Source organism: Pseudomonas sp. LBUM1673 (assembly GCF_059695645.1).
In genome coordinates, this window is sequence record NZ_CP166780.1 from 3,892,379 (window position 1) to 4,002,810 (window position 110,432).

The following is a 110,432-nucleotide window of genomic DNA, read 5'->3' on the forward strand; positions in this document are numbered from 1 at the left end:
TTGGGTGAACTGTCCGGCCGGGATTGGCTTCACGCCGCTCAGGTAGGCGAAGTTCGGGTCGTTCGAATTCCAGCAACTGAACTGGTAAGGCTTCAGGCACACGCTGGCGTAAAGCGGCCCACGAAGGGCCACTTGATGCAGGCGCGAATTAAGGTGCGGACAGATCGATCAGGACGCCAGCGGTAACCTTGTCGCTGGTCGCGTACTTGGTCCAGTTTGCACCGGCACCGATTGCAGCCAGGTTCGGGTTCACACCGCCGGTGGAATCCTTCCAGCTGTAACCCAGCAGGTCCAGGTTGAAGGTGCCTTCGGCGCGGAAGCCCATCGCCAAGTTTTCCTGGGTGTCGATGTTGTAGGAGCGGAACCCCGGAGCCTGGGACTCCGTGATTTTGATCGCGCCCGCTTGCAGGCCGAAGATGGTTTCCGCTGGGATGGTGTCCGATACCAGGACAGGCTTGCCCATGGTGCCGGGCTGACCACCGTAGATGACCACGCCAGCCTCTTCGTACACCTTCTCGGTGATGGCTTGATCGACCATGTCGAAGTAGGTGGCCGAGTCCATGGTCCAGAGCGCGATGCGACCGAAGCGGTCACCGAACTTGCGCATGCCCTTGGTCAGAGCCTTCTTGCCATCGGTGGCGAAGCTGGCGGTAGCGACCATGTTGGCATTCGCGCCGATTGCAGCCTTCAAAGCAGCCATTGCGTACTGGATATAGCCTTCCAGCACCGCGTCGGCGTAATCCTGACCGACCAGCTCGGAAAACTCTTCAGGAGAACGCGCACGACGCTTGAACGCCTCTTCGGTGGTTTCGTAAGGGCCGTATTTGAACGGGACCTTCACGCCGACCATTTCGCCGGAGCCAATCTTTTGACCAGCAACAGCAGCAGTCGAGTTGACGTCACGGTGAGCAATGGCGCCGCCGAGCTTGTAGAAAGCACGTTTGCGCAGATCGCCCTCGATCAGTTCGTTGTCCAGAATCAGCGCGCCGTTCGAAGAGGCGTTGAAGACATCAATCACATCCTGGATACGCTCCAGGTAGGCGGTTTGGGCAAGGTCGTTGTAAACGATCATGTCCGAGTTGACGGTAGTCGCCATGGGTTACTCCATTATTTGGGCAATTTCAGGTAAGCGTCCTGGCCGTTCTTCGTGATGAATTCACGCTTGGCCACAGACGTCATTTCGGAGCGTTTCAAAGCGGCCCCACCGCCATTTCCAGCACCTCCGGCCCCGCCGCCAGATGCCTTACTACCCGCGATCAACGGCGCGAAGGCCGTGTTGTTTGCAAATTCCGCTTTCAGCTCGTCCAGCGATGTCGCTGAGAGCTTGCCCTGCTTGTCGAGTACGACAACCACAGGCTTCCCATCACGCTGCTCGACACTCAGACGGCGCTCAATGTGGGGCAACAGGGCTTCTGCGCTACCCGAGATTGCCAAGGCAGACGCGATATCAGTAGCGGTACGGCCAACAGTCAAATCCCGGATCTGGTTGCTCAGCGTTCCACGCTCTTGTTCCAGCATGCCGTTCAGCTCAGCTTCGCGGCGGGTGTACTTTTCAGACCAGGATTTTTCTAGCTCTTCGACGTTGCCAGACTTGCGGGCAGCCTCCTCGCGCTCCAGACGAGCCCGATTCTCTGCATCCTTGCGAGCCTTCTCGGCGGCCTTCTTCTCACCGAGCAGTTCTTCAACCTTCGACTTCAGGCCCGAAACGTCTTCGGGTTGAGGCAAACCCTCAATGCCGAGTACGAACTTGCCGTCCTTCTCGGTGTAAAGAGCGCGCACGGATTCATCTACCCCTTCCAGGGTATCCAGTTGGAATTTCAGCATTGGTTGTCTCCCAGAGACGTTGGTGCAGGCCCTGCCTGCGGATATTGGACAAATTCCAAAAAATATTGAGAATGCTCTTCTAATCCATTCGTGCTAGAGCGGTGTATGCCTAACAGTGAAGTTATAGAAGCAAAGAAACTTGAGGTTAGCAGCGCAATACTTATCGCGGCCCTCACTGGTCTTCTCACCCTCGCAGGCGTTATGAGTACAAGTCTCGTAGGCTGGATTTCATCAACGCAGTCAGCGGAGCTCACAGCGCAAGCATCAAAGCTCTCAGCCCAGCAAGCATGCGTAGCTCGGTTGGACACCCAAGAGCAAAACTTGCGCGCAAAGGCGGATACGTTTTTAAGTGCTTTAGGAGGCTTTGTAGCTCTCACAGGACACGATCAGTACAGCGCAGATGTTCAAGCAACGAGACTCGATGAACTGTTGCGTTCGGGATATGCATTTAGCGCTTACGCCCCCGAAACAGTGTCAAACCTAACTAAAACCATGGTTATTCGGTTAAAGAACATGGTCAGCGAAAAGGACGTGAAAAAATCAACGGAAAACTTAAGTGCCTTTAATGACTCTTACAAGCAATGGAACAACCAATACCAAGTTTCTTTAAAGGAAATTGGCTCTTCTCGAAATCGTTGTTCTCTATAACCCTGCTCGTTCGAATGCCAACGGCTCAAGTGCCTTCATCTGCACCAGAGTCAATGGCGCAAAATTGCGGTCAAGCTGGAGGTCGGCGAACCGCTCGACGCTCAGCCCTCCTTCACGGAACAGCTTCGCCCGAACCGGGCCGATCGCCTTGTCCTGAAACGCTACCGGCTGCTGCTTGAGCCAGTCGTAGTAACTGAGGTCTGCCCTCACCTGCTGGGCGCCGCTGTCGCCGACGGAAGCCCGCGTGGCGTCCTTGGCAAATAGTTCAGTGAAGCGAGTAACCACTCCCACACCTCAGGGGCTGGAGTAAGGCGGATACCGAAGTTGGAGAGGTCGGACAGCTCGAGCAGCGACGCTGGCGGCCTTGGTCTGTCCATGATTCATTTAATGCCTGAAATGGAAGTTGCATGTCGGTATTGATGAAAATCAACCACACAAAAAGTGCAACAATAAGGCCGAGGAGAGCCCCAGCCTTATTGTCTGCCTGCCGTTCACGAAAACTCGTTTACTTCGTTGTTAAGGCTTCAGGAATATCTATAAGCTGCGGTGTTGTAGTTTTAAAAATAGCGTCGCAAGAAGCTTTTAAAGACGAAGGGATATGCGCCTCCCCATACTTTTGATAAGCATCCAGGCACAAGTAGTACCCATCGTTCACGCCAGTAACCTTGTCCGAGATGTATTTTACGGCCTCTGCAACTTTGTGTAGGCTGGCTGAATCGAGCTGTGTTGAAGGTGCTGCCACAGTGGTTGCACTGCCAGCAGTACTTACCAGTGCAGCGCGAGCTGCCTCCAAGCTCTCCTTGAGAGAATCAATTGACTCTTTCGTTCGAACCCCTTCGGCACTGGCTGCGGTTGCAGCATCCATTTTCTTGTATTCGGTTTCTGCTGCGTTAATCTGCGCAGTTAGATCCATTATCGCTTTAGCCTGGTTGGCGGTACTCGATCCACTTAGAGCAACGTTTGGCCCCCGTACCACACCGGTAAGTTGTTCAATGGCCATGATCGCAACAGTATTCCGCTGATTTCGGGTCAATAGCATTTGGTATGCGGTCGAATCGATTGCACCGTTGGCATACGCTTGACAGATGCTATAGAGCTGGTCACGCAGCAGCTGTATCGATTGGGTCCGTAAGCCTATGTTTGCGGCAGACTCTTGAAAGGCCATAGACAGCGCTGCAACATCCGCTTTCTCCGCCGTAGCGGAGCCCGCTAGAGTTTTTAGTGCGTCGGGGCTCGGTTCTGGGCAGATCACGCGCTGGCTTTGAATCTTTCCCCCTACCACCAAAGGCGCATCTACAACAGTCACAACTCGATCCTCCGCTTGAAGGGTTCGAGTGGCCAGATAAGGCGTACACCCGACAGTCATAAGCACAGTACTTAGCATGGCAATCTGGATTGCTTTCATAGCGATTCCCTTCGGCAATATGACCGGTGTAGTTACCGGCAACCAAGAGAATAGCTAACAATGATGGCTTCGCAATATCACCAGCGCGCAGCTGGTCAGCTTGAGTTGGGCGATCTTTATGCATCACTCAACCGTGCACTGCAGCCAGATGCACCGGACAGACATCAAAGCACTTGATTGATCGCTCATGGCTTGGCCTCGCTGTCTAGGGTGATTCCTCGCCGCATGTCGCGACACAATTTGCTAATTCGCGAAACGTGTCGCGGACTAGATCTCGTCTGCCTTTCTTTCAGCCCAGCGCTTGCCGAGCTGACGGGCCTGCTCAACACCGAGCACGCCAATGAAGCCGGCCGTTGCGAATGACCAGGCGATGCTGAAGCCGAACTCTTTCACTGTCAGGCCTACCACCATGACGATCAGCGCACCGAGCGCCGCCTCGATCAATTGACGCAAAGGCTTCGTCTCTTTGCCGTCGTACTGAATGCGGAGCCATGTCAGGGCGAAGGTCAGCCCCATGGCTAAGCCGTTCTCTCTCAGGGCGGTCAGGACCAACACCCAGAACGACGGGTCTTTTTCTGGCATGTGTGGCATCTCAGGTTCCTCCCCTTCAGGGAGTTAGGAATAAAAAAGCCCGCTCAATGGCGGGCACAAGAAGAGATGATAAAAATTTTTATGTATAAGCGTTGTCAATGACTGCCTGTTTTTTTCAAAAAATGACGATCAAACTTTAACAGTCTGTCAACAGCACTAATTACATCGTTTAATGTGTCTACATTAGATAGCTCTACCATGCCATGCACGCCATGCATTTCTGAGGGTTCCTTCGGAGAAAGATCAGGACTCTCGCCATGGGCGCGCTGCCAAGCGGCATAGCACTCATCAATCCAACCGTGCAATTGATAGAACACAATATTTCGATGGGCGGTACTTGGGGAACCCATACTGAACTTTTTTGGTAATTTCTTCTTCTTTTCTAGCGCACTGACTGCACCGTGAGAAAGGTCATGTAAACCACCACCCCCTGAATAATTACCAGCTGGACTTGGCTCAATAAATCCACCTATATCAGAAAGCAACCCAGATAAAGTCAGGTCTGAAATTGTATTCAGCCCCTCCTCGACGGGGAGGTTGTAATTGGTTTCTAGGAAGTCTCGAACGTCATGAGGAATTGTGGACCACGGATCATAAGCCACCTTTGTAGGATACTTATTAAGCAGCCACTTATACTCTCGCATCATTTCTCGATGGAAAGTCAGGAACTCTGCACCTGCTCCAGGTTCATCTCGAAATTTCAAATCAGGAAACATTTTTCGCGCTGCGTCCCAGGCAACTTTGTCATCCGCAGTTTCCATCTCAGCCTCTCTCATTCTAGCGAGATGCCAGTGCGGGTGATGAGAGTCAAAATACCTTTGCACAGCAGAGAGTAGCGGTTCTGGAAGTTTCATCTCGTGCTCCTGTTTAGCAAAATTTATCTAACTCAGGATTGCGCTGGTCAATTCACCACAACAAAAATCGAAAAATTGCTTAGAGTGCAATCAAATTGATCGTAGCTTCAAAACTCAATTTTGCACGCAATAAAAAAACCGACTCAATTGCCGGGTTCTGGATAAAGCAAAGGAAACTCAGGAGTTTAACTGGTGCAGGAGCCTTCGGATTTCGCCAGCATCAACTTCCGCGAGCATGCCCTCGAAGAAGCTGACGATGCCACGCCCACCAAGGGCTTCATAAAGCTCTTCGCCAAACTCAGTGCGCTCCATCGCGCCCAGTATCGCCACGCATCCACCTCTTACACCGGCTGGCCGCATGAGGCCTTCTTCCTGCATTTGCTCAGAAAGACAATCAGCCAAGTCCAAGACTTCTTGATAGGTGAGACCAATTTCCTGTTTCGCCGCAACCAAATCACGATGGTAAAGGTCGCAGATCAAACCAGGCGTGAACGATTGACCCCCACCATTTGCCCCAGCAATAAGGCGTCTGACCAACTCCCACATTTCCATGTGCTCGATCCTCAAGGGCTATGTACAAAAAAGCCCGACATCTGCCGGGCTTTTTTGGTCAATCCTTAACGCGCAGGAATGACAGGATGGGATTAATTTCGCTCATCCGCTCAGTGATGTCAATAGGATTTGTGAATCTCATCTTCCCAATCGAACCCCATCGGGTGACTGGTTGAGCAAGTTGTACTTTTGCACTTTGTCCTTATCATCGAAATAGACGGCAAGGACTTGTTGCTCCATTCCTGAGCCAAACGGCCCAGCATATATGTACATCCAATTGGCAGTCAGATGCCCTTCACTTCCATAGCCCTGCCCAACAGGCGCGCCAAAGATCTCAATCATTTGATTGAATGTGGTCTCGCCAATTTTTATCTGATCAATTTGGCTTTGACTGATCTTGTTTCCACTGCTTGCACATGACGATACAGCAACCGCTAAACTTACCACCCCGACCAACTCCATATAGCGCATAGCATGCACTCCTGTTTGCTGATCAGTAGACTGTAGCAAAGGACGTTTCTTTGTCCCGCGCTAAAGCTCACGCAGCACTATCCATCAGGAGCCCTTCCGCCTCCAGAATATCGCCGGCATGGGCTAGCGCCTCGTTCACCAGATCATCCGCCGACTTCTGAATGGACTGTCTCCAGCGGCGCCGAGTCGACTCCGGCGTGCCATCGTTGTCCCAGGTGTTCATGTCGTAAAAGCTGTCCTTCAGGACGATCATGTCGGCAGAGCGGGAGTCGTCCCGCTTCGCCTTGGCTTGGCCGGCAGCCACGGCGGCCTTCACCATCGATTCCCGGCGCCAGTCAGGGGCATCAAGCGGGAGCTCGACCGACACCGAACTGACAACCTTCGGTCGGGCGCCCTTCAGCTGCGGGATAGCCCAGGCGGTGGTCGCCTTGTACAGGAACAGCTTCGGCGCCGGGGTGCTAATCAGGGCCTGCAATGCCGAGATGGCTTGCACCTTGCGCGCCTTGTGGGCGCTGTACTTCGCCACCAACGCATTCCAGTGCTTCGGATCGAGGTTACTGTGAAGCCGCGCGGATACCCAGCAGTCCACCTGAGTGCGATCGATGGTGTCGGCACCGCGTGAACGAACCAGCGTCGCCAAGTCGCCGCCCTCCTCCTCGTCAGCAGAGTTGTACAGCTTCTGCCATGCCTGTTTGCTGGTGTTGTCGATGGCTTCGGCAGCGAGAGCCGAAACAACCGCGTTCAGTACGCTTGGATAGATCATGCTGCCCCCTTAAATTCCCTGGTCTTTGCCCGATACTCGGCCTTGATGGTTTTCAGTTCTTCGATGGTGTAGCGCTTGGGCTCATGCGGCCCTTCGAGCCAATCCACCTTGTCGGCGCCGATGCGCTTCACCAGCTCAATTCGGTAGTTCACGATGTCGCCGGATTTGTGGTTGTTGCACGGCGCGCACTGCTTCCAAACATTGAGCGGTTCGAAGCGCAACTCGGGGTTCGCTCCCACAGTCCGGTAATGCCCGGCGTGGTACTGGCCTTCGTGGTGACGGCCGCAGCTCACGCACGGCAGCGCGGCATCACGCAGGCGAATCCACTCGTTGAATACAACCTGCGTTTCCCGCATGTGATCGGCCCGGCTCTTGAGCCTCTCTTTGCGGGCCTTGATCTCTTTGCGCTCGATCTGGGCCAGTGACTTGCCCGCCTTCTCCTGATTCACATGCTTCATTGCCAGGCCGCACAACGGACTGCAAACCACCTGCATCGGACGCGGCGTTTCGAACCGAATCGCGCAGGCAACGTTCTTACACGTCTTTTTGTAGATCTTGCCGACGGCTATGCGCATGGCTCCGCCTCCTTGGCTTTCTGCTGCTCATGGGAGAAGTCGCCACGCAAGGGCATCAGGCTTGTTTCTGCGAATGGCAGCCGATCGCCAATTTCGCTGTGAGCACACCACCCCCCTGACCATGGCCGGGACCGGCGTACGCGATGACCTGCTCGCCTCGCTCGACGGCTGCACCATGCTCGGCGAAACACTGTTCGAGCACAAAATGTGGAACGAGCAGCTCGCCGCCGACGTACTGACCGGCAACCTGGACCCGCACTACTACTGGCAGCTCGAACAGCAACTGCTGGTGAGCGGCGCCGAGAAAGTGATCTTCGTTTGCTCCGATGGGACCGAAGACAATTTCGTGTCGATGGAATACACACCGGTGCCTGGCCGCGCCGCGACACTCATTGCCGGATGGAAACAGTTCCAAGCCGACTTGCTCGACTTCACGCCGGTCGAGGTCGTGCCGGAAGCTGTCGGTAAGACGCCGGACAGCCTGCCGGCGCTGCGTATCGAAGTCACCGGCATGGTTACCGCCAGCAACCTGGAGCAGTTTAAGGCTCACTCGCTCGCGGTCTTTGACTCGATCAACACTGAACTGGAAACCGACCAGCACTTCGCGGACGCTGAGAAGACCGTCAAATGGTGTGGCGATGTTGAAGAGCGCCTGGCCGCGGCCAAGCAGCATGCACTGAGCCAAACCGAAAGCATCGACGCGCTTTTCCGCACTATCGATGAGATCAGCGCCGAAGCCCGCAGAAAGCGCCTCGAACTGGAAAGGCTGGTCAAGGCTCGCAAGCTCAGCATCCGCGAAGACATCGTCATGGATGCAGCCAAGGCGTTGCAGGCGCACATCGATCAGATCAACACCTCGCTGGGTGGCAAGGCCCGAATGCCGGTCGTGCCCGCTGACTTCGCCGGCGCCATCAAGGGCAAAAAGTCCATCAGCAGTCTGCGCGATGCCGCTGACTCGGAACTTGCCCGAGCGAAGATCGCTGCCAGCCAGGTCGGCGACAGTATTCGCGCCAACCTCGCCAGCTTGGTCGAACTGGCCGCCGATTATGTCTTCCTGTTCAACGACATTCAGGTGCTTGTACTGAAGGCGAACGATGACCTGGTCGCGCTGATCAAGGTGCGGATATCGGAACACAAGAAAGCCGAGGAAGAGAAAGCCGAAGCCACTCGGAAGAAAATCCGCGAGGAAGAACTTCAGCGGATCGCCGACGAAGAAAAGGCGAGGCTAGCCGCCGCGCCTGTTGTTGAACCTGCGCCCGTTGTGACACCCGCACCAGTGAAGCCGGCGCCAGTAGTTCAGGTGGCATCTAAACCGGTGGCGGCACCAGTCGGCCAGGCGGTGAATTTGCAGGCTGAGGTCTTCGATCTTGAGGCTTTGGTAAAGGCCGTGGCTTACGGCCAAGCCCCTCTATCGGTTCTATCCGTCAACTGGGAAGCGCTCGATGCGCTTGTCGCTGACCAAGGCTCCAAGTTCAGCATGGCCGGCGTGAGGCTGGCGCAGGTAGCAGCATGAACGCGGCCGAACTGCAGCAAGCCATCGCCCAGTTCGAATCGGCCGGCGGCCAGGTGCAGGTCGTGGCCGATGCAATCAGGGCCTATCCAGACCCTCTGCTCGCCGTCGTGCCGCCGGTGGACGCCGAACTGGTTGAAGCGATTCGCGGGTTTACTGAAGCAGGGGTCTGCGCTGCGGCAAAGGCCCTGGGCAAATCTACCCGGACCATCAACTACATCGCCGGCCTGCACGACATCAAGTTCGCCACGACCACCGACGCCACCCTTGGGGATCGGCGCAAGGAAGAAGCGAAGCTGGTCCCGCGTATCCGTCGGCTGGCCAAGGCCAACATCAGCCAGGTCGCCATCGCCGAACAAATGGGCATCAGCCGCATGACCCTACGCCGAATCGCCCGCTTCCACGGCATCACCCTCAACTCCCGAGCATCCTGAAATGGACACACTCATTCAGCTTGGCTACGACCGCCAAGCCCAACTGGAGGCCGCAAAAGCGGCCTTCCTCGCATCTGGCGGACAGATTCGCCAGTGCGGCCTGAGCGAAACCAGGTACCGGCCAATCAGTGTCTGGAATTCGGCCATCACTCAGCGCAACGGCGCCCGCCGCGAATTCACCCGAAAGGAGAGCGAACGCGCTGAGCTGGTCCGCCAGAACGCAACAGTGTCCACCGAGTTCGGCACCGTGCGCCGCACGCCCATCGATGTGCGCAACAAGCTGCGCGCCCTGGGCGAAAAACTGACGACGCCTCAGGTCGAGCAGATCGCCGCGAAGTACCGAATCGAACTGGCTCAAGGCGGAAAGCTTCGGTGAGACGAACCAGCGCCCGCGCACAGCAACGTAAACGACAAACCTGGCTGGCGATGCCGGCCAGCGGGATAGAAGAGGTAGGCCATGGCCAAGAGTGGACAGGAACGATCGAAGGATGCGGCGCTGAAGCGCGCGGAGGTTGGCGAAGAGGAGCTACGCCTTCGTGTGCGGGCTGGCACGAAGAAGATGCTAAAGGAGCTGATGGAGTGGAACAGCATCGAGCATCAGTTCGAGGCCATGCAGACGCTAATCCTGAACGCGCATGCCCTGGGCCCGAACGGGTCGGCCAAGGTGATGGCAATCCCGCGACACGAAATCGTATTTAGCGAAAACGTGTCGCGGGCATTTGAACGGGAAAGCCTGCGCGAGCTAAGTAAAGACCCAGACGACCTACCGAAGCACATGATGAATGCGCTTCAGAGTTAAGTGGCGGAAAGCTGCTCCTTGTATTCCTTGGTGTACCCAACAGCCAGCGACTCTTTCTGCTTATCGTCCAGAATCTTACCAGCCAGCTGGAAGAACTTTTGCTCCTCCTCTTTCAAGTGGTGATGCACTTTTTCAGAGAGCTTTTTGGCGGTAACCAGCCAGCTGGGGGTGGACATCTCTATCTCGTCCAGCTGCTCCATCAACTCATCCATTTCGTGGTGTTCTGAAATGGCGTGACGACTCAAGTCCACACCGTCGTCGTACTCCATTAGCGGCATGTAGAAAAAGCGCTCTTCCGCAGTTTCGTGAGCTTGGAGCTCAGATTTGAGCTGTTTGTACGCCTCGACGCGCTCCGGGCTTTCTCCACTGGTCTGGATAAGTGCATCAGCGTAGCTGCGCTGCCGTTCATGGCTCTCACGCAAAGCTTCAAAGATATTCAATGGCGTTTCTCCAGGATCACTTCCAAATACGGAAGCACTTCTGACTAGACCTCTTCACGAGATCGCCGGTTCCACAACCACCCCACTGTCGCATCCGGTCACGGAGGGCGGCGCCTACCCGAGGAATTCGCAATGCCCGTTCTCCACACCGTGATTCATAAAATCGACAAGAAGCCCGACGGCAACCCTGCAATTCTTCACCGTAGCGCAGGCGAACTGGTCGAAAGCCAGGCCCGCGACGAGTTGATTCAACAGTTCAACGAAAGCTACAACGCGAAGCCCGGGAAAGGCTGGGGTTTCTTCCATGCTGAATCCGGCGCCCATCCATTTAGCGGCTGGCTCGGCAGGTACCTGGCTGGCACTGATGACTTTATGGGGTTCAGCAGCACCGCCGTCGAGCATCTACAAAAACTAATGGAAGAATCCAGCCTGACGGTAGGCGGCAACGTGCTCTTCTGCCATTACCTGCAAGGAATGACCGACTATTTGGTCATCGCCCTGGTACAGGAAACCGAAGCGGTGATCATGACCGACGGGCTGACGCTGATGCCTATCCGGCGGCTCGATCTGGACCACATTCAGCTGGCCGCGCGCATCAACCTCAGCGAATGGAAGAGCAACCCTCAGTCGCGCCAGTACATTTCGTTCATAAAGGGCAAGAACGGCCGCAGGGCTAATGAGTACTTCCGCGACTTCATCGGCTGTCAGGAAGGGATCGACGGCCCGGGCGAGACCCAAACCCTGCTCAAGGCGTTCAGTGATTTCGTTGAAAGCGAAGACCTCGGCGAGGCTGTCGCCCGCGAGAAGACCAACACCTTGGTCAGCTATGCAATGGCGCAGGCCAAATTAGGCGAGCCGCTCACTATTGATGAGCTGTCCGAAGTGCTCGACGACGATCAGCCCAAAGCGTTTGCCGACTTCATCCAGGGCAAAGACTACGGCCTTTCGGCTTCGCTCCCGCCGGACAAGAAGACCCTGAACAAATTCCGGCGCTTCACTGGCCGCGCAGACGGTCTTTCGATCAGCTTCGAGCAGCACCTGCTTGGCTCCAAAGTCGAGTTTGACGAAGCTGGCGGCACGCTGACGCTGCGGGGTCTGCCAAGTCAGCTCACCGATCAGCTCAAGCGCGCAGTCGCCTGAGGACAATTCACTCATTCCGGCTCGATGGTAAACAGCAAGTCACCACTCGGGGATCGAGCAAAGCCATCATCGATAAAGCCAAGGTATTTGCCCTGCATCGAATAGATTTCATCGCCATCGATTCGATAGATGAGCTCGTCTTCTTGGCGGACAAACTCGTCTTCATCGATACAACCGATCTGACGTCCTGCTGGTCCGAAAACGTTATAGCGCCCCTTGCTGTAGTCAGTAACCATTTGCTCCTCCTTGAACCGGCCTCATGCCGGGCCATCAACCAATAGCCCACAAACTTGAATCACGCCAACCGCATACGGTCACGGAAGATGGCGGGCTATCTGAGCGGGACCAAAAATAGGACATTGCTGCTCATGTCTTTAACTCGAACCTCGCCAGTTCCGTATTCCACAACCTTGTTTGCGTTGAGGATCACAAAATAGTCGGCACGGTCCCAAGCCCAGCCGCTAGCCAGACGATGCGAGTACTTCAAGGCTTCAAATTCGCCGCGTGACTGATATCCATCCGGTCTACCAAGAACACTAGTTACTTCGTCCTTCGTCATGCCTGGCCGAATATCCGACATCAACTCACCTGTGGTGCATCCGGCGAGCAGCGTCATAAACACCAGCAGTATGATTTTTCGCATTGTTTGCTCCCAGAAAAGGCGCTGCCCCACCCTCACCTATTGCGCAGGGCTGCGCACAGATTTTTCAGAGCTGTCGCTTGAGATGATTCAAGTATTCGACAGCGGCAGTCTTTTGCGTAGTGCCAGGACCATCGCTCCCCATCAGTGAAGCCTGAGCGCTTTCGAAAGCCTTATGGGCCGACAAGCTCATTTGGTTCGATTTCAGGACGGCGAGAAGCAGATGCTCGATCGCATCGATTTGCGCTTGGTTGCTCATTCGAAGCTCCTTGATCCGGCTCCATACCGGGCTGAACACAAATACCCCACTTCAACGAATCACGCCAGCCGGCGAGGATCCTCTATGTCTCCCTACAAATTGTCCGGGGCGACTGTCGTCAGTTTTTCCGGCGTTCGTACCAGCGCCCGCTGGTCCACCCTCACCATTGTGTCCAAGGGGGCATTAAGTGGTTTTTTCAATCCTTGAAAAGATTCGGCTCGATGTCCTTCAATTCTTTGTTCATCTTTAGACTTAGCTGCTCGATGCTCTCAAACTCGCCTAGAGATATTTCGACAGAGAGCTGTATGAGCTTACCTACCTGTTCCTCTGTCGATTGAATGTTCCTGTCAACCTCTATGAGCTTCTCAGTTCTTGGAACTCCCGACTTTCTGCCCAGTTCGAATTGTCTCGCGCCTTCAGCGTTATATCTATCCAGCATTCGCTCAAACATTGTTATTTGCTGATCCAGCAACTGCAGTTGATGAGACTTGTAGTCCGATAATTTTGAAAAATTAGCCTGATCGACTTGAGCCTGATGAGAGCGCACTTGCTGAGAGCTTAGCTCTTCAAATTCATGCCTTTGGATGAGGAGGAGGTGCTTCTGTATCTCTATCGTTCTCAATATTGCGAACAGGGTGACCAAAGAAATAACGGGGCCGAACACGCCCCCAAAAAAAGATCCAAAAGCTGACCAACTATCAGCTTTCTTTGATATGCCTCCATCAAAAACATCGAAGTAAAACCAAAGAAGCACCGCAAGCAAAGCAAAAATACTTATCAGTCCAAAACTCAAAACTGTATCGAACTGACTTCTAGCTATTTTTTTATCGTTCATTCGGCAGTCCCTAACCCGTTTTCTCAAACTATCTGATTCGTGACCCGGAAGGATATCTCATGTCCGCACAACAGAAGAAACACCCCTTCGATTTCAAAACTCAATACGGACTCGGCTTCAGCACTCAGGACGATGAGATCGTTGTCGACTTCTTCTGCGGTGGCGGCGGTGCCGGCACTGGGCTGGAGATGGGGCTGGGGCGCGCGGTGAATGTCGCGAAGAACCACAGCCCTCAGGCGATCAGCATGCACACCGTGAATCACCCTGGCGCCGTGCACTACACCACCGACGTGTTCGACGGTGATCCGGACACCGAGTGCGGCGGCAAGGCAGTCGGCTGGTTTCATATGTCGCCGGACTGCACGCATCACAGCCAGGCCGCCGGGGGCCAGCCGCGCAAGCGTGAGATTCGCAATCTGTCGTGGATCGGCTTGAAGTGGGCCGGCAAGAAGAAGCCTCGCGTGATCAGCCTCGAGAACGTGAAACAGATCCTCCAATGGGGGCCGCTGATCGCCAAGCGCTGCAAGACGACCGGCCGAGTAATGAAGTTGGGCGGCAGCATCGCCGAGCCTGGTGAAGTAGTCCCTGTCCACCAGCAGTTCCTGGTGCCTGACCCGAAGCGCCGCGGCCAGACTTGGGCTACGTCCGTCGCCGAGCTGCAGCACCTGGGCTATGTCGTTGAGTGGCGCGTTATTAAAGCCTGCGACTTCGGCGCGCCGACCAGCCGGGAACGCCTATTCATGATTGCCCGCTGTGACGGTGAGCCGATTGTCTGGCCAGCGCCAACACACGCCAAGCACCCTGTGAAGGGCCAGCAGAAGTGGCGCACCGCTGCCGAGTGCATCGACTGGACGATCCCGAGCAAAAGCATCTTCGACCGGCCGAAACCGCTGGCGCCTGCCACCCTACAGCGAATAGCCAAGGGCATGAAGAAATTCGTTATAGATACGGCCGACCCGTTCATCGTGCCAATTGCGAACTGGTCCGGTGAAAGCGTTCAGTCAGCGCACGACCCGCTGCGCACCGTGACCTCTTGGCCACGAGGTGGATCATTCGCCGTAGCCAGCCCGATCATCGCGCCAGCCACGCATCATGGCAGTGTCCGAATCAACGACCCGCACGCCCCGCTACCGACAGTCACCTGTGCAAACCGTGGGGAACTGACACTGATCAGTTCGGTAATGGTCGGTGTAGGTGGCCGCGCTGGACAAACCGAACCACGTCCAGGCAATGAGCCGTTCTATACGATCACGGCGAAGGCCGACACCGCGATAGCGTCAGCGCACCTGGTGAAGTTCCGGTTTGCTGACGAAGGCAAGGCACTCGACGAACCACTGCCGACGATCACCAGCGGCGGAAATTATCAACGCCCGGCTGGTGCTGCCCACGCAATGGGCATCTCGACGGTGTTCATGGCCCAGATGAACGGAGGCTTCAACACCACCGACGCCAAGAGCATCGTCGATCCGATGAGCACGGTGACCAACACCGGCAGCCAGCAGCAGCTGGTGACAGCAAATCTCGCAACGCTGCGCAAGAACTGCATCGGCCGCGGGATCGATGAACCCGTACCGACGATGACAGCCGGCGCCGAGCACCACGCGCTGATCCAGTACACGCTTTCTCCGGAACATGAAGAGGGCGCGCTGCGGGTCGCTGCATTCCTGATCAGCTACTACGGCACCGAGAACGTGAGCGGCGTCGGTGAGCCAGCACCGACCATCACCACCAAGGATCGCTTGGCGCTGGTCACCGTGACCATCAAGGGAACGCCGTATGTGATCGTCGACATCTGCCTGCGGATGCTGCAACCGGCCGAGCTGTACAAGGCTCAAGGCTTTCCCGCCGACTACATCATCAGTCACGGCGCCGACGGCAAGCCGTTCACCAAGACCCAGCAGGTGCACATGTGCGGCAACAGTGTAAGCCCGCCGCCGATGGCTGCGCTGGCCCGGGCCAACGATCCGTGGCGTACCGTCGAGCGGCAAGCGAAAGCTGCGTAACTCAGTGCTTTCGGCTCTTCCCCAGACCGAAGGCACCGCCCCCGACTGTGAACACGCTGCGACCTTTCTTCTTTTTCTTCTTTGGACTGAACAACAGTCGCAAGCGCCGGGCTCTGGCAGCACCCGACAGGTCACAAACCCTCACTCCTTCGGGCCCCTTGCATGTGTCGAGATGCTTTCGCAGACGCTTTGCAGTGAACAGTCGACCACAGTGTTTGCACTGCTGGTCAATTGGTCGCCCTTTCGAATCAACTTCAACTGCCATGGCTTCCCTCCCATCGAAGCCGCGAGCATATCAATGAGGTATTCCCATGCCCACAGAAAACAAAATCGCTGCCGTCGGCATAACGGTTGTGAATACCCATGATCTAACTGAAACCAAGGAGGTTGTATGAACGAGTGGACCAACGAAATGAGCGACAAGGCCATCTACGCATTGATGGAGCGCTGCGGGATGCTCCAGAACATGACGCTCCTCGGCGAACTGAAGAAGCTGGAAAACGCTATGCATCAGACCTTCAAGCCGACTTGGGGTGGACCGAACGATCCGGACGTACTGAAAAGGCAGCTCGCCAAGCAGGAGGAATTTCGAGCCGAAGTACAGCGTATCTGCGAAGACGGCAAGCACCGCACCATGCACACCCAGCGTCAGATGTGCAGCTTCCTCGATGAGCTACGGAACAAGGCACTGGCTGCCAGGATCGACAAGCCCGCCTCCCATGATCTGGTATCGATGGAGATTGCAGGATGATCAGTCCTGCTTCTTGTTCCAGTACTCCATTCGCTTCACCGGATCAGAGACAACTTCACCGCATCTATCAGCGTATTTATTTAGAAGAATCGAATAGTTCGTGGCGTCATTATCGATATCTTTCATCATCGATTTGATTGCCATTTCGGTTCTGGCGCGAGTCAGCTTCTCGCTCGTGAGAGCTTTCGAGTACTCCAAGGCACTATCCGCGGCATTGTCACTCCGCTCAGCTAGCTCCGGGGCTTGAGCCTGAAGAACTTTCACTGAGATCACATAGAAGCCGGCGCACTCAGCCAGTTCATGCGCAAGATTGTTTACTGCTCGCTCGGGCTCATACGCAAACGCTGCGCCCAACGGCAGTGCCAGCAGAATCGGAATATATCGAACCAAAGCGAAACATCCTTTCACGGCTTGCGATGCGCAGGCGTGACACCAGTAAAGCACAGCAGATAACTCCCTCCCCCTTCAAAGTCAGCCGCTATAGCGGCAAAGGAACAGTTATGCCTGAAGAAAGTGCTGTGATCCAACAACTGCCAGTCGAACGCGACGAGATAGGCTTCTGGACTCACCCAGCCTGGCCGCGCGACGGCGACGAAGACTCGATCCCGAAGACCTGGTTCGCGGTTCAAGGGTTTGAAGTCATCTGCATCGAGATGGAAAGCGACGGCCCAGAAGGACTCTTCGAAACGTGGGCTGATGAGGGGCTTTGCGACTGCACGCCGTGGAACCCAAGCAATCCTCCTGGAGAAGGCTGGTTCATCTTCTCGATCCACGACACCGAAGACGGGCCGATCTGCGTATGGGTCCGGAAGGTGACGCCATGATCGCCCTTGCCTGGTTCGCCTATGTGTACTGCTACAAGGGGCCCCGACGATGACACACCAACCCAAAGGCGGCATGTGCGCGACCTGCGTCCACGCCCACCACAATTGCAGCCACCTTCCTTTCAACACCATGCCGGCGCTAGCCCGGGACGCTCAGACTGTGATCGTCCGTTGCACTGAATTCCAGCGCCGCAAATAACCCCTCCCCACCTTCTGCCGCCAAGCGCGGCAGGGAGCATCGCTATGGAAACCGAAATTCTCTCAGACGAAGAGCTGGCGGATCTCACCGGCTACAAGGCCCGGGCCTACCAGCGGCGCTGGCTAACAGATCGCCATTGGGTGTTCGTCGAAAGCCGCGGCAAGCGGCCCCTGGTTGGACGGATGTATGCCCGCATGAAGCTGGGCATGATCTCCCCCGCCATCGCTGACCCTAACCCACCGCCGGCAGCTCCGGCATGGACGCCAGACTTCTCGCGAGTGAACTGATATGCGACCCCGCAAGACCGAGTATCACCACCTTCCCCCACGGATGTATCAGCGCTCCCGCAAGCGGAAAAGCGGTGATGTGTGGACCGCGTATTACTACCGCGACCTATTGGGCAAAGACATACCGTTGGGCAAGGATCTGGACAAGGCCCGGATCAATGGGCAGAACTCGAAGCCAAGGAAAAACCGCTCGACCTGCGCACCATGAAGGGCATCTTCGACAGGTACATCCGCGATATCGTCTCCAAAAAAGCACCGCGAACCCAGAAGGACAACCTGTCGGAGATCAAACAGCTACGGCCGATGTTCGACAGCGCTCCCATTGACTCAATCACCCCGGCCACGATTGCCGGGTACCGGGATGCTCGGACGGCAAAGGTTCGGGCGAATAGGGAGATCGCCACCCTCTCCCACGTTTTCAATATCGCTCGGGAATGGGGGCTGACGACAAAGGAAAATCCCTGCCAGGGCGTACGCAAAAACAAGGAAACGCCGCGGGACTACTACGCAAATGATGTGGTGTGGGATGCGGTTTACAAGAAGGCAGCTCAAGAGCTGAAAGACGCGATGGACCTGGCCTACCTCACCGGGCAACGACCGGCAGATGTCCTGGTGATGCGAAAGGATGATGCAGAGGGGGGATACTTGGGCGTGCAACAGAACAAGACGCACAAGAAGCTGCGGATTCAGATGACCACCGGCGGCGAGGCGAATAGCCTGGGGCGGCTGATTGCTGAAATAACCGAGCGCAACGCTCGGCATGTTTCGAACTACCTGATCCTCAGTCGTCACGGCAAGCGAATGACCGCAACGATGCTGAGAAAACGCTGGGACGCCGCGAGGGAGAAAGCAAGATTGGAAGCGATCAAAGCTGGCGATGAACTTCTGGCCGGTCGGATCGGGGACTTTCAGTTCCGGGATATCAGGCCAAAGGCAGCTTCAGAAATCACCGATGTCGGAGAGGCAAGTCTACTGCTGGGGCACACCAAAGGTGACATCACCGAGCGGGTTTATCGCCGCGTCGGCGCCATTGCCAGACCGTCAAAATAGCGAAAAAAAGCGTTCCATAACTCAAAGTAGACCCCTTGTAGAATGCGGTCTGTAGCGATGCCGAAAATTGAAAGTAATGGAACGAAAAAAAGCTACACACCGCTAATTTAGCGCCTTTAAATAGCGGTCTTGAAAACCGTCGACTGTAACAGGTCCATGAGTTCGAATCCCATCGCCTCCGCCATCTTATGTACGACAAAGCCCTGATTATTCAGGGCTTTGTCGTTTCTGGGGTTTGACAAAACCTCACAGCCCACACTCCAGCCCACACCTTGGATGAAGTCTTGCTTTTCGACCGGCGGCTAGCTTTTCGAATGGCCTGTCGCCTGCACCTAAATTCCTGAGAAACTGGCTCTAGAGTAGTTTTCGCAGAAAAAACGAAGTCATCTCAGTTCTCCTCTGCGTCTCGAAACGGTCCAGGCTCGCATTGCTCATGCGGATTGAGTACGCGCATCCACATCACTTGCAGACTCAGATCTGATCTTGAACCAGAGGGAGTACATCGCTGGCAGGAACACCAATGTCAGCACTGTACCGGCAAACGTACCGCCAATCAGCGTGTACGCCAGCGTGCCCCAGAACACCGAATGGGTCAGCGGAATGAACGCCAACATCGCTGCCATCGCCGTGAGGATCACCGGCCGCGCCCGCTGTACAGTGGCTTCGACCAATGCGTCATAAGACGCCAGACCGGCTTTCTCATTGGAATGAATCTGACCGATAAGGATCAGCGCGTTGCGCATCAGAATCCCTGACAACGCAATCAGTCCCACCAAGGCGTTGATCCCGAACGGCTGTTGGAACAGCAGAAGAATCGGCACCACACCAATCAGTCCCAGGGGCGCGGTGGCGAAAACCATGATCATCGCCGACATCGAGCGCACCTGAATAATGATGGTCAGCAACATCAGCGCGATCATGATCGGGAACAACGGCAGCAATGCCTTGTTCGCTTTACCCGACTCCTCGATCGCACCTGCCAACTCAATCCGGTAGCCCACAGGCAACTGTTCAATGACCGGTTGCAGTTGCTTCATCACGGCGCTGGAGACATCTGGTGGCTGAAGACCTTCAGCTACATCACCGCGTACGGTGATGGTTGGAGTACGGTCACGGCGCCGCAGAATGGGCTCCTCCATGCGCGCATCCACCGTCCCAACCTGAGACAGCGGTACCCGTTGACCCTGAGCACCAGTCAGCGTGAAGGCGTCAATTTTTGAAGGATCCAGACGTGTATTTCCCGCAGAGCGAGCGACCACCTGGACCGAACGGATGTCTTCACGCACTTGGGTAACAGGCGCTCCGGTCAACAGGAACTGCAGCTGCTGAGCAACATCAGTGGAGGTCAAGCCAAAGGCCTGCAAACGGTCCTGATCCAGTGTGAGATGGAGTGCCGGCGCGCGCTCGCCCATGTCTGTGTTGACGGTTCTCATCATGGGACTAGCAGCCATGACCTCGCGCACCTGTGCGGCGATATCGCGCAACACTGTCCGGTCCGCGCCCATAACCCGAAAGGCCACCGGGTACGGCGAATAAGGACCGAACACCAACTGTGTTACACGCACCCGTGCTTCAGGCGCCAAACCATCAGCCGCGGCTTGCCGCAGCCGGATTTTGAGCACCTCGCGCTCTTCCTGGCTCGCCGTCAGCACGACGATTTTTGCAAACGAAGGATCGGGCAACTCAGGTGCCATCGCCAGATAGAAGCGTGGCGCGCCCTGACCAATGTAGGCGGTAACTATCCGAGCCTCCGGTTGTTTTGCCAACCACGCCTCGACCTTGGCCACCGCCGAATCGGTTTGCTCGATCGACGTCCCGTACGGCATCTGCACCTCAACCAGCACCTCGGGCCGGTCTGATGTAGGGAAGAACTGTTTCTTCACCAAGCCCATGCCAAGAACCGCCACAATGAACAAGGCCACGACGGATATCGCTACAAGGCCTTTACGGCGAATAACCGCCCCCAACAGACGCCTGAAACGCAGGTAATTCGGTGTACCGTAAATCGCTGCATGCCCCCCCTCAGGCACCTTGATCTGCGGCAGCAGTTTGACGCCCAGGTAAGGTGTGAACACCACTGCCACCACCCAGGAGGTAATGAGCGCAATGCCGACGATCCAGAACATATTGGCGGTGTATTCACCGGCTGTGGACTTGGCAAAACCGTTGGGCATAAAGCCTATGGCAGTGACCAGCGTGCCCGACAACATGGGGGCAGCAGTATGGCTCCAGGCATAGGCGGACGCTTTGATTCGGTCGTAGCCCTCCTCCATCTTCACCACCATCATTTCAATGGCAATGATTGCATCGTCCACAAGTAGCCCCAGCGCCAGAATCAACGATCCCAGCGTAATCCGGTCAAAGTCTTTACCTGTGGCGGCCATGACAATGAACACCGCAGCCAGGGTCAACGGCACCGCCGCAGCGACGACGATACCGACTCGCCAACCCATGCTGAGGAAGCACACCAGCAACACCACCCCTAGCGCCGCGAAAAATTTGACCATGAACTCGTTAACGGACCCGCCAATATTCACCGCCTGATCGGTGACCTTGGTCAGCGTCATGCCTAAAGGCATTTGCTCATTGATCGACGTTGTCTCGGCGTCGAGCGCCTTACCTAAATCAAGGCCGTTCCAGCCATCGCGCATCACTGCGCCGAGCAACAATGCCGGCTCTCCGTTGTTGCGCACCGAGAACGTAGAAGGGTCCTCATAACCACGCTTGACCTCAGCCACATCGGATAATTTGAGGGTTCTGCCCTGCACTACCAGCGGCGTATCTCGAATCTTCTGCAAGTCATCAAACGCACCATCCAGTCGGATGAAAACCTGTGGGCCCTTCGCCTCAACCGAACCGGCCGGAGTCATCATGTTCTGCGCGTTCATCGCACTGAAGATATCTCGAGCGGAAACACCCAGTGTCGCCAGACGCTCGTATGAAAATTCGACAAAAATGCGCTCGGACTGCTCACCGATGATATTGACCTTCTTCACCCCCGCCACATGCAGCAGGCGCTGGCGCAAGACCTCGGCCTCGCGCACCAGCAAGCGTTGCGGCTCACCCTTGGCCTTTAGCGCATATAGAGCGAAGGTGACATCGGCATACTCATCATTGACCATCGGGCCGATCACCCCGGACGGCAACCCCTTCTCCTCATCAAGGATTTTCTTGCGTGCCTGGTAAAACTCCTCCGGGACGGCGGCAGGCGGCGTGCCGTCGAGCAGATAAACTGTGGTGAAAGCCAAGCCTGGCCGGGTAAAGGTCTCGGTCCGGTCGTACCAACGCAGTTCCTGCATGCGCTTTTCCAGCTTTTCAACCACCTGGTCCTGCATCTCCTGAGCAGTCGCCCCAGGCCAAGCAGTAACCACTGTCATTTGTTTGATGGTGAAGGCTGGGTCTTCCGCCCGCCCCAGTTTGAAGAAGGCATACAGCCCACCTACGGAAATCAGCAGAATCAAGAACAGCGTGATCGAACGCTCACGCACCGCTAGTGCGGACAGATTGAACCCGATCATCGGCGCACCTCGGCCACCGGTGCTTGGGCGCTGACTGCCATTTGAGACCTGACCCGCTCCCCTTCACTTAACAGATGCGCGCCCAGCGCGACGATACGATCGTCGATCTGGAGGTTGCCCGTAACTCGAGCAGTTTCTGCATTGCTTAGGCTGAGGACCGTGACAGGGCGCCACGTCACCTGCTCAGGCTCGCCTCCAACGGCCCAGACACCAGGACCTTTACCCGCGTCGTAGAGGGCAGAGATAGGCACTTGTAATTCATTGGAATTGGCGACTGGCGTACCGCCTATAGCAACTGAGATGGTCGAACCCAGGATGGCATCAGCAAGCGCGCCCTCCAACACATAGCGCGCCTCAAATGTACGGGTTTGCCGGTCAGCCGAATCGGACAACTGGCGTAAACGCGCGCTGCCTGCACGTTGGTTTTGCCCATAAAGTTCAACCGTCGCCGACGACCCTAACGCAGGACGTAGCGTTTCAGGCAACTGGATCACCGCCTCGCGCTGCCCAGAATGGGCAACACGTACCACTACCTGACCTGCGCCTATCACCTGCCCCGGCTCTGCCAAGGTGTCCACAACAACCCCGTCAGCATCAGCCAGCAACGTCGAATAGCCGGTAGAGTTTCTCGCCACATCAGCCTGGGCTTTGGCCGCGTTAAGCTGCGCTTTCGCCGAGTCGGCAGCGGCTTTGAACCCTGCGTAAGCAGAAGCCGATACAGCACCCACAGACACCAAATCACGGTAGCGAAGCTCGTCATCGGAGGCCTGCCGGGATCGGGCCATGGCGGCCATCACCGCTTCCTGCTGCGCCCGCGCGTTCAGCGCCAGATCATTAGCATCGATTCGCATCAGTGGCTGCCCGCGCTTGACGCTCTGCCCAGTGTCCACCAGACGTTCCAGCACTTTGCCAGGAACTCGAAATCCGAGATCGCTCTGAACTCGAGCTGCGACGATACCGGTGAATACGCGATCTGCAGGCGCTGAGGGTTGAACCACCGCGATGCGCACCAAGGGCGTTTGGAGGCGAGGATCTGAAGGTATGGCCTCGTTGCATGCGGCTAAGGCAAACGGCAATAAGCCAATGAAAATGAATGACATGTGGCAGCGCTGGATCATAGAGACCTCTTGGAAGCGGATGCGTCATGCTCATTCAAGTGACCAATTATGTCAATAGTCACAATCCAGACAAATGAAAGTTGCCCTGATGATCAGGGCAACACTGAGGGTTTGAGATCTGATTATTTAGATACGCATGCTGCTGCGGATGCGCAACGGATCCATCAGCCAAGCCTTTTAAGGCATCAGACCGCGTAGAATCAGGTTGGAAATGAGCCCAGGAGCCTCTTCAACAACATCGAGGTTGTACTGCAACAGCAAAGGATTGATGAAGGGCCGTAGAGCGAGATGAATCGATTCCACTGTCTCGTCCAACGGTGTCTTGCGCTCAAACTCACCGAGTTCCCGCCCCTCTCGCACGATCTGCAGCACGAAGCTCTTGATACGCGCGTCATAAACTCGTGAGCTGGGCCAGCTTTCCGAAGCGGCGAACGCCGCGATGTCGTAAAGTTTTCGGTCGTTAAAAAACAGATCTACACCCTTGGAGATCAAGGTTTTGACCAACCGCCGAAAGCGCTCAGTGGGGGAGATACCCTCAACATTGATGGCCTGCTCAACAGCCGCAACGATTTCCGACAGACATTTTCTACAAATAGCCTCACCAATCGCCTGCTTGGAATCGAAGAACTTGTAGATGTAAGCCTTGGAAAAACCGATGGCTTTGGCCAGGTCGGAGACTGTTGTCTTGCTGTAACCGTATTGACTGAAGTGTTCGTTGGCCGCCGCGACAATCTGGTCTCGGATGTCGTGATCGGCTGGGCCACGGGCGCTGGGCGAAGAAACTGATGGCTGGTTCATGCGAGCAGCTTACGCACCCTAAAGGTGGTTGACAACTTGTGACCAAATTGTAATATCGTCACAAATCGATCATTCCGAAGGTATCACATGCACCCTCCTCGTTTTGCCGTCTTGCTGTGGTTCGGTATGGTTGCGGGTTGCGCAGTGGGCCCTGACTATTCAGAGCCCGATGTGGAATTGCCTGAGCATTTTTTGGCGCAAACACCTGAAGCACACCAAGTTGATGCAGCACCAACTGATCTCGCCGCTTGGTGGAACGCGTTCAATGACCCCGTACTCAGTCAGCTGATCAATCGAGCACTTGAACAAAATCTCGATTTAGCTCAAGCAACAGCAAGGATCGAGCAGGCTCACGCGGGTTTGGGGGCAGCTAACGCAGCGCTTTTGCCATCGGCTACAGTCAATGGCCAGGCGGCCAGAGCCCGGCAGTCCGTGGAGACACCGTTGGGCCAAGTACTGAGTTCAGACCCATCCTATAATCGCTACGGTAGCGCCTATGAGGCGAATCTGAATGCAGGTTGGGAACTGGACGTATTTGGCGGACTACGCCGAGGCAAAGAGGCAGCCTTCGCCGACTATCAGGCCTCCCAAGCCGGAGCGGTTGCCACACGCCTCGCGGTGGTAGCGCAGACTGCAGACCTTTACATCAGCATCCGTGGCCTGCAAGCACGCCTGGAAATTGCCCGAAAGCAAGTAGACACGCGACAACAACTGCTCACCACCATCGAGCACCTGTATGCAAAAGGATTAGCTGCAGAACTACAGTTGAACCAGACCCAAGGGTCGCTGAATCAAGCACAGGCAACCGTGCCGGTACTGCAGGCTGGCCTTGCAGCTGCGATGAATGCGCTGGATGTCATGTTAGGCAAACCGCCGGGTACTTACAGCGCGCAATTGATTAAGTCGGCGCGTATCCCTGATGTGCCAAGTCTCGCCGACATAGGCTCTCCGGCCGATCTGCTGCGTCGGCGTCCAGATTTGATCGTCGCTGAGCGCCGACTGGCGGCATCGAATGCCCGAATCGGCGAAGCCATCTCCGAGTATTACCCCAAGTTTTCTGTGGGTGCGCTGCTGGGCAGCGCTACGTCGGTATCCAGCGGGAATCTTTTCAGCAACGGTGCCAGTCAGGCCTCGGCGGTCCTGGGACTACGCTGGAGGCTATTCGATTTTGGCCGCATCAACGCCCAAATTGACTTGGCGAAGGGTCAAGAAGCCGAAGCGTTAGCCGTTTACCGCCAGTCAGTTCTGCGGGCCTGCGAGGATGTCGAAACCGCTTTTTCGGCACTGATCAACCGCGAGCAGCAATCCGAAAAGCTAGCCCAGGGCGAGTCTGCTTATGCGAAAGCACGAGCGACGTCGTTTACCGCGTATGAAAAAGGTGTTGTCAGTCTGATAGAAGTATTGGACGCCGATGAAAACCTTTTAGCGGCATCTGATGGTAGAGCCCAAGCACAAACCGAATCGGCTCGCGCTGCAGTGGCCACATTCAAAGCATTGGGCGGCTGGCAGCGCGAAGACTCAAATGGCCGTTTTATCTCGAGTGCACAATGAGCATACCGGCAAGCGTCAGCGCCTGGCCATCTGCTGCCTATCGTGGCGGGCAGCTGTCGGGCCATAAACGGACGGTCATTACTTGTCCGAACCGATACCGATAAGAGGCAATCCGCTAAACGCTCTTGTAAATCCTGCGCCACCCGTGCCGGTTCGTATGTATCAATCGCCGTGTTGACGGTTTACGGGACTGCATCAGGCGTTTGACGTGTGTCAGGGTCTACACTGGATCCCCTTTTAATCAGATCCACCCTTGATCACCGCACAGCCCACCAGGCAGAACTCGGCTTCAACAACCTCGAAAAAAGTGCAACCGAAAGCCTGCAGCTCTATCGCATGCTGCTAGCCGGGCGCACCGACATCATCATCGGCGACACAGCTGCGGGGGTGGCTTACTACAGCCGCCAGTTGAACATCACCCCCGGCACGCTGCGACAGATCCCCATCGAGCTCTATCGCTCATCGCTGTACATCGCCTTCAGCCGCGACTGTGACGACGAACTGGTAGCCTCCTGGGCCAACGCCCTGGAGCAGCTGCGCAACTCGGGCAAGCTGGAGCGCATCCAGGATCGATATAATCAACCCATCGGGCAATGAAAGCGCGGAACCAACGCAAGCCCGCCTCGCACTTATCCCCCCTTGCTCTCACTCAACGTGGAGGGTAAGCCATGAACATTATTGCTACATACAGCCATCAGCCCAGGAACAAGGGAATGGCTTGAGCCGACTACGCCAAAAGAGCGTGCCGAGCAGTTTTCACCAGTCAATGATCAGGCGGTTTGGGCAGACCGACTTTTTCAACAGAATCGGCCGATAGCAGTCCTTAGGAAGTGCGAGCGCTGGACAAGAATGCGGGTACCGCTATGGCCAAGCTACTTCGCAATGATCAGATCCGGTCCGTTGTTCCGAGCGTTCTCAACGGCAGCGTCGACCTGAACCACTCGAGCACCTCTGACTGTTCACTTTGGTGAAACATCGTGTAGATGCCCAGTGAACTCAAGTTGTCCGAGACTGTAAACACTATCGATCAGCGCGAAGAAAAGCTCTGTCTTGCGCACGCAGTAGTCCCATCTAGCGAATCGTTGCGTATGCCAATTTTTGTCTGACAGCGACCGACAATACTCGCAAGCCAGTAGGCTCCAGGATTATTGAGAGCATGTCCGTACACGTTACTGGACGGTTTTAACAAACTGAGCCTGAGAGTATCGCCTGCTGCTTCACAAGGTGCTGCTGAAATCGACTGGCGTAATCGTCCCCCACGGCCGAGATGACGCTTGGCCTGTTTGCCAGTGAAGCCCGCCAAGCTGATACGCGGGGAAGGTTGTCGAAGATCGGTTGGGAGACGACCGGGCTCAGCAAGTCGAAGTAACGAAAGATAGGCGCAAACACCGCATCGACCATGCCGAACGCTGCTCCTGCAAAATAGGGCACTTGATCAAGCTTGTCCTCAAGCCGCTGCAATTTATCTCGAAAGGCAGCTTTCTTGCTGTCAGCAATCGCGAGATCTTTGGCGTTCAGGAACTGCCAGGCATCGGCGAGCGCCGCGCCGCCAAACTCTACCCAGGCGCGCTGTTGGGCGCGGGAGAGCGCGTCGTCGGAATAAAGGCTGACACCACCCTGCGTTTCGTTGAGATATTCGCAAATGGCCATGCTCTCGAAGAGTATCGCGTGCGCCCTATCCGGCAGCTCTACTTTGAGTAACGGCACTTTTCCCGTCGGCGAAAGCGCCAGGAACCAATCTGGCTTAGCGGCGAGGTCGACATCGATTCTCTCAAAGGGCACATTCTTTTCCAGCAGCACGATGGCCGCTCGCTGAACGAACGGGCACAACGGATGACTGATGAGCGTAAGTTGAGCGTGCGGCATGATGGTCTCTCGATAGGGCAGCGACGGATGAGTTAATGCGGCTGTGGCTAGAGCAACTGCCCGCCCGAGATGTCAAAAGTCGTTCCATTAGCCCAGGCCATGTCATCGGACAGGATGGCGGCTACCGCACCGCCTATATCGTCTGGTAGACCGACACGGCCCAGCGCGATGCCCTGTACCACATAGGCGTTCACATCCTGATTGTCGCGCACCGCACCACCGCCAAAATCAGTTGCGATGGCGCCAGGGGCAATCGCATTCACCCGAATTCGGCGCGAACCGAGTTCTACGGCCATGAAACGGGTCAGCACCTCGACTGCAGCCTTCACCGCCGCATAAATGCTGTAGCCCGGCAGAGTAAAGCGCACGAAGCCGGAGGAAACGTTCAGGATACGACCGCCGTCCTCCACGAGTGGTAGCAGCTTCTGAGTCAGGAAAATCGGACCGCGAAGGTGCGTGGCGACCAGTGAGCCGAACTGGTCCTCGGTCGCGTCAATAAAGTTCGCAAAGAGGCCATTACCGGCATTGTTGATGAGGAAGTCGAAACGCTCGCGGCCGAAGTCGGTCTTCAGCGTATCAGTCAGTGCGTTAGAAAAAGCCTGATAGCTGGCAGTATCGGTGATTTCGAGCGGCAGCATCGCGGCCTTGCCGCCCTGCGCCTCGATCTCCTGCTTCAGCGATTCGGCTTCTGCCGCGCCGCTGCGATAGGTGCCGATAATGTGGACGCCGCGCTTGGCGAGCTGAAGAGCCATGTTGCGGCCAAGGCCGCGGCTGGCGCCAGTGATGAGTGCGATCTGGTTGGTCATGGACTGTCTCTGGTAGGTTAGGCGCGCCTTTCGGCGCTTTCTTGACCTGCTCAAGATAGGCAATGACAGCTTTGTAACCCACGCCCAATAAGCTCAATTTATTGCCTGATTGTATCAATCATATTGCGCGGTGGCGGGGCGCAGGCATAATCGGCTCATGAACAACGATCTTGTACCGCATCTTGATATAGCCCTGCGCCATGCGCCACCGGGTTTGACTGCCACACGTATCCCGCGTGTAGACCTCTGCGTCGGACAAGGCTCTACAGACAAGGCGCCATGCCTGTATCGCTCGATGATCTGCTTCATCCTGCAAGGATCGAAGCGCGTTGCGATTAACGACAATCTACTGAGCTACGACAGTGAGCAGTATCTCATCAGCGCCCTGGACCTGCCTTTGATTGGACAGATTCTTGATGCTGAAGGGGGGCAGCCCTACGTTGCGGTATCGCTCGTGCTGGATCCGGCCATACTGGCGGAACTGGCGGCGACCATGCCGCCGGTTCGCGAGAGCGAACAAAAAGGGATTGGAATCACGATAAACCCGATGACCTCTTCGCTCCGCGACACGTTGCTCCGCTTATTGTCATTGCTCGACACACCTGCCGACATTCCGGTTCTCGGCCCCATGGTCGAACGGGAATTGCTCTATCGTCTTCTACAGGGCCCCCAGGGGCGGCTGTTGCGTCAGATTGCCCAACCCGATGGCACACTGGGCAGCATCCGGCGGGCCGTTGCCTGCATCAGGGACAATTACAACATTCGACTTCGCATCGAGGCGTTGTGCGATGCAAGCGGCATGAGCCGGGCGAGCCTGCATCGCCATTTTCTGTCGATGACAGGCCTCAGTCCCATCCAGTATCAGAAACAGCTTAGATTGCAGGAAGCTCGCCAGCTTTTGCTTGCCGGCGAGCATCGCGCGTCTGACGTGGCGTTCGTTGTCGGCTATGAAAGCGCATCACAGTTTAGCCGCGAATATTTACGGCAATTCGGCGCATCGCCTGCACGCGACGTGCGTGAGATACGGCAGGCGATCGGCACTCCAACAAGGGCGTAAACCGCAGACTTGTCTACGGATTGTCTGAGAGCGAATAGGCACTTAATCCGCTATCGGTAACGGGCCCCCTGCAGCAGGCCTCCGACGCTGGGGCGCACGCTCAGACCAAGTCGACACGCGCAGCAATAGCGGCATTCCGCGCGTTGGAGGCTGTTGGCATCACCTAAACAACTGCTCGGCCGGTGATCCCGGGCAAAAGCTCAAGGCCCGCTGGTGGCCTTACGTCCGCGATTGATGACGGTGTGCACTAAGGATGAGGGCAGGCCCGATTTTTGCCTTTACTCGGTCAGCATATTCCCGCGCCGCGTGCGCAGCAGAGCTCGCCAAGGTGAGCTTCACATCAGCAGGTAGCACGGGCGTGGACCCTACTCAGGAAGGAACCGGTGCTTGAGCATCGATCAAGCTCTGGCTCTTCAGTTCCTCCCAAAAGGCTGCCGGAATACCGACCTTCATCGCCTGTACATTGGAAACTACCTGCCCCGGCGAGCGCGCCCCCGGAATGATCGCGGACACTTGCGGATGTGCCGCTGCGAACTGCAAGGCGGCAGTATGAATGTCGATGCCATGTCGGCTGGCAACCGCCATGATTCGCGCGCGCTTTTCTACCGCCCCGGCAGGTAGATCCTGGCTGAAGTTATATCGGCTGCGACCTCCCAGAAATCCATCATTCAGTGGTGTTCCAACCACGACGCTGGTGCCCTTCCTTCTCAACGCAGGAAAGGTGCTGCGTAACGCATCGCCGTGGTCAAGGAGGGAATACTGGCAAGCAAGCAACACGATGTCGGGAGTCGGGTCATTACTGGCCAGTGCCTGAACCACGGCGTTCGGCGTATTGACTCCGAAGCCCCATGCCCTGATGAGCCCTTCATCACGCATCTTTTCAAGCTCAACCATCGCCCCTGTGCGCGCAATTCGATACGCCGCTTCCCATCCGCCTTCCAGCTCGGTGTTATCTGGCGAGATGTCATGGATAAAGACGATATCGATACGTGGTAACCCCAGACGCTGCAGACTGTCTTCCACGGAGCGACGCGCGCCTGCTGCGGTGTAGTCATATCGATATTTGAAGGGTGCCGGCGACTTCCAGATGGCATGGTCCGCGCGCAGGCCACCAGCGGCCGTCAATACGCGGCCGACCTTGGTGGAGACCACATAGTCGTCTGGATCTTTGCCGTGCAGAAAGCGGCCTAGACGATGTTCACTCAAGCCAAACCCGTAGAACGGCGACGTGTCGTAAAGCCTTACACCCGCACCCCAAGCAGCCTGCAGAACCAAACCCGCCTGCTCGTCGCTGATCGGCGCAAAGATATTGCCGATCTGCGTCCCGCCCATACCAAAGCGTTGAGGTGTCATGTATCTCATTGTATGCGAGGGCAAATTGACGGGCAGGTCTGCGCGCACGAGCCGCCCTTCCGTACGCATCACGCTTCCGAGCTCTGTCAGCGAAGAGGGCGCTGGGGCTGTAGCCACCGAACTTGCGACACTCGATGCTGGCAGCAAAGCGGCTGCAACAGCACCAGCCGCCGAGTAGGTAAGAAAATCTCGTCTGTCCATCCAACTTTCCTTTCGCGACTGAGGTTTCACGGGCTCATCGAAGCCGGTATTCGTACTAGAAATTAGAACAACGAGGGTTAGCCGGGTGACCCTAATACGCCATATTTTGTGCATAATCCTGCCGATACGCTTGTGCTGAGCACGCACTCTCAGCAGACTCGAACACTCCGTTAACAGGGTGCATGTGATGACGAGCGATTCCTTCTCGCAGTTCGGTTTCGGCCATGTGCATTCCCTGAGCTTGCGCGAACCCGCTCAGCCCAACGAACGCCTCCAGGCACTCAGACGGCTTATCGAAAAAGTCACCATGCAGATTGGTTTGAATGAGGTCTGCACAACATCGATTCCAGGCCTGACCTTTTATCGAATGGCCGAGCTAGGTACGCCCACGTACTGCATTTATGAGCCTTGCGTAGCCATCATTCTGCAGGGGGCGAAGGAGATCACGTTCGGTGAGGAAGCCTGTGAGTTCGGGCAGGGGGCGTTCTTCGTCACTTCGGTCGATATACCCACACTAGCTCGCGTTACCGCGGCTAACGAGCAAACCCCTTATTTATCAGTTGTGTTGAAGCTCGATCTTTCCATGCTCAATGAGGTGATCCAGACCTTGGAACCACCCAGGCAGGAAATGGCTTCTGAAGCACGGGGCTTCGCATCTGGTGCGGCGTCAAGTGAGATGCTCGACGCGTTCGCTCGACTCGCCACGCTGATCGAACGGCCGCTTGAAGCAGACCTGATGTCGGACCTTATCAAGCGGGAGATATGTGTTCGGCTGCTGCTCAGTGGGGCGGGCCAGTGGTTACGCAGCGTCACTCGTGATGGTTACCGAGACAAGGGCATTGTGAGAGCCATTGAATGGTTGAAGCATCACTATGACAAGCCGCTTCACGTGGCCAAGCTCGCCGAACGATCGGGCATGGCCAGCTCTACTCTGCATCACAACTTTCGCAAGCTGACTGGCACCAGCCCCGTTCAATATCAAAAATCGTTACGGCTGCAAGCCGCGCGCAGCCTGATGTTGACCGAGCGGGTAGACGTGAACACCGCCGCGTTGCGAGTCGGCTATGAAAGCGTCGCTCAATTCAGCCGCGAATATGCCCGGCGTTTCGGAGCCCCACCCTCGAGAGACATCAAGCACGCACGGGAAAATGGTGGGCGGCTCGACTAGCCCCGCCACGCATGATACGGATAGGCGCCCACATCTATAGGCATAACGAAGGTGAAACCCTGTGATGAATAGGCATGGAGCTCGGAAAGAAGTATTAAAGGGCTGAATCGACAGGATCGCTTGCGCATTTACTTTGCTTGTTGACGAACCAATATGAAATAAGGAAGTTCGCAGAGACACCGATTATCAGCAGGAAAAAATCGGCTGATCCGATGCATCATCGTTACGCAAGCCCGGACATCGCCTCCGTCATATTGAGTACGTTAGAGCCCTGATTATTCAGGGCTTTTTCGTTTCTGGCTTTTCCTTTAGGCAAGACTAGATCAAAATTTTCGCAAGTTTCCTGTCGCGTTTTTTAACGACCGACGGTGATTTATCCATGCTTCGGTGTACATTGGGTTGTAACGCTGTAAATCATTACTTCATCTAGTTACCAATGCTGGAAAACGAATCCACTCAAAGGACGAACACGATGAGCCGCACCAGCCATATCTGCCTGATGGCGACCTATAACGAGTGGATGAACGCGAAGGTCTATGCAGCCGCCAGGGGCTTGTCCGATGAAGAACTCTCAGCGGATAGAAAAGCATTCTTTGGCTCTATTCTTGGGACGTTGAACCACCTGACGATCGGAGACAGAGTCTGGCTAAAGCGATTCGCCAATCACCCAACGAACCACTCAGCACTGGAGCCGATCAGGCAACTTCCCACCCCCGAAAACCTCAACCAACTCCTGTTCTCAAATATCCGAGAGCTCTGCGCACATCGAGGATGGCTCGACCAGATAATTGTCGAATGGTCTCGCTCAGTTACAGAGTCGGATTTAGATCACACCCTCAATTACACAAGCATGAAGGGAGTACCTGCTGACAGGAGCTTTTATGGCTTGGTCATGCATTTTTTCAACCACCAGACGCATCACCGCGGCCAAGTTACCACCTTGCTTTCACAAGCTGGTGTCGACGTAGGCGATACGGATCTGGTCGCCTTAGTTCCATGCGAGTCTCGCGCATAGTAAAAAGCCCAGCGGGTGGGCTGGGCCTTCTCGTTTCGGGGGTAGGCTCAATGGAGCTGGCGTTGCCTCTGTAGCTCAGTCTTCAGCCAGGTGCTCGTCGGTTGGACGCCCGCTGAACAACGCACTTCATAGGCTTTGCCATTCATGCTGCTTTTAGAGGCAGCGAGATCGATGAAGTCTTCTGCACTGCTCACCAAATTCTTGCCTTCTAGATAATTCAGCTTCTTTTCGAGATGTGCCCGAGCCTCGGGTCCAGGGTATTCACTGCCATTGCGCACGAACTTACACTCACTGCGCTCCACAAAATCCAGTAAGCCCTTTATCTCTTGGTTTGCCTGAGGCGTGGTTTGAGCCTGTGCACCACCCGCCACTGCAAAAAGGCCAATAGAAGCGGTGATCAGCCATTGGCGGAAAATGGGTCGAGTCACCGCTACTTTCAAAGTCCACATGATTCTTCCTCGTCCTGAAAGGCGTGACTGTAGCACCGAGCAGTCAGTAACTAAAAAGTCCGACGCTGATCGTGATGCTGTTCACTTAAGCAATTTCGGCCGCGACGCATTTTTTGTAGCAGCTGCCGAAGGCTGCGTTCGACTGCGCTGCAGTCGTGAGTCCGGCTGCCATGGTGTACCTGACGCACCGCAATGACTGATTATACGACTGCTTCGCAGCCGAACGCAGGCTTCGCCAGCTGCTACAGATCGCATCGCAATCATGCGCCTCGACAACATCTGGGACACGAAAACTCTCGCCTTCCACGGCGGTGTTTACAACCAGATCGACTACTCCGACACCACGGACCCGGAAAACGATTCGGCGTGCATTATCAGCGACCTTTCCATCACTCACGCCTGATACGTTTCGCGTGAACAAGACAACCGTCGCCACGTCAGCCTGACAATACAGTGCCAGTCGTCGGCAGAGGGGGCCCTCCCCGACACCCATTACTATGCTTTCAGTTCAATACATGGAGGTATTTATGGCAAATGACGCTAGCACGACTATCAATATCCGCGCTGATATTCCCACAAAACAATTTCATGCTCAGCCTTTAGATCCTGATTTTGGCAAGGATGAAGTGATGACGTACAACACTGTAACCAGCGAGCTAACACAACTTTCTACTACTTTTTCGCTGAAAAATACTGCTGGTTCTATTGATGCATATCTACAGGATGGTCCCGCCGCGCTTACCAACGGTACGGGCTCGATTCCTCTCACGATCACTTTAGGTGGCGTCACGTTGGATGGGACGCCCAAAGAGGTTGCCGCAGATGCTGAGAGCAATCCAGGACTACAGAGAGCAATGACGATCAGTGCAGCGAAACCCAGCGATACACAGACCGGGCGGTACACGGGGGTAGTCACTGTAATTTTCGACGATGTTCCCCGCAAATAGCATTAGGGGCGTTCATCCGTTCATGGTGAACGCCCTCTTCCACTCTAATCAGAAGGTATTTATGGACAGCAAAGGCATGGATGAACAGCTTATATCTAAAGAGTATCTGGAAGAGCTGGAGGCAGGAGGCAAAGGCTTGGTAGTTACTATTCAGCCCTATCCAGATATGCGGCCCAGTGACGTTATTCAGCTTTACTGGGGCGGACCTTCCGCTCAGCGGAATAAGCTCAGCGTTGCGATAGCTCGCGCTGACAGTCTTGATTTATCGAACGAGGTGTCTATCGATGGCTCTGCCACGCTAGAAGTGAAATATCTCTAAATCGATGAATATTTAGGACAACAAGCCCCCTCATAAGCAGGCAGATCTTCCGCCCAATAAAACCTCATCGGCAACCAGCGGAACGGATGAGTGCAGCCGTGAGGTTTTGGATCAGGTCACGATCTGAATGCACGACTGGAAATGCTGACATTATTTTGGTCTGGATCTTTGGCATTGGAAAAACTGTACCCCTCTGCCTCGTGTGTCGGGCCAAAAAGCAGCCCCTTTTCTGCCGAGATCTCCTTGAAAGCCCGAACGTCATCCACGTCAAAAACGATTTTGACGCACGCCTGACCGTTCTTTAGGCCTTTGGCCGCCTTGTGCAGAAGTAGCTTGGCGCCACCTGCTGGCGAAGTCAGTTCCGTGATGCCATTGAGTTCCGGCAATGCGGAAAACCCAAAATGCCGAGTGTAGAAATCAGATGTTTTCGCGACATCCTTCGCATAAATGATCACCGCATTGATTGCTGGCTTCATATCCCCTCCCTGGTGGATCACTCAAATCAGCTAGCCATCTTAGACGTAAATCCTCAACACGCCACCGTCCAACTCATCCCGCCACCCTGGAGGCGACCATGTCAGCACAACGCAAGGCCGTTAGACGAAGGTGAGCTTGTAGCGTTTGTCACGCGTACAAGCCATACCCTGCCGCGATGATCAGCGGAGCAACCAGCAGCATTGCCCAGAACCCCGATTTTGGAACAGCAGTGACGCAAATGATCGAGATCATAAGCACATAGATGCCAACAATTTTAAGTAGCGCGAGATCACCAACTGCTACGGCGTGAATCGCTGTATGCCCTGCGAGCATAAAAAGCGGCCCCAGCACGGTAAACCAGAGGGCAGTACGTCGATCTTCGTGCGCTCTGAATTGGTCAACAAAGCCAGCGTCTACAGCGGCGGCGAATGCTGTTTTGAACTTGATAATACCGAACGGAATATGCAAGATGCCCAAGGCGAACAGGGTCCATGCGACGATGTTTGACATATCTCATATGCTCCGTAACGGTAAGGTTGGATAAGTGCCTGACGCTTGGTTAAGGAGCTGGTTTTAGCCGATCCCGAGTGAGCGCAGCGAGCGGCTTGAACCGCATGCTAGGCTGCGCCACCGATGGCACGCCAGCCGCAAATATTTGATGACTCAAAGCTGCGGAGCAGCCATAAACACCTCCCCTCGAACCCCAACCTTGATTCGCTCGAACCAGAACAGAGCACTGCAGCTCAACAACTCCCGTGACTGGTGCGTCGATCGCCTTTAACCAGAATGAGGTCGGCCTGCCCTCAATGCCTGTCCCTCTTCTTATCCGGTCTTTTCTACGAGTGCCTTCCACGCCTGGCCCATCATTCATCGTGGCGATCGAATGGAGTGCCCCTTTTCACTGGATGGACGACACGCTTGCTTACCGGTGATGGCACATGCTGGCAAACAACTTGCTTGGGTATGGTCAGGCTTGAGCCATCAACGACGATGGCTTCGCAAACATCACGGACAACGGCGTCCGCTTCCCTGCACATTGCGGCAGGTGGGCGTACGCCGTTTTTGCTTTCACCCCGGCATAAAAGGAAATCCTCATGCCTGCTCAAGGAATACTCCCCACGGGTCATGCCATCGCGACTCTGCACAGCGATGTCGGCAGGTCACGCCCTGCCGGCATTGCACTCCGGGTATTGTTCGAACCTGGCATGGCCCTGCTCGAACGCAGCAGGATCGGCCTCTGGTTACCACTCGGATTGGCCCTCGGCGCCTGCGGTCTCGCACTGGCCGCACAGCCCGCAAGCGCACTGACGCTGATACCTGGCGTTCTCTACCTGGGGTGCGCCTGGCATCTTCGCGAGCGTCATCAACGCCATCTGCAGGCATTCTGGAATACTGAACTGGCCCGTCTGTTACGCGGCGCCCAGAAGGCCGACCCGGCGACGCTGCTGGTGGCCGCCAGCATGCAGCTGCGCAACGGCGAGCGTTTACGCAGTGAAGTCCATTTCGCCAGCCGTGCCCTGGAAAAAATGGCCCAGCAGGCCCGCGACCAGGGTGAAGAGCAGAGTCAACGGATCGCCATGATCGCTGCCGCCAGCGAGCAGATCGATCAGACCCTGCACAGTATCGAGGCCTTGGCCCAAGGGGCGCTGGCGGCCTTCGCCAACGCCCATGCCCAGAGCGACGCTGGTTGTCTGCAAGCGCGTTCAGTGGGTGGCAGCATGCGTGCCATCCAGCACAGTCTGGGCAATACCGCGCAGGCTGTGGAAGCATTGCTGCAGCGCACCACCGCAGTGGAAAGCACCGTCAATAGCATCCAGGCACTGGCCAAGCAGACCCAATTACTGGCACTCAACGCCTCCATCGAGGCTGCCCGCGCTGGCGAGCACGGTCGTGGTTTTGCCGTGGTCGCCGACGAAGTCCGCAGCCTGGCTCAGGCCACCGACCGGGCGACCAACGAAATCACCACGGCCGCGACGGCGATCGCCACAGCCGTGCGCCAGGTGGATGGCGAGGTCAAAGAACACCGTTCTTTGCTGGAAGCAGGCAGCCAGCAGAGCGAGCACCTCGCCGCCAACCTCGACGACCTGGCCCAACAAAGCCAGACCAATCTGCAACACCTCGGCGCCATGCAACAGGCGCTCAGCGAGCACCAACAAGCCAATCATGCCCTCAGCGAACAGTTGCAACAGGTCAATGGGGCGGTGCAGGAGCAGAGCATGCAGACCCATACGCTGCACGACCTGACCCGCTATCTCAACCAGCTCACTGTCGGAAGCCGCCCATGAACCTACAACTCGCCGCAGCACTCGAGGGTGGGCAATCCCGACGCAGCCGTCTGCCACAGGGAGACACGGAACTAAGGCAGGCTCTCTCGCTGGGCCTCGACCTGCTGCAAGGCCTGCAACAGCATCGCGGCCTCGGCGGACAGACCACCCGCGCGGCACAACAGCGTTGCCAGGCACTGGGGCATTCGCTCGACCAACGCTGGAAAGAGTGGCCGTATTCCGCACAGTGCCAGGCCTGGAGCGCGCTACGCCGCGATCCAGCGGATTTCGATGGCCATTGCCGGTTGCTGCAAGACCTGCTCGGCGCCATCCAGCACCTCGAACTGCAGCGCTGCGCGCTTAATCTGCAGCCCCCTAGCATCGCCGAGCGCTGTTGGGAGCTGGAAGACCTGGGGCGACTGCGCGGTCTGTCGGTGCGCGCCGCCGCCAATCAGAATTGCCCATTGGAAATGCTTGTTCAATTGCAATACCTGCACGAGCGCTTGCTCAGGCATGCCCCCCGCTCGCTGCACAACGCTCTCGAACGGCTGCAACGCTGCCTGATCGGTACAACCACGGTGTCCATCGCCCCAGCGGAGTGCTACGCCCTTCTCACCCCATTGCTCGACGAGCACCTCGACGCCATCCGCCGGGATCTGGGCTGAGGTCGGTAAGTTAAGGAATTTCTGGCTTTGCACATTCCCCGTAGCAGCAGCCGAAGACTGCGTTCGAGCCGGGGTCGCGCCCGACCGCAGCGCTCGCAAAATGGCAAACTTCGTCCTTTCAGAAGGACCGCATATCGCCTGTTTGCGACCGCTGCGCGGCCGAACGCAGGCTTCGCCAGCTGCTACGGTTCGCGTAACGGCTGAACTTACCGGCATTAGAGATAATTCGACTTCGCAGCGGGTGCAGAGAGAGCCGTTTTAGTTCACCTCGCACCTAAGCCGCCCAACAAACGATCAGCGCTTCGCTCCCCCTGGCTCTACGCCCCCTTCGATATCCTTTTCGATGACATCAAAAGCCACTTCAAGCCTTTGTTCCAATTGGCTTTTTAGTGCAGAAAAAAGATCGGACACAAACCTGGCAAGCCCTTTGCTATGGCTGTCTTACAGACTCATGCAGCACGCCAATGGCGGCGTGCTGCACTTTCCGGACAACGGCGTCCGCCAGGTCCCTCTATCGAGGGTGCCTGGCGCACGCCGTTTTTGTTTACCCCTCAAAAAAGGATGTGGATATGACTGATGAGCGTGACTCGCAACATCCGGTGCACCCCGGCCGGCGCACCTTCCTGAAGCAATCCTTGGTGGCGGCAGGCACGGTCGCCGGGATCGCCGCCCTTGATCTGGCCGCGCCGGGTTTGCTGCGCAGTGCGGTCTGGGCTGCCGGCAGCGATGCACCGGAGAAGGCTGCACTGAAGGTCGGTTTCATTCCGCTCACCGACTGCGCATCAATCGTGGTGGCGGCAACCCAGGGTTTCGGCGAAAAATACGGCCTCACCATCACGCCAAGCAAAGAGGCGTCCTGGGCCGGCGTGCGCGACAAACTGCTCAATGGCGAGCTGGATGCTGCCCATGTGCTCTACGGTCTGATCTATGGCGTGCAACTGGGCATCGGCGGGCCGCAGAAAGATATGGCCATGCTCATGGGGCTGAACCAGAACGGCCAGGCGATCACCCTCTCCAGGCAGTTGCAGCAAGCGGGCGTGACCAATGGCGAGCAACTGGCAGCCAAGGTCAAGCAAGGCGGTACCCCACTGACCTTCGCCCAGACGTTCCCCACCGGCACCCATGCCATGTGGCTCAATTACTGGCTCGCCAGCCTCGGCATCAACCCGATGAGCGACGTGAAAACCATCGTGGTGCCACCGCCACAGATGGTCGCCAACATGCGCGTGGGCAACATGGACGGCTTCTGTGTCGGCGAGCCCTGGGGAGCCCGGGCGATCTCCGACAACATCGGCTTCACCGCCCTTACCACCCAAAAACTCTGGCCCGATCACCCGGAGAAAATCCTTGGCACCACCCGTGCCTTCGTCGAGCAATACCCCAACACCGCCCGGGCGCTGACCATGGCAGTGCTCGACGCCAGCCGATTCATCGAGGCCAGCGTAGAGAACAAGAAAAGCACCGCCCAACTGATCGCCGGCAAAGCCTACGTCAATGCTCCTGTGGAAGTGATCGAACAACGCTTCCTCGGCCACTACGACGACGGTTTAGGCAACCAATGGACGGACGAACATGCGATGTCCTTCTGCAAGGATGGCAGCGTCAACTATCCCTACCTGTCGGACGGTATGTGGTTCCTCACTCAGTTCCGCCGTTGGGGCCTGCTCAAGGAGGATGTGGACTACGCCGGCGTGGCCAAGTCCATCAACCAGACCAAACTCTACGGCGAAGCCGCCAGCCAGCTGGGCCTGGCCATACCGGGCAGTCCGCTGCGCAGTAGCACCCTGATCGACGGCAAGGTCTGGGACGGCTCCAATCCGGCCGCCTATGCCAACTCCTTCACCATCAAAGCCTGACCGGAGTAACCCGCCATGAACGCACCCCTCAAGTTGCCAGCGCCGCCCACCACTACGGCGAGTACCCAGCCAGAGCGTCGCTCTCCCCTTCTGAGCGGGTTGCGTCAACGCGCCAGGGATGGCATTGCCCCAGTATTGGGTATCGCCCTGTTTCTCGCCGTCTGGGCATTGATAGCAGCGCGAAGCGAAGGCCTGCCCGGCCCGCTGGCGACCTGGTATTCGGCTCTGGAGCTGTTCAGCGCCCCCTTCTACGACAACGGTCCGAACGACATGGGCATCGGCTGGAACGTGCTGGCCTCCCTTGGCCGGGTCGGCGTCGGCTTTGGTCTTGCTGCCCTGCTCGGTATCCCGCTGGGCTTCGCGATCGGCCGCTTCGCCTTCCTCGGCGGCATGTTCGCGCCGATCATCAGCCTGCTACGTCCGGTCTCGCCGCTGGCCTGGTTGCCGATCGGCCTGCTGGTGTTCAAGGCTGCCGGTCCGGCATCGATCTGGGTGATTTTCATCAGCTCGATCTGGCCGATCATCCTCAACACCGCCGCGGGGGTCGCCAGCGTGCCGCAGGATTACTTGAACGTCGCGCGGGTGCTCAAGCTCAGCGAGTGGAAGGTGTTCACCCATATCCTGTTTCCTTCGGTGCTGCCGCATTTGATGACCGGCATTCGCCTGTCCATCGGCGTGGCGTGGCTGGTGATCGTCGCCGCAGAAATGCTCACTGGCGGTGTCGGCCTGGGCTTCTGGGTGTGGGACGAATGGAACAACCTCAACGTCGAACACATTCTCATCGCCATCATCATCGTCGGTCTGGTCGGCCTGCTGCTCGAGCAGGGTCTGCTGTGGATCGCCAAACGCTTCGACTACACCAACTGAACCGACTCGCGCTGGTGAATGGGTGGGTTACCCGCACCTGACGCTTACCCGATGCAGGAGTACCGAGATGACAAAATTCGTCGAGCTGACCCAGGTCAGCAAACACTTCGATACCCGGAAAGGCCGCTTCCAGGCCCTCAGCAACGTCAACCTGAACATCGCCCGCGGCGAGTTCGTCTCGTTGATCGGCCATTCCGGTTGTGGCAAATCCACAGTGTTGAACCTGATCGCCGGTCTGCTTGACGCCAATGGTGGCGGGTTGATCTGCAACGGTCGCGAGATCGACGGCCCCGGCCCTGAGCGTGCGGTGGTGTTTCAGAACCACAGCCTGCTGCCTTGGCTGACCTGCTTCGGCAACGTGCACCTGGCCGTGGAGAAGGTATTCGGCAAACGCGAAAACAAGGCTGCGCTGAAGGCGCGCACCGAAACGGCACTGGCAATGGTTGGCCTTGACCACGCGATGCATAAGCACCCCAACGAAATTTCCGGGGGCATGAAGCAGCGTGTCGGTATCGCTCGCGCACTGGCCATGGAGCCGAAAATTCTGCTGATGGACGAACCCTTCGGCGCGCTGGACGCCCTCACCCGCGCGCACCTTCAGGACGAACTGCTGCGTATCGTTGCAGCCACTCAGAGCACCGTGGTGATGGTCACCCATGATGTCGATGAGGCGGTGTTGCTCTCCGACCGCATCGTGATGATGACCAACGGGCCGGCGGCCACTGTCGGCGAGATCCTTAGCGTTGGCCTGGCAAAACCACGCAACCGCCTGGCGCTGGCCAACGACCCCGAGTACCACCGCTATCGCACGACGGTCCTCGAGTTCCTCTACCATCGCCAGCAAATGCCGGCGGCCTGAGAACGCAAAGCCCGCCTCGCGCGTATGCCAGCCAGTCACGTTGACTGGCATACGCGAAGGGGCCCATGCGATAACGCCAGAGTCATCGGCGAAACTGAAGAAACGCTTGCGCTGCCTGTTCGGGACAAGGCTTCGTCACTGGGCAACCGAGGGCTGGTCTACGCTGAAATGACAGACGGAGGACCTGACCATGTGCGGACGGCTTTCCCAATACAGAGGCATCCATGACTTCGTCGCAGCGCTAAGCATGCCCAATGCCCTGGTTAACAACGTCGGCGATCAGCCGTTCGGGCTCTACAACGCCGCGTCGTCGACTCAACTCGCCCTGCTCCACCAGGAAAGCAGCGTGCTGCACGCCGATAGGGTGCGCTGGGGATGGCGGCCGCACTGGGCCAAGGATCACGCAACGCCGATCAATGCCAGGGTTGAGAAAGTCGCCCACGACCCATTCTTCAAGGCGATATGGCCGCACCGGGCGATCATCGCGATCGACAACTGGTTTGAATGGTTTTACGAGGGCGGCCCGAAGAAACAACCCTACCTCATCCGCCGCAAAGATCGCGCACCGATCCTGTGCGCCGCGATTGGTCAGTACCCAAGGTACGAACATGAACCGGACGAGCATGACGGCTTCGTGATCATCACCGCCGACAGCGAAGGTGGGATGGTGGATTTCCATGACCGGCGCCCGGTGACGCTAAGCCCCGAACTGGCCCGGGAATGGCTGGACCCGGCTACGCCCAAGAGTCGCGCCGAACAGATGGTGTTGTTGCAGGGGGAGCCAACCGAGGCGTTCGAGTGGTTCAAGGTCGACCAGGCTATTGGCAACGTGCACAACCAGGGTCCAGATCTGATCAGACCGATCAGCGATTTACGCCCCTGAGCTATGCCCGACAAGCCGACAGCGCGATCAATTCCTGCTCACCAATACCGGTGATACCGATCATCGGCTTTGCTCCACTGCATCTCGTGCCCCCTTCGATACCACGGACGCAAGCCATCTCTGAGGCCAGAGGGAAGCACGACGACTGATAGCCAGCTACGCTGCTGCTCGACGAGAAATTTTAGAGAGTCTCTCTGGTCAGTCGTCTCGTATAAAAAAGCACGGATTCGCTGCACAACATAGATCAAGTCAAAAGGGAAATTTCGACTGTGAAAAATTTTATGTGTCTTAAAAAAGGGGCCTCAACTTATCAATTATGCATCGGCAGGCTGCGATTGATTATTTTCAGACTGTCCGCCAATCGTTATCGATGGAAGCCTTGGCGAAGAATATCCTTCCAGATCACTGATTGAGACTCTAAAGCGCTTCAGCTCCCCATACGGATGAGCTGAAGCCCTCCCGGACCTCTACACGATCCCGGGTAACTCAAATCCGAAGGTGTTGAAGCCCAGTCATGCTCATCAATCAACTACCGCCAGCTGTCCAAATACCCCTTAAGGAAAATTTTTCGGCGTTCCAGGCGACCGATGCTGTGGTGTTTGCTGATCTGGTAGATCTTGTGAAAAAAGTTCTCGATTGACTTGCGGGTAGTCCCCCTGTGCCCGTTCGACCAGTGCGTCGTAGTTTGCTTCAGTGATGTACCGATAAACCTCATGAAAATAGAAGAGGCCCATCTGGAAGCCCAGGGTTTCGCTAAAAAAGGCTGTGGGGGTCGAAAAACTGTTCTCCAGATCGACCGCCAGCGCTGCCTCCCGGCCATCCTGGGGCAACATAATATTTGCGGCCCACAAGGTCCATATGCACAACGTTCTTGGCGTGCAGTGATGAGAGCAGCTCAAAAGCGGTTTCGATGAGTTGTTCAACCGCCTGCGGATGAGCCCTGATCCAGGTCCGGCCGTCGATATGGTTGCTCAACAATTGAGTGATGAGAAAAAAGTGGTCCATCAGCCCCAGGCTGGAACGGCTATAACCGAAACCCTCCAGGCCGGCCACCCTGGCACCACGCCCGTGCGCTTCGACAGTATTGATGAATTCTTCGATCGCCCAGTCGGGCATGCCATTACGCCTCACTGGCCCGCGGTCGTCTCCCACTCTATCGGTCTGCTGCCATGGGACGAGTGGAGAGGAAACAATCTGAACCTGTGCTCCCCTCCCCAAGTCGAAAAAATTGGTAGCCATTAATCACTGAGGCATCACTTTAAAAGGAGTCCTTTTCATGAAGATTTCGGAAGTTATGACGAAAGATGTTCTAACAGCCAAGCCAAGCCAGACGATCCAGGAGGCCGCAAGCATGATGGCCAGGATCGATAGCGGCGCCATCATGGTTGAAGAGCAAGAGCGTTTGATTGGCATGATCACGGACCGGGATATAGCCATCAGAGCCGTAGCCGAAGGGCTCGCAGGAAAAACCCCTATCAGTAAAATAATGAGTGGCGGCATCCGTTATTGCTTTGAGGATGAAGACATAGAGCAGGTGGCTAAAAACATGGCAGACGTTCAACTCCGTCGCCTGCCCGTGCTCAATCGAGACAAGCGTCTGGTTGGCGTTGTCTCGCTGGGAAACATTGCCAGCACGCGCTCTCAATCCGCCGCGGCGACTGTTTTGTGCGGCGTGGCACAGGCTCATTAACCGGTTGGATAAGGGGCGGTTCAAACGATCATCAGGATTAAAGCTCGGATGGATCTGGCACGCTCGCCTGGCCTGGAGTCCCATTCGAAACTCGGCTTCAGGATCAGGCGAGTCCTTCTGTAAACATCCGCTGTCAACCGGCTCCCCGAGATACCCCCTTTCCCCTACCCAGCGCTCGTTCGCTGATCGCAGGCGCATTGCGCGACACCATCAGGCGTCGATGAGCAGGTCTTTGTCATCCGGGCCTAGCGCCGGTTCTTGATCCTCTAATCTGTCAGTTTCACGTTTATTTTTCAGCCGGGCTCGCGCGCGCTCGGTGTCGTAGGTCTTTCCTTCAGCCAAGGTACCCAGGGTTGATGAAATCCGATAAAAGCCACCACACGGTTCGCAATAAATGCGCAACCCGCCCCCGAACGAAAGATCTTCCCGTGCATTGATATTTCCACACAGTGGACAGCTCATAGCCACCTCCTGATTATTCAGCCACAACCGCTTTAGCCCGCCATAGACTCTGACAACCTGAGTCGGCGTGGTAATGAATGGCGGGGGCATGTTGATATCGACAGGGGTTATGCGGGGAGGTTGCTTATTTTTTACTCGCATTCGCCAACCAAGGCCGGCTGCGCTCATGAAATTTTTGCTGCTCATCGACCTCTCGTCGACGGGCCGGGCAATACACTGTGCCTCGCTGAATCTCTGTAGGAGTCACCGAAGGCTGCGATCTCTTTCAGGAGCCGCAAAAGATCGCAGCCTTTCGGCAGCTCCTGCAGAGGGACGGTGTTACAGCCGGGTGGAATCTAATCCAAAGTCAGCGGCTGCCTGGAGCGACTCGGCGGGATGACCGACCTCTCCTCGGTGTCACGATGCAATAAGGAAACGTTGTAATCATAGGTAGATATCAGCGGTATCGGCTCATCGTTGCGGGACATCTTAAGCCATTGTCTTGTGCGTTCGATGTCAAAGAATTCGTTCTTGAACTTCATTTTCGCAACAAGGTTCGCCGAGACCCTGAAGCGTCCACATCCGGCCGAACATTTAACTTCTGACCAGTCTCCAGCCGCGTGAACAGTGTTAGAGGCAGCGTGACAGATTAAGCACTTCATGTTCGATCTCCCTATCCATGAATTACCAACTGTAGTCGATCCGCGACCGAGGAACCGTCCACTCCAGCAGAAAATCCGACCATCCCGTCGCGCCGCCAGCCATAGCCGCTTGTCCAGGTAAGCACGTCGAAAAATGAAGAGCCCAGCGCAATGGCTGGGCTCTGGTTATCTTCTGTTTTCCAGCATCTTGTCGGCGAGCGCTTTAGCCCTTTGGATCAGCAGGTTCTGCCTGTCTTCGTGGGTGGCTTCTCCTACCACCGGTGCCGTCAGATTGCTTTCCGCAATCAGCGCAGCACAGAAGTATTGATCCCAAACAGCGCTTTGCTCCGACTCCTGTCTGTTCATTTGGTCGGCGATCATATGCGGCTCCTTTAGATGAGGTAGCACCGCTAGTTTACGCCCGAATCGCGAACACCCCGCGTCGCTGAGGATAATCGGCACCTCATTATCATGCCAATGGTTGGCGACAAGTCATTTCCTCGACTAGGATTTTTAACGTACAGGACTTCGCCCACTGTGTTGTGGCGACTCAACAAAGGAGAGATAGATGACATCTACTCGTATTTCCGAGCAAACCTATCGTGGTTGGTCCAGCCCCATCCTGCTTGAACTCAAGGAAAGAGAGCATCAGTTAGCCCCTTCGGAACGCCAGGCCCTGCAAAACGTCCTGGTAGAGAGGAGGCTTCTAAACACCGGAAACCCTTCCGGCAGTGATCGGCGCAAGGCTGAACCGGCCGAGTAACCACCCGGCATCAACAGCTGTCGTACACCCACGTTCAACACCCACGCTGCTGGTGCTCTGCCGGCAGCGTGTTCATAAACACCAAATTCCAGGTAAAAAAAAGCCCAGGCAGCTGATGGACGCCTGGGCTTTAAAAATGCATAAACCGTGGTGGTGAACGCGGGGCGATATTACCTAATCCCGTGATTTGTAACAAGATATTTGAATCACTATCCGGTTACTAAGTTATCTAACTCATTAAATAACCACACTATATTTAGGCCCTCTACTACGTTCGCCCCGACTCGCGAACGAAGGGACCTCTACAAACAGTCCCGGACAGCCTTGCGCAATGCCCCTGACTTGGCCCATGGCGGTCCCTGATAAAGCGATACCCTGCTGCCATCCTTCGATTTCACGATATCCAGAATTTCGTCAGCCGTAATCACGCTCGGTGCGGTGATCCGGTAGCCATTGGAAATCGCCGATTGCGTCGATCCCGGAATGTCCTGACGCCACAACGGCAATACACACGCGGCATATTCCTTGGGCGCCTTATCGCTGTATTTGCTGACATTGGGCTCGCCGGGCACCACGGATGCGGGTAATGAACAGCCCGCCAACACAGCCACCGCTATTCCCGCTATCAACATGCGCATAACGCTTCCTACCCTGAAAAACGGGAAATGTAGCGTGTACTTGCGCAGACATCCAGCGGACAAGCGGCGATGTCTCTATAAAGGGGGGCTTTCTATAAAGGCGCTTCGCCCTGCCCCGGCTCGCCCCCCGAACCGGAATCGGGGTATGACCTCGCATTCAGGTACGTCATCCATCGCTCATACGCTTCATGCTGCCATTTCGTGACGCGCTCCCATTCCGCGCCGCTCAGCTGATGGGCCGAGATCAGTTTCATCATTTCCGTGGTTGCTGCATCCAAGTCAACAATCAGCTCATGTGCATGGTGTCTGAAATCATCGGTAGTCGTCATTTGAGATGGCCTCGCCCTGGCGAATAAATCACTACCTCAATACGACAGCAGAGCTGTTCACTCCGTTAATTTTCCCGACCAGTGGAACCACCTTCCATCCCTACCCCTTCACGCACACCACCTGTCGCAAGGTGTGCAGCACTTCCACCAGATCACGCTGGGCGTACATAACTTTGTCGATGTCCTTGTAGGCCATCGGAATCTCATCGATGACCGCCGCGTCCTTGCGGCACTCCACATGAGCGGTCGCGCGGATCTGGTCTGCGACAGTGAAGGTGTTTTTGGCTTTGGTGCGGCTCATGGTGCGACCGGCGCCATGGCTGCAGGAACAGAACGATTGTTCGTTGCCCAGGCCTCGTACGATGAAGCTTTTGGCCCCCATGGAGCCGGGGATGATCCCCAACTCGCCCTTCTTCGCCGACACCGCGCCCTTGCGGGTGATCAGGACGTCTTCACCGAAGTGCCGCTCTTTCTGCACGTAATTGTGGTGGCAGTTCACAGCCTCCAGCGCGACCTCGAAGGGTTTGCGGATCACGTGTCGCGTCGCCTGGATGACCGCTTGCATCATCAAGGCACGGTTTTGCCGGGCGAAGTCCTGAGCCCAGCCTACCGCTTCGACGTAGTCATCGAAGTGCCGGCTGCCTTCTTCGAAGTAGGCCAGATCGCGGTCCGGCAGATTGGCGATGTGCTGGCGCATGTCGGCCTGGGCTAATTGAATGAACAAGGTCCCGATGGCGTTGCCAACGCCGCGAGAACCGCTGTGCAGCATGAACCAGACGCGATTGGCCTCGTCCAGGCAAACCTCGATGAAATGATTACCGGTACCGAGGGTGCCCAGGTGCTGACGGTTGTTGGTGCTGGCCAGTTTCGGGTACTTGTCGGTGATCGCCTTGAACCGTGGGTTCAGCGCTGCCCAAGCCTGATCGGCCTGCTGTGGTACGCGCTCCCAGGCGCCTTCGTCGCGCCGGCCACGACTCAACATGCGGCCATGGGGCACGGCCTTCTCAATGGCGCTGCGCAGACCGTGCAGGTTGTCCGGCAAGTCGGCGGCGGTAAGGGAGGTGCGCGCGGCGATCATGCCGCAGCCGATATCCACCCCCACAGCCGCCGGAATGATCGCACCTACGGTTGGGATCACGCTGCCGATGGTGGACCCTTTGCCCAGGTGCACATCCGGCATCACCGCCAGGTGTTTGAAGATGAACGGCATCTTCGCGGTATTGATCAATTGCTGCCGGGCTTCGCTTTCAACCGGCACTCCCTCGGTCCAGAGTTTAATCGGCTTGCCGTTGGCGACTTCCAGCAGTTGGTAGGCAGGTTGTTGCATGATTTCGACTCTCTTCGGATCAGACGAACATAACGCTCCATTGAGGTAAATGGGATTACTATTTCGTAGCGGGGAATTGCAGGAGGTCATCATGTGGCTCAACGAATATGAACAGCAACTTCGGCGCGACCTGCAAGGCGTGGCGTCGGATCTGAGGTGGTCGGCGGTAGAGCTTTTGCGCATCGCAGAACAGTTGCGCCAGGCCGGCAATGATGTGGACGCAGAGGCAACGCTAAGGCTGTGTGCGTTGTTCCAGGGCGATGAAGAGCGACTGGCGGGCTATGCTGAAGAAGTAAAAGCAAAAACCATCACTCGAACGAAAGTTCACTAGAGAGCGCTGTCATGAACAAGCCTCTATGCGCGCTGATTGCTGTGCTGGCGGCGTCAGGTGGCTGCAACACGGATTCACACGTTTATCGAGACCAACCGCTGGTCGCCAGGGTCGAGACCGGCATGAGCAAGGATCAAGTCCGGCAGATTGGCGGCCAGCCTTTATCGATAACGGAACGCACGGTGGAGCCTGGCACCTGCTTTGACTACAAGCTGACTCAAGCCGGCCATCAGCAGCCATACAACGTCAGCTTCGATGGCAGGGGCAAGGTCGACCACAAAAGCTTCATGACCTGCGCGCAATGGAGTCATGCCCAACAAAAAGCCAGAGAGTATTCCCCCTCCACGGGCGGGATGGGCGGCAGCGGGTATTGACCCCCTGTAGCAGCTGCCGAGCCTGCGAGGCTGCGTTCGGCCGCGAAGCGGTCGTGAGTTCAGGCGGCGCAGTGTTTCAGCCAGACCTTGTATGCAGGTTTACGACCGCTTCGCGGCCGAACGCAGCCTCGCAGCCTCGCAGGCTCGGCAGCTGCTACAGCGCACTTATTTTTCTGATTTGTGGCTGCGCGACGATTTACCCGACCGGGCTCTGTAGGCGGGAAGCGAAGCCGCGTAGGCCAGTGCTTCCTCTCTGCTGCCAAAGGCTCCAAGCCGGTCACATTTGGTGCACACCCGCCAGGGGCCGTTGTTCACGCTGAGTACGTCATAGCCGTTCATGTGCATTTTGGTCAGCATCGGAACGCTCATAGTCACCTCCATTTCGGCAGTGATAGTCCAGGATCGACCCGATTACCTTACACCCGACCTTCGCTGAAGTGCCAACCAGACGTCGCGTCAGGATTCCGGCATCCCACTGCACTTTCAGCCCCCCTGTCGACTCCAACCCTTGAAACAGACACTTCAGCGGAACCCGGTCTGAATATTGCATTTTTATGACTGTTTTATGGCAAGCGGCAGTCGGATAACACATGAAAATACGCGCAACCGTCATTTGCGAGCAGGATCGGCATATCCTCCTGGTGCGCAAAGCCAGGTCTCTCTGGACCCTGCCCGGCGGAAAAGTCGAGCCAGGCGAAACCACTGCGGGCGCGGCGATACGAGAGCTTTACGAAGAAACCGGGCTTGGGGTCGACAGCCTGCTGTACCTGATGGAGTTGGAAACGGCCAGCACCCGGCACCATGTCTACGAGGTGTCGGTCGTAAACCTGGCAGAGGCTCGGCCACAGAATGAAATCTTCGACTGCATTTGGTATCCGCTGGACGCAGTACAGAACCTGAACACAAGCGACGCCACGCTCAGAATCGTCAAAGCGTTTCAGCGTCGCTTGTAGGTCGCAGCCTCTCTAGGCGTTGGCCAGTGCCGTCGCAGCCTTGTCGATGAACCCGGCAATCTCGGCCGGCATCGAGGCCAGCCACGCATGGCTGGCGTTCAGGGTCAAAATATCCCTGGCTCCAACGGTGGTATTGGCGTCAGCCCAGATCGCCGCCACCGACCGGCATGACCATGCCAGTGATGTAGGAGGCTTCGTCGCTGGCCAGAAACAGAATAGCGCTTGCCTGCTCATCCAGCGTGCCGTAACGCTTCATCAAACTGCTGTCGAGGGTCTGATCGACAATCTGCTGGTACCACAGCTTTTCCTGAGCGCTTTGTTCCGCGGTGTTGCGCGGGATCAGCCGCGGCGGTGCTTCGGTGCCACCGGGAGCGGTCGCATTGACCCGCACGCCACGACCGGCCGTTTCGAACGCCAGGCAAGCGGTCAGCGCATTGACCCCGCCCTTCGCCGCACCATAGGGCACGCGATTGACGCTACGGGTGGCGATGGACGAAACGTTGACGATGGCGCCGCTGCCTTGTTCGAGCATGAACGGCAGCGCAGCATGGCAACACCACAGTGTAGGGAACAACGAACGGCGGACTTCGGCCTCGATCTGCTGCTCTTCATAATGTTCGAAAGGCTTGGTCCAGATCGTGCCGCCGACGTTGTTGACCAGCACATCAAGGCGATCAAAGCGCTCGACAGCGGTATGCATCACGCGGCTGCATTCGCTGTATTGCTCAAGGTCGGCGGTCAGCGCGAGTACCTGGCTGCTCTGCCCCAATTGCTTCTGGAGCTCGAACACCAGATCGGAGCGGTCGACCAGAATCAACCGCGCACCTTCGGCGGCCATGCGTTCCGCCACGCGCCGGCCGATGCCTTGGGCGGCACCGGTAATCAGCGCGACTTTTTCGTGAAATCTGTTCATACAAACCTCGTGTCGAAGATCGCTTTCTCGGCAAACACGATCTGTAGCAGCTGGCGAAGCCTGCTGCTACAAAAGTGCGTCGCGCTCAAGCCGCGCTGGCGGCAAATTTTTCGTAGTAGAAGTTCGCAGGCGCAATGCCTTGTTCGCGGATGAACTGGCTGACCGCTTCGACCATCGGCGGCGGGCCGCACAGGTAGACGTCGACGTCGCCATCGTTCAAATGCCGAGGTTCAATGTGCTGGGTCACGTAGCCCTTGAGCGGGTGCCGGCTGTCAGGGTTGGCCACGCAGGCGCTGAAGCTGAAGTTCGCAATTCGCGCGGCGAAGGCTTCCAGTCGATCGAGTTCCACCAGGTCGAAATCGTTGGTCACGCCGTAGATCAAATGCAGCGGATGCTCGCTGCCCTGCTCGGCGATTTTTTCCAGCATCGCCGTAAACGGCGCCAGACCGGTACCACCGGCCAATAGCAACAACGGACGGCGGATATCGCGCAGATAGAAGCTGCCCAACGGCCCGGCCAGGCTCATGCTGTCGCCGGCCTTGGCCATGCCGGTCAGGAAGCTGCTCATCAAGCCGCCAGGTACGTTGCGAATCAGAAAACTGACCTCGCCGTCACGTTGCAATGAGCTGAACGAATAGGCGCGGGTCTGCTCGCTGCCGGGCACACCGAGGTTCACATACTGCCCCGGCAGAAACGCCAGTTTGCTCAGGGCCTCGCCCTTGATCGACAGCCCGATGGTGCTGTCGGACAACTGACGCACGGCGCTGATGGTTGCGTCATAACTGGCCTGACGGGTGCGACAGACATCCGATGAAACCGGCACCCGAACCACACAATCGCTCTGCGCACGCATCTGGCAGGTCAAGACAAAACCTCGCTCAGCTTCATCGGCGCTGAGGGCGTCTTCGATGTAGTCCTCGCCCAAATCGTAGCGGCCGGCCTCGGCGAAACACTTGCAGGTGCCGCAGGCGCCATCACGGCAGTCCAGCGGAATATTGATGCCTTGACGATAGGCGGCATCGGCCACGGTTTCGCCAGCGTTGGCGTCGATGAATCGGGTGACGCCGTCTTCGAAATTGAACGCAATGGAATGAGTCATGACGGCCGCCTCAGAGGTGGTAAACATCAATGACCTGGCGAACGTAGTCGTTCTTCAGGATCACTTTCTTGGCCAAGATCTGCGTGTTCTCACCGCGCACGTCCAAGGTGTAGAAACTGCTGCCGAAATAGCTGTCGACGGTCTTGTAGCGAAAGCTCAGGGTGTGCCAGTTGAAGCGCACCTTGCACAGCCCGTCGGCCTGTTCGATCAGCTCGATGTTGCTGAGGTTGTGCGAGGTGCGGGTGTCCGGCACGCTGGCACTGGAGCGCTCGGTCTTGATGCGGAAAATGCGGTCTTCCAGGCCCGTGCGGTTGCCGTACCAGATCAGCGAAATTTCCCGCTGTGGGTCTTCAGTCAGCTCGTCGTTGTCGTCCCAGGACGGCATCCAGAATGTCGCGTCCGGCGCGTACAACTCCAGCCAGTCATCCCATTGTTTGTCGTCGAGGTAACGTGCTTCGCGGTAGAGAAAGTCGCGCACGGTGTCATAGGTAATGGTCATTGCACGGCCTCCACTGCAATCAGTTCGGACTGTTCAGTGGCCAATGCCTTGAGCATGGTTTGCTGCCAATACTTGTGTTGCAGCACGAATAGGCCTTCGTCCTCGGTGCGCACGCCGCTGAGCAGCGGATGCAGGTCGATTTCCTTGGCCGCGTCATCGGCGCCTTCCACCCAATGTTCAGCGCCACGGGACATGTCGTTCCAGGCGGTGACGCTGCCCTGATAACCCGTCTGGCAGGAGCGAAACTCTTCCAGATCGTCCGGGGTGGCCATGCCGCTGACGTTGAAAAAATCCTCGTACTGACGAATGCGGCTCGACCGGGCGCTATCGCTTTCGCCTTTGGGGGCGATGCAGTAAATGGTGATTTCGGTGCGGTTGACCGAAATCGGCCGGGCGATGCGAATCTGCGAGCTGAACTGGTCCATCAGGTACACGTTCGGGTACAGGCACAGGTTGCGCGAGTTCTCGATCATCCAGTCGGCGCGAGCCTGGCCGAAGTCCCGGGCCAACTCGTCGCGACGCTCATACAGCGGACGATCCTCAGGGTTGGCCCAACGGGTCCAGAGCAACATATGGCCCTTGTCGAAGGAATAGAAACCACCGCCCTGCTTGGCCCAACTGCCAGCGCTCATGGTGCGGATGTCTTCGCCGGCTTCGCGCTGCTTGCGCTGGTTCTGGGTCGCCGCGTAGTTCCAGTGCACGGAGCTGACGTGATAACCGTCGGCACCGTTTTCGGCGGTGAGTTTCCAGTTGCCTTCGTAGATGTAACTGGAGGAGCCGCGCAGCACCTCCAGGCCATCGGCGGACTGGTCGACGATCATGTCGATGATCTTCGCCGACTCGCCCAGGTGCTCCACCAACGGCACCACATCAATCTTGAGGCTGCCGAACAGGAAGCCGCGATAGGATTCGAAACGCGCGACTTTGGTCAGGTCGTGGGAGCCTTCGCAATTGAAGCTCGCCGGGTAGCCGGCCGCCGCCGGGTCCTTGACCTTGAGCAGCTTGCCGGAGTTGTTGAAGGTCCAGCCGTGGAAGGGGCAGGTGTACGAACTCTTGTTGCCGGTCTTGTGCCGGCAGAGCATCGCCCCACGGTGACTGCACGCATTGATAAAGGCGTTCAACTCACCCTCCTTGTTGCGCGCGATGAAGATCGACTGACGCCCCATGGTAGTGGTGTAGAAATCGTTGTTGTTGGGGATCTGGCTTTCGTGGGCCAGGTACAGCCAGTTGCCCTCGAAGATGTGTTGCATCTCGAGATCGAACAGTCGCGGGTCGGTGAACATCTCGCGTTTGCAGCGATAGATGCCCTGTTCAGGGTTTTCTTCAAGCAGGGAGTGAAGGTATTCGGGTCGCAGGGACATGGCCGCCGCCTCCATTGTTTTTATTCAGGCAGGGCCATGCTAGGACGAGGAGATGGGGCGGACTATCCGCCGGGTGCAGACCTGTATCCGTTTTGTGCAGTAGGTGATGCGACGGCGTACCCGTGGCGAGGGGGCTTGCCCCCGTCGGGTCGCGAAGCGGCCCCCGGCATTCTGTCAGGCACACCGCATCGGCAGGATTTACGACTGCTGCGCAGCCGAACGGGGGCAAGCCCCCTCGCCACAAGCAAGCTCCCTCGCCACAGGTTACTCATTGATCTCAGTGGCGGCGTTTGAGGGTGTCCGAAGGCAACTCGCCGAACTGTTTGCGGTAGCTGTCGGAGAACCGGCCCAGGTGCAGAAAACCGTAATCCATGGCCACTTCCGTGACGTTGCGCACGTTGCAGGTCGGGTCGCTCAGATTGGCGTGGATGCGTTCGAGCTTTTTCTTCCGGATGTAGTTTTTCGGCGTGTCCCCCGCGTTGCGTTCGAACAACCCATACAGCGAACGCAGGCTCATCCGCGCCTGGCGCGCCAGTTCTTCGCCGTCGATGTCCTGCTTGAGGTTGCACGCGATGTAATCGACCAGCGCCTCGAACGTGGCCGAGGGTGAGCCGGGATCGGTGCGGATGACGTTGGTCTTCATCAGGCCGAGCATCTTGCTGACCACGATTTGCGCATAGTGCTCCTGCACCCGGGGAATCTGCTCGGTGGCTTCCGCCTCCTGGCAAATCATCGCCAGCAGACCGACGAAACCTTCCAGTTCATTGAGCCGATAACGGTTCTCCAGAAACCGTACGCCCTGCCCCGGATACCGCCAGCGCTGCTCCTCACACACCGAATCCAGCAGTCGGGTGGGAACTTTCAGGATGAATTTTTCGCAGTCGTCGGAGTAGGTCAGATCCACCGGATCGTCGGGGTTGATCAGCAACAACTCCCCGGGCGCGAAGTAGTGTTCCTGACCATGGCCACGCCACAGGCAGTTGCCACGCAGCAGCACTTGTAAGTGATAGATGCTGTCCAGCGCATGGGAAATAACCCGCACGCTGGCGCCGTAACTGATGCGGCACAGGTCGAGGCTGGCGAACTTGCGATGATCGAGGCTGGCCAGCGGCCGGCCGGCCCTGGGCATCTGCAGGCAATGATTGCCGACATGCTGATTGACGTAGCCCGACACCGCGTAGGGGTCGGCATGGTCGAAGACTCTGCTGCGATGACTCAACAATTGCGCTTGCATCATCGGTTCGCTCTCATTGTTGTTATAGGGTGCGTCGGGCGATTCTAGAGCAGTGCTCGCATCGATGTGTCAGTTGACCGACCTGTGGGAGCGAGCCTGCTCGCGAAAGGGTCATCATCTTCAACATCAACGTTGACTGACACTCCGCTTTCGCGAGCAGGCTCGCTCCCACAAAGGTTCGGCGGGTCGAGGGTATCAGTCCTCGAGTGCGCGGACCCGTTCGTGGCGTTGTTGCTCCTCAGGCTGGGCGGACGACTGTAGCGTGAAGTCGAAATCGATTTCGGCAAAACGACCGCTGACGCCATGGGCCGCCGCACGCTGCGGATCGTCGCTGAAAGTGATTTTGGCGATCAGTTCGTCACGGGTGGCGTAGGCGAAATCGTCATGCAGGTACTGATCGCCGTCGAGGTTGATCTGGGTGGTCAGGTGACGATGATCCGGCGCCGAAATGAAGAAGTGGATGTGCGCCGGCCGCTGACCATGACGGCCCAGTTGATCGAGCAATTGCTGGGTCGGACCGTCCGGCGGGCAGCCGTAGCCCGACGGCACGATGCTGCGAAAACGGTAACGGCCCTCGGCATCGGTGACGATGCGTCGACGCAGGTTAAATTCCGACTGAGTGGTATCGAAGTACGAATAGGTGCCACCGGTGTTGGCGTGCCAGACATCCACCACCGCGCCGGCCAGCGGTTCGCCGGCGGTGTTGCGTACTTGGCCTTGCATTAACAAAACCACGCCCGGATCGACGCCGTCGTCCAGCCGCGCTTCGAAGTTCGACAGCGGCGCACCGGCCACATACAGCGGCCCTTCGATGGTCCGTGGGGTGCCGCCGGATTTACCGGCCTGCTCGTCTTCGGCGTCCATCAGCAGGTCCAGGTAATGCTCAAGACCGAGCCCGGCCACCAACAGACCGGCCTCCTGACGCGCACCCAGCACGTTGAGGTAGTTGACGGCTTTCCAGAACTCTTCCGGGGTCACAGACAGGTCTTCGATGATGTTCACCGAATCCCGCAGGATGCGATAAATCAGCGCTTTGACCCGCGGATCGCCGGCGTCGTTGAGCAGGCCGCTGGCGTCTTCGAGAAACTTCTGGGCACTGGCAGTGTGGGAAATCTTGACGTTCATGGTGGTTCCTCATCTTGTAATTATTAGCGTAGCGAACTGAACAGGCTGGGTTCAGCGGTCATCCTCGCGAATGGAAGAAGGATGCTGGCACATCGCGGTGACTTCGATCGCCATGTACGGGTACAGCGGCAATTGCATCAGCAGCTCGTGCAGTTCCTGAACGCTGTCGACATCGAACACGCTGTAATTGGCATAGAGCCCGGCGATGCGCCACAGATGACGCCACGTGCCTTGTTCTTGCAGGCGCTGGGCCAGGGCTTTTTCGTCGGCCTTGAGCTTGGCGGCGCGTTCCGGGTTCATGTCGACCGGTAAATTCACGGTCATTTTTACGTGAAACAGCATGATGTCTTCCTCAGGCTTGATAAACGGCAGTGGATGTGGCGCTGGATATTTTGTCCCGACGGAAGAACGCCAGGCGATCTTCATCCAGAGCAAGGCCCAGCCCCGGTGTTTGCGGGACGTGCAGTTGGAAATCGCGGTAAACCAATGGCTCGCTGAGGATGTCTTCGGTGAGCAGCAGCGGGCCGAACAGCTCGGTATCCCAGCTCAGTGCGTTGAGCGTGACGAAGGCATGGGCCGAGGCCAGCGTGCCGATACCGCCTTCGAGCATGGTGCCGCCGTACAGACCGATACCGGCCGCTTCGGCGATGGCGGCGGTTCGCAGTACGGCGCGCGGGCCGCCGTTCTTGGCGATTTTCAGAGCGAACACCGAAGCTGCGCCCTCCCGCGCCAGGTTGAAGGCGTCCTCTACGCACTCGATGGATTCATCGGCCATGATCGGCGCCGGGCTCATGGCATTCAGGCGCGCCATGCCCGCGCGGTTATTGCGCGAGATCGGTTGTTCGATCAGATCGATGCCGTTGGTGCCGAGGATCCGGCAGGCCCGCAGGGCAACCGCTTCGTCCCAGGCCTGATTGACATCGACCCGCACGCTGGCGCGATCGCCCAGCGCCTTTTTGATCGCAATGACGTGGGCCAGGTCGCTGTTGACCTCGCCAGCGCCGATTTTCAGTTTGAAGATCCGGTGGCGGCGCAGGTCGAGCATTTGTTCCGCTTCGGCGATGTCCTTGGCGGTGTCGCCGCTGGCCAGAGTCCAGGCCACCGGCAATGCATCGCGAACGCGGCCGCCCAGCAGCTCACTGACCGGCAGGCCCAGGCGCTTGCCTTGGGCGTCGAGCAAGGCGCTTTCGATACCCGACTTGGCGAAGGTGTTGCCCCGAATGCTGCGCTCCAGGCGCAACATCGCGGCGTTCACATTGCCGCTGTCCTGGCCAAGCAGCAGTGGCGTGAAGTGTTTGTCGATATTGGTCTTGATGCTGTCCGGGCTTTCGTTGCCATAGGCCAGACCGCCAATGGTGGTGGATTCACCGACACCTTCAATACCATCGGCACAGCGCACCCGAATGATCACCAGTGTCTGGTTCTGCATGGTGTGCATTGCCAGCTTGTGCGGGCGAATGGTCGGCAGATCGACGATGATCGTCTCGATCGATTCAATGGCAGTTGCACGCATGTCGATACCCGTCAGGTTCTTAAAGTTCTGGAACGGATTCTCGTACGGCTTTTTCCGGGCGGCCAATATAGAATTGGTCTGGCTCGATACCTTAAAGGTATTTAACAGATCGACGTCCGGAGGCCTCAATGGAACTGCGTCACCTGCGGTATTTTCAGGTGTTGGCTCAAACCCTCAACTTCACCCGCGCCGCCGAACTGCTGCACATCGCCCAACCGCCACTGAGCCGGCAGATCCAGCAGCTGGAAGACGAACTCGGGGTGCTATTGCTGGAGCGTGGGCGACCGCTGAAGCTGACCGACGCCGGGCGGTTTTTCCATGAGCATTCCACCGCTCTGCTTGAACAATTGGGCAAGGTTTGCGACAACACGCGGCGGATCGGTCTGGGCGAAAAGACCTGGCTGGGCATCGGCTTTGCGCCATCGACACTGTATGGCGTGCTGCCGGAACTGATTCGCCGACTGCGCAGCGGCGAGCCGCTGGCGCTTGAGTTGGGGCTCTCGGAAATGACCACGTTGCAACAGGTGCAGGCACTCAAGGCCGGGCGCATCGATGTTGGCTTCGGTCGCATCCGCATCGACGACCCGGCCATCCTCCAGACCGTGCTCACCGAAGATCGCCTGGTCGCCGCCCTGCCCGCCGGGCATCCGCTCCTCGCCAGGCCCATCAGCCTTCGTGAACTGGCGAAAGAACCCTTTGTGCTCTACCCCGGCAACCCGCGACCGAGTTACGCCGACCACGTGATCGCGTTGTTCGAATCCTATGGCGTGCACATTAACGTGGCGCAATGGACCAACGAGCTGCAAACGGCGATCGGTCTGGTGGGTGCGGGAATCGGGGTGACGCTGGTACCCGCCTCGGTGCAGTTGCTGCACCGCGACGACATTGGCTTCACCCCGGTGCTGGAAGACAACGCCACCTCGCCGATCATCCTCAGCAGGCGCGTGGGCGATGTATCGCCGGGGTTGAATCATTGTTTGCAGATGATCGATGAACTGCTGCCGTGCGACAGGCTCGTGAATTAGGCCATGACACCTGCGAAGGCCCGACGGCCGGCGCGCATTTCTGTACGAAGTTCGCCGATCAGGTTGGAAATATCGCGAACACTGGTCAGTTCGTCGGGTGAGACCCCGGTGATCAACAGCTCGATCCGCCCGGTGGAGCCATCGAAGACCTTGATCCGCAATGTTTCATCGCGATTCACGGTGCATTCGCAAGACAGCGGCTTGAAACCGGACTCCACAATATGGCAAAGCTGGGGAACTGGAACCATGGCGAACGCCCTCGAGGCGGTTTCCGATTGGATCCACTCAGGATAGATCAACTTGCGCAACGCGCCAGCGAGCTTTGTAGCAGCTGTCGAGCTTGCGAGGCTGCGTTCGGCTGCGCAGCAGTCGTCAAACCAGAACTTGCGGTGCATCAGGCAAACCGCGTCAGCTGGATTCACGACTGCTGCGCAGCCGAACGCAGCCTCGCAAGCTCGGCAGCTGCTACACAGTCAATCGTCGACATTGCTCAGTGAGCATCCCCATCCCACAACCAGTTCCAGATACCCGGCAAACGAACAGGCTCTGAACTCTGCGTGACGGTGCGCGCCATGGCCGCCCGCTGCAACGCTGTCGTATCGTCGTAAAACGGTTTCTGCGCTGTGGTCATTCCCGTGGCACGGGCGCTGTCGAGCAGGATTTGCAGGTATTCCCGGGTATGCCGGGCGGTGTAGCGATTCAAGTCGTGAAAGGTCACCACCACTGGAATCACCCCGTCCACCGTCGGCAACTCGCCAAGGGCGATGCGCTCGCGGACTTCGGACAGCTCCCGCAGCAGGTTGGCCCGCCGACGTGGGCTGGCGTTGAAGCCCCAGATTTTGCCGTCATTGGCGCTCAGGTCGGTCAGCAGCACGTGCATGCCATGCTGTTGATAGGCCGCGAAGGTGCGCTGGTCGTAATTCCAGAATGGCGGACGCACCAGGGTCGGCGAGGATCCGGTGATCGCGGCAATGTCTGCGCTACCGTTGGCGAGCGACTGCTCCAGTTCTTCCGGGTCCAGAGAACGATGGTTGGTGTGCCGGGGGGTGGCCGTGTGGAAGCCCAGCAGGTGACCTTCGGCATGCTCGCGACGCATGATCTGGCGGCCCACGTCGCTGCCGCCGGCGCGTGAGGCACGGGTCTGCACGAAGAACACGGCTTTAATGTCGGGTTGCAGCGGATTACTCGCGAGGCTGTCGAGCACAGTGACGGTCGGGTTGTAAAAGCCGGACGCGCTGGGCCCATCATCAAAGCTCAGCAAAAAGCGGATCGGCGCTTGCGCGCGCAAACGCTGTTGCGTCTGTGGCGTCATTTCAATGGGCGCAGCAATGCAGCCAAGCAGACCGACTGCGATGGCGAACGCGGATAGAACCTTGACCAACTGCTTCATGTTTTGCCTTGGGCCAGACCTTGCGGGTCACGTTTAATGGCAAAAACCCCTCGCCCATTCATCCTTCGACCGGCCCGCAGGTTGCTGCGGGCCGAGGTTGGATAAGGGTACACAGTGTTTGGTTCCAGCGCCCGATTTGGTTATCGGGAGAGCATAAGCTCATGACCGGGAACAGTCAGTGTCTGCCCGGCAACAGTGACTCAACAGACTGTGTTCCCCGGTGCATGCTGATACCCCATCATCCGCCTCCAACCCCTGATAAACCGGCAGTTCCAGGACATGGCACAGAGCCTGCAATATTCCTTTAACGCAGGACGCACTCAAGAAAAATGATTTTTCGGGAATAAGAATTCGCCGCCTTGCCTGGAGCTGTCCCATGAAACCGATCTTCCGCTTTCCCAACGTCAGGTCTCTGCTCAGCGCCTGTGCACTGGCCCTGAGCCTGCCAACCTTCGTCCAGGCGGCTGAAACGCCGCCCGCCGAAGTGCATCTGGACTATGCCTATTACTCGCCGGTCAGCCTGGTGCTCAAGCACTTCGGTTTTCTGGAAAAGGCCCTGCCACAGACCAAAGTCAGTTGGGTGCTGAGCCAGGGCAGTAACCGCTCGCTGGAGTACCTCAACAGCGGCGGCGTCGACTTCGCCTCGTCCGCCAGCCTGGCAGCGGTGCTCAGCCGGGCCAACGGCAGCCCGATCAAATCGGTTTACGTGTACAGCCGCGCCGAATGGACGGCCTTGGTGGTGCGCAAGGATTCGCCGTACAAAACCGTGGCCGACCTTAAAGGCAAGAAAATCGCCGCGACCAAAGGCACCGACCCGTACCTGTTCACCCTGCGCAGCCTGCAACAGGCTGGTCTGACCAAGGACGATGTGGAGCTGGTGCACTTGCAGCACCCGGACGGTCGCACCGTCTTGGAGAAAGGTGACGTCGACGCCTGGGCCGGGCTGGATCCGCACATGGCCGCGAGCGAAGTGCAGGCCGGCTCGCGCCTGCTGTACCGCAACACTAACTTCAACAGTTACGGCGTGGTCAGCGTCACCGACAGCTATGCCAAAGAGCATCCGAAAACCATCGAAACGGTGCTGAGCGCCTACGAAAAGGCCCGGGACTGGGCGGTGAAAAATCCTGATGAACTGGCGAAGTTGCTCGCCACCGAGTCCGGTCTGCCGCTGGAAGTGGCCAAGCTGCAACTGTCGCGCACCGACCTGAGCAGCCCGCAACTGACCGCCAGGGATGTGATCGCCTCCAAGGCTGCCGCACCGATTCTGGTCTCCGAAGAACTGGTTCGCCGTGGGGTGAATGTCGATCAAGTGATCGATCAACTGATCGACACCGGTTTCAAAGAAACCGTGGCCCGTCAGTAACGATCACCACGGCTAAAACCGAATCCGCGCCCGTCGCGGATTCGTCGTGACTGGAGAATCCCCCATGACCAGCAAAAGCAAAGACCTGCCCGTCCACCTGGCATTGCCTGCACCGCGCCGCCTGAGCAACGCCTGGCAATTGCGCCTCAAGGGCCTGGCCCTGCCGGTGCTGATCGTGTTGGTGCTGGAGTTTGTCGTGCGCATCGGCTGGCTGCCGTCTTATCAAATGCCGGCCCCCAGCGACATCGCGCTGACCCTCGGTGACCTGGCCGAAGGCGCGCTATGGAAACACATCAGCGCCAGCCTGCTGCGGGTGCTGCTGGGGTTCGCCATCGGCGCCAGCCTCGCACTGGTGTTCGCCGCATGGGTCGGTTTGAGCCGCGAAGCCGAAGCGTATCTGGAACCGACCTTCGCCGGCCTGCGCTCGATCCCGAGCCTGGCTTGGGTGCCGCTGTTGTTGCTGTGGCTGGGCATCGACGAGACCTCGAAAATCGTCCTGATCGCCATTGGCGCGTTCTTTCCGGTGTACCTCAACGGCGTCGCGGCGATTCGCGACATCGATCGCAAACTGGTGGAAGTCGGGCAGATGTACGGCTTCAGCCGGCGTCGACTGGTGCGGCGGATTCTGTTGCCCGCCGCCCTGCCCGGCCTGTTCACCGGGTTGCGCAGCGGCATGAGCCTGGCCTGGATGTTTCTGGTGGCCGCCGAGCTGATCGCCGCGACCAAAGGCCTGGGTTATTTACTCAGCGACGGCCGTGAAACGTCACGCCCGGACATCGTGCTTGCCGCGATCATCGTCTTGGCGCTGCTGGGCAAACTCAGTGACGGCATTCTCGCAGGCCTGGAGAAGCGCTTCCTGGCCTGGCGCGACACCTTCAACGGCCAAAGCGCAGAGGATTGAGCCATGACCGAACACCTGTTGGACATTCACGTCGAGCGCAAAACCTTCGCCGCCACCACCGTCCTGAAAAACATCCATCTGCAATTGCAGCCCCGGGAAACCGTCAGCCTGCTCGGCCCCAGCGGCTGCGGCAAAAGCACCTTGCTGCGAATCGTCGCCGGCCTGGAAAAAGACTTCCAGGGCGAGTTGCGCAACAGTGCCGGTGAAGTCGCCTTCGTGTTTCAGGAACCGCGGCTGATGCCATGGCTGACGGTCGAACAAAACATCGGTTTCAGTGCCGACAGCGATTACGACAAGGCCTGGGTCGCGCAACTGATCGAAGAGGTCGGCCTCAAAGGGTTCGCTCAGGCCCTGCCCAAAGCGCTGTCCGGCGGCATGGCTCAACGGGTCGCGATTGCCCGCGGTCTCTACTCGCGGCCGCAGGTTTTGCTGCTGGACGAACCCTTCAGCGCGGTGGACGCCTTTACCCGGATGAAACTCCAGGACCTGCTGCTGCAATTGGCCGAACGCCACGCCATTGCCCTGCTGCTGGTAACCCACGATGTCGACGAAGCGTTGTACCTCAGCGATCGCGTGCTGGTGATGGACAACCGCCCCAGCAGCATTCGTCAGGAACTGGCGGTGGAACTGGCGCATCCACGCGATCGGCGCGATCCATTGCTGGCGCACCTGAAGGCCTTGTCGTTGACCGAGTTGCAGCGGGCGCATGTCATCTGAAGATGCCCCCTCTAAACCTGTGATTGCATTCCAGGCTGCAGAAATTGAAAGGCCCCGATCCATGGCGGGGCCTTGGGGTATGTGCAAGCCGATCAGGGCTTCAGCGGGCGCTCCTGGTCGCGGTCCGACAGCTCTTTACCATCGTCGGGGTGCTTCCAGTCCGGCCTCGAACGCCTCTGCTGCTCGAGCTCTTCCTCCGTTGGTTCATCGATGTCTTCATCCGGGTCCGGATGCTTTGGTTCAGTGGCCATGTCCACCTCCCATCCTCAAAGGATCAGTCATCTATTTTTAAGCGTAGAACAGTTCCGCGCGGGATGACTCAAAGCCACCACCGCAGCAAAAAGAAAAACCCCATGCTCAACAACATGCTGAGCAAGGTGTTGCGGGTGTAAAGCACCAGGCCCACGGCCACCAGCGAACTGATCAGGTAGGGGTTGTCCCACTGCAGGTTCAGCTGCTTGTCGGGCATGAACACGATCGGCCCGCAGATCGCGGTGAGCATGCCTGGCACTGCGAAACCGAGGAACTGCCGGGCATTACTGCTCAAGCGCACCGGCAGTCGAGGCTCAAGAAATACGTAGCGGTTCAGGAACACCAGCAGGCCCATCCCGATAATCACAGCCCAGACCATCATGTGCGCCCCCTGTAGAGTTTGTTGCAGATAAAGCCTGCGGTCATGCCCGCCAACCCCGACAGCACCAGCGCCGAGCCCCATTGCCAATAGCTGAACAGCACCGAACAGAACAGCGAAACTGCCACACAGACCACCGTCGGAACATTGCGCACCACTGGTGTGATCAAGGCGATAAAGGTCGCCGCGATGGAGAAGTCCAGCCCCAGGTGTTCAAGGCCCGGAATGCTGCTGCCCAGCACAATGCCCGCAAGGGTGAAGAGGTTCCAGGCGATGTAAAACGTCAGGCCCACACCCAGAGCGTACCAACGATTGAATTGCTGTTTGTCATGCTGGCTGGTCAGGGCGAACAGCTCATCGGTGAGCAAAAAGCCCAGCCCCACTCGCCAGCGGCCCGGCAACGGGGAAATCACCGAACGCATGCTCATCCCGTAGAGCAAATGCTGGGAGGTCAGCAACAACGTGGTCAACAGAATCGAAAAGACCCCGGCGCCGCCCTTGAGCATACCGATGGCGACCAATTGCGCCGCACCGGCAAACACGATGCTCGACAGCCCCTGGCCTTGCAGGGGCGTGAGGTTGGCCTCGATGGCCATGGAGCCGGCCAGCAACCCCCAAGGCGCGGTCGCCAGGGACAGCGGCATGATGGCCGCGGCACCGCGAAGGAATGCACTGCGCGGCATGAGTGAGTTGGACATAACGCTCTACAACCAGGGAAAGACCCCATACTGTGCCAGCAGTCGCGGTGGATGGCTTGAACAATCTTGCGCACTTGCACGCAACCGGTACTGATTTTCGAGATTGACAAACATCGCGCCGACTTTTAAAACTGAGCACCTCATTCAGGGTGTAAGCAACCATGTCCGCAACCTTCAACCTCAACACTGTCGTCATTGGCTTGACTGCCAAGGCGCAAGGTTGCGTTGCGCACGCCCTTAAATCGAAGAAACAGTCGCTCATGTGACCGGGGCGCGCTGTCCCGTCAGATGAGCTGACAGGACATTGAGCGCGACGGACACTCCCTCCTCTTGCTGACTTCCTTCTACGCTTCTGACGGTGACGAAATCGGTCAACCTTCAGGAGAAAGTACATGTCATCGTTTCAAGGTATCTGGGTTCCCATCGTTACGCCGTTTCACCATGGCGCGATCGACTTCGCCGGGTTGCGGCGGCTGGTCAGTCATCTGCTGGAAAAAGGCGTCGATGGCATTGTGGTCTGCGGCACCACCGGGGAAGCCGCGGCGCTGGGCAAACATGAGCAACTGGCCGTGCTCGATGCGGTGCTGGAACAGGTTCCACCAGAACGTGTGGTCATGGGCCTGGCCGGCAACAACCTTGCCGAATTGTTGCAATTTCAAAGCGAAATCCTGAAACGTTCTCTGGCGGGTTTGCTGGTTCCACCACCGTACTACATCCGCCCGTCCCAGGCCGGCCTCGAAGCCTTTTTCAAAACCATCGCCGATGCTTCCAGCGTCCCGGTCATTCTCTACGACATTCCCTATCGCACTGGCATCGCCTTCGAACAGTCGACCTTGCTCCGGATCGTCGCCCATGAGCGGATCGTCGCGATCAAGGACTGCGGTGGCAATCCAGCCACCACCCTCGCGCTGCTTTCCAGCGGCAAAGTCGACGTATTGTGCGGTGAAGACCACCAGATCTTCGGCGCTTTGTGTCTGGGTGCCAAAGGCGCGATTGCCGCCTCGGCCCATGTTCATCCCGAGCTGTTCGTGATGCTGTATCAACAGATCCGCGACAACCAGCTAGCGGCCGGCCGAACGACCTTCTTCCAGTTGCTGCCGCTGATTCACAGCCTGTTCATCGAGCCTAATCCCGCCCCGGTGAAAACCGCCCTGGCCCTTGAAGGATTGATCCGCGATGAACTGCGCGCGCCGATGCAACGCAGCAGTGAAGCCACGGCGGTGCGCTTGAAAGAAGTACTGGCCGTGCTTGAAAACAGCAATCGATAGAGCACACGCGTCCAGCCCGAGTACCATGGAGCGATTCACATAACGCGTCAGGCAATCGACATGCTTTACCGAATCGCCGCCGACGGGCTGGTGCTGTCTCACTTGCTGTTCATTCTGTTCGTGCTGTTCGGCGGGCTGCTGGTGCTCAAATGGCACCACCTGATCTGGTGGCACCTGCCCGCCGCTGTCTGGGGCGTGATCGTGGAAGTTTTCCATTTGTCGTGCCCGCTGACCGAATGGGAAAACCTCATGCGCCATGCGGCCGGGCAAACCGGTTACGGCGGTGGTTTTATCGAACATTACGTGTGGCCGATCATTTACCCGGCCGGGCTGACACCCGCGATTCAACTGGGGCTGGGCAGCGTGGTGCTGGCGATCAATGTGCTGGTCTATCTGCGGCTGATCCGCTTGTGGAAGTTGCGGCACCCCACTCGTTCAGGGCAGTGACCGGTCTGGTTGAGTTCAGTTGGCAATGACACTCATGTTCCGGCCACTGGCCTTGGCCACATACAGCGCCTTGTCTGCTGCGCCGATCAAGTCCTCAGGCTGGTTCTGCGACATCTGATTGTAGGCGCAGACCCCAATACTGACCGTGACAGTGCCTTCGGGACTGTCGCTGTGCTTGATGCCGGCTTGCTGAACCGCACGACGGATCTTTTCCGCCACCAGAAACGCCCCCACATAATCGGTGCCGGGCAGCACCACCGTAAACTCCTCACCACCGAAGCGGGCTGCGAGATCGCCGGGGCGCTTGATGTTGTCCGTGATGATGTTGCTGATCTTGCGCAAACACTCATCGCCCGCCAAATGACCGTAGTGATCATTGAAACTCTTGAAATGATCGACATCGATCATCAGCAGCGCCAGGCTGGTGTGGGTACGCCTGGCGCGGCCCATCTCCGCCAGGATGAATAAATCGAACTGTCGCCGGTTGGAAAGCCCGGTCAGTGCATCCTCCAGAGCCAGCAATTTAAGGCTGTGGTTGACCTCAATGAGTTTGTCCTGAGCCTCCAGCAATTCGTTCTGAATATGATTCTGCTGCTTCATCACGCGGATCAGGCGATAGCCGAGAACGCCCAGAAACCCCAGCAGCAATGAGACGATGCCCGCACTGAGTATGGATTCCTGCCGCCAGCTGGCCAGGACTTCTTCCTTGTCGAGAGCGGTAAAAACGATAAGCGGATAACCCTCGACCCGCCGAAATCCCACCACCCGCTCCACCCCGTCCACGTAGGATTTGACGATGGCCGTTCCGGAATTTCCCTTGGGCAACAGCTGGGTAAACAGCGGCCCCTTGGCGACGTTGGTACCGATATCGGCTTCGTTGAACGGGCGGCGAACGACGATAGTGGCGTCGTCAGCGATCAAATTGACCACCCCGTTACTGCCCATGTCGATGCTGTTGTACAGGTCCAGGAAATGGTTGAGATAGATCGAAGCCGCCACCACGCCGGCAAACCGCCCATCGGCGTGATTGAACCTGCGTGACACGGTCATGACCCACTCACCGGTCGAGCGACTTCTTATCGACGGACCGATATGAGGGCCGCGCTCGGGGTGATCACGGTGGTAGATGAAATATTCACGGTCGGAGTTATTGCCATTGGCTAGCACAGCGTTGTTGGAGTTGGCGAGCCAGCGTCCTTCTTCGTCGTAAACGAACAGCCCATGGATCTGCGCCAATTCACCGCGCTGGGCCTGGAGCAAACGTTGCAGCCTGGGAATTTTCGCCGGTTCCATGCCATCGTTTTCGAGACGGTCCACCACGGCAAACAGCAGCGTGTCGGCCTGCTTGATCGAGGCCTGAGCCTGCGAGGCCAGTGTTTGCGCCAGGTTGGACATCTCCACTTCGCTGCCGCGCAAATGATACTGACGTGCGTTCCAGCCTTCCCCGATCACAATGGCCGTCATGGACAGGCATACAGCAACGAGCAGGAAGACTGCGTATCGAACCCTGAGTCTCGACTCAACCTGCTCAGGCACCCAAGGCGTGGCGAGCCGGGTGCTTTCAATACGATCTTTGACAGACGGATGCCCCATGACGCTCCCGTAATCCCTTATGACATGGCGAATTTTCCCGTTCGCCCTTTTAGCGCCAGTCAGCCGTGGCCGGCGCTCAGACCACTATGACCCATCAACGAATACGATAGGTGATTTGCACGAAAATGCTCATCGCCAACGATCGTAAGGCTACACCCGCGCCTGTTTCACCGCCTCAAGCCAGGCCCGATTCAATTGCGTCTGTTCGGTCTCGATACCCAGCGCTTCCATCCGCGCCTTGTGCTGGTCCATCTCACGGGTCAGCTGGCTATGGTCGCTGGAATTGCCATCCAACTGGTGCATCTGGCTCAGCCCCAAGTGATAAAAACGCAGCAGCTTCATAGCGCTCGGATCGCCCTTCTCCACTGCCGCCGTCACCTGGTGCATGACGTTGGTGATGCTCATCAGGCTGCGTTTGAGCTGCCAGCCGTACACTGCTGGCGCCATCCATTCCTGGGTCCAGAACTTGCCGCGCATCAACGCCGCCATCAGCAACAATGCGGCAAACACGCCGCCCACGTTAAAACGCAGATTGTCGCCGCCGGGCTCACCAAACAGCGCCACCGCCGCCGTGGACAGCACCATCACCAGCGCCAGGAACATCAGGGCGATGATCACCGTGCTGCGTCGCGTCTGGCGCCGATAGGTTTCGGCATTCATTGGCTGGATTTCGAACATCGCGACGGGGTTCCTTGCATCAATGGTAAAAGGCTCTGTAGCAAAAAGACTGCGGGGCATTATCGCCTCCCCGAAGGATTTAGCTATGCTGGGGCTCCTTTTCATCTTTTCATCGTCAAACGGGGACATAGCGATACAGCGCAGTTCGTGCCATCTTCATCATGGATACACACTATTCGGATGCCATGCGCCTGCCGGCGGGTGACATCGTTTTAAGGATCATTGAATGACCCAACGACATGTAATCAACGCCTCGGTCAGCCCTAAAGGCAGCCTGGAAACACTGTCCCAACGTGAAGTACAGCAACTGAGCGAAGCCGGAACCGGCCTCACCTACACCCTATTCCGCCAGTGCGCCCTGGCCATCCTCAATACCGGCGCCCACGTCGATAACGCCAAGACCATTCTGGAAGCCTACAAAGACTTCGAAATCCGCATTCACCAGCAAGACCGTGGCGTACGCCTGGAACTGCTGAACGCCCCGGCCGACGCTTTCGTCGATGGCGAAATGATCGCCAGCACCCGGGAAATGCTCTTCAGCGCCCTGCGCGACATCGTCTACACCGAAAACGAACTCGACGCCTTGAGCATCGACCTGAGCACCTCTCAGGGCATCAGCGACTACGTCTTCCACCTGCTGCGCAACGCCCGCACCCTGCGCCCCGGCGTCGAACCGAAAATCGTGGTGTGCTGGGGCGGCCACTCGATCAACACCGAAGAATACAAATACACCAAGAAAGTCGGCCACGAACTCGGCCTGCGCAGCCTGGACATCTGCACCGGTTGCGGCCCGGGCGTGATGAAAGGCCCGATGAAAGGCGCAACCATCGCCCACGCCAAGCAGCGCATCCACGGTGGCCGCTACCTCGGCTTGACCGAGCCCGGCATCATCGCCGCCGAAGCGCCGAACCCGATCGTCAACGAACTGGTGATCCTGCCGGACATCGAGAAACGCCTGGAAGCGTTCGTGCGGGTCGGCCACGGCATCATCATTTTCCCGGGCGGCGCGGGCACGGCCGAAGAGTTCCTGTACCTGCTCGGCATCCTGATGCACCCGGACAATGAAAGCCTGCCCTTCCCCGTGGTCCTCACCGGGCCGAAAAGCGCCGCACCATATCTGGAGCAGTTGCACGCCTTCGTCGGAGCTACACTCGGTGAAGCCGCGCAGCAGCACTACGAGATCATCATCGACGACCCGGCTGAGGTGGCGCGGCAAATGACTCAAGGCCTCAAAGCGGTCAAACAGTTCCGTCGCGAGCGCAACGACGCGTTCCATTTCAACTGGCTGCTGAAGATCGACGAAGGCTTCCAGCGCCCGTTCGACCCGACGCACGCCAACATGGCCAACCTGCAACTGAGCCGCAACCTGCCCTCCCACGAACTGGCCGCCAACCTGCGCCGCGCGTTCTCCGGCATCGTCGCCGGCAACGTCAAGGACAAGGGCATCCGCCTGATCGAAGAACACGGGCCATACCAGATCCGTGGCGATGCCGCCGTCATGCAGCCGCTGGACAAACTGCTCAAAGCCTTCGTCGCCCAGCACCGGATGAAACTGCCGGGCGGCGCGGAGTATGTGCCGTGTTATCAGGTGGTGGCGTGATATAGCCGATGTGAGCTTTAACATCACCCTGTGGGAGCGGGCTTGCTCGCGAAGGCGGCGTAACAGTCGACATCTCTGTTGAATGTTAAGCAGCTTTCGCGAGCAAGCCCGCTCCCACACTTTGACAAGAAACCCCGCGTGATGCGGGGTTTCTTGTTTTTGGGGACTGTGTCAGTGGACCTCATTGTGGCGAGGGGGCTTGCCCCCGTTGGGTTGCGAAGCGACCCCAAATCCTGCAACCGCCTTCTTTCAGGCACACCGCATATGCCGGTTTTGCGACTGCTGCGCAGCCGAGCGGGAGCAAGCTCCCTCGCCACAGATGCCCAATCACTTCAGATCCAGTGTCAGGCAGGCGGATCGAGGTTATCCAGCACCCGGTTGACTGCCAATTCCCCAAGCATGACCACCTGTTGAATCCCCAACATCATGTTGCGATGTGGCATATCCATCAACCCGGCGAACTCACTGAGCATCAAGCTCGCTGACGCCAGGGTTTCGCAGGCGTTGACCAGCAGGGTTTCGTTATCGACCTTCGCACCCACATGGTAAATGGTGCTGGGTTTGCGCTTGGTGTCTTTGGGGATGGGCGGTTTGAGGTAGTGATCGAGGGCGCGGTCGGCGGCTTCGTGGAGCTTTTTGGAATCGAGGGATTCGTAGGGGGATGTCGGATCGGTTTCCGGGGGATTTGGCGTTGGTTTGAACATAGATGAAGCTCCTAGAGTCATGGAGCTGCCACGGTTCGCTGCGAGACGAAAGGAGGTGGCAGCTATACGCAGGTCGCAGACCGGGACTCTAGAACCGGCAGACCCGAAGGTCTCCCACGTACAGCCGCCATAACATGAACGGACAGGCATACCTGTTCACGAACGGAGGATGTTGTGCGTCTAGAGATACACGGGCTGCGAGACCCGATCGCTGATTTGTCAGCGACCGGCAAACGATAGAGCCCGCCCCCAAGGCGCACAAGCCGGCGGATTCTGGCGTAGTCGTAGGCAACGGCGCAAGGCTGTGTAGCCTGAGTGAGTATCTGGAGATGTCTTTTAAACATCGCCTGTTTATTAGTCTTGCTGAGGGTTTTGTAGTGGCTGGGCTGGCCTCTTCGCGAGCAAGCCCGCTCCCACAGTTGATTTGTGTCGGTCACAAATAATGTGTTCACAGAAGATCCAGTGTGGGATCGGGCTTGCTCGCGAAGAGGCCCGAAAAAACACCCTCCAACTTTCGGTCAAACCACCGGACAAACGGGAAATAGCAGTAGCAGTAGGGACAGACGGCCTTTTTCTTACTGTCCCGTCCTGAATAAGGTTTACACCTTCTGATCTATTTTTCAGGAGGACGTAATGGAATCAGCAAAAAGGCGTAGTCAGTGAGACTACACGCTGATTTTTAATTTGTCGGTCGTCGACCAGGTCGCTGTGGCGACTGAGTTTGGAAACTGGCGCAGCGGACGCGGCTCAAACTCTCGAAAAACCTTGGAGAGGCTTGAGCACGCGTTGCGAGCCGAGGTGAATCAACATGCGCAGACGTTGGAGTAGATTTGTGGGGATTCCTCAGGGTCTGTTCCCGGTTACCTCTGCGCCTTATCAATTGCCCGACTACCACTCACAGCAATGGGACTGGTTGTTTCCAGCGCAGAACCTGCGCCTTTTGCACCAATGAATTTTAGGGAAAACCTCAGGATCCCCCTATTATTTACACCATGTAACCCGCAGACCTCATCAGCAACAACACCGTCTCATCAAATTGTTGATCAGATATACCTCTAATAGATTTGGCACTCTTCCATTTCCATATTACAGGAAGGATTCTGCTATCCAAACGATCAAACTCTTCCAAAAAAATATCTGCTAAAGCGTATTTATCTAAATCATGAACGACCTCCAGCATCATGTTCAACACGATGTTTGGTGACTTTCCATCCAGTATTTGCGCTAACAAGTATCTATTTTCCGAAAGTGACATAGGTAATTTCGCCGATGGTTTCAATTTTTCCGACAAAGGGGACAGATTTATTTTCTGACCACTACGCCCGAAGCAAACAAATAAATCCGTCCCCTTTCCCCAAGAACTGAGGGTCATACACTGGATTTTGTGATGGTTCCGATAAACGTTTTTCTGCTTTTTCTATCCAGACAACATCTTTAGCCACTCGCTCACGCCAGTAGCTTATGTTCGCCATCGAGTCCCGGATCATGGCTGTGCTCCTGAAAGATTTGTTTTTGAAGCTAGTATTTTTGACGTATCAATGGGCTTTGGCTTACCTAACGAGTCGAGCACCTGGATCTCAGTGGCCCCATCCGGCCCCGTCCTCACAACCCATGTCTCAGTGCGGCCTGTCTTTATGGCAGTGGCGATATCCCTAGCTGAATCAACACCCACTGCCTTTTCCAACCGCCATCTACATAGCTTTAATCTCTGAAATCAGAGCCAAAAACTCTGACTCAGTTAACTCAAATTCCTCGCCCTCCTCCATGGCCATCAATGTGAGGAGTGCTCGATCCATGGGGGCAGTAATTTCTAAGCCATGGTCTTGGTAGATTTCAAACGCCACTTTAGAGATCCTAAAAACATCGAAACCTCTAGCCAGTGTTCTTTCTAGATCCATAGCAAGATCAGCTTGTGAGTACATTATTTCCAGCTCTCCAACTCTGCACCTGCAGGAGGATAGTGCTACGCGCTAACTGGCTGCCCATTAATGCTTTTAGGGTGAACCCGTATGATATTTCCTGAATGGTCATAGCTTTCCATCCACTGCCTAGTGGAGCCGGTCGTAGGATTGTACTCCGTGGCAAACGAAGCGCCACGAGTAACACCTTCAGCTCGAGCAGGGACTTCCTGAGTGAAATATAAATAAGGGGACAGATTTATTTTCTGGCTACTATGCTCGAAGCAAACAAATAAATCCGTCCCCTTTTCCTGCTCTTTTCCTGCTTTTCCTGTCGCCTCTTTTCCTGTCCCCTTTTCCTTTACTCCTGAGCCAGGAATAGGGGGGAATGCCTTTTGCACCATTAAATTTTAGGCACTAGCGCAAAAAGCCATCCCTGCATTAAGTAGTTGCAAATATAATTCGCCGCCTTATCTGAACTTCGCTTTAAAAAAACAGAATCCGACTCATCGACCCCTTGATCGCAGTACCAGCTGTCGTACGTCTGTTCAGCTATCTCGCCAACTAATTGATATACATCCCCTCCGAGAATCGAGATTCCGAAAGCCTCAAGCTCATAAATAGCACGTAAAGCGTCATCACGATCCAGAGCCCAGTTCCGTACCCCCAAATGCTCTAGGGATACCCCGCGACTTAGAATAGGATCAATTTGTTCTGACCATATAACACTCATAAATCACTCCGCTGGGGTCGGTTTGAATAATCGATGATTGATTGACCCATCCGACTCCTTTATGAATTCGAAAACGTCTCGTTTCCCACGATACTCACCTGGAATTTTCAGCATATCTCTTACAACACCATCTCCCCCTGTGATCTTCGTCACCTTTCCGGCCCCTTGGAACGCTGTGACACTTTCCGGGAATCCATGAAGATCGCCAGTCTTGATCTGATTTAAGACTTTATCTGTGTATTTCGTACCTGCGAAGAAATCATCCGCTACCGAACTTCCTCCTTTTACACCACCCAAGTGTCACAGAACCGTGGTTCGCGTAAAAAATCACGCGTCCAGTCTCTACGGGCTCACTTGGCAGACGACCCGGGCACAACACACTCAGGCGGTGACAGCAGACCTCCACTCAGACCAGTTGGCTAGGCTTCTACAACTAACAAGAGACGTTCAAACCGCAAGCAGAGATAAAGTCACGCATCGGTATATCAAGAGAGCTACTCTCTCCAGCGGAAAGAACATCTTGCAATGTGACAATACCTTTTTCAAAGTCCAGAGAAACGTCAAAGCAATTAAACTCGAACTCCCTCAGCAAAACGTTCTTTGAGCGCATCCGCTCATCAAAGGCATCTTTCAAAATAGAGCGAACGCTGTCGTCCAACTCTTGGACGACAAATCGTTCTATTAGTGTGCCGCCACTACTCATAACCATTCCTAACTAGTACGGAAATGCAGTCTGAATTACACCATCCCGAACATTTATTTTGATTGTCGATGTTGAAGCGCCTGAGACGCTTGTTCCAATCACCTTGCCTGCGTTGTACTCAATAACGTGTCCACTTGGGCCATTAGGAGTTACCTTCCCATATCTCAACGCGTTATCAACATAACTAGAGACGTCTTTAACAGATGTTCCTTGCGAAAACTTACTAACATTCGCAAATCCTGAGTCAGGTCCATGGCGATAGAATACATGCTCAATACCTGTCATCAGACCGCCCTTGTTGTAAGTGCTCGCGCTCCACGATGCATCTATTTGCCTTGGAGCTGGTAATGCCTTGATCGCGTCATCTACAACAGCCCCAGTTCCTTTTGTCCCTAGCGCAATCCCTGCCCCTATGCCGAAGAACTCCCCGGCCATGAACGTACCCCAGGCCTTGACGAACTCATTAGCAGGCTGGACACCATCAAACCCTTCTCCTTGAGCGAGCGCAAGCTGTGCTTGGGCTATTTCTTCAGCTGTGGCTCCCTGTCCCTGCATGTATTCGACCAGGGAGGTTGCCGCTTGCCCATATTCAGACAAGCCTGGAGGCAAGTGGTCCCCAAAGTTGTACTGCGTGCCGTTTTGCGCAACCCACGCCCCGGTTTGCAGCTTGTCGGTATCAGCATCAGGATCTTGCACAGCAGTCGCCAGCACGCCGATCAGTTGCGAGTTCATGGCCAACAGCCGATCCCTATCCGCTTTCGGCATCCCGGCATAGACCGAGGCCAAATTGTCGACCAGGGCTTCGTTGACGCCGGCCGCCAAGGCACCCGTTTTGAAGTCTCCGCCTGCGGCGAGCGAGGCCAAGCCCCCCATCACCGCGTGCAAGCCAATTTTGGCGAGGCCTCCGTTTGGCAGGCCGTTCTGTAGGCTGATATCACCCACGAGATTGAAGCCATAGGCAGCAAACGCATTCACCAGACTGCTTTGCAAGGCATCACCAAGGCTGCCGTCGCGACCCAGTGCTTTGTTGAGCAACGCAGAGGTGCTGTTTTGCAGAGCCTGGTTTGCAGTGAACTGGGCGACACCTTCCAGGCTGCTCAACCCGCCGGAATTGGAAACTACGACCTTGCCCGTGTTAGCCAAAGCCCCGTTGGTGGAGTCAGTCAACGCGACGCTTGAATCGGTGCTGGTACTGGTCCAATCGTTGAACAGACCGGTGGTAAAACCCGCCACGGCCCCGGCAACGATGTAGTTTTTCATGCTGTCAGCGCTGAAGGTTTCTTTGAGGGCCGCGCCAAGATTGCCTTTATTGTTGATGGTACTGACCGTGGCCGTACTGGCTGCAGAGGTGAGCACGGCGGTGAGGGCAGCGTTCGCCCAGCCAGCGGCGACAGCTTGTGTCGTTGCGGTCGCCGCAGTACCGGCTGCTAATGCGCTGCCCGCCCCTGCGTTTGCGGCAGAAGCCACGAAACCTGAGGCTGCACCGGCTGTGAAGTAGGTGACGATGATGATGATAATAATCATCGCCGGACCACCTAGCCCGGAATGGCTTTCATCCCAGCTGTCATGCAGCTCTTTAACCCGGCGCCAATCCACATCGCCCCGCGCTTCTACGTCTTTGAGCCAGGCCATGCTCGGGTCAGCTTGCACCATGGCATCGATCGTCTGGCTCACGCTTTGTTGGTTGATGTCTTTGATATCGATGTGTAACCCATCAACCGCCTTGATGAGCGTCTGGCCTTTAGCAATCAACTGGCTTTGCCGCAGCGTTTCATCAACTTGGCCTTCGTTCTCCATACTGGTCCACGCCCAGCTATTGCTGCTCTTGTTGTGGCTCTCCTGGCGAGAGTCCTTCACCGCTTCGAAAGTGATGCTGCCACCACTGTCGAGAATGATGTTATTGCCGCTGTCGAGCTTCGCCACCTGATACCGCTGATCCCCACCGCTGGACAACGTCAGGTCGCCACCGGACTTGATCTGCGTACTAATGTGGGTGATCTGCGTCACCTCATCGCGCTGGGTCATTTCACTGCCCCACCCACCGCTTTTTTTCATGTCGTACAGCGAGTAGTCACTGTCTTGCGCGGCCAGCAGTTGCAGGTCGCCGTCGGCGTGCAGGTAGGCTTCTTTGCCGGCGCTGATGTCGCTGGCGATCAGGGTCATGTCATTGCCAGACTTGAGCGTGAGTTTGCCGCCGGCCTCCAGTGAAGTGCCGATCTGACTGATGTGGTCTACCTGACGGGTTTCCTTTTTGTCCTTGAAATAGGAATGCTCTTCGTCGGCAGCGGCACCGAAGAACACATCGCGCTTGGCCTCGATGGTCACGTCGCCCTTGGCGTCGATCTTGCTGGCGACCGCCGCCATATCGCGGCCGGCATCGATTGTCAGGCCGGCACCGGAACTGACCTCGGCGCCGTGCTGGGTGAGAGTTGAGTCGAGGAAGTTGGTACGGCTTTCGGAGTGGCGCTCCTCCACCGAAGTGATAGTGACGTCGCGCTTGGCATCGATCTCCATGTCGCCACCGCTTTTCAGCACTCCACCGATGTTGAGCACGTCGCGCCCGGCGTTGATCACCAGGTTGTTGGCGGCTTCGATGCGGGCGGCGTTGTCCACGAAGTCTCGTGCGTGGCTGTAGTCGCCAACGCTGCTGTCGTGGGAGGTCACCGTGCGCTCGTTGACGACGTCGCCGTTCGTGGTCTCGAGCGTCACGTCCCGCCCGGCAATAATGCCCCCCGACTTGTTGGTCAAATTATTGGTGGCGAGCACCTTCAACTGGTCCCCCGCCTCCAGCAACCCGCTGCTGACCAGATCATTCTTGACCGTCGCATCAAGGTTCTGGCTGGCGCGCAGGGTGCCGGCGTTGTTCAGGTCTTTGCCGGCGATCAGGGTTACGTCGCTGCCCTGGATCAGCGCACCGTTGGCCGCCAGGCGATTGTTGGCGTTGGCCAGGTACAGCACCGGCACCAGCACTTTTTCGCCGTTCACTTCGTGCTCTTCGAGCCAGACGATGTCGTGGGTCAGGGCCGCGACTTGCTGTGAAGTGAGGGTCACGCCGAGGCTCAGGTTGAGCTGCTCCTTGCTGGCGATGGCGTTGTTCATCAGGTACTTGTAGAGCGCTTCGTCCGAGGTCTGGCCGTCGATGAAGCGTTGGCCGGTGCGGGCGACCACGGCTTGCTGGACCAGTTTCTGCTCGTAGAGGCCGTCGCCCAGGCGCTTGGCGCTCTGGTCGGGGTCGTAGCCGAGGCCGGACAGCAGGTAGTCCGAACTCATGAATTGCTTGAGGTCGGTGAGTGCCGGGTTGGTTTCGATCAGGTATTTGTGCGGCTGGGATTTGCCGGCGTTGCTCGGCACGCCTTGCACGCGGTTGAGGGTGACCGGCGCACTGGTAGACGAGGTGACGCTGGCGCCGGTGAGGGTCCAGCTTTGCGGGCCGGTGCCGGTCGGGTTGGTGCTGCCTTCCTGACTCAGGCGGAACAGGCCGTTCTGGCTGGTGGGCAGGTTGAAGCCGGGGAGCGTCAGCGGGTTGACTTGTTGCTGGGCCAGATCGGGGGCGAGTTGCTGGTTGATCTGGATCCGCGTCGAGTAGCCACTGCCCGCGCCGGTGTCGGTTTGGGTACGACCCGCCGCCACATAGGCGTAGTACGGGCGAACCACGCTGTTGTTGATGTTCTGGGTGGCATCGAGGGTGACGTTTCCACCCGCCTGGATGATTGCATCCAGAGACTCGCCGCTGACGACGCGGCTGCTGGTCGGCAGTGTTTCGCCCATCCAGGCCAGAAAGTTGCTCATGTCCTGTTCGACGGTGGCCGAAGGTGTCGGGTTGTTTCGTTGGGTGAAGAGGTCAGCCATTCTGATGGCCGAGGCGGTTTCGTTGACCCAGTTCACGAATCTTCGGGTGGATTCGATGTCCTGCTCTTGCACACCTTTGTTGTTGATCGTCGACGCCGGACAAAAAAGGGGACAGACGGGACAAATAAATCCGTCCCCTTTTCTTTCAACTTTTTTACTATAGGATCGGACCCTTTGCACCAACTAATCAGTAGAGGCTACCAATAGCTATCACTCTTCGTCCCAGAAGTTACCTGGTGGAGCATACTCACCACCTTTCAAAATAGCGCACCAACCAAAACTCCTATAAAACATCTCAAGATCAATAATTTTGTAAACACCCAACCCAATTTCCTTCAAGGTGATCAGGCCAAAAGCATAGTGCGTGTATTTACCTCCTGCACTCGCAATAGCCCTTAACTCCAATTCTTTACGATCCCACTCGGACACAACCCCAGACGATTCTGGGATAGTGTCTGAAAAAGAAACTTCAAACTCTTTTGATATCTTGCACAAACAAGGAATTCGCTCTTGCCTGAGCAATTCATCAGTAATCAAGTTATTAGGGAAATTAATATTTAATTTCATTCCAAAGCACTCCTAGGAACAACAACCTCACCCGAGAAATTTCTCTCAAAGGTAGTAACAGGACTGAAATACTGCGTACCATGAGGATCACGAATAGCAACAACAGGAATACCGTTTCTAGTTGTAACTCCATCCACCACCACAAAGTGAGAGAAGTCAGAGCCTCCGGTTTTGTCAAAAATCCGAACAACCACTGGAGTTCCATTTGAGGTGTATCTAGCCAAGTCGGCGACATTTCTGTTCCCAAAGGCACTTGCAGGAACACCTTCAGACTTCATCAGGACTACGACATCCTGAGCAAAAATCCCTTTTTCTGAAGGCGGAAGTTTTTGAATAAGAGCTTCTACATCAACGTCCTTACCCAACGTATTCAAAACCATACCACAAGAGTTATGACCGCAAGTAGGCACAGGCCCCTGATTCACAACAAGACGATCACCATTTCTCGGTATCGCATCATCAAGCAACGGATTTCTAGCACCCGTACCAGCAACTTCCCTTGCCCCCCCTGTTGCTTTGACATCGATACCGGTGGAGGGCTTTACCCCCCCCCAAACCACCATCAATCGCGAGCCCGAGGCCAACGCCAACCGCTGTGGCTGCAGATTCATTACCTCTAATAACATCCGCACCACCGCCCTGCATGATGTGTAGATTGTCCAAATACCCTTTTAAACGCAACTCTTCAGGCAAGCTCAGGATCGAATTCCAGGCGTTTTCGATATCGTCAGCAGCGCAGCTCGGGCAATTGGCCGCGCCCATTGCCCACAGCGCTGTTTTCGATGGACCGCTAGCCGCTCCCTCCAGCGCCAAGACAAAGCCTTCTTGGCTGCCCTCTCCTTTGGCATTCAACACTTCTTGCATGTATTTAGCGTCTGTTCGGTACTCAAGAGGATCGACCAAAGCGACGTTTTTCAGGACCTTCTCCAAGGAGGCTTTATCCTTGAACAGCTCCATTAACCCCACACGCTCATTGTTGTAATCAGCCAACGAAACTTGAAACAGATGATCATTTTTGGCTTGAGCCAACTCTGTCCTGAGGAAACCTCCCGCTTTAGCAGTGTTGCCATCTTCCTCACTGAGGACATTGTTCCAACCGCGATCAACCATTGCCGCTGCTGTGCGCAAGAGTTCTTGCTGAGCTTCTTCAATGGTCAGTCCATTCTCACCAGCAAAACGCCGAACACGCTCATCGTCGCTAGCAAACTCAATTTCATCGGGATGCAACTGTCGGTTGTATAACGTCCCGTTCTGCGCGACCCATGCTCCTGTTTGCAGCTTGTCAGTGTCAGCATCAGGATCTTGCACAGCAGTCGCCAGCACACCGATCAGTTGCGAGTTCATGGCCAACAGCCGATCCCTATCCGCTTTCGGCATCCCGGCATAGACCGAGGCCAAATTGTCGACCAGGGCTTCGTTGACGCCGGCCGCCAAGGCACCCGTTTTGAAGTCTCCGCCTGCGGCGAGCGAGGCCAAGCCCCCCATCACCGCGTGCAAGCCAATTTTGGCGAGGCCTCCGTTTGGCAGGCCGTTCTGTAGGCTGATATCACCCACGAGATTGAAGCCATAGGCAGCAAACGCATTCACCAGACTGCTTTGCAAGGCATCACCAAGGCTGCCGTCGCGACCCAGTGCTTTGTTGAGCAACGCAGAGGTGCTGTTTTGCAGAGCCTGGTTTGCAGTGAACTGGGCGACACCTTCCAGGCTGCTCAACCCGCCGGAATTGGAAACTACGACCTTGCCCGTGTTAGCCAAAGCCCCGTTGGTGGAGTCAGTCAACGCGACGCTTGAATCGGTGCTGGTACTGGTCCAATCGTTGAACAGACCGGTGGTAAAACCCGCCACGGCCCCGGCAACGATGTAGTTTTTCATGCTGTCAGCGCTGAAGGTTTCTTTGAGGGCCGCGCCAAGATTGCCTTTATTGTTGATGGTACTGACCGTGGCCGTACTGGCTGCAGAGGTGAGCACGGCGGTGAGGGCAGCGTTCGCCCAGCCAGCGGCGACAGCTTGTGTCGTTGCGGTCGCCGCAGTACCGGCTGCTAATGCGCTGCCCGCCCCTGCGTTTGCGGCAGAAGCCACGAAACCTGAGGCTGCACCGGCTGTGAAGTAGGTGACGATGATGATGATAATAATCATCGCCGGACCACCTAGCCCGGAATGGCTTTCATCCCAACTGTCATGCAGCTCTTTAACCTGACGCCAATCCACATCGCCCCGCGCTTCAGCGTCTTTGAGCCAAACCATGCTCGGATCAGCTTGCACCATGGCATCGATCGCCTGGCTCACGCTTTGTTGGTTGATGTTCTTGATATCGATGTGCAACCCATCAACCGCTTTGATGAGCGTCTGACCTTTAGCAATCAGCTGGCTTTGCCGCAGCGTTTCATCAACTTGGCCTTCGTTCTCCATACTGGTCCACGCCCAGCTATTGCTGCTCTTGTCGTGGCTCTCCTGGTGAGAGTCTTTCACCCCCTCAAAGGTGATGGCACCGCCGCTTTCAAGGATCAGGTCTTCGCCACTGTTGAGCTTGGCGACCTGGTAGCGCTGGTCGCCGGCACTGGCGAGGGTGAGACGGCCGCCGGTGTTGATTTCGGTGCCGACGTGGGTGATTTGGGTCACTTCATCGCGCTGGGCTTTCTTGGCGCCCCAGTTACCCTTCTCCTTCATGTCATAAAGCGTATGGGTACTGTTCTGCGCGGCCAGCAGGCTCAGCTTGTTGCCGCTGTACAGATACGCTTCGTTGCCGGCGCTGATCTTGCTGGCGATGAGGTTGATGTCGCGGGCGGCCTGGGCGTTGAAGTTGTTGCCCGCGCTCAGGACGCTGGCGGCTTGGGTGGTGCGGTCGTTTTCTTCGGTGATGCGTTTTTTGCCGTCCTTGGTTTTGCTCGCGACGTTGTGGATGTCGTCGGCAGAGGTCACGTTGAAGTCCTGGCCGGCCTTGATGGTCAGGTTGTTCCCGGCCTTGGCCTGGCTGGCGATGACAGTGACGTCGCGGCCCGCGTCCAGGGTCAGGTTGCCGCCGGCCGTGACGGTCGCGGCGAGGTTTTTCACGTCAGTGGTGATGCTCGACTTGTGGCCGCCGTCGCTGAACTCGTGTTTCTCGCTGGTATCGGTTTTGGCCGCCAGGTTGATGTCCCGACCCGCCGTCAGGGTCGCGTTGCCGCCACTGCTTAATGCGCCGTGGTTGGTCAGGTCGCGGCCGGCCGCAACGGCCAGGTTTTCCCGGGCGCTGATGCTGCTGCCCGCATCGGTCAGGGTGCGCATGCCGGAGCCGTCACGAACCTGGATCGCGGTGCGGTCGTTGATGATGTCGCCCTTGAGTGCGGCAAGGCTTACCCGGCTGGCGCGGATCTTGCCGGCCATGGCGTTGCGGATGCTGTCTTGCGCCAGGATTTGCAGGTCGTTGCCAGCCTCGACCAGCCCGCCCTGATAGACACTGCCGGCGCTTTGAATGTTGAGGTTGTTGCTGGCGCGCAGCGTGCCGACGTTGATCAGATCGCCGCCGGTGAACAGGTTCAAGTCCCGGCCCTGGGTCAGGCTGCTGCCGCGTACGTTGCGGGTGTCTGCCTGGGCCAGGTACAGCACCGGCACGAGGACTTTTTGCCCGTCGACGATGCGGTTTTCCATCCAGACGATGTCATGGGTCAGCGCGCTGACCTGCTCGCCCGTCAACGAGACGCCAAGGCTCAGGCGCAGTGCGTCTTTGCTGGCGAGGGCGTTATCCATCAGGTAGCGGTATTGGTCGTAATCGCTGGTCAAACCGCCGGCGAGAAAGCGCTGGCCGGTTTTCGCCAGCACCGCATCGCGAATCAGGCGCTGCTCGTACAAGCCATCGCCGAGTCGACGCCAATTGCTGTCGGCGTTGATGTTCAACTGCTTGAGCAGGTAGTCCGAACCAAAGAACTGCGACAGATTCGTGAAGTTCGGGTTGGTCTCGATCAGGTAGCGGCTTGTCGGGTTGGGGTTCTTGATGAACAACCCGTAATCGCCCTTGGGCAGTTGAAAGGTGGGCGCGGCCGTCGGGTCCACGGAAGTGAACGGCAGGCCGCTGTAATCCACCGGTTTGAAGAAGGTCTGTACGCTGCCATCCGCCGCGATACCCTCGATGGGCTGCGCCACGGCAGGCGTCACGGCGTCGGCACCGGTCGCCTGCGGGTTGAGGTTGATGTCGACGCCCCCGACCTCAACGCCGGTCTGGTCATCGCCCAGCGTACCGGTCAATTGCGCGAGCGTGTTCTGGTGCAGTGTTCCGTTTTGCACGGTACGCGTGACGTTCAGGTTGACGGTGGCGCCGGCCTGAATCGTGGCCGCGTAGGTTGGCTGAGGGTCGTCGGTCCAGACGGTGACGTTGCTTTGCTCCCGGAAGCGGCTGTCGCTGGAGCGCGATTTCAGCAGCTCGAAGCGGGCGTCGTCGTAATGGCCGGCGGCAACAGCCGCGTTGAAGGCCGGGACGTCGACGAACTCCATCTGGTCCCAGTAACCGGTGGCAATGCGCCCCGGTGTACCGATCTTGATGGTGTTCTGCCCGGTGCGGGTGGACGCGCCCTGGTTGAGCAGGTCATCGGCAATGATGGTCAGGTTGTTGTTGGCGGCCAGCAGGCTGTAGCGGTTCTGCACGCTTGAGGCCTGGATGTTGAGGTCTTTGCCTGCGACCAGACGCGCCGACACAGAGTCCTTGATGGCGCGCTCGATGAACGTTTGGCCGATGGTGATCTGGCCACGTTTGAAGGAGTCATGACCGCCACAGTGTTGGCCGCACACCCAACTCAAGGTGCCACTTACCCGTTGTTGGCCCAGTTCGAATTCGGCCTTGGCATTTTCCACCGAGGCGGCGTAGAGGCTTATGTTGCCTTCGCTTTCGACGGTACCGGAGAGGTTGCTGAAGCTTTGCGCTGCACCACCACCGATGCCGGCGAAACTCAGATTGCCGGCGCTGTAGAGGTCGCCATACCGGTTGAGCAGGCGACTGGCGCGCAAGGTCATGTCGCCGCCGCTGAACAGCAATGTATCGGCGTCGTTGGTGATGCCGCCGGTGGCGGTGAGGTCGACCTTGCCTTGGGCACCCAGTGTGCCGCGGTTGTCGATTTGCGCCGCGTCGATGCGCAGGTTCTGGCGTGCAGTCAGGTAACCGAGATTATCCAGCGTACCGCTCAGGTTGAGGCGTGTGTGTCGGTGCCGGCCCCCATGCGTCCGTTGTTCTGGCGGAAGTCATGGGCGGTGATATCCAGTATTTTTTGCGCGGATAACCGACCGCTGTTGAACAGATCGCCCGTAAGGTTCAGCGTGAGGTCGCCATCGCTGAGCAGCTCGCCGCCGTTGTTCAGGCTGCCAAGGTTGAGCACCAGAGCGCTGCTGCTGGCCAGGCGATCGCCAGCCTGAAGCGTCAGCGAATCGTTGGTGTACGTCAGGGCCTCGTTGAGCTGTGCACGACCCAGCCCATTGGCCGGCGCGGCTGGTCAGCGAATCGACGGTCAACGTCAGTTCGCCCACCAGGCTGGCAACCATGCCGGCCTGGGTGCCGTCGCTGCTGTTATCGACACTGCCGGCGGTCACCTCGACGGTGTCGCCCTGGATCGTACCGCCGAGGTTGGCGATGCTGCCCTTGCCGAGTTTCAAGCTGGCAAGCCCGGCGTCGGCGAGGATGACGCCGCCGTTGTTGATCAGGCGTTGAGCATCGACCTGGATGGTTTTACCGAGCACCGTGCCAGCGCTGTTGTCCAGCCAGCCACCTTGCAGCAAAAGACCGGCGTCGCTCTGAATACGCCCCTTGTTATTGAGCAACTGCGCCTGGATGGCCGCCGGATCGAAGATCAGGCTCATGCCCTGGGCGCCTGCCGCCAGTAGCCCTGCGTTGCGGTTGTCGAGCCCCGAGGCGTTCAGATCAACGCGCTCGCCGACAATTTTCCCGCCGCGGTTGTCGACCTGCCCACCCGGCGCACGAATGCTGACCTTGGCCCCCAGTACGTTGCCGAGCTGGTTATCGAGGCTCGAGGCTTTCAAATCGAGGTCACCGTTGACCGCCAGCAGTCTGCCGCCCTGATTGATGATCTCCTGGCCCGTGACTGAAAGCTGGTTTTGCGCCTGGAGAGTGCCCGAGGTGTTGTCGAACCTGCCGCGGGTGTTCACCTGCGCATTACCTGCGCGGGCAGACAGCAGGCCGGCGCGATTATCTAGCGTGGCGGTATCGACGAGGAGGCCGCCGGCGTCGATTTGCCCGCCACGGTTATCCAGCTGGCGGGCGGTGATTGTCAGGCTGCCGCCCAGCACTTGGATCAGGCCTTCGCGGTTGTCCAGGCTGTCGAGTTGCAAGGTGGCCGCCTGCCCCGTACCAAAGCGGATCACCCCTGCCAGGTTGACGATGGCCGGCGTATTGATCACCAGCGACTGGTCACCGACGATTCGCGCGGCAACGCCCTGATTGGTAACCCGGGCGCTGGTCAGATCAACCGCCGTGCCCTGAACCACGCCTTGATTGGTCAGGGTTGTGCTCGCACGGATGCTTAACGAGCGACTGGCTTCGAGGCTGCCGCTGTTGGTCACGGAGGGGCTGGTGATGCTCAGGTCGCCCGTGGTGTTGCGGCTGTTGTCAGCTTCGATGCCCGCGGCAATCACACCCGAGTTACTGAGTTTGTCGGCATTGATGTCGATGCGGTTGCGGGCGGCCAGGCTCTGCCGGTTGACCAGCTCGCCGGGGGTACGTACATCGACGCTGCCGGCGTAAGCCTTGCCGTTCATCTCGACACTCTGCGCGTTGACCCGCAAGGCACCTTGGGCCGATGTCTGCGCCATGCTCAGATGGCCGCCGGCGTCGATTTGAATATCGCCGGCACTGGCGGCCATGTTGCCCGCCAGCTTGACCCCGACACCCTGCTCGGTGCCCACCAGTTTGATGGTGTTGGCATACATCCCGCCCAGCGCCGCCGCATCGATTGCCAGTTGAGGCTTGTCGGCATCACCGGCCGCGCGAGGCGTGGTCGCCAGGCTGTCGGCGTTGACATTGTTGGCGCCGGTGATGACATTCAACTGCCGGGCATGGATGTCGGCGTTGATCTTCGCCGAACGGGTAATCAGGTCGAATTGATCAATGTTGGCCGCATCAAGCCCCATGCCATCGATGGTGATGCTGCCGCCATCCACCTCGAAGTGATCAAGCATGCCGGAGCCGTCGAGTACAGGCCTGCCGGTGCTGAGGGTCACGCGCGGCGTGTAGAGCGAATACCGCTCCCAGGTCCAAGGCAATGGTTTCAACTTCAGCCAGAGCGGCGACAGCGAGAATCACCAATTGCGCGCCGAGCGCCTCGTCCATCGCGATGCAGTGAGCAAAACCTCGATCAATGCCGGCTTCTCCCACCTGCGCACCAACAACTACATCGAAGACAGCCGTCTGGATAACAGCAGCCAGCGTATTACCGAAGCCCAGTTGGGTATCAACCATGGCCGGCGTATCGGCCATTCGTTCGTCAACCTGGACCTGGGCATGCAGCAGGGCATCGGCGCGCTGGATGCGCAAGGCAACGACCAGCGTCGTGATGATGCCGGCAACCTTACCGCCAACGCTCGCTATCGAAAGTACACCGCCACGGCCAGTTACCTGTTGCCGTTCAACTGGCTGGGCGAGTCCTTCACGTTCAGCAGCCTCGCCACGGGCCAGCGCAGTGCTGGCCTGCCACTTCGGTGTAGCCGTTGAGCTGGCTGGGGCTACCGCCGTTGACTTCGTTGAGGATGGTGCCGGCTGCCCGTCCACCGAGCTGGCTGTTGCCCAGGATGTGGCCACCCAGTTGGGTGTTCTGCACCGCGTTTGTCGCGTTGTTGAGGATCACGCCCTGGCGATCGACGTTGTAATCCTTGAACTGGTTGTGCGAGAGCCCGGCACCGTTGGGTGCGGCAATATTGATCACCGGTACGCCATTGCCAGCCTGCCCTATGCCGGTCTGGGTGTTGCCGCTGACGGCGATGCCCTCGGCCTGGGCCCAGATCGGCTGCCAGAACATGACGTTCGCCAGCAGCAATGCCAGCAAGCGTTTGGGCATGCCCAGGAAGTGCGTGCGAGGGGCCACGGCAGCCGAAGGCTGGCGGGACAGAAAGGCAAGCTGGTGAACGTCCATATTCAGAATCTCGACGCGATAACAAATGAATTAAAGAAACAGGTCGACCTGGAAGTAGATCGGCGCCTCGCGCTCGGTGAGCACGGTGGGGCGTTCCAGCGAGTGGGCGAACGTCACGCGAGTGGCGAGGTACTTGCCACGGGCGAAGAACTCCAGAGAGCTGCTGGACATTCGGCACAGGCTGGTACGCCAAGGCTTTTGCGGGTCGTTCTTGACCAGCACGCTGCTGCCGCCGAGCTGAACGCCGGGGGTCAGTTCCATTTGCGCCTGGTTGGAGGGCAAGCGGTTCAACTGATCCACCAGTTGTTCTATTTCACGAAGATTGAGCAATTCGCCGGTTTTACCGGGGAAGGTCATGGACAGTTCTCGATCGGAGATATGGCTGTCCTCAGCGCCCTTCAAACCCTCGAGTTTGCCCTCGACTACAAACACACTTAAGTGGCCGCTGGAGAGGTCTTGTTGCGGCAAGTAAGCGCGGCTGGTGATCATGCCCTTGCTTATGTAATGGTCGGTGATGACCCTGAGCAATTCGTTGAGTTGCGAGACGCCCAGGCATTGACCGATATAAGGCTTGAGCAAACGCTCACGATCGGATGCAGAAAGACTGTCGGCGCCCTTGAGCTCGATGTCTTTGATAGGAAAGCAACGTGTCTCCACCGGGGCGCCAGGCGTTGCGGGCAATGTTGGCTTGCCCGGCAGTTCCTTGAGTTCTTCCAGCCGACGCCGCTGTTCTTCAATCAGGCGGTTCTGGCGATCGCGGATCAGGTCCTGGTCGCCTGGCGTTGGCGGGCTGGCGCCATAGGCGCTGCTCTGTGTGCCCAGGCCAAGTAATAGCGCGCACAGCACCGGCCACATCCGTGGGGAGATAAACATAACAGTCCATTGTTAAGTGCTGAGGGCACATTGATGCCCGCAGGGGAAGGGTCGTCGTCACCCTGAAATTGATGTCAGAAACACTGGCTAAATGACGCCAGCTATTATTGACGTGAAACAGACCGCAAACATTTTGAAAGATTCAGCCGACCGGGAAATTATTGTTCATTGCGTCAGCCCCACTGAACGACGTGGCGGGCTCGATACAGTGGCGAGGGGGTTTGTCCTCGTTGGATTGCGGCCAGCAAGAGTGAGTATCTGGAGATGTCGGTTAAACATCGCCTGTTTATCGGTATCACTTTGGGTTTTGTGGTGGATGGGCTGGCCTCTTCGCGAGCAAGCCCGCTCCCACAGTTGATTTGTGTCGGTCACAAATAATGGGTTCACAGAAGATCCAGTGTGGGAGCGGGCTTGCTCGCGAAGAGGCCCGAAAAAACACCCTCCAACTTTCGGTCAAACCACCAATCGCGCCGCCAGAGACTTGGCCTGGCTCGCCACATCGGTCACCGCCGTGCTCTCCCACCACATCCCGCGCAACGGTGGGCCCATGGCGAACAAACGGCTGGCGACCTGTCCATCAGCGCTTAGTACCGCGCCGTCAACCGCTGCGGCAATGCCCAACGCCAATGGTCCCGGTCGTACCAGCCCACGTGCCAACAGTTGCTGCGGCAACGGCCGGGCGACCCGGCGCCAGTCGTATTCGATGCCGCTGGAGTTGATCAGCGCCAAGCCGTGCACCACGCAGGTTTCGGCCTCGCCACGACGACGGATGCGGATACTCACACCGCCGTTCAACGAAGGCTCAAGCCCCTTGAACGACGCGGCATGAATCCGCAACCGCCCTTCCCCATGCAGCCGTTCCACCAACTTTGCACTCAACGGCGGCGAGCGATGGTGATGGCTTTCCCACCACGGCCGCACATGCCGCACGAACTGGCGACGCTGCACATCCGTCGCCTGACTCCACAACCGCCCGATGTGCGCCCGCACCGTGTCCAGCGGCGCTTGCCAGTCGATGCCTTGGGCGACGGCGTCGCGGCAATGCCGGCGCAGTTCGCGCACCAACTGACGCGGCGTGCGGATGCTGGGGTCCTCGGCCAAAAAATCGGTCCAGGCCGGAGGCTGTCGCCGCACATGCGGCAGCAGGCCATGGCGTGAAAACACTTCAATCGGCCCGCGATGCCCGGCTTGTTCCAGCGATACCACGGCATCGACCATGGTCAGGCCCGAGCCGATGATCAGCACCGTTGACTGCGGATCGAGCTGTTGCATGGCGGCGACATCCCACGGGTCGAGCGCAGCCGCATTCAAGCCGCTGGATTCGGTTTGCGGCGTGCGGGCGGCAGGAAACATTCCCGTGGCCAAAACCGTATAAGCACCTTGCAAGCATTGCCCGTCACTCAAGGTGAGCTGCACCGAATCGGCATCGGTCTTTAAATCGACCACTTCAGCGAGTATATGCTCCACCGTCGAGCCGTACCGCGCGCCCACCGCCTGCGCTTCGGCCAAGCGCTGCTGCACATAAACACCGAACAGCCCGCGCGGCGGAAACAGTTCACTGATTGGCACATGTTGCTCATCCGACTCCGGCCAGCCGCCGCCAGCGATGTATTCAGTCAGCCATTGGGTCAAATCATCAGCGTTGTCCGGGTCGACGCTCATCCGCGCCGCATTGCCGTTGAGCGTATGGCCCAACTCGACCGCGCTGTACGCCTCGCCCCGACCGAGTTCGGCGCGGGGTTCGATCACCAGCACCTGACGTTTGCCCGGCAAACGCAACAACTGCGCCGCGAGCATCGTGCCGCTCAGGCCACCACCGATGATCAGGATGTCCGCATGGCGGATGATGTTGGTCGCCTGTCCGCTTGAGGTGTCAGTCATGGCGTTCTCACTGATCAATGTTTACCTAAGTAGAAGTCGTGCCGCTCACCTGCTCGTCTCGATTGGGTTGCGCCACGATTTCGAAAATCTCCTGGACGATAATAGGCGATCGAGCTCATGCGATGTCCCGTTTGAATTCGGCGAGCCAGGTCGGGTCGGCTTGAGCATCGCAAATGCGGGTGGCTTGCCAGATGAAATGCAGGTTGTGGAAGCCTAACAAACGGCGAACGCGATTTTTGATCAACCGTTGCAGGCCTTTTTCCGAATGAGCGATGGCCCAGTCATAGAGGCGTCGGCGCCAAGTGCCGTGGGGCGCGAGGCGGCTGTCGATTTCAGCGGCGAGCAGGTGCAGGCGTTCGGCGGACAACAGCAACCCGGACGGCGCCACTTCACGACGATCACGGCTGGCGCTGCCGGGGCTTTCCGGGAAGGCCAGGGATTGGCCGCTGGCCAGCCATTGTTCCAGCAGCACCGTCAGGCCGTGCTGCCACTGGGTGCCCTCCTCGCTCCACAGCTGTTGTGCGCCTTGGCCCCAGCGGTTGAGGCGCTGCGGGGTTTCCCCCGGGCCGAACAGATCAGTGAAATTGAGCAGCGCCAGGCCTTGGTTGATCCACAGTTGCTGCGTCTGTTGCCTCTGGACAAATGCGTGGGTCGGACGGCTGCGCCACAAGGCTTTGTGCAGGGCTTCGGGATCGAGGTTGTCCGGCAGCGTCAGGAGTTCAGCGCCGATGTGTCGGGCGGCCAGCGCGAGTAGCAACAGGTTCGGCTCGAACGCACCGCTCAGGGCCAGGCGCGAGTCTTCGGTAAAACCCTGCTGACGCAAGCCATCGGCCAACCGCTCGACATCGCGCAAGGCATCGATCCAGCGCCAGACGAACCACTGGCCGTGGCGCTTGTGGCGCAGGGCCGGTTGCAACGGGCTGACCTGAGCCCAGTGCTGCAGCTGTTCCAGAGCCCGGGGCACCTTGACTTGCCATTCGGCGGTGTCCGCGATGGGCGAACGTTTGAGTTCATGCACGCTCATTGGCTTACCTCTCATCCATGGGCAAAAAGCATGCGGTGGTCCGCCGGGCTGAAGGGTTAATGCAATCTCTAAAACACCACCGAACCATTGTGGGAGCGGGCTTGCTCGCGAATGCGGCAGATCAGTCGACAGCTATGTTGAATGTTGAACCGCTTTCGCGAGCAAGCCCGCTCCCACAGGGGATGTGGGTTGTGTTCAAGTCATTCAGGCAGACGCCACTTTTTTGTCTTGTCGCCGCACACTCGGTGGATGGATGCCGTTGAGGCGGAAGTTGCCGATCACCTGGAGTTTCCAGCGCAGCGGGTCGTTCAGGGATCCTGGTAGTGGAGTGCGCTGGCCGGTGAGTTCGAATTCGGCGTTGCTCACGACGTGTAATGCATCGGCGCTGGCAAGGTGCGATTCGGCAATGGCCATAGTGATTTCGGTATCGTCCTGGCCACTGTTCAGAAAATCTTCGGCGCGTTCGAGCAACGCGGCGGCCACTTCAATGCGGATCTGCAAGTCGCCGAAACGGCTGATCACGTAAGGGTCATCGGTGGCTTTGGCGAGGCCGCTGCCGGCCCAGGGCTGGGCCTGCTGACGAACGAAACGCAGGGTCGCGTCGAGCAACGTGCGAGCGTTGTGCAGATCGTGCTGAGGCTTGGCCAGGGACTGCCCGGCGGTAATCGGTTGGGTCAAGGCGTTCATGGGTCGCTCCTCAGTTCCAGGCATGGCGCGCAGGGTTCACGCCATTGAGCAGGTGGTTGCCGATCAAGTGGTACTTCCAGCGCGCCGGGTCGTGCAGAGTGTGCGTCCGGGCGTTGCGCCAGTGACGGTCGAGGTTGTACTTGCCGAGCACCGAGCGGGTGCCGGCGAGTTCGAAGAGTTTGCTGCTGGCGAACAAGGCGATTTCGGCAGAGAGGACTTTGGCCTGGGCGACCACGACCGAGGCATGGGCCACGGTGTTTTCACTGGGTTTGAGCAACGCCTGGTCGACAGCCTGGCCGGCCTTTTTGAGGATCGCTTCGGCGCCGTGGACCCGCCATTCCAAATCGCCGATGGTGGCGATGCTGAACGGGTCCTGCCAGCCGTGATCCTGCTGGCTGTCGATCCACGGTCGGGCTTCGCGGGCGTAGCGCTTGGTTTCTTCCAGGGCACCGACGGCAATGCCGGTGTCCACGGCGGCCTGGATGATTTGCGAGATCGGGCCGTCGGCGGTGGGTGCGTCGAACGCCTTGTGGGCCGGGATCACCGCGCTCAACGGCACTTTCACCGCCTCCAAAGTCACGCCACCGCTGGCGGTGGTGCGCTGGCCAAAACCGTCCCAACTGTCAATCACGCTCAACCCGGGATTGTCGCGCTCGATGAAGGCGATGAACGCCTTGTTCTGTTCATCGACCGCCACCGCCGGCACGATGTGCGCGAACAAGGCGCCGGTGCAGTAGTACTTCTCGCCGTCGATTTGCGCGGTGTCTTCGTCGAAACGGATACGGGTTTCGAAAGCCCCGGCATTCTTGCTTTTGGATTCGGAGAAGGCGTTGCCGAAGCGATAACCCTGCAGGACTTTGCCGAAGTAATAACGCTTCTGCTCTTCGGTGGCGGTTTGCAGCAGGATATCGAGCACGCCCAGGTGATTCTGCGGGATTTGGCCGAGTGACGGATCGGCGGTGGAAATGATCTTGATCACGTCGCTGACCGTCACGTAGGACACGCCGGCACCGCCGTATTCCTTGGGAATGGTGATGCCCCAGAGGCCGCTGGCGGAAAACTCATCGAGTTCGGCCACCGGCAGACGTCGCTCGCGGTCACGAGCGCTGGCCTCGACGGCGAAGCGGGCGGCGAGTTTGTGGGCGACGGCGATGGCCTCGGCGTCCGAGCGGATTACATGGGCGGTAATAGGTGAAGTTGTCATGGGCCGACTCCGTGGCTCCGGGTGAATACCTATGACCTGTAACAGGAGTCGTGCCAACTATTAATTATGTTACTAATCAGCTGGTTATTGATTTTTTGAAGGAGTTCCATTAACTGAAAAAACGCAAAATGTTCAATCGCTGTTGCCCTGCCAACAGCCAGGCCTGGCTTTACAAGCGAGTAACCACTTCCAAATCGAGGACTTCGCTTTCGTGGGATGACCCGTCGATCCAATATCGAATCCGCATCCCCAGCCACAGACTCCCAATGAACGCGCAAGCAGGAATCAGGAATGAGGCGTGCCCTCCATCAAGTGGGGCCGTCAGTGTCTGGCCGGTGCTGCCATTGCTGTATTCAAGGGTCACTTGGAGGCCCGGATAGACGCCGCCGATCAACTTGATATTGATCGAGCCACCACAAGCGACATCTTCGAGAAAGACAATGTCATGGCAGGCCTGTAGCAGTACGGGTGCAGGTAAAAGCCCTGTCCGCTTTTTGTGATGAATAGACATAGTTGAACCCGATGTTGAGGCGTGGGCCGCCATTCGCTGGCGCACTCACCATTGTCGGGATCCGAAGCAGATCGTCTACTGTAAGAAGAGACAGGTATACACGTGTTTAACGCGGGAAATCAGCGTCGATCAAATCACCACATTACGCACAAACCGCGCCGCCACCGGTCCATCGTTGCGATAGGAATGCGGCTGGTTGCTGGCAAACATGAAGAACTCGCCAGCAGCGATTTTCTGCGGCTGATCGCCGAGCATCAGGGTCAGGCAGCCTTCGAATACGTAGAGCTGCTCGCTCCAGCCTTCGGCATCCGGTTCCGAGGGGTAATGCTCGCCCGGTTCCAGGCGCCACTCCCACAATTCGACTTCGCGGGTGGCGGTGGCTTTCGACAACAGCACCGCCTTGCTGCCGGGGATGGTGCCAGCCCAGGCCAGTTCGTTGATGCGGCTCGGGTCGCGGGCGTCGGGGGCCTGGATCAGGTCGCTGAACGCCACATCCAGCGCTTCGGCCACGCGGTCGAGGGTGGTCAGGCTGACGTTCTTCTCGCCGGCCTCGATGGCCACCAGCATCCGGCGGCTGACCCCGGACTTTTCGGCCAGGGCGGTCTGGCTCATGTCGGCGGCGTGGCGCAGACGTCGGACGTTCTGGCTGACGTGCTGAAGGACCGAAGCCCGTTGGGTGGAATCTTTGTGCACTATATTGCTCACTGAGTGGTGTTGCGCAGTATACTGCCCAACTTCCGGCGCATTGTGCGTCTCCCTCAGGTAGCGCGCAAGGTCATGACGTCGGTGAACTCCTCCCCTGCTTCCTCCCGCTTCTCACGGCTCAGCAAGGCCGAGTGCGTGCTGGTGCTGATCACCATCGTCTGGGGCGGGACCTTTTTGCTGGTGCAGCATGCGATGACCGTCAGCGGGCCGATGTTCTTCGTCGGCCTGCGTTTTGCCGCGGCGGCGAGCATCGTCGCCCTGTTCTCCTGGCGTCATCTGCGCGAACTGACCCTGTTCGAACTCAAGGCCGGGGCGTTTATCGGCGTGGCGATCATGCTCGGTTACGGCTTGCAGACCGTGGGTTTGCAGAGCATCCCCAGCAGTCAGTCGGCGTTTATTACCGCGCTGTATGTGCCGTTCGTGCCGTTGTTGCAATGGCTGGTGCTGGGGCGTCGTCCGGGGTTGATGCCAAGCATCGGGATCATGCTGGCCTTTACCGGGTTGATGCTGCTGTCGGGGCCGTCTGGCGCTTCGTTCAATTTCAGCCCCGGTGAAATCGCCACATTGATCAGCGCCGTGGCGATTGCGGCGGAGATCATTTTGATCAGCACCTATGCCGGCCAGGTCGATGTGCGCCGGGTGACGGTGGTGCAACTGGCGGTGACGTCGGCGCTGGCGTTTTTGATGGTGGTGCCAACTCAGGAAGTGCTTCCGGACTTCTCCTGGTTGCTGCTGTGCAGCGCTTTGGGGTTGGGCGCGGCGAGTGCGGCGATTCAGGTGGCGATGAACTGGGCGCAGAAGAGTGTATCGCCGACCCGGGCGACGTTGATTTATGCCGGGGAGCCCGTTTGGGCCGGGATTGTCGGGCGGATTGCCGGAGAACGGTTGCCGGCGATTGCGTTGGTGGGCGCGGGGTTGATTGTGGCGGCGGTGATTGTCAGTGAGTTGAAGACCAAGGGTAAGGTTGCTTCGCCTGAAGAAGAGTTGGAGCAAGAAGCACAGGGATAGGCGTGAAATCTGCGGTGATTGACAGATAGCCTTCGCGAGCAAGCCCCACATTTGGAATGCATTCCCCCTGTGGGAGCGGGCTTGCTCGCGAAGGGGTCGGAACGGTTGAAACCGGCCCTTTTTAAACAATGATAAACAGTTTTTTACTGCCTACCTTGTAGGATTCTGCGACAGCTTGGCGTTTGGTGATCCGGGAGCTGGCACGTATGATGCTTCACAAACTTCCGCAGATTAGAAGCCTATGTCTCTGATAGTTCTACTGCTTCTGCCTTTTATCGGCAGCTGTCTGGCAGCCTTGCTGCCGCACAACGCGCGTAACACCGAATCGCTGTTGGCTGGCCTGGTTGCCCTGATCGGCACCGTCCAGGTCGCCCTCTTGTACCCGCAAATCGCCCATGGCGGCGTGATCCGCGAAGAGTTCTTCTGGCTACCGAGCCTGGGCCTGAACTTCGTTCTGCGCATGGACGGTTTCGCCTGGCTGTTCTCGATGCTGGTGCTGGGCATCGGCACGCTGGTTTCTTTGTATGCCCGTTATTACATGTCACCGGACGATCCGGTGCCGCGTTTCTTCGCGTTTTTCCTGGCGTTCATGGGCGCCATGCTGGGGTTGGTGATCTCCGGCAACCTGATCCAGATCGTGTTTTTCTGGGAACTGACCAGCCTCTTCTCATTCCTGTTGATCGGCTACTGGCACCACCGCGCCGATGCGCGACGTGGCGCCTACATGGCATTGATGGTCACCGGCGCCGGCGGCTTGTGTTTGCTGGCGGGGGTCATGCTGCTCGGCCATGTGGTCGGCAGCTATGACCTGGACAAGGTCCTGGCCGCCGGTGATCTGATTCGCGCACATGCCCTCTACCCTATTCTGTTACCCCTGATCCTGATCGGCGCCTTGAGCAAAAGTGCGCAATTCCCCTTCCACTTCTGGCTGCCCCACGCCATGGCGGCGCCGACACCGGTCTCGGCCTATCTGCACTCGGCGACCATGGTCAAGGCCGGGGTGTTCCTGCTCGCACGCCTGTGGCCGTCACTGTCCGGCAGTGAAGAATGGTTCTACATCGTCAGCGGGGCCGGGGCCTGCACCCTGTTGCTCGGCGCGTATTGCGCAATGTTCCAGAACGACCTCAAGGGCCTGCTGGCCTACTCGACCATCAGCCATCTGGGCCTGATTACCCTGCTGCTGGGTTTGAACAGTCCGTTGGCCGCTGTGGCTGCGGTGTTCCACATTCTCAACCACGCCACGTTCAAGGCCTCGCTGTTCATGGCCGCCGGGATCATTGACCACGAAAGCGGTACCCGGGACATTCGCAAACTCAGCGGCCTGATCAAACTGATCCCGTTCACCGCCACCCTGGCCATGGTCGCCAGTGCCTCCATGGCCGGTGTGCCGTTGCTCAACGGTTTCCTGTCGAAAGAAATGTTCTTCGCCGAAACCGTGTTCATCAACGCCACGGCCTGGATCGAGATGACCCTGCCGATTGTGGCGACCATCGCCGGCACGTTTAGCGTCGCCTACTCGCTGCGCTTCACCGTCGACGTGTTCTTCGGCCCGACTGCCACCGACCTGCCGCACACCCCGCACGAACCGCCACGCTGGATGCGCGCGCCGGTGGAATTGCTGGTGTTCACCTGTCTGGTGGTGGGGATTTTCCCGGCGCAAGTGGTCGGCTCGTTGCTCGCGGCGGCGGCATTGCCGGTGGTGGGCGGCACGCTGCCCGAGTACAGCCTGGCGATCTGGCACGGCTGGAACGCGCCGATGATCATGAGCCTGATCGCCATGTCCTGCGGCATCATCCTCTATCTGCTGCTGCGCAATCAGCTCAAGCGCGGGCGCTTCACGCACCCGCCGGTGATCAGCCACTTCAACGGCAAGCGCCTGTTCGAGCGCAGTCTGGTGATCATGATGCGCCTGGCCCGGCGTCTGGAGCGGCGGATCAGCACTCGGCGCCTGCAAACCCAACTGTTTCTGGTGGTACTCGCCGCGGTGCTGGCCGGGTTGATCCCGATGCTGCACAGCAGCCTGAGTTGGGGCGAGCGGCCGAAAATTCAGGGCTCGATCGTGTTCGTGATCCTCTGGCTGCTGGCGATTACCTGTGCCCTTGGCGCGGCATGGCAAGCCAAGTATCACCGGCTCGCGGCCCTGACCATGGTCAGCGTCTGCGGCCTGATGACCTGCGTGACCTTCGTCTGGTTCTCGGCGCCGGATCTGGCGCTGACGCAACTGGCGGTGGAAGTGGTGACCACGGTGTTGATCCTCCTCGGTCTGCGCTGGCTGCCGCGACGGATCGAAGAGGTGTCGCCATTGCCGAGCAGTCTGCGCAAGGCACGCATCCGCCGTATCCGCGACTTGCTGCTGTCGATCGCGGTCGGTGGCGGTATGGCGCTGCTGTCCTACGCGATGCTGACCCGCCAGACACCCAACGACATTTCCTCGTTCTACCTCAGTCGCGCCCTGCCCGAAGGCGGCGGCAGCAACGTGGTCAACGTGATGCTGGTGGACTTCCGTGGCTTCGACACCCTCGGCGAAATCACCGTGCTAGTGGCCGTGGCCCTGGCCGTGTTCGCCCTGCTGCGACGCTTCCGCCCACCGAAAGAAAGCCTGCAATTGCCGGCGCAACAGCGCTTGCTGGCACCCGACGTGGTCACCGATCTGGTTAACCCGCGGCACGCCAGCGACACCGCGCTCGGTTTCATGATGGTGCCAGCGGTGCTGGTCCGTCTGCTGCTGCCGATTGCGTTTGTGGTGTCGGTCTACCTGTTCCTGCGCGGGCACAACCAACCGGGTGGCGGTTTCGTCGCCGGCCTGGTGATGTCGGTGGCGTTCATTCTGCAATACATGGTCGCCGGCACCCAATGGGTCGAGGCGCAAATGAGCCTGCGACCGCTGCGCTGGATGGGCACCGGGCTGCTGTTCGCCACGGTCACCGGGCTCGGGGCGATGGCGGCTGGGTATCCCTTCCTCACCACCCACACCTGGCATTTCGCATTGCCGCTGCTGGGCGACATTCACATCGCCAGCGCGCTGTTCTTCGACATTGGCGTGTACGCCGTGGTGGTCGGCTCGACGCTGTTGATCCTGACCGCCCTCGCCCACCAATCGGTACGCCGCCATAAAACCAGCGCGCAACCCAAGCCCGTGGCCAAAGCGGCTGCCACGCAAGGAGCCATCTGATGGAAGAAGTCATCGCAATCGCCATTGGTGTGCTAGCCGCGTCCGGCGTGTGGCTGGTGCTGCGGCCACGGACGTTCCAGGTGGTCATGGGCCTGTGCCTGCTGTCCTACGGCGTCAACCTGTTCATCTTCAGCATGGGCAGCCTGTTCATCGGCAAGGAACCGAACATCAAGGACGGTGTACCTCAGGATTTGCTGCACTACACCGACCCGCTGCCGCAAGCGTTGGTGCTGACCGCGATCGTCATCAGCTTCGCCATGACCGCGCTGTTCCTCGTGGTGCTGCTCGCCTCCCGGGGCCTGACCGGCACCGACCATGTGGATGGCCGGGAGCCTAAAGAATGAATCCGATGGCGCACCTGATCGCTGCACCGATTCTGCTACCGCTGCTGACCGCCGCCGTGATGCTGATGCTGGGCGAAAAACACCGCCCGTTAAAGGCCAAAATCAATCTGTTCTCCAGCCTGCTGGGGCTGGGCATTGCCGTGATGTTGCTGCAATGGACGCAAACCACCGGCGTGCCAGGCTCCATCGGTGTGTACCTGCCGGGCAACTGGCAGGTGCCGTTCGGTATTGTGCTGGTGGTCGATCGTCTGTCGGCGCTGATGCTGGTGCTGACCGGGATCATCGGCGTCAGCGCCCTGCTGTTCGCCATGGCCCGCTGGGACGGTGCCGGTTCGAGTTTCCATGCGCTGTTCCAGATTCAGTTGATGGGCCTGTACGGCGCCTTCCTGACGGCAGACCTGTTCAACCTGTTCGTGTTCTTCGAGGTGCTGCTGGCCGCCTCTTACGGGTTGATGCTGCACGGTTCGGGCCGGGCGCGGGTGTCGTCGGGGCTGCATTACATCTCGATCAACCTGCTGGCCTCGTCGCTGTTTCTGATTGGCGCGGCGCTGATCTACGGCGTTACCGGCACACTGAACATGGCCGATCTGGCGCTGAAAATCCCGTTGGTGCCGGGAGCCGATCGCGGTTTGCTGCACGCCGGCGCGGCGATTCTGGCGGTGGCGTTCCTGGCCAAGGCCGGGATGTGGCCGCTGAACTTCTGGCTGGTGCCGGCCTATTCCGCGGCCAGCGCGCCAGTGGCGGCGATGTTCGCGATCATGACCAAGGTCGGTGTCTACACCTTGCTACGGCTGTGGACGCTGCTGTTCTCCGGGCAGGCCGGGGCATCCGCGTACTTCGGTGGCGACTGGCTGATCTACGGCGGCATGGCGACCATCGTCTGCGCCGCCGTGGCGATCCTCGCCGCGCAACGCCTGGAACGCATGGCCAGCCTGAGCATTCTGGTATCGGCAGGCATTCTGTTGTCGGCCATCGGTTTCGCCCAGCCGAACCTGATTGGCGCGGCGTTGTTCTATCTGGTCAGCTCGACCCTGGCCTTGAGCGCGCTGTTCTTGCTGGCCGAATTGATCGAGCGCTCGCGTTCGGCCAACGAAATTCCGCTGTTCGATGACGGCGAGCTGCTTCCACGGCCCCTGGAGTCTTTGCAGCCACCCAAAGGCTTCAACCTCGATGACGAACAGAAAGCTGTGGTCGGCCAGGTGATTCCCTGGGCCATGGCTTTCCTCGGTTTGAGCTTCATCGCCTGCGCCCTGCTGATCATCGGAATGCCGCCACTCTCCGGGTTTATCGGCAAACTCAGCCTGCTCAGCGCCCTGCTCAATCCGCTGGGTCTGGGCCATGGTGGCGACGAGCCGATATCGAACGGCGCGTGGGGTTTGCTCGCCCTGTTGATCCTGTCCGGGCTGGCCTCGTTGATCGCTTTCTCGCGTTTGGGCATCCAGCGGTTCTGGACCCCGCAAGAGCGGCCGTCGCCATTACTGCGCAGCCTGGAATGCGTGCCGATCATCGTTCTGCTGGGGCTGAGCATTGCCCTGACGTTCAAGGCTGAACCCCTGTTGCGCTACACCCAGGCCGCTGCCCAAACGTTGAATAACCCACAGCAGTACGTGATGGCGGTGCTCGGCACCCGTGCGATTCCAAACCCCCAAGCCAGCGCAGCACGGGTGGAGGTGCAACCATGAAGCGTCTGTTTCCCGCCCCATGGTTGTCGTTGGCGTTGTGGCTGCTGTGGCTGGTTTTGAACCTGTCGATGAGCCCCGGCAATCTGCTGTTGGGTGCGGTGCTTGGCCTCTGTGCCCCGCTGATGATGCGCAAGCTGCGACCGCTGCCGATCCGCATTCGTCGGCCCGGGGTGATTTTGCGTTTGTTCTTGCTGGTCGGGCGCGATGTGCTGGTGTCTAACCTCGCCGTGGCCTGGGGCGTGCTCAATGCCGGACGGCGTGCGCCTCGTTCACGGTTCATCAAGGTGCCGCTGGATTTGCGCGATGCCAACGGCCTGGCGGCGCTGTCGATGATCTGCACGGTGGTCCCCGGCACGGTCTGGTCGGAGCTGGCACTGGATCGCAGCATTCTGTTGCTGCATGTCTTCGATCTGGATGACGAAAGCCAATTCATCCAGCACTTCAAGGCGACCTACGAGCGCCCCTTGATGGAGATCTTCGAATGAGCGAATTGCTGTCGAACGCGATCCTGCTGAGTCTGTTCATCTTTTCGGTGGCGATGATTCTGACCCTGATCCGCCTGTTCAAGGGCCCGTCGGCCCAGGACCGGGTTCTGGCCCTGGATTACCTGTACATCGTCGCCATGCTGATGATGCTTGCGCTGGGCATTCGTTATGCCAGCGACACTTACTTCGAGGCGGCGCTGCTGATCGCCCTGTTCGGCTTCGTCGGCTCGTTTGCCCTGGCCAAATTCCTGCTGCGCGGCGAGGTGATCGAATGAGCGCTGAACTGTCTCTGTGGGTGGAAATACCGGTGGCGATTCTGCTGGTGCTCAGCAGTCTGTTTACACTGATCGGCGCGGTCGGGCTGCTGCGAATGAAAGATTATTTCCAGCGCATGCATCCACCGGCACTGGCCTCGACATTGGGCGCGTGGTGCGTGGCACTGGCCTCGATCATTTATTTTTCGGCGCTCAAGTCGGGGCCGGTGCTGCATGCCTGGCTGATTCCGATTCTGTTGTCGATCACTGTGCCGGTGACCACGTTGCTGCTGGCCCGGGCGGCGCTGTTTCGCAAGCGCATGGCCGGGGATGATGTGCCGGCGGAGGTGAGTAGTCGGCGCACGGAAACGGGGAGTTAAATCCGCGGGTTTGTGTTGATTGACAGGGCCTCTTCGCGGGCAAGCCTCGCTCCTACAGGTTTACGCCGAACCTGTAGGAGCGAGCGGTGCGGCGTTCCGACTTGCCCGCGAAGCTTTTCAAATCCAGGCCACTGCCAACAATCCGACCCCCAACACCACACACAATGGCGAATAGGCCCAAGTATCCAGCCGGGAAAACTTCGAATCCTTGACCTGCTTGAAGAACCCCACCAAATTCGAATCGCCGATCGCCCGGGCGAACATCAGCATGGCGATCGCGCTGATCACCCATTGCAACGACCAGTGATGCACCGTGGGCAGATACAACCCGACCCGCAGGCATACCAGCATGGCGATCAACAGCAAGCCCACCGCCACCAGCAACGTGGCAAAGCCCGACGGCTTGAACGCCGGCCTCGATGCCTCACCGTCCTCCCCGGGCACGCGCGGCACCACCGCCTCGCTGCCCCACTTGCCACCCACCGCCCAATACAGGTGAACCAGGCTGATGAATAGAAAGATTGCAGCAATCCATTGCGCGACCAATAGGCTCATATTCAGACGTCCAGTGTGAAATGTTGCAGCAGGATGAACTTCCTTGCGCGTTTTTGTAAGGGTGTTCGTCATCGACAGTAAGCTGCACCCGGTTCACCTGAGAACCATGAGCGTGCTGTCATACGGCTGCAAACGCGCCCCGTAGGAACTGGCCAAGCCTGTGCCAGCGCCTACAGGGGTTTATTTCAGTTCGGCAGAAACCTTGTCGGCCACATCCTTCGGTACCCAGGCTTGCCACACGTCCGGGTGCGCCTTCATGAACGCTTCCGCGGCTTGACGTGGCGGAGTATGTTTTTCGCTCATGTCAGCCAGGGCCTTGTTCAACGCTTCGATCGGCAAATCGACCTTGCTGAAGAATTCGGTAATCTGCGGGTACTGTTTCTGGAATGGCGTAGATACACCGATAGACAGCTTCGAGGGCAGCGAACGAGTCGGTTTCGGATTGGGGTTGTCGGCGTCGGTCAGGGTTTTCCAGGCTTCGGCGTCGAATGGTGGCTCCTGCAACTGAATCAGTTTGAAACGGCCGAGTAGCGGCGTCGGTGACCAGTAATAGAACAGGACCGGCTTGCCGCGACGAATCGACGAACTGATCTCCGCGTCCAGCGCCGCCCCCGAACCACTGCGAAAGTTCACGTAGCTGTCGTCCAGCCCATACGCCTTGAGCTTCTGTTTGTTGACCACTTCCGACGTCCAGCCGATCGGGCTGTTGAGAAAACGCCCCTTGCCCGGGGTTTCCGGGTCTTTGAACACGTCCTTGTAGCGTGGCAGATCACTGATACTGCGCAGATCCGGCGCCATCGGCTTGATGCCCTTGGCCGGATCGCCCTTGATCACGTACTCCGGCACCCACCAGCCCTCGGTGGCACCCTTGACCGTATCGCCCAGGGCCGCGACTTTGCCCTCGGCCTCAGCCTTGACCCAGACCGGGCTGCGACCGGCCCATTCTTCGCCAATGACCTGAATGTCATTGTTGGCCAGTGCGGTCTCCAGGGTAATGGTCGTCCCCGGCAAGGTGTCGGTCGGCAAGCCATAGCCCTTCTCGACGATGATCCGCAGGATATCGGTGATCAGGCTGCCGCTTTCCCAGTTCAGGTCGGCGAAATGGATCGGCGCCTGGGCAGCGAACACCGGAACGGGTGAAGCCAACAAACCGAACGTGGCCAAGGTAGCGGCCAGTAACCGTCGAAATCCCTTCATGCTTTTGCACCTCGTGCTGTTCACAGCAATAACAGGATGGCCTGACAAAGAAGACCGCAAGCCTCTGAATACTCAGTCATCTGACTGTAGTTGAGGTTCCTGCTTTCGAGGGGCGAGGATTAATTTTCGGAAGGTTCCTGCAAGCGTGCAAGCTCTCTTCTGACCATGCTGGCGTACGCCGCCGGACGCAACAGGTAGATCTGTGACGCCACCCAACTCAGCCAGGTTCCCTGTAGAACGGCCTTTTGAGCCAGCAGCCGCTGCGCCTCGGCGTGGGCACTGGCCTGGTTCTGTTCGTGGAAATCGGCGCGGGTCAGGGTCATTACTCGCTGGCCTTGAAGGTCACCAGTTCGCCCTTGCGCCACTTGGCGGCCTTGGCGGTCACGGCTTTCAGGGTTTTGGTCAGGCCTTCCTGCAATTGTTGGTGGGCCGCGAACACCATTACCACGCTATGACCTTCCTTGAACACAATGCCGTGGCCGTCTGCGGTGGTCACGAACGCGTAATCCCCCAGCCCGTACACCGTCAGTTTGATTTCGCGGAACTTGATGTCCAGTTTGCCGCCTTCGCGGCTGGGCAATACGGAGGCGCTGAAATGATCGCCGACCTTGAGTTTAAGCCCTGGCTTGTCGTCCACCACCAGCGCTGATTCGGTGTCGAGTTCGGCAATGTAAATGCCTTCAGCGTTCTGTTCGGTGATGTAGACGAAACGTGACTGAAACTGTTTAACCAGCTTTGCGCGCAAATCACCCAGTACGAACAAAGCATGCATATCGAGATTACTTACTGCCAAGGAAACATCCCCACATCTGAAAATGATGCCGCACGCAGGAAACGCGCACAGCAGAAAAAAGCGGCAATGCCGAGGTGTAGCCAAATGACCCGGGTCGAAATCCTGGAACGAACAGAGGGCCCATTCATCGCGAGGTTTGAGAAGATTACTGGAACATCCCCCGCGTCGTCTTGCCTGGCGGTCGTCAGAGGTTGAAGGAAAACGCCCTTCTGACGGCCAGAGAAAACCGGATTACCAACTTTAGGGAAAAATCTCTTTAAAAAAAGCACTTTTCCGACATATCGCCAGTAAAAAATTGCTTTAGATGGGCATCAATCGCCAACCATTGATGGCGATTCTAGAGCAGCCATGCTCACCGAGACTACCCAAAACAACGTACACACGTCGGCAAAATCACGAAAAGGACTTCATATGTGCACATTGACTCACTTCGCCCAGCCTCACCCACGGCACACAAACGACGTATCGCCCGTGCATCCAAGGGTGCTCCGGCCGCAGGATTTCTTCCCTGAAGAGCGTCTGCTCCCGCGTTTTCAGGTGGTATTGGCCGGCAATGCCTTTTTCCACATCAGGGAAATATCCACCGGCCGTGTCAGAGGTTTCCGCGGCAACCATAACGAAGCCTGCGCCCTTGCCCGCTCACTCGAGGCACGTAGCTGACCATTCATTTGCATAGACGTTTCGTCACACCGGCGACTTATCTCAGCCGCCGGCAGGCAACTACTGCCATACTGCCCGACCAATGAAGCCCGTCCCCAGGGCGGACGGCGTTCAACACAACAATATTTCCAAGGGAAGACTGCTACGTGACGGAATTTGATATCGGTGAATTTTTTATCCGGGGCGAAGCCAGAGAAGTCGACGGCGAATTCCAGGCAGTCATTATCATGCGCGCCAAATCGCCGTTGACCACAGTGTCGTATCACCAGGTCGAAAAGGATCGCTGGTTCAAGACCGCGGATGTTGCAGCCATTGCCGCCCAGGAAGCCGCGAAAGCCCTGAAGCTTGCCGTCGATGAAGGAGCATTGAAAGCCTGATCATCGGATTTGCAGTCTATGCTCATTCCTGCTTTTGAGTATCGCTATCGAACACCTGAAGCGCGGCTCTCTCAGATGCCTCTCAGGTGCAATGAAGCCGAACCTCGGATCTCGCACTCGACGCGAAGGATTATCTGCAAGGAGATGAAGATGGATTCACCCACTCATGACTTGAAAGGCTTGTTCGACCAGCTCGGTCTGGACTCCAGCGAGAAGGCCATCGACGATTTCATTGCCTGTCATTCACCTTTGGCCGACGACAAAAAGCTCATCGATGCCGAGTTCTGGACCCCGCAACAAGCCGGCTTCCTCAAGGAACAACTGCGTGAAGACGCCGATTGGGCGCATGTGGTCGACGACCTGAATCTGCGCATACACCAGATCCACTAGCCTGAGGCTCAATGCAGGCTGTCGGCTATTTCGGCGCTCAATTGCGCCAACCAGGCAGCCCTGCACGCTTGCTCTCAGCGAGGACGTTCCGGTTTGTAACCCAGGCGCAAACCACCCCAATGCCGGCCCTTGAGCATGATCGGCACCGAGAGGTCGTGCATCAGTTCACCGGTGTCGCGGGTGTAGGTTTGCAACAGTACCGCCTGCTGATGGCTGCCACAGCGGATCCCGGTGCGGTCAGAGAACTTGCGCTTGGTACGGTTTTGCAGCGTATCGACCTGTACATCACCGGTCAGCGGCTGGCTGAACACGGTGTTGTGGGTCGGCACATAACCCTGTTGCGTGCAGGCAATAGCGAACACCAAGCCTTCATGACGCGGCAGCAATGGCTCCTGAATCGCCGGTAATACCTGATCGGTGTAGCGATCGAAGCGGGTCTGGTATTTGGCCGGGCTGGTGTTGGGAATCGGCTGGTAGTTGCGATCAAACAGGTCATCGAGGCTGACTCGGCCCTGGTCGATATCCGCCTCAAAGCGCGCCGCAATCTGGCTTGCACCTTCGCGGGCCAGGTCGTAAATCCGCTGGTGATAGTCATCCAGTCCGACTTCAGCGAGGCGTTCGCTGATGGTTTCGGCCTGCCCTTCCATTTGCACCGCCGCCTGGGCCAGGCGCTGGGTTTGCTGGTCACTGATTGCCAGATCGCTGCGCATCTGTTCAATGGCATGGAACAGACTGTCGAGCTGTTCGCGGTTGGTGTCTGCGCCCTGAGCGATTTCTCCAACCTGCCTTTCGACGCCGTCGGTCAGGCGCGCTATGTTTTCCAGGTGCTGCCCCGTGTGCTCGACTTGCGCAACGCCGGTATTCAGATCGCTGGCCAGTTGACGAATTTGCTCCACCACTTGTGCCGTGCGTTGTTGAATATCGGCAACCATCTCCCCGACTTCGCCGGTCGCCGTCGCCGTGCGGGCGGCCAGCCCGCGAACCTCATCGGCCACTACCGCAAACCCGCGACCGTGCTCTCCAGCTCGCGCCGCTTCGATGGCCGCGTTCAGCGCCAGCAGATTAGTCTGGCTGGCGATGGACTGGATCACCAGCGTTACCCGCTGGATATCGTCACTGCGCAGGCTCAAAGCCTCGATCAACTCACGGCTGCTGCTGGCACGCTGACTGAGTTGATGCATGCGCGCAATCGACTCGACCAGTTCCGTGCGCCCTGCCGCACTGCTCTGATGGGCTTCGCTGGCCGCGCTCAAGGCTTCCCGGCTGAGTTTCGATGTAGTGTGTTCGGTGGCGATCATTACTTCGGCGTTGCTGACAATCTGCGCCGCGGCGTCGAGTTGCGATTGCAGTTTGCCCGCCAATTGCTTGACCGAGAAGGCCACGCCGGCGGCCGACAAGGCGTTATGACTGGTGGTATAGGAGAGATCGCGAGTCAACCCGGCGATGGCGCTGGTGCTGTCCGCGGGGGCTGCCTCAGGAAGAGTGCGCGAGCGCAGGCGCGGTAGCCATATAATTAGCACGACCAATGGCAGGCCAAGGTAAAGCGACCAGCCAGCCAATGCCATGCCGCACAGCAAGAGCATCAGGGCGATGCTTTGCAGCATAGGCGTCAGCCAGCGGGCTTTCGGCAACAGCACCGGTGCAGGCTCAGCCCCAACCAGAGATTCATCCCTCGTCATCTTCGTCACCCCACGCGTCTTCTAATTGTTGTGAACGCATTAAACGCCACTACAAAGCCATTATCTATGGTCCATTAGTAGTGGGGGTTGAAGCAGATCAATAGAAGTGTGCGAGATTTTTCGGGCGAACAAAAGCTTCGCGGGCAAGCCTCGCTCCTACAGGTCTTACCCGTAGGAGTGAGGCTTGCCCGCGATGGGGGCGCTACTGAATCAGGCCTGACGCTGGTGCTTGTCGATCTGCTCGTGACGCTCTTGAGCTTCGATGCAGTACTTGGTGGTCGGGCTGATCAGCAGGCGTTTCAGCCCAATGGCCTCGCCGCTGTCGTCGCACCAGCCGAAGCTGTCTTCCTTGATGCGTTCCAGGGCCTGTTCCAACTGAGGCAGCATGCGCTGGTCGCGATCGATCGCGTTCACCAGCCAGGTGCGCTCTTCTTCGACGGAAGCCGCGTCCGCCGGATCGGCCGGGGTGTCCAGGCTCTCGATGGCAATGCGATTCTGCTCGATGCGCTCATGGGTTTCGACTTTCATGTTCTGCAACAGCTCGGAGAAAAAAGCATGTTGCTCGGCATTCATGTAGTCATCCGCCGGCATGGCCAGCAACTTGTCCTTTGTCATTGATATCTCTATAAAAAAACGTGCATTAAGGCGAATTAGGGAGCGATCCGTTGAACCTGAGGCGGTCATTGGAAAGGCGCCGTTTATTCCAAGCGCCACCCGGCACTCAATTTACGAGGGGCGGCAGTCTAAGGCCGACTCGAGGCCTCAGCAACTGAAAAGACAGCGAATCTGTCCGACAAAGCCCTGAAAGTGCTCTATGGCCGGCTTTGAGGTGGTTATCGGAGTGCGTTTATAGCAAGAAATTCAGTCGAGCGGCTGTATATAGAAGACAAACGGCTGCGCCACGCGGGTCAGGCGTGGCGCATTTTCGTGTTTCGTCCGGCTTCAGCGCTTGAGTTTGCGCTTGTTGCGGTACTGGTCGATAACCACTGCCACCACAATGATCAGTCCCTTGATGATGTCTTGAATATAAGCGTCAACACCGACAAAGGTAAAGCCGCTGGCCATGACCCCGAGGATCAACGCACCGATCACGGTGCCAGTGATGCGCCCGACGCCACCGGCCAGGCTGGTGCCGCCGATGACCGCCGCGGCAATCGCGTCCAGTTCATAAGACATGCCCATCCCGGCCTGCCCGGTCGCGGCCCGTGCCGACGCCACCACCCCGGCCAGGCCCGCAAGCAACCCGGCGATGCTGTAGACGATCACCAGATGCCGCTTGACGTTAATCCCGGAGGTACGCGCCGCCTGCATGTTGCCGCCGATGGCGTAGGTGTACTTGCCGTACTTGGTGTAACGCAGGGCGATGTGAAAGATCACCGCCACCACCAGAAAGATGATCACCGGCATCGCGCCGTGTCCAATGGCCGTGTAGGAATCAGAGAGCATGCTCACCGGCTGACCTTCGGTGTAGTAGCGCGCCAGGCCGCGGGCCGAGACCATCATGCCGAGGGTAGCAATGAACGGCGGAATACCGGTGATCGCAATGATGCTGCCGTTGATCGCTCCCGCCAGTAATCCCACCCCAAGCCCGGTGATCACTGGAATCCACACCGGCAAATCCGTCAGGGACGGAAACACCGCCCGGGCAAAGTCCGAGGTCTGGGCCAGGCTGGCGGCAATCATCGCCGACAGCGCCAGCACCGAACCGGAGGACAGGTCGATACCGGTGGTAATGATGACCTGCGTCACCCCGATCGCCAGCAGGCCGATGATCGACACTTGCAGGATCATCAGCACCAGGCGCTGAGAGTTCATCAGGAAGCTCTGGTCCCGCACGATCCAGCCGAACATTTCGAAGACCAGGCCGATGCCGATCAGCACCAGGAAGATACTCAACTCGGTCGGAAGGCGCCGGCGACTCTTGACCGGTGCCACTGCAGGCTTGTTTTCCAGTATCGCGTTCATAACCACTCACCCTTCTTTTGCGTCGCCGACGGCGGCCAGGGCCACCGCTGGCATCCATTAGTGAACCACGGACATGCCCGAGGCCAATTGCATCACCCGTTCCTGGGTCGCTTCGTTGCGGTCGAGGGTGCCCATCAGGTCGCCCTCGTGCATGACCATGACCCGATCGCTCATGCCCAGCACTTCCGGCAGTTCCGAGGAAATCATGATCACCGCCATGCCTTCGCTGGCGAGGTAGGAGATCAGCCGATAGATCTCGGCCTTGGCGCCGACATCGATGCCGCGGGTCGGCTCATCGAGGATCAGGATGCGTGGATTGGTCATCAGCCAGCGCGCCAGCAAGGCCTTCTGCTGATTACCGCCGGACAGTGTGTCGATGCATTGCTCCAGAGACGGCGTTTTCACCCGCAGCTTCGTGCACATGTCTTCACACAGGGCACGCAAGGCTTTCTGCTGGATGAAGCCGCGGCCCGCGTAATGGGGCAATACCGCCATTTCCATGTTCTCCAGCACCGACAGGCACGGGAACAGGCCGCTGAGCTTGCGATCTTCGGTCAACAGCGCGAAGCCCTTCTCGATCGCCATGTGCGGATCGATGATGCGCACCACCTCACCGTCGAGCCGGATTTCGCCACCGTCGCTTGGGGTGATGCCGAAAATCGCTTCGGCGACGTTGGTCCGCCCCGAGCCCATCAACCCGGCGATGCCCAGGATTTCGCCGGCATGCAGGTCGAAGGAGACGTCTTTGAAAATGCCGTCCAGCTTGAGGTCGCGTACCGACAGCAACAGATCACCGATCGGCTTCTCGCGCACCGGGAACAACTGGCTCAGCTCGCGGCCGACCATCATCGAAATCAGGCTGTCGCCGTCCATGCTGTCGGCCCGTTGCAGGCCGATGTAGGCGCCATCGCGGAACACCGCCACTTCATCGGCGATGCTGAACACTTCGTTCATTTTGTGGGTGATGTAGATGATGCCCTTGCCCTGGCTCTTGAGGTCGGCAATGATCGAGAACAAATGCGCGACTTCTTTATCGGTGATGGCCGAGGTCGGCTCGTCCATGATCAGGACGTCGGAGTCATAGGACACAGCCTTGGCGATCTCGACCATCTGCCGTTCGGCGATGCTCAGGTTGCCCACCTGCTCTTCCGGGTCGAGATTGATCCGCAGACGCTCCAGCAGTTTGGCGGTGCAACGGTGCATCTCGCGATGGTCGATCATGTGCAGGCCGTTGAGCTGTTCGCGGCCGATCCAGATGTTCTCGGCGATGCTCATGTGCGGCATCAGGTTGAGTTCCTGGTGGATCATCGCGATCCCGGCCTGGAGCGCAGCCAGCGGTGTTTCGAAGACCACCGGTTTGCCCCGCAGGCGCAACTCGCCGGCGTCCGGCTGGTAGATGCCGGCAATGATTTTCATCAGGGTGGACTTGCCGGCGCCGTTCTCGCCCATCAGCGCCAGCACGGAACCGGGACGCACCCGAAGCTGTACGTCGGACAAGGCCACCACACCGGGAAAACCCTTGCTGACGTTGATGATCTCCAGCAGGTACGGCTCATCGACAGGTGTTGCGGTTGGCTGGACACCCACTAACGGGGTGCTCGAAGCAGTCGCTGA

General features: G+C 57.9%; 111 protein-coding genes and 12 pseudogenes (2 of these 123 running past the window's edge). 48 read left to right on the plus strand and 75 right to left on the minus strand.

Translation table 11 applies throughout. The features are described from left to right. The 3 genes and pseudogenes from ACA044_RS17810 to ACA044_RS17820 form a co-directional block, all read right to left on the minus strand. Positions 1–120: pseudogene (locus ACA044_RS17810) on the minus strand (cell wall hydrolase) (its annotated part extends 165 nt beyond the left edge of the window); the annotation flags it as partial. Between the two features lie 28 nt (positions 121–148). After that, positions 149–1,096 (minus strand): major capsid protein, encoded by a 948-nt coding sequence (locus ACA044_RS17815; RefSeq protein ID WP_497442578.1) that lies wholly within the window; start codon positions 1,094–1,096, stop codon positions 149–151. Between the two features lie 11 nt (positions 1,097–1,107). Beyond that, on the minus strand, positions 1,108–1,824 hold the full coding sequence (locus ACA044_RS17820; protein ID WP_497442579.1) for a hypothetical protein: 717 nt from the start codon (positions 1,822–1,824) through the stop codon (positions 1,108–1,110). Positions 1,825–1,929: 105 nt separating this feature from the next. On the opposite strand from ACA044_RS17820, the gene ACA044_RS17825 reads away from it, so the two are divergent. Continuing rightward, on the plus strand, positions 1,930–2,472 hold the full coding sequence (locus tag ACA044_RS17825; RefSeq protein WP_497442580.1) for a hypothetical protein: 543 nt from the start codon (positions 1,930–1,932) through the stop codon (positions 2,470–2,472). On the opposite strand, the pseudogene ACA044_RS17830 reads toward ACA044_RS17825, so the two are convergent. From ACA044_RS17830 to ACA044_RS17870, 9 genes and pseudogenes are all read right to left on the minus strand, one after another. Then, positions 2,467–2,763 (minus strand): annotated as a pseudogene (locus ACA044_RS17830) (phage head morphogenesis protein); the annotation flags it as partial. The gene ACA044_RS17825 and the pseudogene ACA044_RS17830 sit on opposite strands and share 6 nt — an antisense overlap. Next, a pseudogene (locus ACA044_RS17835) lies at positions 2,739–2,849 on the minus strand (putative metallopeptidase); the annotation flags it as partial. The pseudogenes ACA044_RS17830 and ACA044_RS17835, both read right to left, overlap by 25 nt. A gap of 128 nt (positions 2,850–2,977) precedes the next feature. Continuing rightward, positions 2,978–3,877 carry a hypothetical protein gene (locus ACA044_RS17840; protein WP_310398280.1) on the minus strand — a complete coding sequence of 300 codons (900 nt, stop codon included), beginning with the start codon at positions 3,875–3,877 and terminating at the stop codon, positions 2,978–2,980. A 267-nt stretch (positions 3,878–4,144) separates the two neighbouring features. Further along, positions 4,145–4,459 (minus strand): phage holin, lambda family, encoded by a 315-nt coding sequence (locus tag ACA044_RS17845; protein WP_238541247.1) that lies wholly within the window; start codon positions 4,457–4,459, stop codon positions 4,145–4,147. 104 nt (positions 4,460–4,563) lie between these two features. After that, complete coding sequence (locus ACA044_RS17850; protein ID WP_497442581.1) at positions 4,564–5,322, minus strand: hypothetical protein; 759 nt, start codon at positions 5,320–5,322, stop codon at positions 4,564–4,566. Between the two features lie 177 nt (positions 5,323–5,499). Further along, entirely contained in the window at positions 5,500–5,874 is a 375-nt protein-coding gene (locus ACA044_RS17855; protein ID WP_497442582.1) for a hypothetical protein, read from the minus strand. Positions 5,875–6,012: 138 nt separating this feature from the next. Beyond that, positions 6,013–6,345 carry an outer membrane protein assembly factor BamE domain-containing protein gene (gene bamE / locus ACA044_RS17860; RefSeq protein WP_497442583.1) on the minus strand — a complete coding sequence of 111 codons (333 nt, stop codon included), beginning with the start codon at positions 6,343–6,345 and terminating at the stop codon, positions 6,013–6,015. A 67-nt stretch (positions 6,346–6,412) separates the two neighbouring features. Further along, the gene (locus ACA044_RS17865) at positions 6,413–7,108 is read right to left on the minus strand and encodes a hypothetical protein (protein WP_497442584.1); all 696 of its coding nucleotides are present in this window, start codon (positions 7,106–7,108) and stop codon (positions 6,413–6,415) included. Beyond that, on the minus strand, positions 7,105–7,683 hold the full coding sequence (locus tag ACA044_RS17870; protein WP_497442585.1) for a recombination protein NinG: 579 nt from the start codon (positions 7,681–7,683) through the stop codon (positions 7,105–7,107). The genes ACA044_RS17865 and ACA044_RS17870 overlap by 4 nt, the downstream gene beginning before the upstream one ends. 121 nt (positions 7,684–7,804) lie before the next feature. Between ACA044_RS17870 and ACA044_RS17875 the strand changes: the two genes are divergently transcribed. The 4 genes from ACA044_RS17875 to ACA044_RS17890 all read left to right on the plus strand — a co-directional run bounded on the left by ACA044_RS17875 (position 7,805) and on the right by ACA044_RS17890 (position 10,426). After that, positions 7,805–9,196 carry a Heme peroxidase gene (locus ACA044_RS17875; RefSeq protein WP_497442586.1) on the plus strand — a complete coding sequence of 464 codons (1,392 nt, stop codon included), beginning with the start codon at positions 7,805–7,807 and terminating at the stop codon, positions 9,194–9,196. Next, a complete protein-coding gene (locus ACA044_RS17880; RefSeq protein WP_497442587.1) occupies positions 9,193–9,627 on the plus strand; it encodes a hypothetical protein in 435 nt (144 codons plus the stop codon). Before ACA044_RS17875 ends, ACA044_RS17880 begins: the two co-directional genes overlap by 4 nt. A 1-nt stretch (position 9,628) precedes the next feature. After that, entirely contained in the window at positions 9,629–10,003 is a 375-nt protein-coding gene (locus ACA044_RS17885; protein WP_497442588.1) for a hypothetical protein, read from the plus strand. A gap of 81 nt (positions 10,004–10,084) precedes the next feature. Further along, complete coding sequence (locus tag ACA044_RS17890; protein ID WP_497442589.1) at positions 10,085–10,426, plus strand: hypothetical protein; 342 nt, start codon at positions 10,085–10,087, stop codon at positions 10,424–10,426. Here the strand turns inward: ACA044_RS17890 and ACA044_RS17895 are convergent. Beyond that, entirely contained in the window at positions 10,423–10,866 is a 444-nt protein-coding gene (locus ACA044_RS17895; RefSeq protein ID WP_497442590.1) for a hemerythrin domain-containing protein, read from the minus strand. The genes ACA044_RS17890 and ACA044_RS17895 overlap by 4 nt on opposite strands. Before the next feature lie 132 nt (positions 10,867–10,998). Between ACA044_RS17895 and yejK the strand changes: the two genes are divergently transcribed. Then, positions 10,999–12,006 (plus strand): nucleoid-associated protein YejK, encoded by a 1,008-nt coding sequence (yejK, locus tag ACA044_RS17900; protein WP_497442591.1) that lies wholly within the window; start codon positions 10,999–11,001, stop codon positions 12,004–12,006. 11 nt (positions 12,007–12,017) lie between these two features. On the opposite strand, the gene ACA044_RS17905 is transcribed toward yejK, so the two are convergent. From ACA044_RS17905 to ACA044_RS17920, 4 genes are all read right to left on the minus strand, one after another. Next, positions 12,018–12,242: a hypothetical protein gene (locus ACA044_RS17905; RefSeq protein ID WP_497442592.1), complete on the minus strand. Its 225-nt coding sequence runs from the start codon at positions 12,240–12,242 to the stop codon at positions 12,018–12,020. A gap of 95 nt (positions 12,243–12,337) precedes the next feature. Beyond that, entirely contained in the window at positions 12,338–12,649 is a 312-nt protein-coding gene (locus ACA044_RS17910) for a hypothetical protein (RefSeq protein ID WP_497442593.1), read from the minus strand. A gap of 64 nt (positions 12,650–12,713) precedes the next feature. After that, complete coding sequence (locus ACA044_RS17915; RefSeq protein ID WP_497442594.1) at positions 12,714–12,905, minus strand: hypothetical protein; 192 nt, start codon at positions 12,903–12,905, stop codon at positions 12,714–12,716. A gap of 196 nt (positions 12,906–13,101) precedes the next feature. Beyond that, positions 13,102–13,740 (minus strand): hypothetical protein, encoded by a 639-nt coding sequence (locus ACA044_RS17920; protein WP_497442595.1) that lies wholly within the window; start codon positions 13,738–13,740, stop codon positions 13,102–13,104. Positions 13,741–13,799: 59 nt separating this feature from the next. Between ACA044_RS17920 and ACA044_RS17925 the strand changes: the two genes are divergently transcribed. Together ACA044_RS17925 and ACA044_RS17930 are read left to right on the plus strand one after the other, a co-directional pair. Next, positions 13,800–15,743, plus strand: coding sequence for a DNA cytosine methyltransferase (locus ACA044_RS17925; RefSeq protein ID WP_497442596.1), 1,944 nt, complete (start codon positions 13,800–13,802; stop codon positions 15,741–15,743). A gap of 391 nt (positions 15,744–16,134) precedes the next feature. Further along, the gene (locus ACA044_RS17930; protein ID WP_497442597.1) at positions 16,135–16,494 is read left to right on the plus strand and encodes a hypothetical protein; all 360 of its coding nucleotides are present in this window, start codon (positions 16,135–16,137) and stop codon (positions 16,492–16,494) included. On the opposite strand, the gene ACA044_RS17935 is transcribed toward ACA044_RS17930, so the two are convergent. Next, a complete protein-coding gene (locus ACA044_RS17935; RefSeq protein ID WP_497442598.1) occupies positions 16,495–16,884 on the minus strand; it encodes a hypothetical protein in 390 nt (129 codons plus the stop codon). A gap of 110 nt (positions 16,885–16,994) precedes the next feature. Between ACA044_RS17935 and ACA044_RS17940 the strand changes: the two genes are divergently transcribed. The 3 genes and pseudogenes from ACA044_RS17940 to ACA044_RS17950 all read left to right on the plus strand — a co-directional run bounded on the left by ACA044_RS17940 (position 16,995) and on the right by ACA044_RS17950 (position 18,854). Then, entirely contained in the window at positions 16,995–17,318 is a 324-nt protein-coding gene (locus ACA044_RS17940; RefSeq protein ID WP_497442599.1) for a hypothetical protein, read from the plus strand. A gap of 243 nt (positions 17,319–17,561) precedes the next feature. Next, the gene (locus tag ACA044_RS17945) at positions 17,562–17,804 is read left to right on the plus strand and encodes a DUF4224 domain-containing protein (protein WP_123368031.1); all 243 of its coding nucleotides are present in this window, start codon (positions 17,562–17,564) and stop codon (positions 17,802–17,804) included. A gap of 1 nt (position 17,805) precedes the next feature. Next, a pseudogene (locus ACA044_RS17950) lies at positions 17,806–18,854 on the plus strand (tyrosine-type recombinase/integrase). A gap of 431 nt (positions 18,855–19,285) precedes the next feature. Here the strand turns inward: ACA044_RS17950 and ACA044_RS17955 are convergent. From ACA044_RS17955 to ACA044_RS17965, 3 genes are all read right to left on the minus strand, one after another. Then, positions 19,286–22,372 carry an efflux RND transporter permease subunit gene (locus tag ACA044_RS17955; protein ID WP_497442600.1) on the minus strand — a complete coding sequence of 1,029 codons (3,087 nt, stop codon included), beginning with the start codon at positions 22,370–22,372 and terminating at the stop codon, positions 19,286–19,288. Further along, a complete protein-coding gene (locus ACA044_RS17960) occupies positions 22,369–23,490 on the minus strand; it encodes an efflux RND transporter periplasmic adaptor subunit (RefSeq protein ID WP_497442601.1) in 1,122 nt (373 codons plus the stop codon). The genes ACA044_RS17955 and ACA044_RS17960 overlap by 4 nt, the downstream gene beginning before the upstream one ends. Positions 23,491–23,667: 177 nt before the next feature. Then, the gene (locus ACA044_RS17965; protein ID WP_497442602.1) at positions 23,668–24,288 is read right to left on the minus strand and encodes a TetR/AcrR family transcriptional regulator; all 621 of its coding nucleotides are present in this window, start codon (positions 24,286–24,288) and stop codon (positions 23,668–23,670) included. Positions 24,289–24,375: 87 nt separating this feature from the next. Between ACA044_RS17965 and ACA044_RS17970 the strand changes: the two genes are divergently transcribed. Beyond that, positions 24,376–25,839 (plus strand): efflux transporter outer membrane subunit, encoded by a 1,464-nt coding sequence (locus ACA044_RS17970; RefSeq protein WP_497442603.1) that lies wholly within the window; start codon positions 24,376–24,378, stop codon positions 25,837–25,839. Between the two features lie 282 nt (positions 25,840–26,121). After that, positions 26,122–26,436: pseudogene (locus ACA044_RS17975) on the plus strand (transporter substrate-binding domain-containing protein); the annotation flags it as partial. A gap of 585 nt (positions 26,437–27,021) precedes the next feature. On the opposite strand, the gene ACA044_RS17980 reads toward ACA044_RS17975, so the two are convergent. Together ACA044_RS17980 and ACA044_RS17985 are read right to left on the minus strand one after the other, a co-directional pair. Then, positions 27,022–27,705 carry a glutathione S-transferase family protein gene (locus tag ACA044_RS17980; RefSeq protein ID WP_497442604.1) on the minus strand — a complete coding sequence of 228 codons (684 nt, stop codon included), beginning with the start codon at positions 27,703–27,705 and terminating at the stop codon, positions 27,022–27,024. 47 nt (positions 27,706–27,752) lie between these two features. Beyond that, a complete protein-coding gene (locus ACA044_RS17985) occupies positions 27,753–28,511 on the minus strand; it encodes an SDR family NAD(P)-dependent oxidoreductase (protein WP_497442605.1) in 759 nt (252 codons plus the stop codon). Positions 28,512–28,668: 157 nt separating this feature from the next. Here ACA044_RS17985 and ACA044_RS17990 point away from each other — a divergent pair, with 157 nt between their 5' ends. Beyond that, entirely contained in the window at positions 28,669–29,568 is a 900-nt protein-coding gene (locus ACA044_RS17990) for an AraC family transcriptional regulator (protein WP_497442606.1), read from the plus strand. Between the two features lie 369 nt (positions 29,569–29,937). On the opposite strand, the gene ACA044_RS17995 is transcribed toward ACA044_RS17990, so the two are convergent. Beyond that, positions 29,938–31,122: an aldo/keto reductase gene (locus ACA044_RS17995; protein ID WP_497442607.1), complete on the minus strand. Its 1,185-nt coding sequence runs from the start codon at positions 31,120–31,122 to the stop codon at positions 29,938–29,940. A gap of 187 nt (positions 31,123–31,309) precedes the next feature. Between ACA044_RS17995 and ACA044_RS18000 the strand changes: the two genes are divergently transcribed. Both ACA044_RS18000 and ACA044_RS18005 read left to right on the plus strand, forming a co-directional pair. Beyond that, entirely contained in the window at positions 31,310–32,290 is a 981-nt protein-coding gene (locus tag ACA044_RS18000; protein WP_497442608.1) for an AraC family transcriptional regulator, read from the plus strand. A 472-nt stretch (positions 32,291–32,762) separates the two neighbouring features. Then, positions 32,763–33,305, plus strand: coding sequence for a DinB family protein (locus ACA044_RS18005; protein WP_497442609.1), 543 nt, complete (start codon positions 32,763–32,765; stop codon positions 33,303–33,305). A gap of 47 nt (positions 33,306–33,352) precedes the next feature. Here the strand turns inward: ACA044_RS18005 and ACA044_RS18010 are convergent, their stop codons facing one another. Continuing rightward, positions 33,353–33,754: a YfeK family protein gene (locus tag ACA044_RS18010; RefSeq protein WP_497442610.1), complete on the minus strand. Its 402-nt coding sequence runs from the start codon at positions 33,752–33,754 to the stop codon at positions 33,353–33,355. Between the two features lie 256 nt (positions 33,755–34,010). Here ACA044_RS18010 and ACA044_RS18015 point away from each other — a divergent pair. From ACA044_RS18015 to ACA044_RS18025, 3 genes and pseudogenes are all read left to right on the plus strand, one after another. Next, a pseudogene (locus ACA044_RS18015) lies at positions 34,011–34,157 on the plus strand (polysaccharide lyase family 7 protein); the annotation flags it as partial. Between the two features lie 124 nt (positions 34,158–34,281). Next, a complete protein-coding gene (locus ACA044_RS18020) occupies positions 34,282–34,701 on the plus strand; it encodes a CS1 type fimbrial major subunit (RefSeq protein WP_497442611.1) in 420 nt (139 codons plus the stop codon). 238 nt (positions 34,702–34,939) lie between these two features. Next, positions 34,940–35,020 (plus strand): annotated as a pseudogene (locus tag ACA044_RS18025) (DUF1120 domain-containing protein); the annotation flags it as partial. 116 nt (positions 35,021–35,136) lie between these two features. On the opposite strand, the gene ACA044_RS18030 reads toward ACA044_RS18025, so the two are convergent. Continuing rightward, a complete protein-coding gene (locus tag ACA044_RS18030; protein ID WP_497442612.1) occupies positions 35,137–35,496 on the minus strand; it encodes a VOC family protein in 360 nt (119 codons plus the stop codon). Between the two features lie 148 nt (positions 35,497–35,644). Then, positions 35,645–36,007 carry a DUF6463 family protein gene (locus ACA044_RS18035; RefSeq protein WP_497442613.1) on the minus strand — a complete coding sequence of 121 codons (363 nt, stop codon included), beginning with the start codon at positions 36,005–36,007 and terminating at the stop codon, positions 35,645–35,647. A 1,208-nt stretch (positions 36,008–37,215) separates the two neighbouring features. Here ACA044_RS18035 and ACA044_RS18040 point away from each other — a divergent pair. The 6 genes from ACA044_RS18040 (at position 37,216) to ACA044_RS18065 (ending at position 42,891) form a co-directional block, all read left to right on the plus strand. After that, entirely contained in the window at positions 37,216–37,782 is a 567-nt protein-coding gene (locus ACA044_RS18040; RefSeq protein ID WP_497447256.1) for a methyl-accepting chemotaxis protein, read from the plus strand. Further along, a complete protein-coding gene (locus tag ACA044_RS18045; RefSeq protein ID WP_497442614.1) occupies positions 37,779–38,426 on the plus strand; it encodes a hypothetical protein in 648 nt (215 codons plus the stop codon). Before ACA044_RS18040 ends, ACA044_RS18045 begins: the two co-directional genes overlap by 4 nt. Before the next feature lie 569 nt (positions 38,427–38,995). Continuing rightward, positions 38,996–40,282, plus strand: coding sequence for a CmpA/NrtA family ABC transporter substrate-binding protein (locus ACA044_RS18050; RefSeq protein ID WP_497442615.1), 1,287 nt, complete (start codon positions 38,996–38,998; stop codon positions 40,280–40,282). 15 nt (positions 40,283–40,297) lie between these two features. Continuing rightward, positions 40,298–41,149 carry a nitrate ABC transporter permease gene (ntrB, locus tag ACA044_RS18055; protein WP_497442616.1) on the plus strand — a complete coding sequence of 284 codons (852 nt, stop codon included), beginning with the start codon at positions 40,298–40,300 and terminating at the stop codon, positions 41,147–41,149. 67 nt (positions 41,150–41,216) lie between these two features. Continuing rightward, entirely contained in the window at positions 41,217–42,008 is a 792-nt protein-coding gene (locus ACA044_RS18060; protein WP_497442617.1) for an ABC transporter ATP-binding protein, read from the plus strand. 190 nt (positions 42,009–42,198) lie between these two features. Beyond that, positions 42,199–42,891, plus strand: a complete 693-nt coding sequence (locus tag ACA044_RS18065) for an SOS response-associated peptidase family protein (protein WP_497442618.1) — start codon at positions 42,199–42,201, stop codon at positions 42,889–42,891. Positions 42,892–43,644: 753 nt separating this feature from the next. Here ACA044_RS18065 and ACA044_RS18070 read toward each other — a convergent pair. After that, positions 43,645–44,007 (minus strand): hypothetical protein, encoded by a 363-nt coding sequence (locus ACA044_RS18070; RefSeq protein ID WP_497442619.1) that lies wholly within the window; start codon positions 44,005–44,007, stop codon positions 43,645–43,647. 160 nt (positions 44,008–44,167) lie between these two features. Between ACA044_RS18070 and ACA044_RS18075 the strand changes: the two genes are divergently transcribed. After that, the gene (locus ACA044_RS18075) at positions 44,168–44,581 is read left to right on the plus strand and encodes a CBS domain-containing protein (protein WP_497442620.1); all 414 of its coding nucleotides are present in this window, start codon (positions 44,168–44,170) and stop codon (positions 44,579–44,581) included. A gap of 210 nt (positions 44,582–44,791) precedes the next feature. On the opposite strand, the gene ACA044_RS18080 is transcribed toward ACA044_RS18075, so the two are convergent. After that, positions 44,792–45,229 carry a hypothetical protein gene (locus ACA044_RS18080; protein WP_497442621.1) on the minus strand — a complete coding sequence of 146 codons (438 nt, stop codon included), beginning with the start codon at positions 45,227–45,229 and terminating at the stop codon, positions 44,792–44,794. Between the two features lie 620 nt (positions 45,230–45,849). Continuing rightward, positions 45,850–46,044, minus strand: a complete 195-nt coding sequence (locus ACA044_RS18085; RefSeq protein WP_030130625.1) for a hypothetical protein — start codon at positions 46,042–46,044, stop codon at positions 45,850–45,852. 187 nt (positions 46,045–46,231) lie between these two features. Between ACA044_RS18085 and ACA044_RS18090 the strand changes: the two genes are divergently transcribed. Then, on the plus strand, positions 46,232–46,426 hold the full coding sequence (locus ACA044_RS18090) for a hypothetical protein (protein WP_497442622.1): 195 nt from the start codon (positions 46,232–46,234) through the stop codon (positions 46,424–46,426). Positions 46,427–46,728: 302 nt separating this feature from the next. Here the strand turns inward: ACA044_RS18090 and ACA044_RS18095 are convergent, their stop codons facing one another. From ACA044_RS18095 to ACA044_RS18105, 3 genes are all read right to left on the minus strand, one after another. Next, positions 46,729–47,064, minus strand: coding sequence for a hypothetical protein (locus ACA044_RS18095; protein ID WP_497442623.1), 336 nt, complete (start codon positions 47,062–47,064; stop codon positions 46,729–46,731). 92 nt (positions 47,065–47,156) lie between these two features. Then, positions 47,157–47,393 carry a hypothetical protein gene (locus ACA044_RS18100; protein ID WP_497442624.1) on the minus strand — a complete coding sequence of 79 codons (237 nt, stop codon included), beginning with the start codon at positions 47,391–47,393 and terminating at the stop codon, positions 47,157–47,159. A gap of 100 nt (positions 47,394–47,493) precedes the next feature. Beyond that, the gene (locus ACA044_RS18105) at positions 47,494–48,720 is read right to left on the minus strand and encodes an RtcB family protein (RefSeq protein WP_497442625.1); all 1,227 of its coding nucleotides are present in this window, start codon (positions 48,718–48,720) and stop codon (positions 47,494–47,496) included. A gap of 91 nt (positions 48,721–48,811) precedes the next feature. Here ACA044_RS18105 and ACA044_RS18110 point away from each other — a divergent pair, with 91 nt between their 5' ends. Continuing rightward, positions 48,812–49,051 (plus strand): hypothetical protein, encoded by a 240-nt coding sequence (locus ACA044_RS18110; RefSeq protein ID WP_497442626.1) that lies wholly within the window; start codon positions 48,812–48,814, stop codon positions 49,049–49,051. 11 nt (positions 49,052–49,062) lie between these two features. Further along, entirely contained in the window at positions 49,063–49,425 is a 363-nt protein-coding gene (osmE, locus tag ACA044_RS18115; RefSeq protein WP_497442627.1) for an osmotically-inducible lipoprotein OsmE, read from the plus strand. 165 nt (positions 49,426–49,590) lie between these two features. On the opposite strand, the gene ACA044_RS18120 is transcribed toward osmE, so the two are convergent. Further along, positions 49,591–49,794 carry an SPOR domain-containing protein gene (locus ACA044_RS18120; protein WP_497442628.1) on the minus strand — a complete coding sequence of 68 codons (204 nt, stop codon included), beginning with the start codon at positions 49,792–49,794 and terminating at the stop codon, positions 49,591–49,593. Positions 49,795–50,015: 221 nt separating this feature from the next. On the opposite strand from ACA044_RS18120, the gene ACA044_RS18125 reads away from it, so the two are divergent. Further along, positions 50,016–50,378, plus strand: a complete 363-nt coding sequence (locus tag ACA044_RS18125; RefSeq protein WP_497442629.1) for an NUDIX hydrolase — start codon at positions 50,016–50,018, stop codon at positions 50,376–50,378. Positions 50,379–50,390: 12 nt separating this feature from the next. Here ACA044_RS18125 and ACA044_RS18130 read toward each other — a convergent pair. The 9 genes and pseudogenes from ACA044_RS18130 to ACA044_RS18170 all read right to left on the minus strand — a co-directional run. Then, positions 50,391–50,504, minus strand: a pseudogene (locus tag ACA044_RS18130) (alpha/beta hydrolase); the annotation flags it as partial. 13 nt (positions 50,505–50,517) lie between these two features. After that, complete coding sequence (locus ACA044_RS18135) at positions 50,518–51,291, minus strand: 1,6-dihydroxycyclohexa-2,4-diene-1-carboxylate dehydrogenase (protein WP_497442630.1); 774 nt, start codon at positions 51,289–51,291, stop codon at positions 50,518–50,520. Between the two features lie 85 nt (positions 51,292–51,376). Further along, a complete protein-coding gene (gene benC, locus ACA044_RS18140) occupies positions 51,377–52,390 on the minus strand; it encodes a benzoate 1,2-dioxygenase electron transfer component BenC (RefSeq protein WP_497442631.1) in 1,014 nt (337 codons plus the stop codon). 10 nt (positions 52,391–52,400) lie between these two features. Next, entirely contained in the window at positions 52,401–52,889 is a 489-nt protein-coding gene (gene benB, locus ACA044_RS18145; protein WP_497442632.1) for a benzoate 1,2-dioxygenase small subunit, read from the minus strand. Further along, positions 52,886–54,250 carry a benzoate 1,2-dioxygenase large subunit gene (gene benA / locus ACA044_RS18150; RefSeq protein ID WP_497442633.1) on the minus strand — a complete coding sequence of 455 codons (1,365 nt, stop codon included), beginning with the start codon at positions 54,248–54,250 and terminating at the stop codon, positions 52,886–52,888. Before benA ends, benB begins: the two co-directional genes overlap by 4 nt. Positions 54,251–54,527: 277 nt before the next feature. Further along, complete coding sequence (locus ACA044_RS18155; RefSeq protein ID WP_497442634.1) at positions 54,528–55,487, minus strand: AraC family transcriptional regulator; 960 nt, start codon at positions 55,485–55,487, stop codon at positions 54,528–54,530. 192 nt (positions 55,488–55,679) lie between these two features. Then, entirely contained in the window at positions 55,680–56,609 is a 930-nt protein-coding gene (gene catA / locus ACA044_RS18160) for a catechol 1,2-dioxygenase (protein WP_497442635.1), read from the minus strand. A 51-nt stretch (positions 56,610–56,660) separates the two neighbouring features. Beyond that, positions 56,661–56,951, minus strand: coding sequence for a muconolactone Delta-isomerase (gene catC, locus ACA044_RS18165; RefSeq protein WP_497442636.1), 291 nt, complete (start codon positions 56,949–56,951; stop codon positions 56,661–56,663). A 10-nt stretch (positions 56,952–56,961) separates the two neighbouring features. Beyond that, the gene (locus ACA044_RS18170) at positions 56,962–58,122 is read right to left on the minus strand and encodes a muconate cycloisomerase family protein (RefSeq protein ID WP_497442637.1); all 1,161 of its coding nucleotides are present in this window, start codon (positions 58,120–58,122) and stop codon (positions 56,962–56,964) included. Between the two features lie 128 nt (positions 58,123–58,250). Here ACA044_RS18170 and ACA044_RS18175 point away from each other — a divergent pair, with 128 nt between their 5' ends. Further along, positions 58,251–59,147 carry a LysR family transcriptional regulator gene (locus ACA044_RS18175; RefSeq protein WP_497442638.1) on the plus strand — a complete coding sequence of 299 codons (897 nt, stop codon included), beginning with the start codon at positions 58,251–58,253 and terminating at the stop codon, positions 59,145–59,147. Here the strand turns inward: ACA044_RS18175 and ACA044_RS18180 are convergent. Together ACA044_RS18180 and ACA044_RS18185 are read right to left on the minus strand one after the other, a co-directional pair. Then, positions 59,144–59,395: a DUF1652 domain-containing protein gene (locus ACA044_RS18180; protein WP_497442639.1), complete on the minus strand. Its 252-nt coding sequence runs from the start codon at positions 59,393–59,395 to the stop codon at positions 59,144–59,146. The genes ACA044_RS18175 and ACA044_RS18180 overlap by 4 nt on opposite strands. 242 nt (positions 59,396–59,637) lie before the next feature. Next, entirely contained in the window at positions 59,638–60,537 is a 900-nt protein-coding gene (locus ACA044_RS18185; RefSeq protein ID WP_497442640.1) for a polysaccharide deacetylase family protein, read from the minus strand. A 376-nt stretch (positions 60,538–60,913) separates the two neighbouring features. Between ACA044_RS18185 and ACA044_RS18190 the strand changes: the two genes are divergently transcribed. From ACA044_RS18190 to ACA044_RS18200, 3 genes are all read left to right on the plus strand, one after another. Next, the gene (locus ACA044_RS18190; RefSeq protein ID WP_497442641.1) at positions 60,914–61,900 is read left to right on the plus strand and encodes an aliphatic sulfonate ABC transporter substrate-binding protein; all 987 of its coding nucleotides are present in this window, start codon (positions 60,914–60,916) and stop codon (positions 61,898–61,900) included. 64 nt (positions 61,901–61,964) lie between these two features. Continuing rightward, positions 61,965–62,801, plus strand: coding sequence for an ABC transporter permease (locus ACA044_RS18195; protein ID WP_497442642.1), 837 nt, complete (start codon positions 61,965–61,967; stop codon positions 62,799–62,801). Between the two features lie 3 nt (positions 62,802–62,804). After that, positions 62,805–63,518 carry an ABC transporter ATP-binding protein gene (locus ACA044_RS18200; protein WP_497442643.1) on the plus strand — a complete coding sequence of 238 codons (714 nt, stop codon included), beginning with the start codon at positions 62,805–62,807 and terminating at the stop codon, positions 63,516–63,518. Positions 63,519–63,610: 92 nt separating this feature from the next. Here ACA044_RS18200 and ACA044_RS18205 read toward each other — a convergent pair whose 3' ends face one another. From ACA044_RS18205 to ACA044_RS18215, 3 genes are all read right to left on the minus strand, one after another. Then, the gene (locus ACA044_RS18205; RefSeq protein ID WP_185047213.1) at positions 63,611–63,769 is read right to left on the minus strand and encodes a hypothetical protein; all 159 of its coding nucleotides are present in this window, start codon (positions 63,767–63,769) and stop codon (positions 63,611–63,613) included. Positions 63,770–63,837: 68 nt separating this feature from the next. Continuing rightward, positions 63,838–64,149 (minus strand): AzlD domain-containing protein, encoded by a 312-nt coding sequence (locus ACA044_RS18210; protein ID WP_162830927.1) that lies wholly within the window; start codon positions 64,147–64,149, stop codon positions 63,838–63,840. Beyond that, a complete protein-coding gene (locus tag ACA044_RS18215) occupies positions 64,149–64,847 on the minus strand; it encodes an AzlC family ABC transporter permease (protein ID WP_497442644.1) in 699 nt (232 codons plus the stop codon). Before ACA044_RS18215 ends, ACA044_RS18210 begins: the two co-directional genes overlap by 1 nt. 392 nt (positions 64,848–65,239) lie before the next feature. Between ACA044_RS18215 and dapA the strand changes: the two genes are divergently transcribed. Continuing rightward, positions 65,240–66,115 (plus strand): 4-hydroxy-tetrahydrodipicolinate synthase, encoded by an 876-nt coding sequence (dapA, locus tag ACA044_RS18220; RefSeq protein ID WP_497442645.1) that lies wholly within the window; start codon positions 65,240–65,242, stop codon positions 66,113–66,115. Positions 66,116–66,175: 60 nt separating this feature from the next. Continuing rightward, positions 66,176–66,562, plus strand: a complete 387-nt coding sequence (locus ACA044_RS18225) for a DUF2784 domain-containing protein (protein WP_497442646.1) — start codon at positions 66,176–66,178, stop codon at positions 66,560–66,562. A 15-nt stretch (positions 66,563–66,577) separates the two neighbouring features. Here ACA044_RS18225 and ACA044_RS18230 read toward each other — a convergent pair whose 3' ends face one another. After that, a complete protein-coding gene (locus ACA044_RS18230) occupies positions 66,578–68,155 on the minus strand; it encodes a sensor domain-containing diguanylate cyclase (RefSeq protein WP_497442647.1) in 1,578 nt (525 codons plus the stop codon). A gap of 150 nt (positions 68,156–68,305) precedes the next feature. Next, entirely contained in the window at positions 68,306–68,833 is a 528-nt protein-coding gene (locus tag ACA044_RS18235; protein WP_497442648.1) for a DUF3087 family protein, read from the minus strand. A 226-nt stretch (positions 68,834–69,059) separates the two neighbouring features. On the opposite strand from ACA044_RS18235, the gene ppnN reads away from it, so the two are divergent. Then, complete coding sequence (gene ppnN, locus ACA044_RS18240) at positions 69,060–70,433, plus strand: nucleotide 5'-monophosphate nucleosidase PpnN (RefSeq protein WP_201121300.1); 1,374 nt, start codon at positions 69,060–69,062, stop codon at positions 70,431–70,433. 344 nt (positions 70,434–70,777) lie between these two features. Here the strand turns inward: ppnN and ACA044_RS18245 are convergent, their stop codons facing one another. The 9 genes and pseudogenes from ACA044_RS18245 to ACA044_RS18285 all read right to left on the minus strand — a co-directional run. Next, entirely contained in the window at positions 70,778–71,137 is a 360-nt protein-coding gene (locus ACA044_RS18245) for a DUF6124 family protein (RefSeq protein WP_497442649.1), read from the minus strand. A gap of 985 nt (positions 71,138–72,122) precedes the next feature. Continuing rightward, a complete protein-coding gene (locus ACA044_RS18250) occupies positions 72,123–72,509 on the minus strand; it encodes a hypothetical protein (RefSeq protein ID WP_497442650.1) in 387 nt (128 codons plus the stop codon). 319 nt (positions 72,510–72,828) lie between these two features. Further along, positions 72,829–73,059, minus strand: a complete 231-nt coding sequence (locus ACA044_RS18255) for a hypothetical protein (protein ID WP_052964929.1) — start codon at positions 73,057–73,059, stop codon at positions 72,829–72,831. Between the two features lie 379 nt (positions 73,060–73,438). Continuing rightward, on the minus strand, positions 73,439–73,768 hold the full coding sequence (gene imm40 / locus ACA044_RS18260; protein WP_497442651.1) for an Imm40 family immunity protein: 330 nt from the start codon (positions 73,766–73,768) through the stop codon (positions 73,439–73,441). Between the two features lie 433 nt (positions 73,769–74,201). Beyond that, on the minus strand, positions 74,202–74,471 hold the full coding sequence (locus tag ACA044_RS18265) for a hypothetical protein (RefSeq protein ID WP_497442652.1): 270 nt from the start codon (positions 74,469–74,471) through the stop codon (positions 74,202–74,204). A gap of 12 nt (positions 74,472–74,483) precedes the next feature. Continuing rightward, a complete protein-coding gene (locus tag ACA044_RS18270; protein ID WP_497442653.1) occupies positions 74,484–78,356 on the minus strand; it encodes a DUF637 domain-containing protein in 3,873 nt (1,290 codons plus the stop codon). A gap of 174 nt (positions 78,357–78,530) precedes the next feature. Further along, the gene (locus ACA044_RS18275) at positions 78,531–78,887 is read right to left on the minus strand and encodes a hypothetical protein (protein ID WP_497442654.1); all 357 of its coding nucleotides are present in this window, start codon (positions 78,885–78,887) and stop codon (positions 78,531–78,533) included. Further along, positions 78,884–79,450, minus strand: a complete 567-nt coding sequence (locus ACA044_RS18280; RefSeq protein WP_497447257.1) for a cysteine peptidase family C39 domain-containing protein — start codon at positions 79,448–79,450, stop codon at positions 78,884–78,886. Before ACA044_RS18280 ends, ACA044_RS18275 begins: the two co-directional genes overlap by 4 nt. Then, positions 79,362–86,093 (minus strand): annotated as a pseudogene (locus tag ACA044_RS18285) (DUF637 domain-containing protein); the annotation flags it as partial. The gene ACA044_RS18280 and the pseudogene ACA044_RS18285, both read right to left, overlap by 89 nt. Before the next feature lie 4 nt (positions 86,094–86,097). On the opposite strand from ACA044_RS18285, the pseudogene ACA044_RS18290 reads away from it, so the two are divergent. Next, a pseudogene (locus tag ACA044_RS18290) lies at positions 86,098–86,544 on the plus strand (ShlB/FhaC/HecB family hemolysin secretion/activation protein); the annotation flags it as partial. Between the two features lies 1 nt (position 86,545). Here the strand turns inward: ACA044_RS18290 and ACA044_RS18295 are convergent. The 8 genes and pseudogenes from ACA044_RS18295 to ACA044_RS18330 all read right to left on the minus strand — a co-directional run. Then, positions 86,546–86,992 (minus strand): annotated as a pseudogene (locus tag ACA044_RS18295) (two-partner secretion domain-containing protein); the annotation flags it as partial. Between the two features lie 171 nt (positions 86,993–87,163). Then, positions 87,164–87,847: pseudogene (locus ACA044_RS18300) on the minus strand (POTRA domain-containing protein); the annotation flags it as partial. Between the two features lie 471 nt (positions 87,848–88,318). Continuing rightward, positions 88,319–89,746, minus strand: a complete 1,428-nt coding sequence (locus ACA044_RS18305) for an FAD/NAD(P)-binding protein (RefSeq protein ID WP_497442655.1) — start codon at positions 89,744–89,746, stop codon at positions 88,319–88,321. A gap of 115 nt (positions 89,747–89,861) precedes the next feature. Further along, positions 89,862–90,770, minus strand: coding sequence for an AMP-binding protein (locus tag ACA044_RS18310; RefSeq protein WP_497442656.1), 909 nt, complete (start codon positions 90,768–90,770; stop codon positions 89,862–89,864). A 204-nt stretch (positions 90,771–90,974) separates the two neighbouring features. Then, positions 90,975–91,457 carry an acyl-CoA dehydrogenase gene (locus ACA044_RS18315; RefSeq protein WP_497442657.1) on the minus strand — a complete coding sequence of 161 codons (483 nt, stop codon included), beginning with the start codon at positions 91,455–91,457 and terminating at the stop codon, positions 90,975–90,977. A gap of 10 nt (positions 91,458–91,467) precedes the next feature. After that, the gene (locus ACA044_RS18320; protein ID WP_497442658.1) at positions 91,468–92,661 is read right to left on the minus strand and encodes an SfnB family sulfur acquisition oxidoreductase; all 1,194 of its coding nucleotides are present in this window, start codon (positions 92,659–92,661) and stop codon (positions 91,468–91,470) included. Between the two features lie 169 nt (positions 92,662–92,830). After that, the gene (locus tag ACA044_RS18325; RefSeq protein WP_497442659.1) at positions 92,831–93,172 is read right to left on the minus strand and encodes a hypothetical protein; all 342 of its coding nucleotides are present in this window, start codon (positions 93,170–93,172) and stop codon (positions 92,831–92,833) included. Positions 93,173–93,301: 129 nt separating this feature from the next. Continuing rightward, a complete protein-coding gene (locus ACA044_RS18330) occupies positions 93,302–93,865 on the minus strand; it encodes a helix-turn-helix domain-containing protein (protein ID WP_497442660.1) in 564 nt (187 codons plus the stop codon). A 15-nt stretch (positions 93,866–93,880) separates the two neighbouring features. Between ACA044_RS18330 and ACA044_RS18335 the strand changes: the two genes are divergently transcribed. The 7 genes from ACA044_RS18335 to ACA044_RS18365 all read left to right on the plus strand — a co-directional run bounded on the left by ACA044_RS18335 (position 93,881) and on the right by ACA044_RS18365 (position 101,202). Then, positions 93,881–94,885, plus strand: coding sequence for a DMT family transporter (locus ACA044_RS18335; RefSeq protein ID WP_497442661.1), 1,005 nt, complete (start codon positions 93,881–93,883; stop codon positions 94,883–94,885). Between the two features lie 241 nt (positions 94,886–95,126). After that, a complete protein-coding gene (locus ACA044_RS18340; protein WP_497442662.1) occupies positions 95,127–98,057 on the plus strand; it encodes a monovalent cation/H+ antiporter subunit A in 2,931 nt (976 codons plus the stop codon). Beyond that, the gene (locus tag ACA044_RS18345; RefSeq protein WP_008029186.1) at positions 98,057–98,401 is read left to right on the plus strand and encodes a Na+/H+ antiporter subunit C; all 345 of its coding nucleotides are present in this window, start codon (positions 98,057–98,059) and stop codon (positions 98,399–98,401) included. Before ACA044_RS18340 ends, ACA044_RS18345 begins: the two co-directional genes overlap by 1 nt. Continuing rightward, the gene (locus ACA044_RS18350) at positions 98,398–100,083 is read left to right on the plus strand and encodes a monovalent cation/H+ antiporter subunit D (RefSeq protein ID WP_497442663.1); all 1,686 of its coding nucleotides are present in this window, start codon (positions 98,398–98,400) and stop codon (positions 100,081–100,083) included. The genes ACA044_RS18345 and ACA044_RS18350 overlap by 4 nt, the downstream gene beginning before the upstream one ends. Then, entirely contained in the window at positions 100,080–100,568 is a 489-nt protein-coding gene (locus ACA044_RS18355; RefSeq protein ID WP_497442664.1) for a Na+/H+ antiporter subunit E, read from the plus strand. The genes ACA044_RS18350 and ACA044_RS18355 overlap by 4 nt, the downstream gene beginning before the upstream one ends. Further along, positions 100,565–100,843 (plus strand): K+/H+ antiporter subunit F, encoded by a 279-nt coding sequence (locus tag ACA044_RS18360; RefSeq protein WP_223488840.1) that lies wholly within the window; start codon positions 100,565–100,567, stop codon positions 100,841–100,843. The genes ACA044_RS18355 and ACA044_RS18360 overlap by 4 nt, the downstream gene beginning before the upstream one ends. Continuing rightward, the gene (locus ACA044_RS18365) at positions 100,840–101,202 is read left to right on the plus strand and encodes a Na+/H+ antiporter subunit G (RefSeq protein ID WP_497442665.1); all 363 of its coding nucleotides are present in this window, start codon (positions 100,840–100,842) and stop codon (positions 101,200–101,202) included. Before ACA044_RS18360 ends, ACA044_RS18365 begins: the two co-directional genes overlap by 4 nt. A 117-nt stretch (positions 101,203–101,319) precedes the next feature. On the opposite strand, the gene ACA044_RS18370 is transcribed toward ACA044_RS18365, so the two are convergent. From ACA044_RS18370 to ACA044_RS18385, 4 genes are all read right to left on the minus strand, one after another. Next, a complete protein-coding gene (locus tag ACA044_RS18370; protein ID WP_497442666.1) occupies positions 101,320–101,757 on the minus strand; it encodes a DUF3995 domain-containing protein in 438 nt (145 codons plus the stop codon). Positions 101,758–101,937: 180 nt separating this feature from the next. Further along, positions 101,938–102,954 carry an ABC transporter substrate-binding protein gene (locus ACA044_RS18375; RefSeq protein ID WP_497442667.1) on the minus strand — a complete coding sequence of 339 codons (1,017 nt, stop codon included), beginning with the start codon at positions 102,952–102,954 and terminating at the stop codon, positions 101,938–101,940. 119 nt (positions 102,955–103,073) lie between these two features. After that, complete coding sequence (locus ACA044_RS18380; protein ID WP_030130591.1) at positions 103,074–103,277, minus strand: hypothetical protein; 204 nt, start codon at positions 103,275–103,277, stop codon at positions 103,074–103,076. Further along, positions 103,277–103,747 (minus strand): hypothetical protein, encoded by a 471-nt coding sequence (locus ACA044_RS18385; RefSeq protein ID WP_007907879.1) that lies wholly within the window; start codon positions 103,745–103,747, stop codon positions 103,277–103,279. The genes ACA044_RS18380 and ACA044_RS18385 overlap by 1 nt, the downstream gene beginning before the upstream one ends. A gap of 411 nt (positions 103,748–104,158) precedes the next feature. Between ACA044_RS18385 and ACA044_RS18390 the strand changes: the two genes are divergently transcribed. The 3 genes from ACA044_RS18390 to ACA044_RS18400 all read left to right on the plus strand — a co-directional run bounded on the left by ACA044_RS18390 (position 104,159) and on the right by ACA044_RS18400 (position 105,174). After that, complete coding sequence (locus tag ACA044_RS18390) at positions 104,159–104,407, plus strand: hypothetical protein (protein WP_497447258.1); 249 nt, start codon at positions 104,159–104,161, stop codon at positions 104,405–104,407. Between the two features lie 146 nt (positions 104,408–104,553). Continuing rightward, on the plus strand, positions 104,554–104,784 hold the full coding sequence (locus ACA044_RS18395; protein WP_497442668.1) for a hypothetical protein: 231 nt from the start codon (positions 104,554–104,556) through the stop codon (positions 104,782–104,784). 150 nt (positions 104,785–104,934) lie between these two features. Then, positions 104,935–105,174: a DUF2789 domain-containing protein gene (locus tag ACA044_RS18400; RefSeq protein ID WP_497442669.1), complete on the plus strand. Its 240-nt coding sequence runs from the start codon at positions 104,935–104,937 to the stop codon at positions 105,172–105,174. A 74-nt stretch (positions 105,175–105,248) separates the two neighbouring features. Here ACA044_RS18400 and ACA044_RS18405 read toward each other — a convergent pair whose 3' ends face one another. From ACA044_RS18405 to ACA044_RS18420, 4 genes are all read right to left on the minus strand, one after another. Continuing rightward, on the minus strand, positions 105,249–106,853 hold the full coding sequence (locus ACA044_RS18405; protein WP_497442670.1) for a methyl-accepting chemotaxis protein: 1,605 nt from the start codon (positions 106,851–106,853) through the stop codon (positions 105,249–105,251). A gap of 210 nt (positions 106,854–107,063) precedes the next feature. After that, entirely contained in the window at positions 107,064–107,468 is a 405-nt protein-coding gene (locus ACA044_RS18410; protein ID WP_007907888.1) for a TraR/DksA family transcriptional regulator, read from the minus strand. A 327-nt stretch (positions 107,469–107,795) separates the two neighbouring features. After that, the gene (locus ACA044_RS18415) at positions 107,796–108,818 is read right to left on the minus strand and encodes an ABC transporter permease (RefSeq protein ID WP_497442671.1); all 1,023 of its coding nucleotides are present in this window, start codon (positions 108,816–108,818) and stop codon (positions 107,796–107,798) included. A gap of 57 nt (positions 108,819–108,875) precedes the next feature. Beyond that, positions 108,876–110,432: the 3' portion of a sugar ABC transporter ATP-binding protein gene (locus ACA044_RS18420; protein ID WP_497442672.1), read on the minus strand. The gene runs 9 nt beyond the window's last position; only the last 1,557 of its 1,566 coding nucleotides appear in the window; its start codon lies beyond the right edge, outside the window — the gene reads right to left on this strand; it ends in the stop codon at positions 108,876–108,878.

Excerpts from the sequence above, each read along its gene's own strand:
- ACA044_RS17815 (WP_497442578.1), bottom strand. The coding sequence starts at position 1,096 with ATGGCGACTACCGTCAACTCGGACATGATCGTTTACAACGACCTTGCC.
- ACA044_RS17820 (WP_497442579.1), bottom strand. The coding sequence starts at position 1,824 with ATGCTGAAATTCCAACTGGATACCCTGGAAGGGGTAGATGAATCCGTG.
- ACA044_RS17825 (WP_497442580.1), top strand. The coding sequence starts at position 1,930 with ATGCCTAACAGTGAAGTTATAGAAGCAAAGAAACTTGAGGTTAGCAGC.
- ACA044_RS17840 (WP_310398280.1), bottom strand. The coding sequence starts at position 3,877 with ATGAAAGCAATCCAGATTGCCATGCTAAGTACTGTGCTTATGACTGTC.
- ACA044_RS17845 (WP_238541247.1), bottom strand. The coding sequence starts at position 4,459 with ATGCCAGAAAAAGACCCGTCGTTCTGGGTGTTGGTCCTGACCGCCCTG.
- ACA044_RS17850 (WP_497442581.1), bottom strand. The coding sequence starts at position 5,322 with ATGAAACTTCCAGAACCGCTACTCTCTGCTGTGCAAAGGTATTTTGAC.
- ACA044_RS17855 (WP_497442582.1), bottom strand. The coding sequence starts at position 5,874 with ATGGAAATGTGGGAGTTGGTCAGACGCCTTATTGCTGGGGCAAATGGT.
- bamE (WP_497442583.1), bottom strand. The coding sequence starts at position 6,345 with ATGCGCTATATGGAGTTGGTCGGGGTGGTAAGTTTAGCGGTTGCTGTA.
- ACA044_RS17865 (WP_497442584.1), bottom strand. The coding sequence starts at position 7,108 with ATGATCTATCCAAGCGTACTGAACGCGGTTGTTTCGGCTCTCGCTGCC.
- ACA044_RS17870 (WP_497442585.1), bottom strand. The coding sequence starts at position 7,683 with ATGCGCATAGCCGTCGGCAAGATCTACAAAAAGACGTGTAAGAACGTT.
- ACA044_RS17875 (WP_497442586.1), top strand. The coding sequence starts at position 7,805 with ATGGCCGGGACCGGCGTACGCGATGACCTGCTCGCCTCGCTCGACGGC.
- ACA044_RS17880 (WP_497442587.1), top strand. The coding sequence starts at position 9,193 with ATGAACGCGGCCGAACTGCAGCAAGCCATCGCCCAGTTCGAATCGGCC.
- ACA044_RS17885 (WP_497442588.1), top strand. The coding sequence starts at position 9,629 with ATGGACACACTCATTCAGCTTGGCTACGACCGCCAAGCCCAACTGGAG.
- ACA044_RS17890 (WP_497442589.1), top strand. The coding sequence starts at position 10,085 with ATGGCCAAGAGTGGACAGGAACGATCGAAGGATGCGGCGCTGAAGCGC.
- yejK (WP_497442591.1), top strand. The coding sequence starts at position 10,999 with ATGCCCGTTCTCCACACCGTGATTCATAAAATCGACAAGAAGCCCGAC.
- ACA044_RS17905 (WP_497442592.1), bottom strand. The coding sequence starts at position 12,242 with ATGGTTACTGACTACAGCAAGGGGCGCTATAACGTTTTCGGACCAGCA.
- ACA044_RS17910 (WP_497442593.1), bottom strand. The coding sequence starts at position 12,649 with ATGCGAAAAATCATACTGCTGGTGTTTATGACGCTGCTCGCCGGATGC.
- ACA044_RS17915 (WP_497442594.1), bottom strand. The coding sequence starts at position 12,905 with ATGAGCAACCAAGCGCAAATCGATGCGATCGAGCATCTGCTTCTCGCC.
- ACA044_RS17920 (WP_497442595.1), bottom strand. The coding sequence starts at position 13,740 with ATGAACGATAAAAAAATAGCTAGAAGTCAGTTCGATACAGTTTTGAGT.
- ACA044_RS17925 (WP_497442596.1), top strand. The coding sequence starts at position 13,800 with ATGTCCGCACAACAGAAGAAACACCCCTTCGATTTCAAAACTCAATAC.
- ACA044_RS17930 (WP_497442597.1), top strand. The coding sequence starts at position 16,135 with ATGAACGAGTGGACCAACGAAATGAGCGACAAGGCCATCTACGCATTG.
- ACA044_RS17940 (WP_497442599.1), top strand. The coding sequence starts at position 16,995 with ATGCCTGAAGAAAGTGCTGTGATCCAACAACTGCCAGTCGAACGCGAC.
- ACA044_RS17945 (WP_123368031.1), top strand. The coding sequence starts at position 17,562 with ATGGAAACCGAAATTCTCTCAGACGAAGAGCTGGCGGATCTCACCGGC.
- ACA044_RS17955 (WP_497442600.1), bottom strand. The coding sequence starts at position 22,372 with ATGATCGGGTTCAATCTGTCCGCACTAGCGGTGCGTGAGCGTTCGATC.
- ACA044_RS17960 (WP_497442601.1), bottom strand. The coding sequence starts at position 23,490 with ATGATCCAGCGCTGCCACATGTCATTCATTTTCATTGGCTTATTGCCG.
- ACA044_RS17965 (WP_497442602.1), bottom strand. The coding sequence starts at position 24,288 with ATGAACCAGCCATCAGTTTCTTCGCCCAGCGCCCGTGGCCCAGCCGAT.
- ACA044_RS17970 (WP_497442603.1), top strand. The coding sequence starts at position 24,376 with ATGCACCCTCCTCGTTTTGCCGTCTTGCTGTGGTTCGGTATGGTTGCG.
- ACA044_RS17980 (WP_497442604.1), bottom strand. The coding sequence starts at position 27,705 with ATGCCGCACGCTCAACTTACGCTCATCAGTCATCCGTTGTGCCCGTTC.
- ACA044_RS17985 (WP_497442605.1), bottom strand. The coding sequence starts at position 28,511 with ATGACCAACCAGATCGCACTCATCACTGGCGCCAGCCGCGGCCTTGGC.
- ACA044_RS17990 (WP_497442606.1), top strand. The coding sequence starts at position 28,669 with ATGAACAACGATCTTGTACCGCATCTTGATATAGCCCTGCGCCATGCG.
- ACA044_RS17995 (WP_497442607.1), bottom strand. The coding sequence starts at position 31,122 with ATGGACAGACGAGATTTTCTTACCTACTCGGCGGCTGGTGCTGTTGCA.
- ACA044_RS18000 (WP_497442608.1), top strand. The coding sequence starts at position 31,310 with ATGACGAGCGATTCCTTCTCGCAGTTCGGTTTCGGCCATGTGCATTCC.
- ACA044_RS18005 (WP_497442609.1), top strand. The coding sequence starts at position 32,763 with ATGAGCCGCACCAGCCATATCTGCCTGATGGCGACCTATAACGAGTGG.
- ACA044_RS18010 (WP_497442610.1), bottom strand. The coding sequence starts at position 33,754 with ATGTGGACTTTGAAAGTAGCGGTGACTCGACCCATTTTCCGCCAATGG.
- ACA044_RS18020 (WP_497442611.1), top strand. The coding sequence starts at position 34,282 with ATGGCAAATGACGCTAGCACGACTATCAATATCCGCGCTGATATTCCC.
- ACA044_RS18030 (WP_497442612.1), bottom strand. The coding sequence starts at position 35,496 with ATGAAGCCAGCAATCAATGCGGTGATCATTTATGCGAAGGATGTCGCG.
- ACA044_RS18035 (WP_497442613.1), bottom strand. The coding sequence starts at position 36,007 with ATGTCAAACATCGTCGCATGGACCCTGTTCGCCTTGGGCATCTTGCAT.
- ACA044_RS18040 (WP_497447256.1), top strand. The coding sequence starts at position 37,216 with ATGCGTGCCATCCAGCACAGTCTGGGCAATACCGCGCAGGCTGTGGAA.
- ACA044_RS18045 (WP_497442614.1), top strand. The coding sequence starts at position 37,779 with ATGAACCTACAACTCGCCGCAGCACTCGAGGGTGGGCAATCCCGACGC.
- ACA044_RS18050 (WP_497442615.1), top strand. The coding sequence starts at position 38,996 with ATGACTGATGAGCGTGACTCGCAACATCCGGTGCACCCCGGCCGGCGC.
- ntrB (WP_497442616.1), top strand. The coding sequence starts at position 40,298 with ATGAACGCACCCCTCAAGTTGCCAGCGCCGCCCACCACTACGGCGAGT.
- ACA044_RS18060 (WP_497442617.1), top strand. The coding sequence starts at position 41,217 with ATGACAAAATTCGTCGAGCTGACCCAGGTCAGCAAACACTTCGATACC.
- ACA044_RS18065 (WP_497442618.1), top strand. The coding sequence starts at position 42,199 with ATGTGCGGACGGCTTTCCCAATACAGAGGCATCCATGACTTCGTCGCA.
- ACA044_RS18070 (WP_497442619.1), bottom strand. The coding sequence starts at position 44,007 with ATGCCCGACTGGGCGATCGAAGAATTCATCAATACTGTCGAAGCGCAC.
- ACA044_RS18075 (WP_497442620.1), top strand. The coding sequence starts at position 44,168 with ATGAAGATTTCGGAAGTTATGACGAAAGATGTTCTAACAGCCAAGCCA.
- ACA044_RS18080 (WP_497442621.1), bottom strand. The coding sequence starts at position 45,229 with ATGAGCAGCAAAAATTTCATGAGCGCAGCCGGCCTTGGTTGGCGAATG.
- ACA044_RS18085 (WP_030130625.1), bottom strand. The coding sequence starts at position 46,044 with ATGATCGCCGACCAAATGAACAGACAGGAGTCGGAGCAAAGCGCTGTT.
- ACA044_RS18090 (WP_497442622.1), top strand. The coding sequence starts at position 46,232 with ATGACATCTACTCGTATTTCCGAGCAAACCTATCGTGGTTGGTCCAGC.
- ACA044_RS18095 (WP_497442623.1), bottom strand. The coding sequence starts at position 47,064 with ATGCGCATGTTGATAGCGGGAATAGCGGTGGCTGTGTTGGCGGGCTGT.
- ACA044_RS18100 (WP_497442624.1), bottom strand. The coding sequence starts at position 47,393 with ATGACGACTACCGATGATTTCAGACACCATGCACATGAGCTGATTGTT.
- ACA044_RS18105 (WP_497442625.1), bottom strand. The coding sequence starts at position 48,720 with ATGCAACAACCTGCCTACCAACTGCTGGAAGTCGCCAACGGCAAGCCG.
- ACA044_RS18110 (WP_497442626.1), top strand. The coding sequence starts at position 48,812 with ATGTGGCTCAACGAATATGAACAGCAACTTCGGCGCGACCTGCAAGGC.
- osmE (WP_497442627.1), top strand. The coding sequence starts at position 49,063 with ATGAACAAGCCTCTATGCGCGCTGATTGCTGTGCTGGCGGCGTCAGGT.
- ACA044_RS18120 (WP_497442628.1), bottom strand. The coding sequence starts at position 49,794 with ATGAGCGTTCCGATGCTGACCAAAATGCACATGAACGGCTATGACGTA.
- ACA044_RS18125 (WP_497442629.1), top strand. The coding sequence starts at position 50,016 with ATGAAAATACGCGCAACCGTCATTTGCGAGCAGGATCGGCATATCCTC.
- ACA044_RS18135 (WP_497442630.1), bottom strand. The coding sequence starts at position 51,291 with ATGAACAGATTTCACGAAAAAGTCGCGCTGATTACCGGTGCCGCCCAA.
- benC (WP_497442631.1), bottom strand. The coding sequence starts at position 52,390 with ATGACTCATTCCATTGCGTTCAATTTCGAAGACGGCGTCACCCGATTC.
- benB (WP_497442632.1), bottom strand. The coding sequence starts at position 52,889 with ATGACCATTACCTATGACACCGTGCGCGACTTTCTCTACCGCGAAGCA.
- benA (WP_497442633.1), bottom strand. The coding sequence starts at position 54,250 with ATGTCCCTGCGACCCGAATACCTTCACTCCCTGCTTGAAGAAAACCCT.
- ACA044_RS18155 (WP_497442634.1), bottom strand. The coding sequence starts at position 55,487 with ATGATGCAAGCGCAATTGTTGAGTCATCGCAGCAGAGTCTTCGACCAT.
- catA (WP_497442635.1), bottom strand. The coding sequence starts at position 56,609 with ATGAACGTCAAGATTTCCCACACTGCCAGTGCCCAGAAGTTTCTCGAA.
- catC (WP_497442636.1), bottom strand. The coding sequence starts at position 56,951 with ATGCTGTTTCACGTAAAAATGACCGTGAATTTACCGGTCGACATGAAC.
- ACA044_RS18170 (WP_497442637.1), bottom strand. The coding sequence starts at position 58,122 with ATGCGTGCAACTGCCATTGAATCGATCGAGACGATCATCGTCGATCTG.
- ACA044_RS18175 (WP_497442638.1), top strand. The coding sequence starts at position 58,251 with ATGGAACTGCGTCACCTGCGGTATTTTCAGGTGTTGGCTCAAACCCTC.
- ACA044_RS18180 (WP_497442639.1), bottom strand. The coding sequence starts at position 59,395 with ATGGTTCCAGTTCCCCAGCTTTGCCATATTGTGGAGTCCGGTTTCAAG.
- ACA044_RS18185 (WP_497442640.1), bottom strand. The coding sequence starts at position 60,537 with ATGAAGCAGTTGGTCAAGGTTCTATCCGCGTTCGCCATCGCAGTCGGT.
- ACA044_RS18190 (WP_497442641.1), top strand. The coding sequence starts at position 60,914 with ATGAAACCGATCTTCCGCTTTCCCAACGTCAGGTCTCTGCTCAGCGCC.
- ACA044_RS18195 (WP_497442642.1), top strand. The coding sequence starts at position 61,965 with ATGACCAGCAAAAGCAAAGACCTGCCCGTCCACCTGGCATTGCCTGCA.
- ACA044_RS18200 (WP_497442643.1), top strand. The coding sequence starts at position 62,805 with ATGACCGAACACCTGTTGGACATTCACGTCGAGCGCAAAACCTTCGCC.
- ACA044_RS18205 (WP_185047213.1), bottom strand. The coding sequence starts at position 63,769 with ATGGCCACTGAACCAAAGCATCCGGACCCGGATGAAGACATCGATGAA.
- ACA044_RS18210 (WP_162830927.1), bottom strand. The coding sequence starts at position 64,149 with ATGGTCTGGGCTGTGATTATCGGGATGGGCCTGCTGGTGTTCCTGAAC.
- ACA044_RS18215 (WP_497442644.1), bottom strand. The coding sequence starts at position 64,847 with ATGTCCAACTCACTCATGCCGCGCAGTGCATTCCTTCGCGGTGCCGCG.
- dapA (WP_497442645.1), top strand. The coding sequence starts at position 65,240 with ATGTCATCGTTTCAAGGTATCTGGGTTCCCATCGTTACGCCGTTTCAC.
- ACA044_RS18225 (WP_497442646.1), top strand. The coding sequence starts at position 66,176 with ATGCTTTACCGAATCGCCGCCGACGGGCTGGTGCTGTCTCACTTGCTG.
- ACA044_RS18230 (WP_497442647.1), bottom strand. The coding sequence starts at position 68,155 with ATGGGGCATCCGTCTGTCAAAGATCGTATTGAAAGCACCCGGCTCGCC.
- ACA044_RS18235 (WP_497442648.1), bottom strand. The coding sequence starts at position 68,833 with ATGTTCGAAATCCAGCCAATGAATGCCGAAACCTATCGGCGCCAGACG.
- ppnN (WP_201121300.1), top strand. The coding sequence starts at position 69,060 with ATGACCCAACGACATGTAATCAACGCCTCGGTCAGCCCTAAAGGCAGC.
- ACA044_RS18245 (WP_497442649.1), bottom strand. The coding sequence starts at position 71,137 with ATGTTCAAACCAACGCCAAATCCCCCGGAAACCGATCCGACATCCCCC.
- ACA044_RS18250 (WP_497442650.1), bottom strand. The coding sequence starts at position 72,509 with ATGACCCTCAGTTCTTGGGGAAAGGGGACGGATTTATTTGTTTGCTTC.
- ACA044_RS18255 (WP_052964929.1), bottom strand. The coding sequence starts at position 73,059 with ATGTACTCACAAGCTGATCTTGCTATGGATCTAGAAAGAACACTGGCT.
- imm40 (WP_497442651.1), bottom strand. The coding sequence starts at position 73,768 with ATGAGTGTTATATGGTCAGAACAAATTGATCCTATTCTAAGTCGCGGG.
- ACA044_RS18265 (WP_497442652.1), bottom strand. The coding sequence starts at position 74,471 with ATGAGTAGTGGCGGCACACTAATAGAACGATTTGTCGTCCAAGAGTTG.
- ACA044_RS18275 (WP_497442654.1), bottom strand. The coding sequence starts at position 78,887 with ATGAAATTAAATATTAATTTCCCTAATAACTTGATTACTGATGAATTG.
- ACA044_RS18280 (WP_497447257.1), bottom strand. The coding sequence starts at position 79,450 with ATGGTGGTTTGGGGGGGGGTAAAGCCCTCCACCGGTATCGATGTCAAA.
- ACA044_RS18305 (WP_497442655.1), bottom strand. The coding sequence starts at position 89,746 with ATGACTGACACCTCAAGCGGACAGGCGACCAACATCATCCGCCATGCG.
- ACA044_RS18310 (WP_497442656.1), bottom strand. The coding sequence starts at position 90,770 with ATGAGCGTGCATGAACTCAAACGTTCGCCCATCGCGGACACCGCCGAA.
- ACA044_RS18315 (WP_497442657.1), bottom strand. The coding sequence starts at position 91,457 with ATGAACGCCTTGACCCAACCGATTACCGCCGGGCAGTCCCTGGCCAAG.
- ACA044_RS18320 (WP_497442658.1), bottom strand. The coding sequence starts at position 92,661 with ATGACAACTTCACCTATTACCGCCCATGTAATCCGCTCGGACGCCGAG.
- ACA044_RS18325 (WP_497442659.1), bottom strand. The coding sequence starts at position 93,172 with ATGTCTATTCATCACAAAAAGCGGACAGGGCTTTTACCTGCACCCGTA.
- ACA044_RS18340 (WP_497442662.1), top strand. The coding sequence starts at position 95,127 with ATGTCTCTGATAGTTCTACTGCTTCTGCCTTTTATCGGCAGCTGTCTG.
- ACA044_RS18345 (WP_008029186.1), top strand. The coding sequence starts at position 98,057 with ATGGAAGAAGTCATCGCAATCGCCATTGGTGTGCTAGCCGCGTCCGGC.
- ACA044_RS18350 (WP_497442663.1), top strand. The coding sequence starts at position 98,398 with ATGAATCCGATGGCGCACCTGATCGCTGCACCGATTCTGCTACCGCTG.
- ACA044_RS18355 (WP_497442664.1), top strand. The coding sequence starts at position 100,080 with ATGAAGCGTCTGTTTCCCGCCCCATGGTTGTCGTTGGCGTTGTGGCTG.
- ACA044_RS18360 (WP_223488840.1), top strand. The coding sequence starts at position 100,565 with ATGAGCGAATTGCTGTCGAACGCGATCCTGCTGAGTCTGTTCATCTTT.
- ACA044_RS18365 (WP_497442665.1), top strand. The coding sequence starts at position 100,840 with ATGAGCGCTGAACTGTCTCTGTGGGTGGAAATACCGGTGGCGATTCTG.
- ACA044_RS18370 (WP_497442666.1), bottom strand. The coding sequence starts at position 101,757 with ATGAGCCTATTGGTCGCGCAATGGATTGCTGCAATCTTTCTATTCATC.
- ACA044_RS18375 (WP_497442667.1), bottom strand. The coding sequence starts at position 102,954 with ATGAAGGGATTTCGACGGTTACTGGCCGCTACCTTGGCCACGTTCGGT.
- ACA044_RS18380 (WP_030130591.1), bottom strand. The coding sequence starts at position 103,277 with ATGACCCTGACCCGCGCCGATTTCCACGAACAGAACCAGGCCAGTGCC.
- ACA044_RS18390 (WP_497447258.1), top strand. The coding sequence starts at position 104,159 with ATGTGCACATTGACTCACTTCGCCCAGCCTCACCCACGGCACACAAAC.
- ACA044_RS18400 (WP_497442669.1), top strand. The coding sequence starts at position 104,935 with ATGGATTCACCCACTCATGACTTGAAAGGCTTGTTCGACCAGCTCGGT.
- ACA044_RS18405 (WP_497442670.1), bottom strand. The coding sequence starts at position 106,853 with ATGACGAGGGATGAATCTCTGGTTGGGGCTGAGCCTGCACCGGTGCTG.
- ACA044_RS18410 (WP_007907888.1), bottom strand. The coding sequence starts at position 107,468 with ATGACAAAGGACAAGTTGCTGGCCATGCCGGCGGATGACTACATGAAT.
- ACA044_RS18415 (WP_497442671.1), bottom strand. The coding sequence starts at position 108,818 with ATGAACGCGATACTGGAAAACAAGCCTGCAGTGGCACCGGTCAAGAGT.